Raw genomic sequence first — 115,343 nt, forward strand, 5'->3', positions numbered from 1 at the left:
CACGCTGTTGAGTTCTCAAGGAACGGACGCTTCCTTCGGACCGCCTTCCAGCGGACCCTCCGGGCTTCGTTCTTTCGTGTTTCCAGCTTATCAGATGTTTTCCGCTCCGTTTCCGGGGCTTCGTTCATCCAACTCGCCGGTGTCTTCCGGGGTTTGACGCCCCGTCCGACGTTTCAAACTCTAGCCGATCCCCGCTCCGAAAAGCGAATCCGACCGCAACCCGATAAAACGAGCACACCGAATAAGCACCAGGCCGCGACGCGAAAACGACGAAGCGACCCGGCCAGAACCGGGAAGTGGTGTTTCAAGGGATTGGCCACCCCGGGACCGTCCGCGCGGCTGCGTGTCCGGTGCTCCCTGTCAGGCGACTAGGAGACAGTACTCCTACTCCGGGCCCAAGCCAAATGCCCCGGGCCGGCCCGCACGCCTCAACGGCGGCGTTCATCGTTTGTCTACCGCGCTCCGCCACGCTCATGCCCTGACGGCGCCCCGAGACCCGGTGGGCGCGAACGCACGAGAGAACCACGAGGTACACGGGGACATGAAGACGACGACGGCCCTCCGCACGATCGCCCTGGCCACCGCCACCACCGCACTCGCCGTGGCCGGGACGGTGGCCTCGACCGGTACCGCGGAGGCGGCGATCGACCGGCAGTCCGACTACGTCTCGATCTGGGACGACGAGCCGCTCTACCCGGGCTGGTACATCGAGTCCGGCGCCACCCGGGCGATCATGCAGACCGACGGCAACTTCGTCGTCTACCAGTTCGGGACCCAGGTCAAGATGGCCACCGGCACCGTCGGCTGCGGCTACAAGGCCGTCATGCAGGTCGACGGCAACTTCGTCGTCTACTCCGCCAACGGCTCCCCCTGCTGGCACACCGGCACCCAGGGCCACCCGCACGCCAGGCTGACCGTCACCACCGGCGGCACCTCCGGCGTCTACTGGGGCGGCGGCATCATTCCGCGCCTCGCCCACTCCGCCAACACCGGCCCCGGCCCCGGCTCGGTCTATTTCTCGTCCGACCTCTACTGAGGAGCCCTACCGGCTCGGCCTCCCAGGCCCGTCCCCCCGGAGGGCGAGCCAGCGCACCAGGTCGGCCACCGACCACTGCGGCCGGGCGGCGAGCCGCTCCGCCGCCGTCCGCAGCAGGACCGGCAGGTGGCCGCAGAGCGCGGCCACCTCGGCCACCGCCTCCGGCTCCCGCCGGACCCGGTCCGCGCCGGCGATCCGGGCCAGCAGCTCGTAGGCGTCGTGCGGCTCCAGCGGTCCGACCGCCAGCCGTACGGCTCCGTCGGGCAGCGCCCCCGGTTCGGCGCCCGCCACCACCGCCGCGCAGCCGGCCACCGCCGGCAGCAGCACAGCCGGCTCGGCCACCCCGTCGAGCAGGACCAGCACCCGGCGCCCGGCGAGCAGCCCGCGGTAGCGCGCACCGAGCTCGTCGATGCCCGCGTCCGCCGCCGGCCGGTCCCCGAGCGCCCGCAGGAAGCCCGCGAGCACCGCCTTCGTCCCGCCGCCTCCGGCGTACAGTCGGCCGTCCGGGTAGGCGTCCTGGACGGCGTGCGCCACGTGCACCGCCAGCGCCGAGGCGCCGCAGCCCGCCGGCCCGGACAGCCCGAGCACGGGCGACCCCGGTGACCGCAGCACCCGCTCCGCCTCCCGCACCTGCCCCGCCCGCCCGACCAGGTCGGGGATGTCCGGCGGCAGCTGGCTCGGCCTCGGCAGCCGCCGCAGCAGCACCGGGGCCTCGCCGCGCCGGATCTGCTCGGCCAGCTCGACCAGCGCCGGGGCCGGTTCGAGCCCGAGCTCCCCGTCCAGCCGCTCCCGCAGCGCCTCGTACCCCGCCAGCGCCTCCGCCGTCCGTCCGCAGCGGTGCAGCGCCAGCAGGTGCAGCCGGTGCAGTTCCTCGTCCTGCGGATGCTCGGCGGCCAGCCCGGCCAGCGGCTCCAGCGCCTCGGCGTGCCGGCCGAGCGCGAGGTCCAGGCCGAGCAGCGTCTTCACCGCCGCGAACCGGCCGGCGTCCAGCCGCTCCCGGACCCGGTCCGCGAACGCCCCGGGCACCCCGTCCAGTGCCCGCGGCCCCTCCCAGGAGCCCAGCGCACGCGCCAGCGACTCCCGTGCCCGGAGCGGGTCCTGGTGACGCAGCGCGACGGCCTCGGCCACCTCGGCCTCGTAGCGGAACAGGTCCACCGCGGTCCGCGGCGCCTCCAGGCGGTAGCCGCCGGCCGCCCCGACCAGCACTCCGGGCTCGCCCAGGGCGCGTCGCAGACGGTGGACATGGGTGCCGATCTGCCCGACCGGGTCCTTCGGCCAGCGGGCGTCGTCCGCCCCCCACAGGTCCTCGACCAGGCGATCCGTCGGCACCAGCTGCCCCGGCGGAATCAGCAGCGCCGCGAGCACGGCCCGCTGCTGCGGTCGGCCGAGGTCGAGCTCACGACCGTCCTGCCGGGCCCGCAGCGGCCCCAGCAGGCTGAAAACGAGCCCCACAGCCCACCCCTCGAAGCCCTCGATCCGGTGCACAATCTGTGACAGAGCATAGGCCGCCGGGGTATGGGGGCCCCGCCGTCCGGACGGAACTGGCGGGATCCCGGCACAGAACGACTCTTCGGGGACGGGACATGGGTGACATGGGGGGATCCGGGCTGCGGTTCGGACTGCTGGGACCGCTGCGGGCCTGGTGCGGCGAGCGGGAACTGGAGCTGGGCCGGCCGCAGCAGCGGGCCGTGCTCGCCGTGCTGCTGGCCGCCGCCGGGCGCACGGTGTCCGTCCCGGTGCTGGTCGAGGGGGTGTGGGGCGGAGCCGCGCCGGCCGATCCGCGGAAGGCCGTCCAGCTCGCCGTCTCCCGACTGCGCGCCGCTTTCCGGCCGTACACCGGGGAGGACCCGGAGCTGATGCCGCTGGTCCGGGTCGGAGACGGCTACGCGTTCCGGGCACCCGGCGCCGAGCTGGACGCCGCCGACTGGGAGGCGCTGGTCGCCGAGGCCGGACGGCTGCGCGAGTCGGCGGCGCCACCGCAGGAGGTGCGGGAGGTGCTGCGGCGCGCCCACCGGCTGTGGGTCGGCGAGGCGCTCGCCGGACTGCCCGGGCCGCACGCCGAGGCCGTCCGCGCCCGCCTCACCGAGCAGCGGATCTCGGCCAAGGAGACGGAACTGGAGCTGGACGCCGACCTCGGCGACCGCACCGACCTCACCGCGGCGATCGCCGCCCTCGCCCTGGAGTACCCCGGCCGCCCCCGGCTCACCGCCGTCCTGATGCGCGCTCTCTACCAGGCCGGACGCAAGGCCGAGGCGCTCGCCGTGTACGAGGACGCCCGCGCCGCACTGCCCCCCGGCGAACGCGCCCCCGCCGAGCTCCAGCTGCGCATCCTGCGCGAGGACGCCGCCCTGCTGCCCGCGACCGCCACCGCCGCCGCCGAGCCCGCCGCCGACACCTGGCGGGCGCCCGACCAGCTCCCCTCCGGCCTGCCCGACTTCACCGGCCGCACCGAGGAGGTCGAGGCCCTCACCGACCGCCTCGCCGGCGCCGGCGGGCGGGCCGTCGTGATCTCCGCCCTGGACGGCATGGGCGGCGTCGGCAAGACCACTCTCGCCGTGCACGCGGCCCGCCGGGCCCGCGACCGCTTCCCCGACGGACAGCTCTTCGCCGATCTGCGCGGCGCCGACCGCACCCCGCCCGACCCGGGCACGGTGCTCGCCGGCTTCCTGCGGGACCTCGGCGTGGCCCCCGGCGAGATTCCCCCGGACACCGGGGAGCGCAGCGCCCTGTACCGCTCCGCCCTGACCGGGCGGCGCGTCCTGGTCGTCCTCGACAACGCGGCCACCCCCGCCCACGTCGAACCCCTGCTGCCCGGTTCCCCCGGCTGCGCCGTGCTCGTCACCAGCCGCCACCGGCTCACCGGCCTGCCCGGCGCGCACCAACTGCGCCTGGACACCCTGCCGCCCGGGCAGGCGCTGGAGCTGCTCGCCCGGATCGTCGGCGCCGAGCGGGTCGCCGCCGAGCCCGCGGCCGCCGAGGAGGTCGTCCGGGCCTGCGGGCTGCTGCCGCTCGCCGTCCGCATCGTCGCCTCCCGGCTCGCCGCCGACCCGGCACTCACCCTCGCCACCCTCGCCGAAGGACTGCGCCGGGAGCACCGGCTGGCCGAACTCAGCGACGGCGAACGGACGGTGGAGGCCAGCTTCGCGCTCTCCTACCACCGCCTGGACGTCGAACTGGCCCGTGCGTTCCGGCTGCTCTCCCTGCCCGACGCCCCCGACATCCCCCTGCCCTGCGCCGCCGCCCTGCTCGACCGCAGCGAGGCCGAGACCGACGAACTCCTGGAAACCCTCGTCGACCTCAACCTCCTGCACTCCCCCCGCTTCGGCCGGTACGGCTACCACGACCTCGTGCGCGCCTACGCCCGCGCCCGACTCTCCGCCGAGGACGGCGCCGCCGCGCGCACCGCGGCCACCGGGCGGCTGCTCGACTTCTGCCTCGCCACCGCCCGCAACGCCGACCTCGCCGCCCGCAAGCCCGACCCGGTCGAGCTCAGCCTGCTCGACGTGTCCGTGGCCCACCCCGGCCGGCCCGTCCCGGACGGCACCGAGGCCGTGCGCTGGATGCGCGAGCAGGCCGAGGTGCACGCCGCCGTCATCACCCTGAGCTGCGCCGACCCGGCCCTGCCGCTCGACCGCGCCGCCGAACTCGCCGACCGGATGAGCTCGGTGCTCGCCGAACGCGCCCAGACCACCGTCATCGCCGACCTCGCCGAACGCCTCGCCACCGAGGCCGAGGCCCGCGGCGACCTCGGCCCGCTCGCCCTCGCCCGGTACGTGCGCGGTTCCATGCTCTGGCACGTCAACCGCTACGCCGAGTCCGCGGCGGAGGTCCACCGGGCCGTCGAGGTCTGCGCCACCGCCGGCACCGACCGGGTCCTCGCCAAGGCCCTGCTCACCCTCGGCGGCAACGCCCGCGTCCACGGCCGCTTCGCCGAGGCCGCCGAGCACGCCGGCCGCGCCGCCGGGCTGTTCCGCCGCTTGGAGGCCGGGCGCTCCGAGGGCAGCGCGCTCGGCGAGTTCGCCTTCAGCTGCGCCCGGACCGGCCGGCTCGACGAGGCCCGGGCGGCCGCCGAGCGCAGCGCCCTGCTGATGAGCCGCTCCGGCCCGGTCTCCGCCGCCACCGGCCGCTACTACCTCGCCCGGGTGCTGCGGCTGTGCGGCGACCCGGAGGAGGCGCTCACCCACGCCGTCGGCGCCCGCGACGAGTTCACCGCCCTCCAGGTCACCGTCTTCGCGGCCGCGGCCGGCGATCTCGCCGCCCGCATCCACGCCGAGGCCGGCCGCTGGCTGCTCGCCGTCGACGCCGCCGAGGCCGTCCTCCCGCTCGCCCGCCGCACCAGCGCCGCCCTGGAGGCCGCCCTGCTGCGCACCCTCGGCACCGCGCTCACCGGCCTCGGCCGCCCGAGCCAGGCCCGAGCCTGCCTGACGGACTCCCTGGAGGTCTACGAGCGGCTGGGGCTCGCGGAGGAATCGGCGCAGGTCAGGGCGGAGCTGGAGCGGTAGACGGGTGGTCAACGGGCGCCTGGGCTACGCGCGTTGACCACCCGTCTACCGCAGTGCGGAAACGTCTCTCCCGTCAGGCCCCGGACCGCGGCGATCGCGGCCCGGGGCGGCACCACAGACGAGAGGCGCAACCATGCCCACGCTCCCCCAGCACGGTCAGAACTGGACGCTCAAGTCCGCCAACGGAACCGTCGCCGACGTCCGCTCCAGCCAGACCGCCGCCGGCACCGCCGTCCAGTCCTGGGGCCCCAACGGCACCACCGCCCAGAGCTGGACCTTCTGGGCCAAGGAGAACGGCAGCTTCCTGCTGGAGACCCTGCTGACCACGGGCAAGCACCCCGGCGGCCAGGCCATGGTCATGGACTACAACTACTCCACCGGCCAGACCTGGCTGTACAACGAGCACAACCAGCCCAACCAGCACTGGTGCTTCGAGCCCCTCGACAACGACTGGGTCCGGATCCGCACCACCCGCACCGACGACGGCATGCTCTTCCTCACCGCGGCCGCCCCCGGCTCGCCCCTCACCCTGGCCAGGCAGGACGACGGCAACCCGGCACAGCGCTGGCAGCTCGTCCCGGCCGGCGGCGTCAGCGGCGGCGGCCAGCAGCAGCCCCAGCCGCAACCGCAGCCCCAGCCCGACGGCGGTGACTTCCGCACCGAGATGCTGAACTCCGTCAACGCGGAGCGCGGCCGGGTCGGCGCCCCGCCGGTGCGCCTGGACGACCGCCTCAGCGCCGCCGCCCAGCGCCACGCCAACGACATGGCCTCGCACGACCTCACCCAGCACAACGGCACCGACGGCAGCACCCCCTGGGACCGCATCGCGGCCGCCGGCTTCGTCTCGCGCGCCTCCGCCGAGAACGTCACCCCGGGCAACAGCGTGCCGGAGGCCATGCAGATGTGGATGAACAGCCCGGGCCACCGGGTGAACATCCTCAACCCCGACTACAACTTCATCGGCATCGGCTACGCCCCCCGCCGGCGCGGCAACTGGGGCCGCTACGTGCAGACCTTCGGCATGGTCTGATCCCTCGATCGGGAACCGTCACCGGACGGTCCGGAACCGAACGGCCGGCGGATCGGAGAGGTAGCCGTTCAGCAGATCAAAGGTGCGGAGCTGCTGCGGGAGCCGCTCGTACCAGGCGAGTCCGGAGCTGTTGCACGAGTTGCACACGATCCCACGCACACAGCGTCCGCAGGATCCCGACGACGCGGGACAGCACCCGTGGTCGTGATCGACGTGCCAGACCCCCTTCCCTCCGGGCTCCGTGCGTCCGCATATCGCGCACCGGCCGCCCTGGAACTCGAACAGCCCGGTGTACTCCTCCCACGAGAGCCCGTAGCGCGACCTGATGTGGAGTTGTTTCCGGTAGTCACGAGTGCATTCGGTGCACTTGCAGAGCAGACCCTCGGGCGCATGGCCGCCGCCCGCCACGACCTCACAGGCCGCGCTCACCGGGCCGACCCGACACACGCGAAGTGGTTTCAGTTGCCCGTCACGATGCTGCTGGAGCTGGTGGGGCTTGCACAGTGAGCCCGTCTCCGCGATCAGTCCGCACCCCGGGTAGCCGCATGCGGCACGTGCCCTCTTGCGCCGCACCGGACTCAGCCGCACGCCCCGCTTCAGCTGGGCGTAGTGGGCTGCGCACAGACTCCGACGGGTTCCAGGCCGATCGCATGCAGGACCGACGCACATCTTCTGAGCCAACGAAGCGTCCTCCGGGTTCCTTCGCACCTCAGCCCGACACGGCCGACGGTACCCAGGAGGTCTGACACAACACGACCGGCCCCACCTCACACCCCACCAGAAGAAGGAGCACACCGATGAGCACCACCACCCGTACCCGCAGGTTCCTCGCCTCGTTGGGCGCCGTCACGGCCGTCGCGGGGGCAGTCGTGGCCGGCGCGCCGGCCGCGCAGGCGGCGAGCTGCGAGCTGCCGCCCACCGTGGAGGCGCCGGCCAAGGTCTACAACGGCGTCACCGGCGTCCTCGACCTGCCGTACAACAACGAGGCCAACGGCCAGTGGATCCAGGTCTACTCGCCCAACGACCTGTCCGCCGCCCAGAGCTGGACGCTCTGGGGGTACTGCGACGGCACCACGGCCATTCAGCACTCCTCCTCGACCAAGGTCGTCGACCTGGAAACGCCGACGGGCTACAGCCGGCTCCAGGACACCCCCGGGGGCGCGGACGGCCTCAACCGCCCGGCCGGCGATTGGATGCCGGCCAGCCAGAAGTGGCGGCTGACCGACGCGGACCGCGGCTGGTACCTGATCCGCAGCGCGGCCACCGGGCAGTGCCTCGCCTCCGACGGCATCGGCCACGCCACCAGGACGGTCCCCTGCGACCCCGCCGCCCCGGCCCAGCGCTGGCTGCTGCGCTGACGGGCCACCGGGCCGGGTCCGCTCCCCGACACCGGGGGGCGGACCCGGCCTATCCTCGTCCGCGTGCCCCTCACCAGCCTGCACGACCGCGCCGGGCTCGCCGCCCGGTTCCGCACCGACCCCGCGCTGCACCTCTTCGAGCTCGGCGACCTGGACGACGTCCTCTGGCTCAACACCACCTGGTACACCACCTCCCCGGACTCCGGGGACGGGCCGGTCGCGCTGCTCTACAGCGGCGGGGACACCCCCGTCCTGCAGGCCTTCGCCCGGCCCGCCGGAGTGCCGGCGATGGAGGCCCTGCTGCGCGACCTCCGCCCCTTCCTCCCGCGCCGTCTCGTGGCCGGGCTGCCGGAGGGCGCCGAGCGGGCCCTCGCGCCCGACTACGCGGTCGAGCGCCGGACCCCGCTGCTGCGGATGCTCCTCACGGCGGAGCTCCCGGCCGGGACCGCCCACGGAGCCCTGCCGTTGGGGCCCGGTGACGCCGACGACGTCCGCGCCCTGCTGGCCGAGTCGTACCCGGATTCCTGGTTCGACCCCCGGATGCTGGCCGGCGGCGGCTACGTCGGGGTCCGCGCGGGCGGCCGGTTGCTGGCCGTCGCCGGGGTGCACGTGCACTCCCCCGCGCAGCGGGTCGCCGTGCTGGGCAACGTCACCACCCACCCCGACGCCCGCGGCCGCGGTCTCGCCCGGTCCTGCGTCACCGCGCTCTGCCACCACCTGGCCGCCACCACCGACCACCTGGGCCTGAACGTCCGCACCGACAACGCCCCGGCCGTCCGGCTCTACGAGCGGCTGGGCTTCACCACCGCCGCCACCTACAACGAGCTGGTGCTCGCCGCGGTGTCCTGACGCCGTCCCGGGGCCCGTCCCGGGGCCCGTCCCAGGGCCCGTCCCAGGGCCCGTCGGGAGGATCGCGGACGACCGGTCACCGCTCCCCCACGGGCCCCTCACCCGGCCCGCACCAGTGCCGCACAGCCCCCGCACCACCCGACGGAGCGCGTCTCGCCGCCCCCGGCCCGCTGGTTGATCACGACTCGATATCCCTTGTCACAGCCGCGCGAGGGACTCGTCACGACAACGTCAGGGCGACGCCGAATCCGTGGCCCCGGACGTTCGCGCCGCGCTATGAACGTCCCTCAGGAGGACCACCGACACCGGGGGTCCGCAACCACGGGGGACATCACGTGAAGCCCATCCGCAGCAGTCGCCACGCCCTGGCCCTGGCCTCGCTGGCCGCTGTCGGCGCGCTCACCCTGACCGCCTGCAACGACGACGCCGCGTCGTCCGACACCGCGACGACCCCGCCGGCGACCGGTGCGCCCGCCACCAAGGCCGCCTCGCCGAGCGCCGCGGCCACCACCCCGGCGGCCTCCGGTTCGGCCGCCGCCCCGGCGGGCGGCGCCGCCTCCGGTACGGCCGCCGCGCCCGCGCCGGCCGGCAGCGCCCCGGCGGCCGGGACCACGCTGAAGCTCGGGGAGGCCGCCACCATCCCGTTCAGCTCGGGCAGCACCAAGGGCACCATCGCGCTCGCGGTCACCTCGATCGAGAAGGGCGACCCGGCCGACCTCGCCTCGCTCAACCTCGGCGACAAGGCCAAGGGCCTGGTGCCGTACTACGTCCACTACAGCGTCACCAACGCGGGCGGCACCGACCTCTCCTACACCAGCGTCAACCACATGAAGGGCCTGCTGGCGGACGGCACCGAGGCGCAGGAGCTGATGGTCATCGGCTCCTTCCCCAAGTGCAAGAGCGAGTCGCTGCCCAAGGGCTTCACCAACGGCCAGTCCGCCACCTCCTGCGCGGTGGCGATGTCCCCGGAGGCGTCCAAGGTCGCGGGCGCCGAGTACTGGGGCGAGCCGTACACCCTCGGCAAGGGCCTGAACTGGAAGTGATCCGTACGGACTCCGGGCGGGGCGGCAGGGTGCCGCCCCGCCCGTGGTTCACCCCCCGCTCGCGGGTCGGGGGGTGCCGTGGATCCGCAGGAAGGCGTCCACGCCGACCGCCGCGATCCGCCGGACCTCCGCGTCCGCCACCGGGAGCGCTCCCCAGAAGGAGCGCTCGGCGATGCCGTGGAAGGTCAGCAGGGTGAACCGCTCGGCGGCGAGGGCTGCGTCCTCGGCCACCAGCAGCCCGCGGTCGGCGAGCGCCCCGAAGCACCGCGCGAGCTCGCGCCGGCGGGCGATCGGACCGGCTTCCTGCCAGGCTTCCAGGACGTCCGCCGGGATGTTGGCCACCTCGGCCCGGATCGCCCGGTCGAGCGCCCCGTGGTCCTCGTAGTCCTCGTGGTCCCCGTGGTCCTCGTGGTCCTCGTGTGCCTTTGCCCCGCGATCCCCGGTTTCCCCCGCCGACAGCACGGCGCGGGCCCGCTCGACGGCGAAGTCGGTCAGGCCCTGGCGCAGGTCGGTCACCCGGTCGAGGTGCTCCGCCGTCAGTGCCCGGATCCGCTCGGTCAGTTCCGCCGAGCTCTGCAGGGCCACCGACAGGAAGAGGGTCTCCTTGTCCGCGAAGTGGTTGTAGACCGTCCGCTTGGACACCCCGGCCTCGGCCGCGATGGCGTCCATGCCGGCCCGGACGTACCCCTCCCGCCCGAAGACCGTGGTCGCGGCCCGGGTGATCGCCCTGCGTTTCTCCGGCCGTCCCGCTCCGCCCGTGGTCGCCACGGTCCTCTCCTCCTCCGCCGGCGCGTCGTCCGGCCCGCTCGGAAACCGTCCGGCCGGGTTCGTCCGGGGCCACGACGAACCCGGACTTGCCACCGAACAGGCGTGCTCTATGCTGCGTACGACTTCTACACCCGTGTAGAGGTGAAACGGAAGCGTCCCTCCCCGACCGCGGGGCGGCCGGGTCCGCGAGGAACCGGCCGGCCGGATACCGGCGTCCGGAACGGCAGCGCCACGAACGGACTCGCGGACCGACGGAACAAGGAACCGAAGGGCCGGCCGACGGGACCGGGCGCACGCGCCACGGCGGCGCGCGGAACACGGGAACACCGGGGTGAGGGTGTGGCGGGGCAGCGAGGACGGTCCAGCGACCAGCGGACGCGCCGACGGGCGGCGGACCGGCCGGTCGGACACCCACGCCCGCTGCCCGGCGGCCCCGCACTGCCCGCGGCCCTCGCCCTCGGGCTGCCGCTGGCCGGCGCCGCGTTCGACGAACTCTCCGGCTCCGGCCCGGGTCCGGCCTTCGCCGCGGCCGCCGTGCTCGGCACCGGCCTGGCGGCGGCGTTGAGCGGCCGCAACGGCTGGTGGTGGGTGCTCGCCGCCTCGCCGCTGGTCGTCCTGGGCGTGACGGCCGTCGTCGAACTGGCCGCCCACCGCGACCGGTACCGGGGCAAGGGCCTGGCCACCGGCGCCGCGAAGTGGGTGGTGCACGGCTTTCCCGTGATGGCCGGGGCCGCGGTCGCGGCCGTCATCGTGATCGCGGTCCGGCTGGTCCGGGCGAGGAGGAGGCAGCATGGCTGACAACGCCGGGACCGACGGCGGCGGCGCGGCCCGCCGCCCCTCCCCCCTGCTGGTGGCGGGCCGGGTGCTGGCCTGCACCGTCGGTCTGGCGGTGTTCGCCGCCAGCGGGGTGGTCTGGTACGAGTACAAGCAGCTCACCGACGGGATGACCACCTCCGGTGTGATCGCCGAGACCAAGAAGGACGCGCCCAAGCACCTCGACAACTCGGTCAACCTGCTGCTGATCGGCCTGGACAGCCGCAAGAACATGGACGGTTCGGACATCGACCCGGCGTTCGTCCAGGACGAGCTGCACGCCGGGCACAGCTCCGACATCGGCGGCTACAACACCAACTCGCTGATCCTGCTGCACATACCGGCGAACGGCGGCAAGGTGCAGGCCGTCTCGATACCCCGCGACGACTACGTGATGACCTACAACGCCGACGGCTCCCAGCTGGGCATGGCCAAGATCAAGGAGGCCTACGGCGCGGCCAAGGACAAGGCCGACCCCGGCCTGCGCGCCAAGGGCCTCAAGGGCGCCGATCTGGAGAAGGCCGGCCGGGACATCGGCCGCGCGGCCACCATCCGCACCGTGCAGAAGTTCCTCGACCAGCCCATCGACCACATCGCCGAGGTCAACCTGATGGGCTTCTACGACATCGCCAAGGCCCTCCAGCCGATCGAGGTCTGCCTCACCCACGACACCAAGGACCCGGCCATGGAGGGCCAGGGCTCCGGCGCCGACTTCCACAAGGGCATCAACAAGCTCGACGCCTCGCAGGCGCTCTCCTTCGTCCGCCAGCGTCACAACCTCGACGGCCCGGACGGCAACACCGGCGACTTCGCCCGCACCCACCGCCAGCAGGCCTTCATATCCTCCGTGGTGCACAACCTCAAGCAGAAGGGCGTCATCGGCGACCTGGGCAAGATGCAGGAGCTGATGGGCGTGATGCAGAAGGACCTCGTCATCGACAACGAGTGGAACGTCCTCGACTTCGCCCAGCAGGCCCCCAACCTCACCGGCGGCAACGTCGAGTTCAACACCCTGACCTTCGACGGGTTCGGCACCAGGAACGGCCAGGACGTCAACCTGGTGACCCCGGCGAAGGTCCAGAAGGTGGTCAAGCAGCTCTTCGGCTACGCCGACGCCGCCCCGGCCGCCGCTCCGGCCGACCCTGGCGGCGCTTCCGCCGCGCCCGGCGCCCAGGCTCCCGCCGCCCCGCCGGCCGCCACCACGCCCCCGGCCGTCGCCGGGCCCGTCACCGTGGACGTCTACAACGCCTCCTCGGCCGCCGGGGTCACCTCCGCCGCCGAGGCCAAGGCCCTCGCCGGGCTGGGCTTCAAGGAGGGCCGCACCGGCCCGGCCGCCACCCGGCCGAAGACCACCACCGTCACCTACGGCAAGGGCGCCAAGGAGGCCGCCGGGCAGGTCGCGGCCCGCTACGGCGTGACCGCCACCGAGTCCGCGGCCACCGCCGCCGACCACGTCACCGTGACCCTCGGCACCGCCTTCACCGGCGTGGCCGCCGACCAGCCCGCGGCTCCGGCCGGCGCCGCCCCCGGCGCCCCGGCCGACCCGGCCGCCGCGCTGCCCATGCAGGGCCCCGCCGTCGACGCCCAGTCCGACGGCGGGATCCCCTGCGTCTACTGACGCGCACCGCACCGGCCTCCGAGGGAGGCTCCCCGCCCGGGGAGCCTCCCTCCGCCGTTCCCGGCCCGGAGGGGTCTTCGCGGAAACCCCTGGCGCAATTCTCCGTACTATGTATAGTGTACTGCGTACGGGATAACCGCCCGGGCGCTGACGAAAGGGTTCTCCGCCTTGCAGATCACCAGGACCGCCGTCTCCCTGACCGTCGAGGACGTCACCACCTCCGCCGCCTTCCTCCAGCGGCACTTCGGCTACACCGAGGAGATGTCGGCCGACGGCTTCGTCTCCCTCGGACACCCGGGCGGCGGGGTCGACGTCGTCTACCTCCGGCGCGGCCTCGAAGTCCTGCCGGAGGAGCAGCGCCACCGGACCGCGGACGGCGTCGCGCTCGCGTTCGTCGTCGAGGACATCGCCGCCGAGGAGCGGCGACTGCGCGAGGAGGGGGTCGTGATCACCCTGCCGCTGCGCGAGGAGCCGTGGGGCGAGAAGATCTTCCAGGTCGCCGACCCGAACGGGGTGGTGATCGAGCTGGTCGAGTGGGCCGAGAAGCAGTGAACGAGCGATAGAACGACGACGGCGCCCCCGTCCCGGCCGGGACGGGGGCGCCGTTCGCGCCGGTGGACGGTCAGTCCACCGTCCAGGTGTCGCCGCCGGCGAGCAGGGCGGCAAGGTCGCCCCGGCCGCTCCGGGCCTCGGCGGCGGCCAGCTGCTCGGCCATCAGCTCGTCGTAGACCGGCCGCCGGACGTCGCGCAGCACACCGATCGGAGTGTGGTGCAGGGTGTCCGCGTCGGCGATCCGGGAGAGCGCGAAGGCGGTGGCGGGGCCGGCCGCGTGGGCGTCGTGGACCAGGACGTCCGCCTCGTTCGCCGCGGTGACCGGGGCGGTGAACAGCTCGCCGTCCGGGCCGCGGAAGACGCCGTTCGCCAGGTCCGCGCCGAAGCGGACGGGCTTCCCGTGCTCCAGCCGGATCAGCGCCTCGTCGCGGCTGCCGGCGTCCTTCAGCACCTCGAAGGCGCCGTCGTTGAAGATGTTGCAGTTCTGGTAGATCTCCACCAGCGCCGTTCCCTCGTGCTCGGCGGCCGCCCGCAGCACCGACTGGAGGTGCTGGCGGTCCGAGTCGAGGGTGCGGGCGACGAAGGTGGCCTCGGCGCCGATCGCCAGCGACAGCGGGTTGAACGGCGCGTCCAGCGAGCCCATCGGGGTGGACTTGGTGATCTTGCCGAGCTCACTGGTGGGCGAGTACTGCCCCTTGGTCAGGCCGTAGATACGGTTGTTGAACAACAGGATCTTCAGATTGACGTTCCGCCGCAGGGCATGGATCAGGTGGTTGCCGCCGATCGACAGCGCGTCGCCGTCACCGGTCACCACCCAGACGCTCAGGTCCTGGCGCGCGGTGGCCAGCCCCGTCGCGATCGCCGGCGCCCGGCCGTGGATCGAGTGCACTCCGTAGGTGTTCATGTAGTACGGGAAGCGCGAGGAGCAGCCGATGCCCGAGACGAACACCGTGTTCTCGCGCTTGATGCCCAGCTCCGGCATGAAGGACTGGACCGCCGCCAGGATCGCGTAGTCCCCGCAGCCCGGGCACCAGCGCACCTCCTGGTCGGTCTTGAACTCCTTGGCGCTCTGCGGCCCTTCGGCCTTGGGAACCAGCCGCAACGACGGGAAGGCGTGCTCGCTCACCGGTGGTCCTCCTCGTCCAGGGTGCCGATCGCGGCCGACAGCACGTCCGCCAACTGGGCGGCCTTGAAGGGCAGTCCGCGCACCTGGTTGTAGGACTCGGCGTCCACCAGGTACTTCGCCCGCAGCAGCAGGGCCAGCTGGCCCAGGTTCATCTCGGGAACGATGATCTTCTCGTAACTCCGCAGCACCGAGCCCAGGTTGGCCGGGAACGGATTGAGGTTGCGCAGGTGCGCCTGCGCGACCTCGCCGCCGTCCGCGCGCACCCGGCGCACCGCGGCGGTGATCGGCCCGTAGGTCGAGCCCCAGCCGAGCACCAGCACCCGGGCGTCGCCCGTCGGGTCGTCCACCTCGACCGGCTTGACCGTGATGCCGTCGATCTTGGCCTGCCGGGTGCGGACCATGAAGTCGTGGTTGGCCGGGTCGTAGGAGATGTTGCCGGTGCCGTCCTGCTTCTCGATGCCGCCGATCCGGTGCTCCAGACCGGACGTGCCGGGCAGCGCCCAGGGCCTGGCCAGCGTCCGCGGATCGCGCAGGTACGGCCAGAAGGCGCCGTCCTCGCGGTTCGGACCGGTGGCGAACGCCGGGTCGATCTCCGGCAGTTCGTCGACGGCGGGGATCCGCCACGGCTCCGAGCCGTTGGCCAGGTAGCCGTCCGAGAGCAGGAACACCGGCGTGCGGTAGGTGACCGCGATCCGGGCCGCCTCCAACGCGGCGTCGAAGCACTCCGCGGGCGTGGCCGGGGCGACGATCGGCACCGGCGCCTCGCCGTTGCGGCCGAACATCGCCTGCAGCAGGTCCGCCTGCTCGGTCTTGGTCGGCAGGCCGGTGGACGGGCCACCGCGCTGGATGTCCACGACCAGCAGCGGCAGTTCGAGCGAGACGGCCAGGCCGATCGTCTCGGACTTCAGCGCGACCCCCGGCCCGGAGGTGGTGGTCACCCCGAGCGCGCCGCCGAAGGCCGCGCCCAGCGCCGCGCCGATCCCGGCGATCTCGTCCTCCGCCTGGAAGGTGCGCACCCCGAAGTTCTTGTGCCGGCTCAGCTCGTGCAGGATGTCCGAGGCCGGGGTGATCGGGTACGAGCCCAGGTACAGCGGAAGGCCCGAGCGCTGCGCCGCGGCGATCAGCCCGTAGGACAGCGCGAGGTTCCCGGAGATGTTGCGGTAGCGCCCGGCCGGGAGCCTGGCCGGCGGCACCTCGTAGGAGACGGCGAAGGACTCCGTGGTCTCGCCGAAGTTCCAGCCCGCCCGGAAGGCGCTGATGTTCGCCTCGGCGATCTGCGGCTTCTTGGCGAACTTGGTGCGCAGGAACGACTCCGTTCCGTGCGTGGGCCGGTGGTACATCCAGGACAGCAGGCCCAGGGCGAACATGTTCTTCGCCCGCTCCGCGTCCTTGCGGGCCAGGCCGCTGTCCTTGAGCGCCTCCAGGGTCAGCGTGGTCAGCGGCACCTTGTGCAGGTGGAAGCCGTCCAGCGAACCGTCGGTCAGCGGGTCCGCCGGGTAACCGACCTTGGCCAGCGCCCGCTTGGTGAACTCGTCGGTGTTGACGATGATCTCGGCGCCGCGCGGCAGGTCCGGCAGGTTCGCCTTCAGCGCGGCGGGGTTCATCGCGACCAGTACGTTCGGGGCGTCGCCCGGGGTCAGGATGTCGTGGTCCGCGAAGTGCAGCTGGAACGAGGAGACACCCGGCAGGGTGCCGGCGGGCGCCCGGATCTCGGCCGGGAAGTTCGGCAGCGTGGAGAGGTCGTTGCCGAAGGACGCCGTCTCCGAGGTGAACCGGTCACCGGTCAGCTGCATGCCGTCACCGGAGTCGCCGGCGAAGCGAATGATCACCCGATCGAGTCTGCGGATCGGCTTGCCCGGCTTCACCGGAGGGCCGCCCGGGGCGGGCGGTCCGGCGGGCGCCGCGGAACCCGCCCGCACGTCGCCGCTCCCGGCGCGGGCCTCGCCGCCGTCCGGGCCGTCCACTGCTTCTGACTGATCGACCTGACTGGTCACTGCCGCGGACCTCCTCGTGGGCGCACCACCGCGGGCGCGGCCCCGTGCCCCGTCCGCCTGGTGCACCTCTCGCATCCTATGTGGGCCGACACGACGGCGGCCGGAACCACGGCAGGTATTTCACCGGCCCGCAGCTGCACCGCACATGGGTCAACGTCCGCCCGCCGGAGATCATTCCGGCTCGGACGGGCGGGCGAGGGCGTTCACGGGCGCGTGGCCGAGATGCGCTCCCGGGGCGCGCGCCCCCGGGAGGCGGGCGGCGGGTCCGGAGGCGTCAGGAGTTGAGGTAGGTGAGCACGGCCAGCACCCGGCGGTGGTCCTCCGCGCTCTGGGCCAGGCCCAGCTTGAGGAAGATGTTGCTGACGTGCTTCTCCACCGCGCCGTCGGAGACCACCAGCTGCCTGGCCACCGCGGCGTTGGTGCGGCCCTCCGCCATCAGCCCGAGCACCTCGCGCTCGCGCGGCGTGAGATTGGCCAGAACGTCGCCCTTACGGCTGCGGCTGAGCAGCTGCTGCACCACCTCGGGGTCCAGCGCGGTGCCGCCCTCGGCGACCCGGACCACCGCGTCGGCGAACTCGCGCACCTCGGCGACCCGGTCCTTGAGCAGGTAGCCCACCCCCCGGGTGGAGCCGGCCAGCAGCTCCGAGGCGTAGCGCTCCTCCACGAACTGCGACAGCACCAGCACGCCCAGCTGCGGGTAGCGGCCGCGCAGCTCCACGCAGGCGCGCAGGCCCTCGTCGGTGTGGCTCGGGGGCATCCGCACGTCGGAGACCACGACGTCCGGGAGCGCGTCGGCCGCCGCCAGGTCGTGGATGGTCTTCACCAGGGCGTCGCCGTCCCCCACCCCGGCCACGACCTCCAGGCCGCGGTCGGTGAGCAGCCGGGTCAGTCCCTCCCTGAGCAGTACGGAGTCCTCGGCGATGACGACGCGACGCATAACGACCTTCCCGGCAGGCGTGTGCTGACGGGAGTCAGTCTCCCCCATTCGGGGTCGTGCCCGAGGCCGGACCCGGAACCCCCGGGCCGGACCGCGTCGCGGCCCGGCGGACGGGACGGGCCCGCCGGCCCGGACGGCCCCGCCGGGGCTCACATGGTGCGGATCGCCACCGCGTCGCAGAGGCCTTCCAGCGCGGCCTTCGCCGCGCAGTCCGGCAGCGGGGCGAGCAGCGCCCGGGCCTCCTCGGCCCTGCGCAGCGTCTCGGCGCGGGCGCGCTGCAGCGCGGGGTGGGCCCGCAGCAGGCGCAGCGCCTCGGCGTGCAGGTCGTCGTCGGAGAGGTCCTGGTCGAGCAGTTCGCGCAGCCGGGTGTCGTCCGGGTCGGCCGGGTCGGCGGGCATCTGCTGCAGCAGCAGGGTCGGCAGGGTCGGCACGCCCTCGCGCAGGTCGGTGCCGGGCGTCTTGCCGGACTCGTGGCCGTCGCTGGCGATGTCGAGCACGTCGTCGGCCAGCTGGAAGGCGATGCCGATCCGCTCGCCGAACTCGCCGAGGGTGTCGACCAGCTCGCGCTCGGCACCGGCCATCAGCGCTCCTATCCGGCAGGAGACGGCGATCAGCGAGCCGGTCTTGCCCTCCAGGACGTCCAGGTAGTGCAGCAGCGGGTCCATCTCCGGACCGGGGCCGCGGGTCTCCAGGATCTGGCCGGTGACCAGCCGCTCGAAGGCCTCGGCCTGCATCCGCACGGCCTCCGGGCCGAGGTCGGCGAGCACCTGGGAGGCGCGGGAGAACAGGAAGTCGCCGGTGAGGATGGCGACCGAGTTGTCCCAGCGGGAGTTGGCGCTCGGCGCACCGCGGCGCACCGGGGCCTCGTCCATGACGTCGTCGTGGTAGAGCGTGGCCAGGTGGGTCAGCTCGACCACCACGGCGGCGGGCACCACACCGGGCGCGCCCGGGTCGCCGAACTGGGCCGCCAGCAGCAGGAGCAGCGGACGGAAGCGCTTGCCGCCGGCTTCGAGGAGGTGACTCGCGGTGACGGTGATGAACGGGACGTCGCTCTTGACGGCCTCACCGAGCGCCGCCTCCACCGCGTCCAGTCCGGCCTGGACGTCCCGGGTCAGGTCGCGGTCCTGCACGCTGAGCCCGAAGGGTTCCACGACGGTCACGAAGACCACTCCTCTGTCCCTGGTCGATCTAGCGGCCTGGTCCCTGAGTGCCGCCGCTGGCCATACAGGCAGGGTATCCGGTCGCGAGTGGATCACTGCACGGGCGTGCGGATCCTGTCATGATCGGGCCTGATGCCCTGGTCAGGACGGCTGCGCGGAGCGGACGGCGGTGGGGGCGAATTCGGTTGGAAATAAAGGTGGAAGAGCTCTCGGAACTCCCCCGGCCCCGGTTCCCGACAAAGACCCGTCCGGGCCGCGCGTACTGGGCGCGGCCCGGACGGGCCCTGGTCGGGAGCGGTGGGCGTAAAGATCAGCGCACGAACAGCGAGGCCTTGGACGCGAGGTCGAGGAAGTACTGCGGCAGCAGTCCGAGACCCAGCGTGACCAGCACCCCCACCCCGATCGCGGTCGCCGTGAAGGGGCTCGGAATCGCCACCGTGGGGCCGCCCGGCTGCGGATCCGAGAAGAACATCAGCACGATGACCCTGATGTAGAAGAACGCGGCCACCGCCGAGCTCAGCACACCGACGACCACCAGCGGGGTCGCCCCCCCGCTGGCCGCGGCCTGGAAGACCGCGAACTTCCCGGTGAACCCGGAGGTCAGCGGAATCCCGGCGAAGGCCAGCAGGAACAGCGCGAACACCGCGGCCACCAGCGGCGAGCGCCGCCCGAGCCCGGCCCAGCTGGACAGGTGGGTCGCCTCGCCCTTGGAGTCCCGCACCAGGGTGACCACCGCGAACGCCCCGAGCGTCACGAAGGCGTACGCCAGCAGGTAGAACAGCACCGAGGAGATGCCCTGCTTGTTGACGGCGATCACGCCGGTCAGGATGAACCCGGCGTGCGCGATCGAGGAGTACGCCAGCAGGCGCTTGACGTCCTGCTGGGTCACCGCGAGCACCGCGCCCACCACCATGGTGAGGATCGCGACGCCCCACATCACCGGGCGCCAGTCCAGCCGCAGGCCCGGGAAGGCCACGTAGAACAGCCGCAGGAAGGCCCCGAAGGCCGCGACCTTGGTGGCCGCCGCCATGAAGCCCGTCACCGGGGTCGGCGCGCCCTGGTAGACGTCCGGGGTCCAGGAGTGGAAGGGGACGGCGCCGACCTTGAACAGCAGGCCCACCGCCAGCATCGCCAGGCCGGTCAGCACCAGCGCGTCGCTCTGGGTGGTGCTCAGCTGCGCGGGGGTGGTCATCGCCTTGCCGGAGATGACGTCCCCGATGTCGCCGAGCCGCACGCTGCCCGCGTAGCCGTACAGCAGCGCGGTGCCGAACAGGAAGAACGCCGAGGCGAAGGCGCCGAGCAGGAAGTACTTGACCGCCGCCTCCTGGGAGAGCAGCCGGCGGCGCCGGGCCAGGGCGCACAGCAGGTACAACGGCAGCGAGAAGACCTCCAGCGCCACGAACATGGTCAGCAGGTCGTTGGCGGCCGGGAACAGCAGCATGCCGCCGACCGCGAACATGGTGAGCGGGAAGACCTCGGTGGTGGCGAAGCCGGCCCGGACCGCGGCCCGCTCCTGCTCGCCGCCGGGGGTGGCGGCGGCCTGGGCGGCGAACGCGTCCGCGGGCAGGCCGCCCGCCTTGGGCTCCAGCCGCCGCTCGGCGTAGGTGAGCACCGCGACCGCGGAGGCCAGCAGGATCACGCCCTGGAGGAACAGCGCCGGGCCGTCCATCGCGACCGTCTCCATGGCCAGCAGGTCGATCCGGGTGAAGCCGTGGCTCTGCGCGGCCAGCACCACCACGGCGACGAAGGCGCCGACCAGGCCGCCCAGGGCGAGCGTCACCTGGGTCCAGTGCCGGTACCGGCGGGGCACGAAGGCCTCCACCAGGACACCGGCCACGGCGGCCGCGAACACCACGAGCATCGGGGAGAGCCGGCCGTACTCGATGTGCGGCGCGGGGATGCCCGCGGTGTTGCCGCCGGCGGCGGCGAGCATTGCGGTGGCGCTCACTTCTGCTCACCTCCTGAGGTGGCGGCGACCGGGTGGGCCGGTGCCGGGTCGGTCTGGTGGACCTGCGAGAGCGTCGCGTTCACCGAGGGGTTGACCAGGTCGGTGAGCGGCTTGGGGTAGACGCCGAGCAGGATGGTCAGCGCCACCAGCGGGCCGACCACGGCGAGTTCGCGGGCCTTGAGGTCGGGCATCGCGCGGACCCCGTCCCGCACCGGGCCGGTCATGGTGCGCTGGTACAGCAGCAGGGCGTAGAGCGCGGCCAGCACGATGCCGAAGGTGGCCACGACTCCGATCGCCGGGTAGCGGGTGAAGGTGCCCACCAGGACCAGGAACTCGCTGACGAACGGGGCGAGTCCGGGCAGCGACAGGGTGGCCAGGCTTCCGATCAGGAACGTGCCGGCGAGCACCGGGGCGACCTTCTGCACGCCGCCGTAGTCGGCGATCAGGCGCGAGCCGCGCCGGGAGATCAGGAAGCCGGCCACCAGCATCCACGCCGCCGTGGACAGCCCGTGGTTGACCATGTAGAGGGTGGCGCCGCTCTGGCCCTGACTGGTCAGCGCGAAGATCCCCATGATGATGAAGCCGAAGTGCGAGATCGAGGCGTACGCCACCAGTCGCTTGATGTCCTTCTGGCCGACGGCCAGCAGCGCGCCGTAGACGATCCCGATCAGCGCGAGGACCAGGATCGCCGGGGCGAAGGTCTTCGAGGCGCCCGGGAACAGTCCGAGGCAGAAGCGCAGCATCGCGAAGGTGCCGACCTTGTCCACCACGGCGGTGATCAGCACCGCGGTGCCGGCGGTGGACTCGCCCATCGCGTTCGGCAGCCAGGTGTGCAGCGGCCACAGCGGGGCCTTCACCGCGAAGGCGAAGAAGAAGCCCAGGAACAGCGCCTTCTCGGCGGTGCCGGACAGCCGGAGCCGGCCGTCGGCGATCGCCGAGGTCAGCGTCGGCAGGTCGAAGGTGCCGAAGCCCTGGTCCTGCGCGATCACGTACAGGCCGATCACGGCGGCCAGCATCACCAGGCCGCCGAGCAGGTTGTAGAGCAGGAACTTCACGGCCGCGTAGGAGCGCTGGCGGGACGAATCGGGGCCGCCCGCGCGGTCCCCGAAGCCACCGATCAGGAAGTACATCGGGATCAGCATGGCTTCGAAGAACACGTAGAACACGAAGACGTCGGTGGCGTAGAAGGAGACGATCACCATCGCCTCCACCGCCAGGATCAGGGCGAAGAAGCCCTGGGTGCGGCGCCTGTTCTCGAAGGTGCCGTCCGGCCCGGCGGGCCCCGGGTCGGCGTCGTGCCAGGAGGCGAGGATCACCAGCGGCACGAGCACGGCGGTCAGCAGGGCGAGCACGGCGCCGATGCCGTCCACGCCGAGCGAGAAGGTGATGCCGAAGGAGCGGATCCAGCTGTACGACTCGGTCAGCTGGAAGCGGTCGCCGTGCGGCTCGAACCGCGTCGCCACCACGGCGGCCAGCACCAGGGTGACGGCCGAGGCGCCCAGCGCGACGGCCTTGGTGGTCCGGCGCCGGCTCTCGGAGGACCCGGCGGGCAGCGCGGCCGTCAGCACCGCACCGGCCGCCGGGACGGCACAGGTGGCGGTCAGGAGCACCGTCATGGCCGGCCTCCCCGACGCGTATCAGGACGAGTCATCACGTGGACCTCATCAGGAGAGTCGTGGCGACCAGCACCAGCGTGCCGCCGAACATGGAGAGCGCGTACGAGCGGACGAAGCCGTTCTGGACCCGCCGCATCCGGCCGGAGAGCCCGCCGATCGCGGCGGCCAGGCCGTTGACCACGCCGTCCAGGCCGCGGCTGTCGAAGAACACCAGCGCCGCGGCGAGCGCCGAGCCCGGCCGCACCAGCACCGCGTGGTTGAAGTCGTCCTGCAGCAGGTCGCGGCGGGCGGCCCGGGTGAGCGGGGAGCCGACCGGCGGCACCACCGGGACCGGCGAGCGCCCGTACATCAGGTAGGCGAGGCCGACGCCGGCCAGCATGCAGGCCGTGGTCAGCAGGGTGACCGTCAGCGGGGCGAGCGGGGAGTTGCCCTCGTCGTGCCCGGTGACCGGCTCCAGCCACTTCAGGAAGGAGTCGTTGAAGGCGAACAGCCCGCCCGCGAAGACCGAGCCGACGGCCAGCAGGACCATCGGAACGGTCATCGTCCGGGGCGACTCGTGCGGGTGCGGGGCGTTGCCGTCGCCGTCCGGTTGCCAGCGCTTCTCCCCGAAGAAGGTCAGCACCATCACCCGGGTCATGTAGAACGCGGTGACCGCCGCACCGACCAGCGCGCACAGCCCGAGGATCCAGCCCTCGGTGCCACCCTTGGCGAACGCCGCCTCGATGATCTTGTCCTTGGAGAAGAAGCCGGACAGGCCGGGGAAGCCGATGATCGCCAGATAGCCCAGGCCGAAGGTCACGAAGGTGACCGGCATGTACTTCCGCAGGCCGCCGTAGTGACGCATGTTCACCTCGTCGTTCATGCCGTGCATGACCGACCCGGCGCCGAGGAACAGCCCGGCCTTGAAGAAGCCGTGGGTCACCAGGTGCATGATCGCGAAGGCGTAGCCGATCGGGCCGAGCCCGGCCGCCAGCACCATGTAGCCGATCTGCGACATGGTCGAGCCGGCCAGCGCCTTCTTGATGTCGTCCTTGGCGCAACCGACGATCGCACCGAACAGCAGCGTGACCGCGCCGACCACCACCACGGCGGTCTGCGCGTCCGGAGCCAGGTCGAAGACCGCCGAGGAGCGGGTGATCAGGTAGACGCCCGCGGTCACCATGGTGGCCGCGTGGATCAGCGCCGACACCGGGGTCGGGCCCTCCATCGCGTCCCCGAGCCAGGACTGCAGCGGCACCTGCGCCGACTTGCCGCAGGCCGCCAGCAGCAGCATCAGGCCGATCGCCGTCAGCTTGCCCTCGCTCGCCTGGTGGGCGCCGCCGAAGACCGGATCGAAGGCGAAGGAGCCGAACTCGACGAACATCAGCATGATCGCGATGGACAGGCCCATGTCGCCGACCCGGTTGACGATGAAGGCCTTCTTGGCCGCCGTCGCCGCGCTCGGCTTGTGCTGCCAGAAGCCGATCAGGAGGTACGAGGCCAGGCCGACGCCCTCCCAGCCGAAGTACAGCAGCAGGTAGTTGTCCGCGACCACCAGCAGCAGCATGGCGGCCAGGAACAGGTTCAGGTACGCGAAGAAGCGGCGCCGGCGCTCGTCGTGCGCCATGTAGCCGACCGAGTAGAGGTGGATCAGCGTGCCGACGCCCGTGATCAGCAGGACGAAGGTCATCGACAGCTGGTCGAGCCGGAAGGCGACGTCGGCCTGGAAGCCGTTCACCGGGATCCAGCTGAACAGGTGCACGCCGACCGCCCGGTGCTCGGCGTCACGGCCGAGCATGTCCGAGAACAGGGCCAGGCCGAAGCCGAACGAGAGCGCCGCGAGCGCGGTGGCCAGCCAGTGGCCGTACCGGTCCAGCGCCCGGCCGCCGAGCAGCAGCAGGGCGGCGCCGGCCAGGGGAGCCGCCACCAGCAGCGGAATGAGAGAGTTCACCGAGGCCCTCCGCCTACAGCTTCATCAGATTGCTGTCGTCGACCGAAGCGGAGTGCCTGGTCCGGAAGATGGAGACGATGATGGCGAGGCCGACCACGACCTCGGCCGCCGCGACCACCATCGTGAAGAACGCGATGATCTGGCCGTCCAAGGTCCCGTGCAGCCTGGAGAAGGTCACCAGGGCGAGGTTCGAGGCGTTCAGCATCAGCTCCACGCACATGAACAGCACGATCGCGTTGCGCCGGATCAGCACGCCGGACGCGCCGATGGTGAACAACAGGGCCGACAGGTAGAGGTAGTTGACCGGGTTCACTCCGCGCCCTCCTCGTCGGCCGGGTGCTTCACGTTGTTCGCCGGCACCGGCCCGCCGTTCGCCGGCCCCCGGTCGCCGTTCGCGGGCACCGGGCCGCCGTTCACGGGCACCGGTTCCAGCGACTTGCGCGGGACCGTCACGGCCGGCCGCTCCGAGGACGGACGGCCCAGCCAGTCCGCCGTGGTGTTCTCCAGCTCCGCCATCCGCCGCAGCATCGCCTGGCTGACGTCCCGGACCTGGCCGCGCTCGCGCAGCGTCGCCATCACCGAGTCCTCGGCGATCGTGCCGTCCGGCAGCAGCCCCGGGACGTCCACCGCGTTGTGCCGCGCGTACACGCCCGGCGCCGGCAGCGGCGGCACCTGGATGTTGTCCCTGATCCGCTGCTCCGCCAGCTCCCGCTGCGTCTTCGGCGCCTTCACGTGCTCCCGGTGGGTGAGCACCATCGCGCCGATCGCCGCGGTGATCAGCAGCGCGCCGGTGACCTCGAAGGCCCACACGTACCGGGTGAAGATCAGCCGGGCCAGGCCCGGCACGTTGCCCTCGGCGTTCGCCTCGGCCAGCCCGGTGAAGTGGTTCAGCCTGGCGTTGGCGATCCCGGCGATCAGCAGCACGCCGAAGCCCAGCCCGCACAGCGCCGCGGCGACCCGCTGGCCCTTCAGCTGCTCCTTGAGGGAGTCCTCGCTGGTGACGCCGACCAGCATCACCACGAACAGGAACAGCATCATGATCGCGCCGGTGTAGACCACGATCTGCACCACGCCCAGGAACACCGCCCCCTGGGCCATGTAACAGACCGCCAGCGCCAGCATGGTGGCCGCCAGGCAGAGCGCGCTGTGCACGGCCTTGCGCATCAGCACCATGCCCAGCGCTCCACCGACCGCGATCACCGCGAGCACCCAGAACTGGACGGCCTCACCCGTGGAGGTCGTCCCGGCCGCTTCCGCCAGTCGCGCGATCACTGCCGCACCTCCTTCTCCCGGTCGGTGCGCTCCTGCTGGACCGTCCCCGGCGCCGCCGCGGTGACCTCGCCCCGGTAGTACGCGCCCTCGTCGGTGCCCGGGAAGATCGCGTGCGGGGTGTCGACCATGCCCTCGGACAGGCCCACCAGCAGCTGCTCCTTGGTGAAGATCAGGTCCCGCCGGGAGGAGTCGGCCAGCTCGTACTCGTTGGTCATCGTCAGCGCCCTGGTCGGGCAGGCCTCGATGCAGAGCCCGCACAGGATGCAGCGGGCGTAGTTGATCTGGTAGACCACGCCGTAGCGCTCACCCGGGGAGTAGCGCTCCTCGTCCCGGTTGTCCGCGCCCTCCACGTAGATCGCGTCGGCCGGGCAGGCCCACGCGCACAGCTCGCAGCCGACGCACTTCTCCAGGCCGTCCGGGTGCCGGTTCAGCTGGTGGCGGCCGTGGAAGCGCGGAGCGGTGGGCTTCTTCTGCTCCGGGTACTGCTCGGTGAGCCGCTTCTTGAACATGGCCTTGAAGGTCACGCCGAAGCCGGCGGCCGGGCCGAGGACCGACGGACGGTCGTCCCGCTCGGCGCGGCCCGTTCGATCGGACTGGTCGGACATCTCGGTTCAGCTCCCTTCGGAATGGTCGGCCCCGTTGAGGGCGTCCTGGAGTTGCTTCGGGGCGCGGCTGCGCCGGCGCGGCACCGGCGGAAGCACCTGGCCGGGCAGCGGCGGGACGGGGTAGCCGCCCGCCATCGGGTCGAACTCGGCCTTGGGCGGCGCCTCTTCGGGCTCCGGCTGCTTGCGCACGAAGTCCCGCAGCAGCGCCAGCAGCAGCACCACCCCGACCGGGGCGCCGACGTACAGCACCACCTCGCCGAAGCCGTAGCCCTCGTTGCGCAGCGCCCGCACGCTCGCGATCAGCACCAGCCACACCAGCGAGACCGGGATCAGCACCTTCCAGCCCAGCTTCATGAACTGGTCGTAGCGGAGCCGGGGCAGCGTGCCGCGCAGCCAGATGAAGAAGAACAGCAGCAGCTGGATCTTCAACGTGATCCACAGCATCGGCCACCAGCCGTGGTTGGCGCCCTCCCAGAAGGTCGACACCGGCCACGGGGCCCGCCAGCCGCCCAGGAAGAGGGTCGAGGCCACCGCCGAGACCGTCACCATGTTCACGTACTCGGCCAGCATGAACATCGCGAACTTCAGCGAGGAGTACTCGGTGTTGAAGCCGCCGACCAGCTCGCCCTCGGCCTCCGGCAGGTCGAACGGCGCCCGGTTGGTCTCGCCGACCATCGCGATGACGTAGACGATGAACGAGACCGGCAGCAGTGCCGCGAACCAGGTCGGTTGTTGGTGCGCCACGATCTCCGAGGTCGACATCGAGCCCGAGTAGATGAACACCGCCGCGAAGGACAGGCCCATCGCGATCTCGTAGCTGATCATCTGCGCGGACGAGCGCAGCCCGCCCAGCAGCGGGTAGGTCGAACCCGAGGACCAGCCCGCCAGCACGATGCCGTAGATGCCCACCGAGGCCGTCGCCAGGATGTACAGCAGGGCGACCGGGAAGTCCGTCAGCTGGAGCGGCGTGCGGGTGCCGAAGATCGACACCTCGTTGCCGGCCGGACCGAACGGGATCACCGCGAAGGCCATGAACGCGGGGATGGCGCAGACGATCGGGGCCAGGATGTAGACCACCTTGTCCGAGCCCTTGACCACCAGGTCTTCCTTCAGCGCCAGCTTCACGCCGTCCGCCAGCGACTGCAGCAGGCCCCACGGGCCGTGCCGGTTGGGCCCGATGCGCAGCTGCATCCAGGCCACCACCTTGCGCTCCCAGACGATCGCGATCAGCACCGTCAGGACCAGGAAGGCGAAGCAGAACACCGCCTTCAGCAGCACCAGCCACCACGGGTCCTGCCCGAAGAAGTGGAGCGTCTCGTACGGCTGCGGAGTCATCGGTCCTCCCCTTCGTCCGCGGTCCCGGCCGTGGTCGCCCCGGTCCGGTCCCGGGCCGCTTCGCCCTGTGCGGGTTCGCCCTGCGGCGCCTCGATCTGCGGCGCCTCGTCCTGCGGCGTCCCGTCCTGCGGTGCCTCGTCCGGTGCGGCCGGTTCCGGTTCGGCCCCGGGCCCGGTCCCGCTGCCGGGCTCGGCCGCGGCGATCGTGACCAGGTGGCCGACGGTGGTGCCGAGCGAGCGGTGGGCGCCGCCCGGCGTGGAGTCCAGCGGGATCCAGACCGTGCGGTCCGGGATCGAGTCGGTGACCTCCAGCGGCAGGGTCAGCGAACCGGCCGGACCGGTCAGCCGCAGCGCGCCGGCCGCCTCGGCGCCGACCTCCTTGGCCGTCTCCGCCGAGATCCGGGCCACCGCCCGGTGCCGGGTGCCCGCCAGGTGCTGGTCCCCCTGCTGCAGCACGCCGTTGTCCAGCAGCAGCCGCCAGCCCGCCAGCACCGCCTGGCCGGCGGCCGGGCGCGGCAGCAGGCCGGGGTGCGCGGCCGGGTCGGCCGGGCGGTCGCCCGTCCAGGGGACGAAGTGGTCCAGTTCCAGCCGGGCCGCCCGGACGTCCGGCAGGCCCAGCCGGTGGCCCAACGCGTCGGCCAGCATGCTCAGCACCCGCAGGTCCGACTGGAGGTGACGGCCCATCTGCTGGTCCGGCTTGAGCGCGGACTCGAACATCCGCACCCGGCCCTCCCAGTCCAGGAAGGTGCCGGCCTTCTCCGCGGCCGCCGCCACCGGCAGCACCACGTCGGCGCGCGCCGTCACCGCGGAGGGCCGCAGCTCCAGCGACACCAGGAACGGCACCGCCGCCAGCGCCTCGTCGGCCAGCGCCGGATCCGGCAGGTCGTCCGGGTCCACGCCGCCGACCAGCAGCGCGTCCAGCTCGCCCGCCGCGGCCGCCGCCAGGATCCCGGTGGTGTCCCGGCCCGGCCGGGACGGCGGTTCGACCCCGCCCCACACCGCGGCCGCCTCCGCCCGGGCCGCCGCGGCGGCCACCGGACGGCCGCCGGGCAGCAGGCCCGGCAGCGCGCCCGCCTCCACGGCGCCGCGCTCACCGGCCCGGCGCGGCACCCAGGCGAGCCTCGCGCCGGTCGCGTGCGCCAGCCGCAGCACGGCCGTCAGCCCGCCCGGGACGGCTGCCAGCCGCTCGCCCGCCAGGATCACCGCACCCGGCGCGCGCAGCAGTTCGGCCGCCCGGCCCGCATCGTCGTTCAGCGGCTCGTCCGCCGCCAGCGCCGCGAACCACTCCGGCTCGGTGCCGGGGGCGGCCGGCAGCAGCGCGCCGCGCAGCTTCGCCAGGCCCCGCGAGCCGAACGCGGCCACCGAGAACACCTTCAGGCCCGTCGCCCGGGTCGCCTTGCGCAGCCGCAGGAAGACGATCGGCGACTCCTCCTCCGGCTCGAAGCCCGCCAGCAGCACCACCGGCGCCCGGTCGAGGTCCTCGTAGGCCACCCCGGTGCCGTCCACGTCGACGCCCCGGCCTGCCACCGCCGCGGCGAGGAAGTCCGCCTCCTCGTCGCTGTGCGGACGGGCCCGGAAGTCGACGTCGTTGGTGCCCAGCACCACCCGCGCGAACTTCCCGTACGCGTAGGCGTCCTCGACCGTCACCCGGCCGCCCGCCAGCACGCCGGCGCGGACCCCGCGCAGCCCCTCGGCCGCCCGGGCCAGCGCCTCCGGCCAGGAGACCGGCACCAGCTCGCCGTCCACCCGCACCAGCGGGGTGGTCAGCCGGTCGCGCTGCTGGGCGTAGCGGAAGGCGAAGCGGCCCTTGTCGCAGTTCCACTCCTCGTTCACCGCCGGGTCCTCGCCGGCCAGCCGGCGCAGCACCTTGCCGCGCCGGTGGTCGGTGCGCTGCGCGCAGCCCGAGGCGCAGTGCTCGCACACGCTCGGCGAGGAGACCAGGTCGAAGGGACGCGAGCGGAACCGGTACGCCGCCGAGGTCAGCGCGCCCACCGGGCAGATCTGGATGGTGTTCCCGGAGAAGTACGACTCGAAGTCGTCCCCCTCGCCGGTGCCGACCTGCTGCAGCGCCCCGCGCTCCACCAGGTCGATGAACGGGTCCCCGGCGATCTGCTGCGAGAAGCGGGTGCAGCGCGCGCACAGCACGCAGCGCTCGCGGTCCAGCAGCACCTGGCTGCTGATCGGCACCGGCTTCTCGTAGGTGCGCTTCATGCCCTCGAAGCGGGAGTCGGCGGCGCCGCTGGTCATCGCCTGGTTCTGCAGCGGGCACTCGCCGCCCTTGTCGCAGACCGGGCAGTCCAGCGGGTGGTTGATCAGCAGCAGCTCCATCACGCCGCGCTGGGCCTTCTCGGCCACCGGCGAGCTGAGCTGGGTGCGCACCACCATGCCCTCGGCCACCGGGATGGTGCAGGAGGCGACCGGCTTGCGCTGGCCCTCGATCTCGACGATGCACTGGCGGCAGGCGCCGGCCGGGTCGAGCAACGGGTGGTCGCAGAAACGCGGGATCTGGGTGCCGATGGTCTCGGCGGCCCGGATCACCAACGTTCCCTTGGGGACCCGCACTTCGACGCCGTCGATGGTGAGCGTGACCAGTTCGACCGCGGTCTCGGAGGCGGTTGGCTCTGTGATCGTCACGCGTGCACCTCCCTTTCGGTGGCGGACTGGTGGCCGGGGCGGGGGCCGTCGGCCCAGACGGTGGAGGCGGCCGGGTCGAACGGGCAGCGGCGCTCGGCCAGGTGCTGCTCGTACTCGGCCCGGAAGTGCTGGAGCGAGGAGACGATCGGGCTGGCCGCGCCGTCGCCCAGCGCGCAGAAGGACTTGCCGTTGATGTTGTCGGCGATGTCGAGGAGCTTCTCCAGGTCCCCGTCGACGCCCTCGCCCGCCTCGATCCGCTTCAGCAGCTGGACCAGCCAGTAGGTGCCCTCGCGGCAGGGCGTGCACTTGCCGCAGGACTCGTGGGCGTAGAACTCCGTCCAGCGGGTGACGGCCCGCACCACGCAGGTGGTCTCGTCGAAGACCTGGAGCGCCTTGGTGCCGAGCATCGAGCCGGCCGCCCCGACGCCCTCGTAGTCCAGCGGGACGTCGAGGTGCTCGTCGGTGAACATCGGGGTGGAGGAGCCGCCCGGGGTCCAGAACTTCAGCCGGTGCCCGGCGCGGACGCCCCCGCTGAGGTCCAGCAGCTGACGCAGCGTGACGCCGAGCGGGGCCTCGTACTGGCCGGGGTTGGTGACGTGGCCGGAGAGCGAGTAGAGCGTGAAGCCCGGGGACTTCTCGGTGCCCAGGGCCTTGAACCACTCCTTGCCGCGGGACAGGATCGGCGGCACCGAGGCGATCGACTCGACGTTGTTGACCACCGTCGGGCAGGCGTACAGGCCGGCGATCGCCGGGAACGGCGGCCGCAGCCTGGGCTGGCCGCGGCGGCCCTCCAGCGAGTCCAGCAGCGCCGTCTCCTCACCGCAGATGTAGGCGCCGGCACCGGCGTGCACGGTGATGTCGAGGTCGACGCCCGAGCCGAGGATGTTCCGGCCCAGCAGCCCCGCCGCGTACGCCTCGGCGACGGCCGCGTGCAGCCGGCGCAGCACCGGGACGACCTCGCCGCGCAGGTAGATGAAGGCGTGGTCGCAGCGGATCGCGTAAGAGGCGATGATCATGCCCTCGATCAGCGCGTGCGGGTTGGCGAACAGCAGCGGGATGTCCTTGCAGGTGCCCGGCTCGGACTCGTCCGCGTTGACCACCAGGTAGTGCGGCTTGCCGTCGTTCTGCGGGATGAACTGCCACTTCATGCCCGTGGGGAAGCCGGCGCCGCCGCGACCGCGCAGCCCTGCGTCCTTGACCAGGGCGATCACGTCGTCCGGCGGCATGGCGAGGGCCGCCTTGAGGCCCTCGTAGCCGTGGTGCCGGCGGTAGGTGTCCAGCGTCCAGGGGCGGCTGTCGTCCCAGGAGTCGGACAGGACCGGGGTGAGCAGCTTCTCGGCCGGCTCGGCGGAGGTCATCACGCCTCGCTCCCTTCCTGGCCTGTACCCGCCTGACGGGGGGATTCCGGGCGGGGGGACTCGGGGCGGGGGGCGACGACCTTGGTGCCGGGGGCACCGGGCAGGGCCTCGCCGCGGGCCAGCCGCAGGCCGGCCAGGGACGGTGCGCCGCCGGCGCCGGACTCGTCGTTGGCACCCGGGCGCTCGTCGGGGAAACCCGCCAGGATCCGGGCGGTCTCCTTGAAGCCGCACAGCCGGGCGCCGCGGGTGGGCCGGACCTCGCGGCCCGCGCGCAGGTCGTCGACCAGCTGCCGGGCGCTGTCCGGGGTCTGGTTGTCGAAGAACTCCCAGTTGACCATCACCACCGGTGCGTAGTCGCAGGCCGCGTTGCACTCGATGTGCTCGATCGAGAGCTCGCCGTCCTCGGTGGTCTCGTTGTTGCGGATGCCCAGGTGCTCCTGGAGCTCGGCGAAGATCTGGTCGCCGCCGAGCACCGCGCACAGCGTGTTGGTGCAGACCCCGACGTGGTACTTCCCGGCCGGACGGCGCCGGTACATGGTGTAGAAGGTCGCGACCGCGGTGACCTCGGCGGTGGTGAGGTCCAGCTGCTCGGCGCAGAAGCGGATCCCGGTCGGGCTGACGAAGCCCTCCTCTGCCTGCACCAGGTGCAGCAGCGGCAGCAGCGCCGACCGGGACTGCGGGTAGCGGGCGATCAGCTCGGCGGCGTCGGCGGCCAGCCTGGCGTGCACCTCCTCGGGGTACGGTGCGGCCGGCAGTGCCGGCAGTCCGAGTTCGACGTTGGTCACCGGTCCACGCCTCCCATCACCGGGTCGATCCCGGCCACCGCGACGATCACGTCGGCCACCTGGCCGCCCTCGCACATCGCCGCCATCGTCTGCAGATTGGTGAACGACGGGTCCCGGAAGTGGACCCGGTACGGGCGCGTCCCGCCGTCGCTGACCACGTGCACGCCCAGCTCGCCCTTGGGCGACTCGACCGCCGCGTACGCCTGGCCGACCGGGACCCGGAAGCCCTCGGTGACCAGCTTGAAGTGGTGGATCAGGGCCTCCATCGAGGTGCCCATGATCTTCCGGATGTGGTCGAGGGAGTTGCCCATCCCGTCCGGGCCGACGGCCAGTTGGGCGGGCCAGGCGATCTTCTTGTCGGCCACCATGACCGGGCCCGGCCGCAGCCGGTCCAGGCACTGCTCGACGATCCGCAGCGACTGCTTCATCTCCTCCAGCCGGATCAGGAAGCGCCCGTAGGAGTCGGCGCTGTCGGCGATCGCGACCTCGAAGTCGTAGTCCTGGTAGCCGCAGTACGGGTCGGTCTTGCGCAGGTCGTGCGGCAGGCCGGTGGCGCGCAGGATCGGGCCGGTGGCGCCGAGGGCCAGGCAGCCGGGCAGGTCCAGGAAGCCGACGTCGACCAGACGGGCCTTGAACACCGGGTTGCCGGTGGCCAGTTTGTCGTACTCGTGCATCCGGGAGCGGAAGACCTTGACCGCCTCGCGGATCTGGTCGACGGCGCCGGGCGGCAGGTCCTGGGCCAGGCCCCCGGGGCGCACGTACGCGTGGTTCATGCGCAGGCCGGTGACCAGCTCGAAGACGTCCAGGATCAGTTCGCGGTCCCGGAAGCCGTAGATCATCAGGGTGGTGGAGCCGATCTCCATGCCGCCGGTGGCCAGGCAGACCAGGTGCGAGGCGATCCGGTTGAGCTCCATCATCATCACCCGGATGACGTTGGCGCGGTCCGGGACGTCGCCGGTGATGCCGAGCAGCTTCTCGACCGCCAGGCAGTAGGCGGTCTCGTTGAACAGCGGGGTCAGGTAGTCCATGCGGGTCACGAAGGTGGTGCCCTGGACCCAGCTGCGGAACTCCATGTTCTTCTCGATGCCGGTGTGGAGGTAGCCGATGCCGCAGCGGGCCTCCTTCACCGTCTCCCCGTCGATCTCCAGGATCAGCCGCAGCACGCCGTGGGTGGACGGGTGCTGGGGGCCCATGTTGACGATGATGCGCTCGTCGTCGGCCCGGCCGACCGCCTCGACCACCTCGCCCCAGTCGCCGCCGGTGACGGTGAAGACCCGGCCCTCGGTGGTGTCGCGGGCGTCCGCTTCCTCGGTCTCTCCATAGTGCTGGGTGTTCATCAGCTGTACGACCTCCGCTGGTCGGGAGCCGGGATCTGGGCGCCCTTGTACTCGACGGGGATGCCGCCGAGCGGGTAGTCCTTGCGCTGCGGGTGGCCCAGCCAGTCGTCCGGCATCATGATCCGGGTGAGCGCGGGGTGGCCTTCGAAGACCAGGCCGAAGAAGTCGTAGGCCTCGCGCTCGTGCCAGTCGTTGGTCGGGTAGACGCTCACCACGGAGGGGATGCGCGGGTCCGCGTCGGGCGCGGTGACCTCCAGCCGGATCAGCCGGCCGTGGGTGATCGACCGCAGGTGGTAGACCGCGTGCAGCTCCCGGCCCTTGTCCCCCGGGTAGTGCACGCCGCTCACGCCCAGGCAGAGTTCGAAGCGCAGCGCCGGGTCGTCGCGCAGGATGCGGGCGGTCGCCGGGAGGTGTTCGCGCTCGATGTGGAAGGTGAGCTCGCCCCGGTCGACCACGGTCCGCTCGATCACCTCGGCCGGGTCCAGGCCCTTCTCCTCCAGGGCGCCCTCCAGCTCGTCGGCGACCTCGTCGAACCAGCCGCCGTACGGGCGTTCACTCGGACCGGGCAGCGCGATCGGGGCGGCCAGGCCGCCGAAGCCCGAGGTGTCGCCGCTGCCCTTGGCGCCGAACATGCCCTGGCGGCGGCCGACCACCTCGACCGGGATCTCGCGGACCGGCTGCTCGCGGCGGGTCTCGGGTACCTGGTCGTTCATCGCAGCTGCCCCCGCATCTCGCTGATCGGGGTGGCCTTGAGGGCGAGCGCCTCGCCCAGTTCCTCGGCCCGGCGCTTGTTCACGCCCAACGGCTCGTGCTGGATCTTGTCGTGCAGCTTCAGGATGGCGTCCATCAGCATCTCCGGACGGGGCGGGCAGCCGGGGAGGTAGATGTCCACCGGGACGATGTGGTCGACGCCCTGGACGATCGCGTAGTTGTTGAACATCCCGCCGGACGAGGCGCAGACGCCCATCGAGATGACCCACTTGGGGTTGGGCATCTGGTCGTACACCTGGCGCAGCACCGGGGCCATCTTCTGGCTCACCCGGCCCGCCACGATCATCAGATCGGCCTGTCGGGGGGAGCCCCGGAAGACCTCCATGCCGAACCGGGCCAGGTCGTAGCGGCCCGCCCCGGTGGTCATCATCTCGATCGCGCAGCAGGCCAGACCGAAGGTGGCCGGGAAGAGTGACGCCTTGCGCACCCAGCCGGCGGCCGTCTCCACGGTCGTGAGCAGAAAGCCGCTCGGCAGCTTCTCCTCGATTCCCATCAGATCCCTCTCAATGCCCTCAAGTCCTCTGATACGTGGGCCGGTTCTGGCTTGTCCGCTCGTTCACAAGCGGGCGCGCAGCCGGCGGGCGGGTGGGGTCGCCACCCCGCGCTCGGACCGCTCCGCGCTCAGTCCCACTCCAGGCCGCCGCGCCGCCACACGTACGCGTAAGCGACGAAGACGGTGGCGATGAACAGGAGCATCTCGACCAGCCCGAAGATCCCCAGGGCGTCGAAGGTCACCGCCCAGGGGTAGAGGAAGACGATCTCGATGTCGAAGACGATGAAGAGCATCGCCGTCAGGTAGTACTTGATCGGGAACCGACCGCCGCCCACGGGCTGCGGGGTCGGCTCGATGCCGCACTCGTACGCCTCCAACTTGGCCCGGTTGTAGCGCTTGGGGCCGGTGAGTGAGGCCATCACGACGGAGCCGACCGCGAACGCCGCCGCGATGGCACCGAGTACGAGGATCGGCGCGTAGGCATTCATAGCCCCCGCTCCCTCCGTCCAGTCGTCCTTGACTGCAGATCGGAACCGGCGGGTCACGTAGAGGTGAACCCGCGTTCCAGTTCCCGAGATCCACCTCATGTGAGGCAGTTCACAAACCCTGGAACGAGCGCATCCTATGCCCGTCGGCTTGTGATCTGCGACACGCAGTTCACCGCCATCTTTGTGATCTACGACACCCTTCGAATGGGGTCGAATGCGAACATGCCCAGATTTGTCGACGCAAAGCAGTCAAACGATCACAAGCAGTCGCATTTACTTGTGAAGCGGCTGGTCAGGGGCACGTTCCTATATCAACTATGCGCCGACCGAAGCAAATTTCCGGGCGTCATGTTGACGTGTTATAGCGGCTCACTCGCAGGGGTGGCGGGGGGCCGAACGCTCGCTTGACCCTTCGTTCACAAGCGCGCGAACCCGTCGTCGGGCGGGCTTCATCTCCCTCGTTCCGTGCCTTCCGCCGGGCGCACTTCTACGCCCTCCCGCCACCCGGGGCCCGGCGGCCCGAACCACGGGCCGGGGCCGCATGCCGGCCACCGTCCCGGGCCACGTCCCCTCGGGTCGGGCCGGTTACCGGCGGCCCGTCTCCTGCTCCCAGACCCAGGCCGCGATGCCCACCCGGTTGCGCGCTCCGATCTTGCGCTGGACGTTGGCGAGGTGGTTCTTCACCGTCCCCGGTGAGATGAACAGCCCTGCGCCGATCTCGGCGTTGGTCGCACCGTCCGCCACCAGCTCCGCGATCTCCCTTTCCCTCGCGGTCAGTTCCTCCGCCGGCCCGGCCGCCGACTGCGGTACCGCCGCGGCCGCCTTGGCGCCCGGCCCGGGCTTCGGCTCGGCACCCGGGAGTGCCATGTGCCGCAGGAGGCGAACGGTGACCTGCGGACTGATCAACGCGTCCCCGGCCATCGCCGCCCGGACCGCCTCGATCAGCAGCACCGGCCCCGACCGCTTCAGCAGGAACCCGGCCGCCCCGTGCCGCAGCGCCGTGTGCACGTACTCGTCCAGGTCGAAGGTGGTCACCACGATCACCTTGCACTGATCGGCCAACTGTCGTGTGACCTCCAGGCCGTCGAGCTTCGGCATCCTGATGTCCGCGAGTACCACGTCCGGTCGCAGCCTCCGTGCCTCCGCCACCGCTGCGGCACCGTCCGCCGCCTCCGCCACCACCACCATGTCCGGCTGGACGTCCAGGATCATCCGGAACGCGCTGCGGACATCCGCCTGGTCGTCCGCGATCAGGATCCGAACCGGCCCTGTGCCATTGCCCATACCCGCACCACCTCCCCGTTGCCGACCCTCATCGGCTTCTACGATCCCGCCGGCCGTGCGTCGGCCTCCTCCAGCGGCAGCACCGCCGTCACCCTCCAGGCCTCCCGCTCGTGCGGACCGGCCTCCAGCGAACCTCCGAGGGCCTCCACCCGGGCCGCCAGCCCGGGCAGCCCGCTGCCGCCACCCCGGCGCGGCCGACCCGCCGCACTCGGCGCCCGACCGTCGCTGGTCACCGTCAGCTCCAGTCGTCCACCGCTGCGCCGGGCCCGGATCTCGACGACCCGCGCGGTCGGAGCGTGCCGCCGGACGTTGGTCAGGGCCTCGACCACGATCCGGTGGACCGTGCCCTCCACCTCGCGCGGCACCGGCTCATCCGGCAGCTCCAACCGGACCTCGGCACCGCCCGTCGCGGTGAACCGCTCGGCCACCTCGGCGAGTTCGGAGAGCCCTGGCAGGGGGCCCCGGCCGCCGCCCTCCTCGCTGCGCAGCAGCTGCACCGTCCGGTCCAGCGAGGCCAACGCCCGCTGCCCGGCCTGCTCTATTCGCCGGAACATCTCGGCCGCCCCGGCCGGATCGATCCCCGCCAGGTAGGCCCCGGCCTGGGCCTGGGCGACCATGCCGCTGACGTCGTGCGCCACGAAGTCGTGCAGGTCGTGGGCCAGTTCGAGCCGCTGTGCCCGTCTGGCCTCGGCCACCGCCCGGTTGCGCCCCTCGTCCAGACCCCGGAGGTAGAGCCCGACCAGGACGGCCGGCAGGGAGAGCATCGAGCCGAACCCGAAGAGCGTGAGCGTGTCCGCGGGCCCCTCGACGAAGGCGAACCGGGACGGCCAGAGGGCGACCGCTCCGCACGCCGTCCAGGCGGCCCCCGCACACCACGGGCCGTCCTCGGTGCGCAGGCTGAGGGCCACCGACAGCAGCAGGACGGCGAGCTCGGCCAGGCCCAGCAGCCCCGCCCAGCGCTGCCCCTCCGTCCAGCGGCCGAGGCCCCAGACGGCGACCGTGACCGCGGCCGACGCCGCCCCGAGCGCCATCGTCACGGACGCCGCGCCGTATCGCCCCCGCGCCGCCCAGGCCGGCGGCACCAGGGCCAGGACGATCCCGGCCAGGACCTGAGTCATCGTCACCACCTCTCCCCGACTCCTCTAATGCCGTCACACTACGACGCCGCCAGGGCGGCGCACCTGTGCCGATCGGCATATTTCAAAGGCCGGTTGAGCAGGAGGAACAGCCCGATCGGCATCTGCCGCAAACCCCCGGCGGGCCTCCAGTCTTGAGTCATCGCACCGGCCGCGGAGGCCGGAACCGAGAGGAGCCCACCGCCATGTCGAAGCTCGTGATCAACGCCCGCGGCACCGCCCACCGGATCGGGTCCACCGCCCCGGTCGTCCCGCCCGCGCCGCGCTGGGCCCGGATCGCCGCCGGGGCCGCCGTCCTCACCACCGTCCCCTCCGGGTTGTGGCGGATCGTCTTCGGTTTCGGCGTCCCGGTCGGATTCAGCGGTGCGACGGCCGCGGCCTTCGCCGAGCACCAGCCGGGCTGGGGCACGGTCTACTGCGTGGCGCTGAGCGCCCTGGCCGAGTCGCTGGCCTTCCTGACCCTGGGGCTGGTCCGGCCCTGGGGGCTGGTCGCACCCCGATGGATCCCGCTGATAGGCGGCCGTCGGGTCCGACCGCTAGCGGCGGTCGTCCCGGCGCTGCTGGGGGCGGTGGTGCTCACGGTCCTCGGCATGGAGGGGCTGTTCGGCCGCTGGGCCCACAACCTGACCGAGCCCGGGTCACCGACCGGCTTCGCCGCCGTGGTGATGACACTCGCCTACCTGCCCCTGGTCGCCTGGGGCCCGCTGCTCGGTGCGGTCGCCCTCGACTACGCCCGCAGGACGCTGCGGCCGCGCCGGTGACGAAGGCAGTGGTTCACACCGGGGCCGGTTCCGCGCTCGCGCCCTCCGTGTCGGCCCCGCCCGGGCTCCCGCCCTTGGCCGGGCCCGGCCCGGGAGCGGTGCGCCGGCCCCACTCGGTCGCGCCGAGCACCAGGGCTCCGCCGAGCAACGCGAGCGGGCCCATCCGGTTCCCGGCCACGGCGATCCCGAAGACGGCGGCCCACAGCGGCTCGGTGCCGAGCAGCAGGCTCACCCGGGACGGTGAAGTGGCCCGGACAGCCCACATCTGGACGAAGAAGGCGAACAGGGTGCAGAGCAAGGACAGATGCAGCAGCCAGGCCCACTGGCCGGCCCCGTACGAGCGCGCGACGGTCCACGGTGCGGGCCCGACGGACAGCGCCACGACGGCGAACACCGCGGTGGCCACGGCGAGCTGGACCCAGGTCAGGGCCAGCATGTCGGTGTCCCTGACGGCCCGGGTGCGGGCCGTCGCCAGGACGAACGCCGAGCGGACGAAGGCGGCGCCCAGCACCAGCGCATCACCGAGCGTCGGAGGGCGCAGCCCGCCGTCGCCGGTGAGCAGGGCGACGCCGAGGACGGCCAGCCCGGCCGCCGCGAGGAAGGCCTTCGGCGGTGCGGTCCGGCCGAGGGCGCTCTCACCGAGCGGGGTGAGCACCATCGCGAGGCTGATGATCAGCCCGGCGTTGGTCGCCGAGGTGTGTACGGCGCCATAGGTCTCCAGCAGGAAGATCCCGCTGAGCACCAGCCCCAGGGCGGCGCCGCCGAGCCACTCGGCGCGACTCAGTCGCCGCAGGGCACGCCAGGCGAGCACCCCGAGCAGCGGCAGCACCAACCCGAACCGCAGCACGAGCATGGCCACGACCGTCCCGGGCTCGGCCACCCGTTGGACGGCCAGGAAGCTCGACCCCCACACCACGGCCACGAGCAGGACCGGAAGATCACGAAGGGCCGGCGAGGGCGAGCCCTCGGACAGGCCGGACATGGAGGCTGGCATGCGAAAGATCCCTCCGAACGGACGGAACCGGCGGGTGCGAGTGCCGTACAACGTCGGACGGACCCTGGAGCCGGGCGGTAGGCCCGGCGGCGAACGGGGTGGAGCGCGGAGCAAGGGGGCGCCATCTTCGCGCATCGGGCCGCCGGTGATCAATGCCCTGCACGGGCACGGGTGGGTCAGGCGGCGAGCAGACCGTTCGCCGCGGCGATCGCCTCGATGTCGGCCGGGGTGCCGGACATGATGGCGCGGACGTGCTCGGTGACCAGCTCGGCCGGCCAGTCCCACCAGGCCGCGCGGAGCAGGCGCGCGATGTCGGCGTCGTCGAAGCGGCGACGGATCGGGCGGGCCGGGTTGCCCCCGACGACGGTGTACGGCTCGACGTCGGAGGTGACCACCGCTCCGGCGGCGATGATCGCGCCGTCGCCGATCCGGACGCCGGACAGGACGGTGGCCCCGTGGCCGAACCAGACGTCGTTGCCGACCACGGTGTCGCCCCGGCTGGGCAGGCCCGTGACGATGTCGAGGGTCCGCTCCGTCCAACTGCCGCCGAACATGGTGAAGGGGAAGGTGGAGACTCCGATGGTCGGGTGGGCGGCACCGGCCATCAGGAACCGGGTGCCGGTGGCGATCGCGCAGTACTTGCCGATCACCAGCCGCTCGGGGCCGAAGGCGTAGAGGACGTTTCGCTCCTCGAAGCGGGTGGCCCCGTCGGGGTCGTCGAAGTAGGTGTACTCACCGACCTCGATCCGCGGGTCGGTGAGGAGCGGGCGCAGCAGGACGACGCGGTCGTGGTCGGCGAGCGGGTGGAGGGCGGTGGGGTCGGGGATGACGGTGGCGGACACGCAAGGCTCCTCTCGTAATGCGACTTAAGTCGCATTACGATGAGCATCGCACGCCCGCCACCCTGCGGCAAGACTTAACGCAACTGGAGTCGACTTTGACTGAAGCACCTCACCCCACGCCGGAGCCCCACACCCCCACCCCGCGCCCGGGCGGCCGCAGCGCCCGGGTCCGGGCGGAGGTGGTCACCGCCACGCTCGCCGAGGTCACCGAGAAGGGGTACGACGGCCTCACCGTCGAGGCGGTCGCCACCCGCTCCGGCATCCACAAGGCGACCCTCTACCGGCGCTGGGGCGGGGTGGACGGCCTGGTCGCCGACGCCTTGACCACCTCCGCTGATCAGCCGTGGCCCCTGCCCGACACCGGCGACCTCCAGCAGGACCTCCGCCGGATCACCCAGGAGGTGTTCAGCGTCTTCACCGACCCGGAGCTCGGCCCCACACCGACCGCGCTGATCTCCGCCGCCCAGCGCTCGGACACCGGCGCGGCCGCCCTGCGAGCCTTCTTCGCGGCCCGCCACCGCCAGGCCGCCGAGGTGGCCGAACGGGCCGTCGCCCGAGGAGAACTGCCGCCCGGGACGGACGGCGCCGAGGTGGTCCGGGCCGCCACCGCGCCGCTCTACTACCGCCTCTTCGTCTCCGGCGAACCGCTGGACGCCCACGCCGCCGAACGGGCCGCCGATGCCGCCGCCCTGGCTGCCCGCGCCGGACTCTTCGCGCCCACCACGACCGCCCCGGGGCAGAACTGACAAACCATCACAGCACAGCCGCCCGAGGAGCAACGGCCGCCCCAACCCCTACCGCATCCCCACCCGGCCGTGGATGATGCACCCATGACAACCCCGCCGTCCACCACCCCCCGGAAGGCCCGTCACGTGAACCGCAAGCACTGGGCGCTGGTCGCCGCCGCCACCGTCCTCCCGCTCGTGGCGAGTACCGGTACCGCCATCGCGGACACCCCCGCGGCCGCCGCTCCCACCGCCGGCTGCACCTACACACCGGCCGTCCCGGCCGACAACTTCAAGGGCATCCCGGTGTTCGACGCCAAGAAGGCGGCGAAGCCCTACCGCGCGACACTGCGAACCAGCCAGGGCCAGATCACCTTCGAGGCGCTGACCGACAAGGCGCCCTGCACCACCTTCTCGTTCCGCTTCCTCGCCGAGCACGACTACTTCGACCGCAGCCACTGCCACCGCCTCACCACCCAGCGGATCTACGTCCTCCAGTGCGGCGACCCGACCGGCACGGGCAGCGGCGGTCCGGGCTACTCCTTCCCGGACGAGAACCTGACCGGCGCCACCTACCCGGCCGGCACCGTGGCCATGGCCAACGCCGGCCCGAACACCAACGGCAGCCAGTTCTTCTTCGTCTGGAAGGACACCAAGCTCTCCCCCGCCTACACCCCGTTCGGCCGGATCGCCGCCGGGCTGGACGTCCTCCAGAAGATCGCCGCCGGTGGCGAGGACGACCAGAACAACCCGGGCGACGGCTTCCCCAACCTCCCGGTGAACATCCGCAACGTGAAGATCAGCACCCGCTGACCCGGCGGGCCGGACAGCCCCGGCCCGCCCGCCCGCTCGCCCGCCCGCTCGCCCCGCTCCCACACCGCTCCCACCCGCGCCAGCTCGCCCCGCGCCAGCCCACCCCGCTCCCGAGCAGCCCCGGTCTCGGCCCCCGGCCTCACTCCCGTACGGTGGCAGCACCAACGACACCGCATGGGAGCAGGAGCGACGCCGCATGGACAGCCGGATCTGGGAGAGCGTCGACCACCTGGTCGCATGGCTGGACGAACAGAGCACGCTGTCGCCCCAGGAGGAGCGGCTGCTGAGGATCCTCAAGCTGTCCGAGGAGATCGGCGAGGTCGGTGCGGCGGTGATCGGCGCCACCGGCCAGAACCCGCGCAAGGGCGTCACCCACACCTGGGAGGACGTCCAGCACGAGCTCTGCGACGTCGTCTTCTCCGCCCTCGTCGCCCTGAGGACCCTCACCCCCGACGCGGCCCGGATCTTCTCCGAACGCCTCGCCTACGTCGAGCAGCGCTCCGCCGCCTCCCGCCAGGCACCGGAAGCACGCCCGGCGGCCGACGAGCTGTAGCCGCACGCTCCTGCGCCGCCCCCTCGGGCGGGCAGGCAGAGCAGGCCAGAAGAGGGCGGACGCCCGGCCTCAGGCGTCCGCCCGGCCCCGGGCGCTCACGCCACCCCGGGCCACGCGCCCCCGGGCGTCCGCCCGGCCCCGGGCGTTCACGCGGCCTCAGGCGTTCGGCGCGACCCTGGCGAGGCCGTTGATCACGCGGTCCATCGCGTCGCCGCCCTGCGGGTCGGTGAGGTTGGCGAGCAGCTTGAGGGTGAAGCGCATCAGCATCGGGTGGGTGAGCCCGCGCTGGGTGGCGATCTGCATCACCTTGGGGTTGCCGATGAGCTTCACGAAGGCGCGGCCCAGGGTGTAGTAGCCGCCGTACACGTCCTTGAGGATGCGCGGGTAGGCCTGGAGGGCGCGCTCGCGGCCGCCGTCGGTGACCCGGGCGAGGGCCTGCACGATGACTCCGGCGGCGATCTGGCCGGATTCCATCGCGTAGGCGATGCCCTCGCCGTTGAACGGGTTGACCATGCCGCCCGCGTCGCCGACGAGCAGCAGCCCGCGGGTGTAGTGCGGCTGCCGGTTGAAGGCCATCGGCAGCGCGGCGCCGCGGATCGGCTCGGTCATGTTCTCCGGGGTGTAGCCCCACTCCTCCGGCATGCCGGCGCACCAGGCCTTGAGCACCTCGCGCCAGTCGAGCTCGCCGAACGCCGGCGAGGAGTTGAGGATGCCGAGGCCGACGTTGGAGGTGCCGTCGCCCATGCCGAAGACCCAGCCGTACCCGGGCAGCAGCTTGCGCTCGCTGCCCCGGGTGTCCCACAGCTCCAGCCAGGACTCCAGGTAGTCGTCGTCGTGGCGCGGCGAGGTGAAGTAGGTGCGGTAGGCGACGCCCATCGGGCGGTCCTCGCGCCGGTGCAGGCCCATGGCGAGCGAGAGCCGGGTCGAGTTGCCGTCGGCGGCGACCACCAGCGGGGCCCGGAAGGTGACCGGCCGCTTCTCGTCGCCGAGCTTGGCGGTGACGCCGACGATCCGGCCGGTGCGCTCGTCCAGGACCGGCCCGCTGACGTTGCAGCGTTCGTAGAGCCGCGCGCCGGCCTTCTCGGCCTGACGGGCCAGCAGCTCGTCGAAGTCGGCGCGCTTGCGCACCAGGCCGTAGTCGGGGAAGGAGGACAGCTCGGGCCAGTCCAGCTCCAGCCGGACGCCGCCGCCGATGATGCGCAGGCCCTTGTTGTGCAGCCAGCCGTTCTCGGTGGAGACGTCGATGCCCATGTCCACCAGCTGCTTGGTGGCGCGCGGGGTCAGACCGTCGCCGCACACCTTCTCTCGCGGGAAGGCGGTCTTCTCCAGCAGCAGCACGTCCAGGCCGGCCTGGGCCAGGTAATACGCGGTGGTGGCGCCGGCCGGGCCCGCACCGACCACGATGACGTCGGCCGTGCTCTCCACGGGGCTGTCCGGCTTCGTCAGATCGGCTGCGGTCTCGGACACGTGGACACACTCCTGGAACTGCGGCTGGGGGACGGCGGCTTTGCCTCCGGCAGTCTAGTTCCGCTCACGTCGCCGGTTGCGCCCCCGCCCCCGACCCCGCACCCAGCTCCGGCCTCGGCCCCCGACCCCGCCCCCGACTAGGAGCTGTCCGGCCGATCATGTGACTGTCGCCTGGTCGGATCGTTGTCTCCTGCATGGGGCGGGGTGAACGCGGTGATCTGTCGGATGCCGAGTGGGAACGGCTGCGGCCGTTCTTGCCGATGAGCAACGGTCGGTGCGGGCGGTGGCGCGATCACCGGCAGGTGATCGACGGGATTCTGCATCGAGTTCGGACTGGCGTGCACTGGCGCGATCTGCCGGAACGGTTCGGGCCGTGGAAGACCGTCTACGAGCGCCATCGGTTGTGGTCGGCGGACGGCACCTGGGAACGGCTGCTGCAACAGGTGCAGGCCGCGGCCGACGCGGCGGGCGAGATCGACTGGGACATCTCGGTGGACTCCACCATCGTGCGCGCGCACCAGCACGCGGCCGGCGCCCGCACCGGCCCGCCGCCAGCCCTTCCCGGTTCAAAGGGGGGCGAGATGGTGGAACACCAGGACGAAGCTCCATGGCAGAGCCTCGTCGTCCGGCTGGTGGAGGTGGTGCGGGAGGCGAGGGCCTGGGTCGTTCGCGCGGCGGCTTCACCAGCAAGATCCACCTGAGCGCGGACGGTCGCTGTCGCCCGCTGTCCCTGATCGTCACCCCGGGGCAGCGGGCCGACTGCACCCAGTTCGTGCCGGTGCTGGAGAAGATCCGGGTCCCCCGGCTCGCCTTAGGCAGGCCCCGCAAGAAGCCCGACAGCGTCGCGGCCGACAGGGCCTACAGCAACGGTCCTTGCCGTCACTACCTACGGCGTCGCGGCATCCGGCACACGATCCCGGAGAAGGCCGACAGCCAGGCCGCCCGCCTGCGCAAGGGGTCGCGAGGTGGTCGGCCACTGGGCTTCGACGAGGAGCGGTACAAAAAGCGCAACACCGTCGAGAGGGCCATCAACAAGCTGAAGAACTCCCGCGCCGTCGCGACCAGGTACGACAAGCGCGGCTACGTCTTCCTCGGCACCGTCACCGCCGCCGCCCTCGTCATCTGGCTCCGCACATGATCAGTCAGCCCGTCCGGGACCTCGTCATCAGCGAACCGGAAGGACCCCCTGTACGGCCGGCGAGCCAGACGGCGACACGCTGCTTTTCCTCGCGGTTGGCATAGGGGCTGTCGTAACGCGTGATCCACTCCAGGTGTCGCAGGACGTTCTCCGAGCGGTCCGGGTGGCGCACCACGAGCACGTCGATGCCGGTCTCGCCCGTCGAGGCGCAGACGTACACGCTGCCGTCCAGAGACATCATGGCGAAGCCCGGGTGGCCCGCGTGCACGCCGAGGAACGCCGATGCCGCGCCTCGGCCCATGATGTCCCAGCGCTCCAGGAGCCGGACCCGGGTCCAGAGCGCCGGTGCATGGTTGGCGCTGTGCAGGTGTTGCAGAGCGGCCCGGTGCGAGCGGGTGCCCTGTGGAAGCTGCACGAGGAACTCGCGCCGATGGTCGAAAAGCGATGAGGACACGGCGAGGTCGTACCAGTCCGCGTTGAGCCGCTCGACCAACCGGGAGGTGTCGTATCGGTGCGAGAAGCCTCCGGCCACGTCCTCCGCACCGTATCCGCGGACGAACGGCATCGTGCCCGCTGGCACAGCGCTCGGGATCACCTCGAGGCCGGCCCGTCGCAGAGGCCGGTACACCTTGCGGTCACGTTCCTGAGTACCCATCGACCCATGTTCTACCAGGGGCCAACAACCCCCGGCCCGCCATTTTCCTCCGCCTCCACTTGATCGGCCGGACAGCTCCTAAGCGATCTTGTAGCCGCGGTGCAGCGAGACGATCCCGCCGGTCAGGTTCCGCCAGGCGACCTTCGACCAGCCGTTGTCCTGGAGCTTGGCGGCCAGTCCGGGCTGGTCCGGCCAGGCCCGGATGGACTCGGCGAGGTAGACGTACGCCTCCGGGTTGCTGCTGACAGCGGTGGCCACCGGCGGCAGCGCGCGCATCAGGTACTCGGTGTAGACCGTCCGGAACGGCGTCCAGGTCGGGGTGGAGAACTCGCAGATCACCAGCTTGCCGCCGGGCTTGGTGACCCGCAGCATCTCGCTCAGCGCCGCGTCGGTGTCCTGGACGTTGCGCAGGGCGAAGGAGATCGTCACCGAGTCGAAGGTGTCGTCCGCGAACGGCAGCCGGGTGGCGTCGCCGGCGGTGAGCGCCAGCTCGGGGTGACGCTGCTTGCCCTCGGTGAGCATGCCGACCGAGAAGTCGCAGGGGACGACCTTCGCCCCGGCCTCGACGAAGGGCAGCGAGGAGGTGCCGGTGCCGGCCCCGAGGTCGAGCACGATGTCCCCCGGCCCGGCGTCCACCGCCTCGGCCACCGCCCGGCGCCAGGCGCGGGCCTGGCCGAGGGAGAGCACGTCGTTGGTGCGGTCGTACTTGGCCGCGACGTCGTCGAACATGGCGGCGACTTCGTGCGGCTGCTTGTCCAGAGAGGCTCGGGTCACGCCCCCATTGTTCACCCTCGCACGGACGCCCCGACCAACGGGGCACGCCGGCCCCGCCTGGAGCCGGGCCCGCCGCGGCCCCGGCCGCATCTCGGAGCAGCCCCGCCGGGCCACGCACCCGGGCCACGCACCCGGGCCACCCGGCACCCACCCGGCCCCTAGCCGGCCCCCACCCGGCGCGCGCCCCGTCAGTGCTGGGCGCGCCGCCCGCCCGCGCGGCGCCGCCGGCGGGACCGCTTGCCGTGGGTTATCGCGGGCATCCCGTCCGCCAGCGCCCCCGTCGCCAGTGCGAGGTTGGCGGCCAGTTTCCCCTGCCCGCCGCGGACCGCGAGCGCCTTGTGGTGCCGTCGGATGCGCAGCACGCAGATCACGAAGAGCACCACGGCCACCGGCACGCTGAACCGGGCCAGGCCCACGCCGACCGGTTGCGGGTAGGTGTCGCCGCAGATCCGCACCGCGCCCGGGTCGTCGGCGGCGTGCTCCAGGCAGACCGCGTCGCCGAGCTTGGCGGCGTCCGACAGCGGCAGCGCGGCCGCGGTGTACGGCTCGCCGCCGGCCCGGTAGCTGACGGCGCTGTAGGTGCCGCCGCCGGTCGGGAGCTGGGTGACGACGCCCTCGACTCTCACCGGGTGCGCCTCGATCCGGTCGGCCTGGTCGGCCTGGCGCCAACCCAGCAGGCACATGCCGACGGCCAGCACGGCGCTGAGCACGGCGGCGAGGTACCAACCACGGCCCATCCGCGGGGTGCGCGGCGGGGGAACGGTCGCGGTTCGCATGGTTCCTGTCCTGGCTTGCCTTCGGGGCCGGGGACACGGCCCCGCCACCCGCGGGCGCGGGCGGTGGTGTGGTGAGGGTAGTGAGCTGTCCGGGATCGTATCCGCTGGCGGGCCCTCAGGTCACGGCGAAGGGGCAATCACTCTCCGCCACCGGCACCGGAGTTCGGGTGCACACGAAGGAAGTCCCGTGCGCCACAAGGAAATCCGCCTACCGACGAGTACGTCACACCTGTCGTGACGACCGTCTCACCGTCGGCGGTACACCAACCGCCCGCCCAGCACCGTGGCCAGGCACCCGCCCGCCACCGGTTCGACGCCCCCGCGCCCCGCGCCCGGGGGCACCGCGACCGGGAACACCGCGAAGTCCGCCCGCCCCCCGGCCGCCACCCGTCCGTACACGGCCTCCGCGAACGGCAGGACGGCCAGCGGGTCCAGCGGCCCCACCCCGGAGCCGCCCGAATCACCGCCCGAATCACCGCTCGAATCGTTGTCCGAATCACCGCGCGGGCCGCCACCCGGCCCACCGGCCACGGCGGAAGGACCGGGCAGCCCCACGATCCCCGACCGCGCCACCGCCGTCCGCACCGAGGTCCGCTCGAAGGGCCCGGTCACCGCCGTCACCCCGTACCCGAGCATCCGCTGGAGCCCCCGCCGCGCGCTGGCCCCGCACCGCGCCTCGTCCGCAGGGCCGACCGCCGCGCCCGCCGCCCCGCCCGCCGACCAGCCCGCCGGCCCGTCCGCCACCGGCTCGACGCCGATCTCCTCCCGCGGATCCGGGTGGTACGCGCGTTCCAGCAGCCAGTGCCCGTACGGGTTGCGCAGCCCGGGGGCGAGCACGGCCTCTCCCCAGTCCCGCACCCGGGCGCCCGGGTGCGAGGCCGCCAGTTCCTCGTACGGCCCGACGGCTTCCACCAGCTCACCGCGCACGACCACCGCCCCGTCGGCGATGGACGGGGCGGTCGGATCGGCCGGGTCGGGCAGCACGAACGCCGCCCGGTGCAGGGTCAGCACAACAGCGCCTTCCACGTCAGCGGCAAAAGCAACGGCACGGACAGCAACGGCACCGGCAGCGACGGCACCGGCACCGGCACCGGCACCGGCGGGCTACGGAAGCCGCGGCGGGATCAGTTGTCCAGGATCTTCAGCTCGGGGTGCGCGGTGCCGCCCTCGATCGCCGTGGAGGCGATGTGCGAGGCGACCCGCGGGTCGACCGGGTCGTTGGCCGGGTCGTCCAGCACCCGCAGGTGCTCGTACGTGGTCGAGCGCTGCGCCGGAACGCGGTCGGCGGCCCGGATGAGGTGGATCAGCTCGGTGAGGTTGGAGCGGTGCTTGGCGCCCGCCGCCGAGACGACGTTCTCCTCCAGCATCACGGACCCGAGGTCGTCAGCGCCGTAGTGCAGCGACAGCTGGCCGGCCTCCTTGCCGGTGGTCAGCCAGGAGCCCTGGATGTGGGCGACGTTGTCGAGGAACAGGCGGGCGATCGCGATCATCCGCAGGTACTCGAAGACGGTGGCCTGGGTCGAGCCCTTGAGGTGGTTGTTCTGCGGCTGGTAGGTGTACGGGATGAACGCCCGGAAGCCGCCGGTGCGGTCCTGCACGTCGCGGATCATGCGCAGGTGCTCGATCCGCTCGGCGTTGGTCTCGCCGGTGCCCATCAGCATGGTGGAGGTGGACTCCACGCCGAGGCCGTGGGCGATCTCCATGATCTCCAGCCAGCGCTCGCCGGACTCCTTCAGCGGGGCGATCGCCTTGCGCGGCCGCTCCGGCAGGAGTTCGGCGCCGGCGCCGGCGAAGGAGTCCAGGCCCGCCTTGTGGATCCGGGTGATGGCCTCCTCGACGGAGACGCCCGAGATCCGCGCCATGTGCTCGACCTCGGAGGCGCCCAGCGAGTGGATCACCAGCTGCGGGAAGTCGGCCTTGATCGCCGAGAACGCGCGCTCGTAGTACTCCACGCCGTAGTCCGGGTGGTGGCCGCCCTGGAACATGATCTGGGTGCCGCCCAGCTCGACCGTCTCGGCGCAGCGGCGCAGGATCTCGTCGAGCTCCCGGGACCAGCCCTTGTCGCTCTTCGGCGGCACGTAGAAGGCGCAGAACTTGCACGCCGTCACACAGACGTTGGTGTAGTTGATGTTGCGCTCGATGATGTACGTCGCGATGTGCTCGGTACCCGCGTAGCGACGGCGGCGCACCGCGTCGGCGGCGGAGCCGAGCGCGTGCAGCGGCGCCGAGCGGTAGAGCTCCAGCGCCTCCTCCGGGGTGATCCGGCCACCGGCGGCGGCCCGGTCGAGCACGGCCTTCAGGTCGGTGCTGGACGCATCGAGGGTGGTCGCTGCGAGCTCGGTCACCTGGCGGCCTTCTCTCTCTCAAGTGCAACTCGGGTACGGCCGAACCAGCCTACGCCAGCGCGTTCCGCCGCCCGCGCCAGCCCGCTGAACTGCGCACGGACCGCCCCGGCGCGACCCTGGCCGACCCGCCCCTCTCAGCCTCCCGTCCCGTTCGTTCCGTTCGTCCTGCGCATCGTGCCGGCCGGATTCCCGGCCGGCGGGTCGGCGGAGGTGAAGCGGATCGTCCCGTCGGGCTGGAGGGTGAGCGTCTCCGCGTCGGAGCCGCCGGTGCAGGCGCCGGGGATCGAGGAGCGGACCAGCCGGGAGCGGAACACCAGCCGGGTGGGGGTGGCCGACGAGAGCGTCCAGGAGCCCTCGCAGCTGAGCGGGATCAGCCCGGAGACGGCGTTGCGGCTGGTGGCGCCCTCCTGACCGATCGCCGCCGGACGGATGGTGAGCGTCGTGGTCCCGCCGGGCAGCCCCTTGTCGGTGACCATGTCCCCGCTCCAGGTGCCCAGGAAGGCGGCGGGCACCACGCTCGGCCCGCCAGGCCCGCTCGACGCCTCACCCGGAACGGAGGCCGTCGCACTCCCCGGAACGCCGGAGGCCGGTGCCGCCCCGGAGGCGAGGGCGCCGCTCGGCAGGACGGCCCGGCCCGGATCGACGGAGACCTCCGGCAACGGCCGCACCGAGGGCCCCGACACCGCCGGATCGGCCCGGTGGAACCACCCGTACAGCCCGTACCCGCCGCCGCCGAGCACCACGAGCGCCGCCGCGGCCACCGCGGCGATCCGGACGCGCCGCGGCCGTGCCTTCGCGGGCTCGGCCCCCACGCCCGCGCACAGCGGCGGGTGCGCTCCCTCCCCCTCCGCCCCGGCGGCCCCGGACACGGAGGTCGGAGTCCGCACCGCCTCCCCCGGCGACGCTGTCACCTCTCCCGGCGCCGCCCCGGACGGAGCCGGCTCCCCCTCCAGGTCCAGCAGCTCCACCGCGCTGCGCCCCACCCCCGCCGCCAGCTCGGCCGGCAGCCAGCCGCCCCGCGACAGCCGGACGGCCGCCGTGCCGTCCGGGTCCAGCCGGGCACGCAGCTGCCGCGGGGTGGGACGGGCGGCCGGGTCCTTGGCCAGGCAGTCGAGGACGGTCCCGCGCAGCGGTTCCGGCAGCCCGGCCAGGTCCGGTTCCTCGTGCAGCACCCGGTAGAGCAGCACCGCCGCGCTGACGCCTTCCCCGAAGGGGTGCACGCCGGTCGCGGCGAAGGCGAGGACGGCGCCGAGCGAGAAGACGTCCCCGGCCGGACCGACCGGCCGCCCGTTCGCCTGCTCGGGTGACATGAAGCCGGGTGAACCGACCACATAACCCGAACGGGTGAGGCCGCCGGCGGCGTCCAGCGCCCGGGCGATCCCGAAGTCGATCAGCCGCGGTCCGTCCAGGGTGAGCAGCACGTTGGACGGTTTGACGTCCCGGTGCACCAGGCCGAGCCCGTGGACGTGGTCCAGGGCCCCTGCCAGTCCGGTGCCAAGTGAGCGTACGGCCGGTTCGGGCAGCGGCCCGTACGTCCGGACGGCGTCGCCGAGCGCGGGGCCCGCCACGTAGCCGGTGGCGACCCAGGGCTGCCCGCCCTCGGTGTCGGCGTCCAGCACGGGCGCGGTCCAGGTGCCGCCGACCCTCCGGGCGGCGGCCACCTCCTGCCGGAACCGGGCGCGGAACTCGGCGTCGTCCGCGAGCTCCGACCGCACCACCTTGACGGCGACGGTGCGCCCGCCGGCCGTCCGGCCGAGGTAGACCCGGCCCATCCCGCCCGAGCCGAGCCGCCGCAGCAGCCGGTAGCCGCCCACCCGGCGCGGATCGTCCGACCCCAGTGCCCGCACGCTCCCCTCGCCCGTCCGTCCGACGTCCGTCCGACCGGCCGCGCGTCCCGCCGATCACGGACCGACCACCGGCCGACCAGCGGACGCGCCTCGGGTGCAGACCGTACCGGCCCCGGCCGGGCCCCGCCCCGCCTTCGAGCGGGAGCAGGACCGGGCGCGGGGCCGGGACCGAAACCAGGACCGGGACCGGGACCGAAACCGGGACCGGGACCGGGCGAGCGGGACGGGCACCGGCGCCGCAGCCCCGCGCCGGCCCCGCGTCCCCACTACCCCAGCGGCAGCGCCGCCGGCTCCAGCAGCCGCACCGCGACGTCCGGGGCGAACCCGCTGTCGTGCGCGACCCGCCGGGCGAACTCCGCGACGCCGGCCAGTTGCCGCCCGCCGAGCGAGAAGTCGAGCGCCTCGCTGAAGTACCGCTCCAGCACGTCCGCCCCGAAGGCCTCCCAGCGGGCTGCCTGCTCGGCGACCTTGGCGGCCTCCACCAGCGACAGGTCGCGGGACTCCAGGAAGGCCCGGTGCACCGCGGCGGTCAGCTCCGGGGCTCGTTCGGCGAACTCGCGCCGCACCGCCCAGACCGCGAAGACGAACGGCAGGCCGGTCCACTCCTTCCACATCTCGCCGAGGTCGTGGACGGTCAGCCCGAGGTCGGCGGCCTGTCCGAGGTAGGCGCGCAGGGCGGGGTCGCCGATCAGGACGGCGGCGTCGGCCTCGGCGAGCATCGCGCTGAGGTCCGGGGGGCAGCTGAAGTAGTCCGGGCGTACGCCCTCGCGCTCCTCCAGGAGGAGCCGGGCGAGCCGTACGGAGGTGCGGCTGGTGGAGCCGAGGGCGACCCGGCGGCCGTCGAGCTCGGCAAGCGGCACCTTGCTCACGATCAGGCAGGACATCACCGGGCCGTCGCTGCCGACCGCGATGTCCGGCAGGACCAGCAGGTCGTCGGCGTTGCGCAGGTACTCGACGCAGGTGATGGGGCCGATGTCCAGGGTGCCGTCGACGAGCTGGTCGCTCAGCTTCTCCGGGGTGTCCTTGGTGAGGTCCAGATCGAGCAGGTTGCCGGTCCTGGCGAGCCCCCAGTAGAGGGGTACGCAGTTCAGGAACTGGATGTGGCCGACCCGCGGCCTGACCGGAGTGTTCTGTCGGGGCTCCCGCGTCCGCGCGTCCGGTGTTCTTGCTTCCGGTGCTGCCACTGCGCCGCTCCCTTGCTGTTCGTGCCTCCACGCAGCGTATGCCTGCTGTTCCCGGCGGCTCGCACCGGCCACCCGACACGCCCTCGCGCGCCGCCCGGGCGGCTTTCCGCACTCGCCACCGCCCTTACGACACGCGCCTTCCACGCCGTAAGTGACCTCTGGTCGTCACAGCGGCCGCATGCTAGCGTTGCCCTCAGTTGCAGTTTGATTCCCCTTGCAGTACTTGAAGCCTGCGGAGCATGTAACCGCAGGCTTTTTGTAGTTTTTCAGCAATATCGAAAAATTTCGGACACGTCCGGAGGCAGGGCGATCAGCGCAGCGGACCGGGTGCCACACGGTGTGGCCCCCGACACGCATCGCAAGGAGAACGGCATGGCTCAGGGAACCGTCAAGTGGTTCAACGCTGAGAAGGGCTTCGGCTTCATCGCCCAGGAGGGCGGCGGCCCCGACGTCTTCGTTCACTACTCCGCCATCAACGCGAACGGCTTCCGCTCGCTGGAGGAGAACCAGCAGGTCACCTTCGACGTCACCCAGGGTCCGAAGGGCCCGCAGGCGGAGAACGTCAGCGCTGTCTGACCATCCTCTGATGATCTGATCGCTCGGGACCCGCACGGGTCCGTCGGCGGCTCCCGACAGCCGCCACCATGAGCACAAGAGCAGTACCCAAGGGGGCCCGCCCATCCGGCGGGCCCCCTGCCTTTTCGAACACCTCCGCTCGGAGTTCGCGTGCGGAGCAGGAGAAGAGGAATGCGAAAAGGGCCCTCCCCCGTCACCGGGAGAGGGCCCTTTCCGTCACGCCGATCGAACGTCCCCTCTGGCGTTCGATCGGACATCCGGCCACCAGCCGAGCGGCCGGGCCGGGAGCCGGACGAGCCTCAGGCCGTCGCCGCGGCCGCGGCCTTGGCGCCCTGACCGGCGACGGCGACGGGCTTCGCGTCCTCGTCGTACAGGTCACCGGACGGGTTGTTGTAGGCGGCGACGTCCAGGATCTTCTCCCGGGCGGCGACCACGATCGGCACGACGACCTGACCGGCCACGTTGGTCGCGGTGCGCATCATGTCCAGGATCGGGTCGATCGCCAGCAGCAGGCCGACGCCCTCCAGCGGCAGGCCCAGGGTGGACAGGGTCAGCGTCAGCATGATGATCGCGCCGGTGAGGCCCGCGGTGGCGGCCGAGCCGACCACCGAGACGAAGGCGATCAGGATGTAGTCCTTGATGCCCAGCTCGATGTTGAAGACCTGGGCGACGAAGATCGCGGCGACGGCCGGGTAGATCGAGGCGCAGCCGTCCATCTTGGTGGTGGCGCCGAACGGCACGGAGAAGGACGCGTACTCGCTCGGAACGCCGAGGCGCTCGGTGACGCGGCGGGTGACCGGCAGGGTGCCGACCGAGGAGCGGGAGACGAAGGCCAGCTGGATCGCCGGCCAGGCGCCCTTGAAGAAGTGCAGCGGGTTGAGCCCGGCGGCGAAGCGCAGCACCAGCGAGTAGACGACGAACATGACCAGCGCGCAGCCGAGGTAGATGTCCAGGGTCAGCGTGGCGAAGGGCTTCAGCAGGTCCCAGCCGTACTTGGCGACGGACTTGCCGATCAGGCCGAGGGTGCCGAGCGGGGAGAGCCGGATGACCCACCACAGCGCGGTCTGGGTCAGCTCCAGCACGGACTCGCTGAGCTTGAGCACCGGCTCGGCCTTGGCGCCGAGCTTGATGATCGCCGCGCCGACCACGACCGCCAGGAAGACGATCTGGAGGACGTTCACCTTGGCGAAGGAGTCGACGATGTTGGTCGGGAAGATCCCGGTCAGGAAGTCGATCCAGGTGCCCTTGGAGTCGAGCGCCTTGAGGCCCTCGGTCTTCAGGTTGGTGCCCTCGCCCGGGTTGGTCAGCAGGCCCAGGCCGATGCCGATGCCGACCGCGATCAGCGAGGTGATCATGAACCAGAGCAGCGTGCGGGTGGCCAGGCGGGCCGCGTTGGTCACGTTGCGCAGGTTGGCGACGCTCACCACGATCGCGGTGAACACCAGCGGCGGGACGGCCAGCTTGAGCAGCTGGACGAAGATCTTGCCGATGGTCTCCAGGGTGGTCGCGAGCCAGGAGATGTCGGCGGCACGGGCCAGGTAGCCGAGGCCGACACCGAGCACGAGGCCGGCGACGATCTGCACCCAGAAGGGCGTCTTGCGGATGCGGGCGAGCACGGACGGCGACGAGGTCGCCTCGGGCGCTGTGGACATGGGGGAGCGTCTCCGGGGGAGGGCGTTGCGACGGTGAGGTGGGGGCGGAGCGGGCGGCACGGCGCGGGGCCGGACGAAAGGGTCGGCCCCGGTCAGGGGCGTGCCGCCCCGGTACAGCTCGGGGACATGCGGCAGCTCGGGGACGTGCAGCACATCGCGCGACAACGGCGCGGACCGTCCACAGCACCGGCCAGAGCACACGGGCGGGCGGCGCCGGGCAGCGGGCCCGGGCCGTGCATCCGCAGTGCGTCTGAGGCTGTCATGGCCGATACGTTAGCAGCAAAGGTTTGAGATGTTCAAAGTACTTGTTTGAGATGACCTGAGGTTCCCACCCTTCCCGGCCCCGCCGCGGACCCGGACTCCGGACACGAACGAAGCTGACGTCCCATCAGATCCACTGACCGGCCCGATTGACCGGCGAGCAGTTATACGTATAACTTTGACGGCGCCCCCGCCCCTGCCAGCCCACCCGGAGAGGACGCCGATGGGCTACCTAGCCCTGCTCCGCGCCCCGCACGTCACCCGCCTGCTGCTCGGCACCCTGCTCGGCCGTCTGCCCGCCGGCATGACCGCCCTCGTCATCGCCCTCGCCCTGCGCGACGCCGGAGTGGCGTACGGCCGGGTCGGGCTGGCCACCTCCGCCTACGCGATCGCCGCCGCCATCGGCGGGCCGGTGCTCGGCCGGATCGTGGACCGCACCGGACAGCCCCGCGTCCTGCTCGCCTCCGCCGTGGTGGCCGGCGGCGGGTACGCCCTGCTCGCCCTCGCCCCCGGCTCCGCGATCGGCGCACCCGTCGGGGCCGCGATCGCCGGCCTCGCCATGCCCCCGCTGGAGCCCTGCCTGCGCTCGCTCTGGCCGGACGTGGTCGAGGAGGAGCAGCTCGACACCGCGTACGCCTTCGACTCGGCCTCCCAGCAGATCCTCTACGTGGCCGGCCCGCTGGCCGTCGCCGCCATCTCCGGACTGTTCAGCCCGCTCGCCGCGCTCTGGGTGGCCGCGGGGCTCGGACTCGCCGGCGCCCTGGTCGTCGCCACCACCGGACCCGCCCGGGCCTGGCGCGCCCCGGAACGGGCGGAGTCCGCCGGACTGCTCGGGCCGCTGCGCTCCCCCGGACTGGTACTGCTGCTGGTCGGACTGGCCGGCGCCGGCTGGGCGGTCGGCGCGCAGAACGTGCTGTTCATCGCCTACGCCGAGCGCCACGTCGGCACCCTGCCCGGCGGCGGAGGCACCCTGCTGGCCCTGGCCGCGCTCGGCGGCCTGCTCGGCGCGCTCGCCTACGGCACCGTCACCTGGCGGCAGACCACGGCCACCCGCACCTGGATGATGGCCCTCGCGATGGCCGTCTCCTACCTGCCGCTGGTCGCCCTGCCCGGGCCGTACCCGATGGCCGCGCTGGCCTTCCTCTCCGGGATCATGCTGGCCCCGCTGCTGGCCGCGGCGTTCGTCCTGGTCGCCGAACTGGCGCCGACCGGCACCGTCACCGAGGCCTTCGCCTGGCTGGTGACGCTGTTCGCCACCGGCAACTCACTCGGCTACGCAGTCTCCGGCAAGCTCGCCGAGGACTCGCTGCGCCCGGTGGCGCTCTGCGCGGTCGGCGGGATCGCGCTCGGCGGGCTGCTGCTGTTCGGCGCCCGGCGCTGGTTCCACCCGGCGCCGCTCGCCCCCGCCGCGCAGCCCGTACCGGTGGGCTGACCCACCCCACGAACGACTGCGCCCGCCAGCGGTCTGGCCGGCGGGCGCAGTCTCTTCCCCTCTACCTTTCCCCTCTACGAATGATCAGCTGTGGCGGCCCCGACGACGACGGGCAACCACCGTGAACAGCACGCCGAAGCCCAGGGCCACGGCACCGAGCACGGCCGGCAGCGGGCCGGGCCCACCGGTGTGGGGCAGCTCGCCGCTCCCCTGGCCCGGGAACGGCCGCTGCGGATCCTGCGACGGCGCGCCGGGCTCACCGGTGCTCAACGGCCCGCTCGACGACGGGCCGTCGGTCGGGTTGCCGCTCGGGCCGTCCGAGGGGCCGTCGGTCGGGCCGCTCGTCGGCGAGGGCGAGTTCGTCGGCGAGTCCGTCGGGGACGGCGAGCCCGTCGGAGTCCGGGTCGGCGTCTGCGTGGGCGTAGGTGTCTGCGTGGACGTCGGAGTCGACGTCGGCGAGGACGTCGGGGACGGCGACGAGGTCGGCGACGGCGAGTCCGTCGGCGTAGGTGTGGGCGTGGCAGTCGGCGTAGGCGTCGGCACGTCCGCCGGCACCAGCCCCAGGTCCAGGCTCAGGTCCCGCGTCCCGCCCGAGAGCCGCACCGTCTGGGTGGTCCCGGTGACCGGGTCGGCGTCCGAGTCCCGTGCCGGGTCCTTCCCCGCGTGACGCACGGTGACCTCGGCGCCCGCCGGAACGGTCGTCAGGTCGAAGCGGACCGCGTACTCCCCGTCCGGCAGCTTGTCGAACAGGTAGTTCCCGTCCGCGTCCGTCACCGTGGTGACCGGCTTGCCCTGCTTGTCCCGGACCGGCCGGCCGGTCCCGTCCAGCAGCTCCACCCGGACGCCCGGCACCCCGCTCTCGCCGGAGTCCTGGACGCCGTTGCCGTCGCGGTCGGCCCAGACGCGGTCGCCGAGCGCATTGTTCGGCGGCACGGGCGCCTGGACGCCGACGCCGACCTTGGCGGGCTCGGCCGGCAGCAGCGGGCTGCCGGTGGAGTCGGTGGCGGTGTAGGCGAAGCTGTTCCAGGCGAAGTCGGCGTTGCCGGCGTCCACCGAGGCGACCATCGGCCAGGTCAGGGTGAACAGCCCGCCCGACGCCAGGGTGCCCGGCCGGCTGACCTTGAACCAGGTGGTGGTCCCCGGGCCGGGGAAGTCGGTGCTCCACCGGGCGTTCCCGTCGCACGGGCCGGGCACGGTGATCGCCCCGGTCACGCAGGGGTTCGGCGAGGTGGTGTACTCGATCGCCACGGTCGGGTCGCTGGAGCTCAGCGGCTGGGTGAGCGAGGGCGTCCAGGCGGAGCCACGCGGGGCGTCGGGGCGCAGCAGGTAGGAGTCGCCCGGGGTGGGCAGCTTGTCGTACGCGACGAAGTCGGTGACCGGGTCGGGCGAGTCGTTGCGGACGGTCAGCCGGTAGGAGAGGCCGCCGCCGGGCGTGGTGGTTCCGGTGGTGGCGTAGTCCGTGTCGAGGTCGCCCTTGACCTCCTTGAACGACCGCAGCACGGCCGGGACCTGCACCTCGACCTTGGAGGAGGCGTGGCACAGGGTCTCGGTGGTGTCGCCGTCGCCGTTCAGGTCGCGGCTGTCCGGCACGCCGCTGTCGGTGCCGAAGTAGGAGCAGGTGACGGGCGTCTCGGCCCCCTCGGTGGTGACGTACACGTCGTTGGTGAGGGTGCCGGGCTTGGCGCTGCCGGCGACCTGGACGTCGATCAGGGTGCGGTGGGCCTTCTGGTCGTTGAGGTACGTCATGTCGGGCGCGCCGGCCGGCCAGGTCAGCTTGAGCAGCTGGCGGCCGTCCGGGCCGGGCAGCACCTGGACGGACCGCGGGGCCGCGGCCTCCGGGTAGGCGGGGTCGGGCCGGGCGCTGCCGTCCTGGTAGACGAGGCCGGGCGGCAGCAGGTCGTACATCACCAGCGGGGTGCCCAGGGTGCGGCCGGTGCGGTTGTACGGGGTGATCCGGAAGGTCGCGATGCCGCCGGGGGCGAGGACCTCGCCGGAGGTGGTGGTCTTGGCGGCGCCCAGGTTGGTGGCCGCGGAGACGGTGGTGTCGGCGCAGGCGTTCGCCGAGGAGGTGGCGCCGGCCGCGTCGGTGCCCGTCACGTCCACGCAGTTGTGCAGCGGACCGGGCGCGGTGCGGCCGTCGTGGCCGGGGGTGACCACCTGGGCGAGCACCTGGACGGCGTTGCCGGGGCTCCAGCCGGTGGGGACGGGGCCGTTCCACTCGAAGCGCAGCCCGTCCAGTCGGCGGCCGGCCGGGATGCCGAGCACGTCGTTCGCCGGGTCCCCGGTGCCTTCGGCGAAGGTGATCCGGCGGCTGCTCGAACCGTCGAACGCCGTGCCGGGGGCGAAGGTCCGCCAGGCCGGGTCGCCGTCGAGCCGGTACTGGAGGGTGAGGCCGATGCCGGCCGGGTTCCAGGCCTCCAGCTGGATGGACTGCGGCATCAGCCAGTTGTAGAGGCCGGGGGTGGTGCCGGCGCCGGGGTCGGTCATCACCAGGCGGGTGGCGGGGCCGGCGATGTTGCCGGGGTGGAGGCTGAAGGAGGCGATGTCGCCGGAGACGACCTTGTCCTGCCAGACCTTGGAGGCGGTGACCTGGATGCCGGTGGTCGGCGGCTGGAAGGTCGGGGACTGGGCGGTGGCGTCGGAGAGGTCGCGCATGCCCTCGGGGCCGAGCGGGTCGCCCTGCAGGACCACCGAGTTGGTGGAGGTGGTGCCGCTGGGGAACGCCGGGTCGGGGTAGTTGACGACCAGGACGCCGGGGTTGCGGCAGCCGGCCTGGCCGTTGCCGGAACGGAAGGCGCCGATGTCGAACACCCAGCGGTCGGGGTCGGCCGGGTCCTGGGTCCAGCCGGGCGAGCGGCCGGTGTCGACGACGGCGCCGGGTGGCAGGGTGTCGACCAGTCGGGCGGCGTCCAGGTCGACGTTGGGGACGCCGCTGGTGGAGCAGGCGCTGAACTGGTAGGTGACCGAGCGGCCGTCCTGACTGCTGGTCTGCACGCCCTTGGTGACCTTGTAGTCGGGCTGGACGACGGCACCGGTGGTGGCGGAGCCGGTCTGCGCGGGCTCGCCGTCGGCGGTCAGGGTCGCCGAGTTGACGGCCTCGGTGCCGTCGGGGGTGGTGAAGTTCGGGAACCGGAGGACGACCTTGACGGTCGCGGTGGTCCCCGGGGTGAGGGTGAGGAGCTTGATGTCGAGGGTGCCGCCGACGGTGCCGGCCGCCGGGACGGTCGAGCCGGCGACGTCGACGGTGCTCGCGTCCGGGGTCCAGCCGACGAACTCCATCCCGGCGGGGAGGGTGTCGGTGATCCGGCCGTTGGCGCAGTCGGTGACCGAGCAGGTGTAGCGCAGGGTGTAGGTGACGTTCTCGCCGGGTGCCACCGTCGGCTTGTCCACCGTCTTGGTGAAGCTGACGGCGGCTTGGGCGGTCGGGGCGGTGAGGGTGCCGGTGAGCAGCGTGCCCGCGAAGAGGCCCAGGGCGGTGGCCATTCGGCCTGCCCTGGACGGGGGTGAGGGTATTGATCGGAGCGTCCGCATGCTGGAATCTCACCCTCCGTTAATCCGAATGGAGGTACGACGCGAGAGTAAATGAGCACTTTTCACCCGATTGGAGCAGTCAAAGGGCCAGGCGCGGGGCAAACCGGACGGGCCATCGCCATCCGCCGGTGACGGTATGTGATCAGTCGGTCGAGACCGTAGCGGTCGGAGCCCCACCGGCCGGCGCCGTGGAGGAGCGCAGCACCAGGGACGCAGCCAGCGGCGCGACCGGTACCACCCGCTCCCCGCGCAGCAGCGCCGCCAGCGCGGCCGCGCCCGCCCGGCCCAGTTCCTCGCCCGGCAGGTCGACGGTGGTCAGCGGCGGGACGAGCAGCGCGGCCACCGTGACGTTGTCCATGCCCACCACCGACAGGTCCTCCGGCACCCGCAACCCCAGCTCCGCGGCGGCCTGGTAGACCCCGGAGGCGACCACGTCGTCGTCGCAGACCACGGCGCGCGGCCGGTCCGCCCGCTCCAGCAGCCGGCCCGCGACGGCCCGCGCGGCCCGGTGGCCCTCGTTCAGGCTCACCCCCAGCTCCACGACGTCCAGGTCGAGTTCGCGCACGGCCTGCTCGAAGGCGGCCTGCCGCACCCGGAAGGTGTAAGCGGAGTGGCTGGAGCGCAGCCGGCCGATCCTGCGGTGGCCGAGCGCGGCCAGGTGCTCGACCGCGGCCCGCATCCCGCCGGCCACGTCGAGCTCGACGGTCGGGCGCGCCCGGTCGGTGCCGGGGTCGGCGTCCAGGAAGACGACGGGGGTGTCGGCGGGCAGCTCGCCGAGCTGGCTGTCGTCCGGGGAGCAGATCAGCAGGCCGTCGAAGCGGCCCGCGGTGGCGGCCTCGGTGAGGGTGGCGCGGCCCCAGCCGGAGCTGACCACCACGGCCAGGCCGTTGCGGCCGGCCTCCTCGTGGACGCCCTCCAGCACCCGGCCGAAGAAGGGGCCCTGGAGGTTCGGCACGGCCAGCAGGATCATCCCGCTGCGGCCGAGCCGCAGCTGCCGGCCGGCCGCCTGCGGGCGGTAGCCGAGGCTGTCGGCGGCCTGCCGGACCCGCTCCCGGGTGGCCTCGGAGACCCGTCGACCGGCCTCGGCACCGGAGAAGACCAGGGAGACCGTGGCCTGGGAGACCCCGGCGAGCCGGGCCACGTCCCGGCCGGTGGGCCGCCGGACGGGGGCCGGCCAGGTGCCGAGCGCGGCCTCGGCGGGCGCCCCCTCCCCGGCGGCCCGGCGCTCGGACGGGTCCGGCGACGGCACAGGCGACTCGGACGGCACAGGCGGCTCGGACGGCACGGAGCCTCGGGCGGCGGGCACGGCGGTTGCGCTCGCGGGTGGGGCCGGGGTCAGCTCTGGCCGGCGGCAGCCGCGCGGGCGGCGTCGTCGACGGCGTCCTCCTCGGCGTTCTGCGCGGCGATCCGGTCGGCGGTACGGCTGCGCAGCCCGGTGACCTTGCCGCTGATCTGCGCGGACATCTCGTCGCGCTGCCTGCTCAGCAGCGCGTAGCTGAGCGGCGCGGAGGCGAGCGCGGCCAGCAGGAAGAGGAAGACCACGCCGGCCTCACCGCTGACCGGGATGACCCCGAAGTGCCCGAGCAGCAGGGCCACCAGCAGGCAGCCGAGGAAGATGCTGACCCGCAGGGAGGTGTAGCGGAGCGTGGCGTGCGACTTCTCCGGGCCGTTGCTGGTCACTCGACACATCCTTCTTCGTTGCGCTGGGACGGGTCCTCCAGTCAAGCATGCCTGACGGCCGCGGCGGGTCACGGGGCACCCGCACCGGCCCGCTCCACCCGTCCGGGGCGGGTTTCAGCGCAGGTCGAGCCACAGGGTGATGTCGTCCCGGTCGTCCCCGGGGGCGACCCGGATCGCGGCCGGCACCCGGCCGACCTCCCGGTAGCCGGCGCGGGCGTAGAACCGCTCCAGCCCCAGGCCGCCGCGCGCGGTGAGCCGCAGCGACTCCAGGCCCCACTCCCGGGCCACCCGCTCGGCCTCGGCGAGCAGCCGGGCGCCGTGGCCGTGGCCCTGGAAGTCCGGGTGCACCATGACCCGCTTGAGCATCCGCCAGTGCTCCATGAGGTCGAAGCGCATCGATTCGAAGAACAGCACGCCGACCAGGCGGCCCGTCCCGCTCTCGTGGGCGACCAGCAGCCGGTCCGGGCCGTCCGGCGCCACCCCGGCGAACTGGCGGTCGGCCGTGTTCCAGACCTCTTCCTCGGTGACCGGCGCCACGAAGCCGACCGCGCCGCCGGCGTTGGTGACGTCGGTCCAGAGCCGGACGATGTCCGTCCGCAGGTCGGGGTCGAGCTTCGGGTCCAGGGTGAAGATCAGCGCCATGGGGCGGAGCCTAGACCCCCGGTAGGACGGTCCTGCCGGAGGCCCGGCACCACCCCGGCCACGCGACGCCGCCGTCGCCCGCGCACCGGCCGCCGCCCCCCGGGCCGACCGCCACGGGATCGAATGCCGCGGGCCGGCCGTCACGGGCCCTCCGTCACGGGAGGGCAGGCACCGCCCGGTCTCCCCGACCGGTGCCCAGCGCCAGGCAGAGCCCGACCGCGACCACGCACAGCGCTCCGGCGCCGTACCAGGTGAGGTCGTAGTTGCCGAGGGCGTCCCGGGCGAGGCCGGCCAGCCCGGCGACGACGGCCGCGCCGATCTGGTGGGCGGCGAGCACCCAGCCGAAGACGATCGGGGCGTCCTCGCCGAAGTACCGTCGGCACAGCGCGACGGTCGGCGGCACGGTGGCCACCCAGTCCAGGCCGTAGAAGATCACGAAGGCGAGGATCGGCGGCTGGAGCGATCCGGCCAGCAGCTGCGGCAGCAGGAACAGGGACAGACCGCGCAGCCCGTAGTAGACGGTCAGCAGCAGCCGGGAGTCGGCCCGGTCGGTGAGCCAGCCGCTGAAGACCGTGCCCAGCACGTCGAACACGCCGATCAGGGCGAGCAGGCTCGCGGCGGTGGTGACCGGCATGCCGTGGTCGTGCGCGGCCGGGATGAAGTGGGTGCCGACCAGGCCGGCCGTGGTGGCGCCGCAGATCGCGAAGGAGCCGGCCAGCAGCCAGAACGCCCGGGTGCGGGCGGCGTCCCGCAGCACCCGCAGGGTGCGGGCCACGGCGCGGCCGTCCCGCACCGGCTCGGGCGGGGCCTCGGTGGCGCCGTACGGGAGCAGGCCGAGGTCGGCGGGCCGTTCGCGCATCAGCAGCAGGACCGGGACGGCGACGGCGCTGGCGGCGAGCGAGACCACGGCCGAGCGCCAGCCGTGCTGCTCGACCAGCCAGGCACCGACCGGCAGGAAGACGAGGTTCCCCGCGGCTCCGGCGGCGGTCAGCACCCCGGTGACCAGGCCCTGGCGGGCCCGGAACCAGCGGCCGGTGATGGTGGTGGCGAACGCGCCGGCCATCGATCCGCTGCCGAGGCCGACCAGCACGCCCCAGCAGAGCACCAGTTGCCAGGGCTCGCGCATCAGCATGGTCAGCCCGGCGCCGACCGAGATGGTCAGCAGCGCGCAGACCACCACCAGGCGCACCCCGAAACGGTCCATCAGGGCGGCGGCGAAGGGGGCGGTGAGGCCGTAGAGCGCCAGGTTGACGGACGTGGCGCTGGAGATCGTCGCGAGCGACCAGCCGAACTCGTTGTGCAGGGCGTCCATCATCAGGCTCGGCGTGGAGCGGAAGCCGGCCGAGCCGAGCAGGACGAGCAGGGAGACGGCGGCCACCACCCAGGCGTAGTGCACCCGGGGGCGCCCGGCGGGGGCCGGTGGGACGGAGCGGGATGCGGGGGCGAGGACACTGCGTTCGGTCACGCGAACGAGTGTTCCGGGCCGCCCGGGCGCCGGCGAGTGGCCCGGATGACAGCTTTCGCAAGAATCGGGCCACGGCCCGCAGTACGCTGTCCCGGACCCACCGACGCCCGAGGGGACGGCATGGCACACCTGGTCGCGGTACTCGCCCTGGAAGGCGTGATCGCCTTCGAACTCGGCATCCCCGCCCGCATCTTCGGCGGCGCCAAGGACCCGGACGGACGGCCGCTGTACGAGGTGGCCACCTGCACCCTGGACGGAGGGCCGGTCACCACCAGCGCCGACTTCCGGATCGTGGTCGACCACGGGCCCGAACTGCTGGAGCGGGCCGACACGGTGCTGATCCCGGCCTCCGCCGACTCCAGTCCGGCCGTCGCCGACGCCTGCTTCACCCCGGCCCTGGCCGCCGCGCTGGCCCGGATCCGGCCCGGCACCCGGCTGATGTCGATCTGCACCGGCTCCTTCATCCTGGCCGCCGCCGGACTGCTGGACGGCCGGCCGGCCACCACCCACTGGCGCTACACCGAGCGCTTCGCCCGGCTGTTCCCCTGGGTCCGGCTGGACCCCGACGTGCTCTACACCGACGACGGCGACGTCCTCACCTCCGGCGGGGTGGCCGCCGGCGTGGACCTCTGCCTGCACGTGGTGCGCCGCGACCACGGCAGCGCGGTGGCCAACGCGGTGGCCCGCAACTGCCTGGTGCCGCCGTGGCGCGAGGGCGGCCAGAAGCAGTACGTGGAGGCCCCGAGCCCGGTGGAGTCCGGCGGCAACGGCACCGCCGCGGTGCGCGCCTGGGCGCTGGAGCACCTGGACCGGCCGCTGGTCCTGCGCCAACTCGCCGACCGGGCGGGGATGAGCGTGCGGACCTTCACCCGGCGCTTCCGCGAGGAGACCGGCGCCAGCCCCGGCCAGTGGATCACCACCCAGCGCACCGAGCGGGCCCGCCAGCTGCTGGAGCGGACCGACCTGACGATCGACCAGGTCGCCCGGGAGTCCGGATTCGGCACCGCCGCCTCGCTGCGGCTGCAGCTGCGCGGCCGGCTCGACGTCGCGCCGAGCGCCTACCGGCGCACCTTCCGCGCCGTCCCGGAGAGCCGCGCCGTCCCCGAGCACCGCACCGACGCCGGGAGCAGCACCGCCCCCGAGAGCCGCACCGGCGCCGAGAGCCCCGCGTCTTCCGGCAGCCCCGTCCGGCGCGCTTCCTGAGCAAGGCCCGGGAGCCGACCGGCCGCTGGCCGGAACTCGTCGCACCAGGGCACCGCATTGGATGGCGGCAGGCCGCACGCACCCCGAGCGCGGTACGGCCGGCCGCCATCCAACCGCGGCGCGCGAGCCCTGAATCCGCGCCGCACCCTCCGCACTCGCCGAGGAGCGGCCCGTGGCCGGTCGCCCCCGGTGCCCCCCTGCTGGCACGAATCCCCTGGACAGCAGCACCACGGCGACGGACGGACGTCCCCTCGGCGTCCCCTCGCGACGGAGCGCCGCACCCAAGCGTGATCAGTCGGATACGTCACGTCAATGGGTAGTCCGAAATTCGGAATGGTTGCGTCACCTTTCGGCCGGTGATCAGCGCCGTGATCGGCACCGCCCGGCGGCCGCCGCGAAAGCCGCTATTGCGCCAATGCCGCCCAGTCCACGTCGGCCAGCGGATCGGCCGGGCGGGCGTCGCTGCCGATCTCGCACCAGACCCGCTTGCCCGGGCCGTCCGGGTACCAGCCCCAGCGTTCGCAGAGCAGCTCGACCAACTCGAGGCCGCGCCCGTTGGTCGCGTCCTCGTCCGCACCCGCGCGCCGCGGGGTCGGGGCGGCCCGGCTCGCGTCGGCGACCTCCACCCGCAACGGGGCGGGCCGGCCGCCCTGTCGCGGACCGTCGGCATCCTCCCCGGCGTCGGCCACCGGCAGACAGAGCATCAGCACGGCCGGACAGCCGGTGTGCACCACGGCGTTGGTCACCAGCTCCGAGACCACCAGCACCACCGTCTCGGCCATCGGCGCGTCCGGGTCCACCCCGTGGTTCAGCAGCCGCGAGCGCACCCACCGGCGGGCCCGGCCGACCTCGGCGGGGTCGGCCTGAACCGCCAGCTGTACCTGAAGAACCTGCACCGCTCCACCACCTGCACTCGCAGTTCGGCCATAGTCCCGATCGGGCCGGATCGGCCGGCGGGCCCTCGCACGTCACCCGGCGCCACCCGAGCCGTACCCGGGCGCCCGCCCGATCCGTCCGCCCGCGCCCACTCGTCCGCGCCGTCTCCTCGGCCGGGCTCCGGCCGCGACAGGAATACGCCTCAGGATGGGCGGGAGAACGGAGCGCAGCAAGCGCTTCGGGCATATTCCGGCGATCGGGCGACAGGGCGGTGCATACTGTCCCGCTCACTCTCGCGAGCCTCGCACCGGTGATCGTCCGGCCCGGGCCGGCCTGCCGGTCCCGCAGTCGGGAACCTACCGCCGTGCGCCGCGCGCGCCCCGTCCGCCACTCGCGAACCACCCGTGCGACGTATGTCCAACGGCTCTCGAACAACGGCACCGCCGGGCGGTCCGGCCCCGGCGCCGGGCGATCCCGCTCGACCGCTCGACGGGCGTGGGACCCGGCCCGCGGACGGGGCCGAGCGGGGAGCCACGACCATGAAGAGGGCGATCCGCGAGGAACGGTTCCGTTCTTGCCGGAATCGCCCCCGGCGCCACCCGGACGCGGGATACCGTGGGGTACGCCAGCGAACCCGTTCAGGAGGGTGGTTCCCGATGGCCACCCCGGAGCGGACCCCGCGCTGGGACGAGCAGTTGCAGCGCCGGCTCGCCCGCGGCGAGGAGACGGCGCTCGGCGAACTCTACGATCAGCTGGCACCGATGGTGCACGGCCTGGCCGGACGGATACTGGCCGACCAGTCCGCCGCCACCCAGCTCACCCGGGAGATCTTCGCCCATGTCTGGGAGCACCCCGAGGACTTCGACCCCGCCCAGGGCACACTGCGCTCCTGGCTCGGCGCGCTGACCCACCACCGCGCGGTCGAACGGCTGCGCGCACGGCGGGCCGCCGAGCGGGCACCGGGCGCGGAGGCCGAGATCCGCGCCGTGGCCACCGCCGCGCGGATGCAGTACGTGGTCGACTCCCTGCCCCAACCCCTGCGTGAGACCATCGCGGTGACGTACTACGACGGCCGCACCTACCGCGAGACGGCCCGGCTGCTCGGCATCAGCGAGCAGGCCGCCAAGCAGCGGATGCGGCTCGGTCTGGAGCTGCTGGCCACCGAACTGGCCGACGAACGCGCCCGCCAGGACGGAACCGGGGACGGGAACGGGGAGACGTGAGCAGCACTGAGGAGCAGCACGACGCCCTGCGCTCGCTGCTCGGCGCGTGGGCCCTCGGCGCCTGCCCGGCCCGCGAGGCCGCCGAGTTGGAGCAGCACCTGCGCGACTGCCGGGAGTGCGCCGAGGAGGCCGCCCGGCTGCGCGAGGCGGCCGGCTGGCTCTCCCTGGACGAGCCGCTGGACCAGCCCGGCTCGCTGCGCCAACAGGTGCTCGACTGGTGCCTGGCCCGCCGGCCGCCCGAACTGCCCGTCCCCGCCTGGGGCATGCCGTACACCGCGGAGACGGCCAAGCTCGACGCGCTGCTGCGCGACCTCGGCCCCGAGGAGTGGCAGGAGGTGGCCGAACTGCCGTGGCACGGCGGCACCGAACTGCTGCGCCCGGCCGAGGTGCTGGGCCGGCTGACCGCGGTGGACGGCTTCCTGGCGCTGGCGCTCGGCCTGCCCGACCCGGTGCCGGCCGCCCCGGGGCTGACCTCGGTGCCGGGCCCGACCGCCGTGCCGGCCGGGCGGCGGGTGCCGCCGCAGGAGCCGGCCGCCGGTCCCGCGGTGCCGCGCGTCCCGCCGCAGGGCGGTCCGTACGCCACGATCACCGCCCGCACCGCCCGGCTGGTCGCCGACCAGGCCGGGCTGGCACCGCAGTCGGTGCGCTCCCGCTGGCGGCGGCAGACCCACGACCTGGTGCGCAGCGCCGCGCTCGCGCCGCAGGGCAACACCCCGGTCGACTACGGCTACGCGGTGCTGCCGCTGCGCGACGCCTTCGTGGACCGCGCCTTCGAGTGCTTCGTGCACGGCGAGGACGTGGCCCGGGCGGTCGCCTACCCGTACGCGCCGCCGGCGCCGCAGCACCTGCGGCAGATGGTGGAGCTGGTGGTCCGGCTGCTGCCCCGGGCGCTGGCCGGGCTGCGCGCGGCCCGCCCGGAACACGCCGGGGTGCCGGTCTCGCCGGGTGGTGCGCCGGAGGGCGGGGTCCGGACCGCCCGGCGGGTGCGGCTGATGGTCGACGGCCCGGCGGGCGGCGAGTGGCTGATCACCCTGGACGGCGGCGACGGCCGCCCCGACGGCCCGCCCGACGCGGAGCCGGTGGCCTCGATGGTGCTGGACGGCCTGGAGCTGTGCCAGCTGGCCGCCGCGCACCGCGACCCGGACCGGCTGCCGGTCGGCGCGCACGGCGACCGGGCCGCGGTCCGCGAGGTGCTGCACGCGCTCCCGTTGCTGTCGCGGCCGTAGGGCGCTCCCCGGCCCCGGTTACCCGAAGACGACCGTACGGGTCCCGTCCAGGAGCACCCGGTGCTCGCTGTGCCACTTCACCGCGCGGGCCAGCGCCTGGCACTCGACGTCCCGGCCGAGCGCGACCAGCTGGTCGGGGCTGACGTCGTGGGTGACCCGGGCGACCTCCTGCTCGATGATCGGGCCCTCGTCCAGATCCGCCGTGACGTAGTGGGCGGTGGCGCCGATCAGCTTCACGCCGCGCGCGTGCGCCTGGTGGTACGGCTTGGCGCCCTTGAAGCTCGGCAGGAAGGAGTGGTGGATGTTGATCACGCGGCCGGACAGCTCGGTGCACAGCTGGTCGGAGAGCACCTGCATGTAGCGGGCCAGCACGACCAGTTCGACGTTCTCCTTGGCGACCAGGTCGAGCAGCTGCCGCTCGGCCTCGGCCTTGGTGTCTCGGGTCACCGGGATGTGGTGGAAGGGGACGCCGTAGCTCTCGGTCAGGTCCCGCAGGTCGGTGTGGTTGGAGACCACCGCGGCGATCTCCACCGGCAGGGCGCCGATCCGGGTGCGGTAGAGCAGGTCGTTCAGGCAGTGCCCGAACTTGCTGACCATGAGCACGATCCGCATCTTCTGCTCGGTCGGGTGGATCTGCCAGTCCATCCCGAAGGAGGCGCCGATCGCCGCGAAGCTGGCCCGCAGCTTGTCGGCGGTGACCGGCTCGGGGGCGGAGAAGTGCACCCGCATGAAGAAGAGCCCGCTGTCGCCGTCCCCGAACTGCTGGCTGTCGATGATGTTGCAGCCGGTCATGAAGAGGTAACTGGAGACAGCGTGGACGATGCCCTGCTTGTCGGCGCAGGACAGCGTGAGGACGTACTGGGCGCCGGCCGGCTGCTGTTCCACTGGGGGTATCCCGTTCTGAGGTCGTGACGTGGGTGGATGGTCCAGCGTGTCACATCCCGGACGCCCGCCGCCCGGCTGCCCGCACTGCGGGACGGCGGGCGGGACGGCGGGCGGCGGGCGGCGGGTGCCCGGCGGCTCAGACCCGGGTGAGGATGCGCAGCACGTCCAGCGACTTGGGCGGCGCGTCCGGGTCGTCCCCGTCGCCCACGGCCATCGCGACGTGCGCCTCGCGGGCGGCCCGAACGGTCTCCGGCCAGCCGGGGTGCCCGAAGTAGGCGGAGGCCGGCGCGTCCGCACCGACCTCGTGCAGCATCTGCACGGCCCTCAGCACCGCGACGTCCACCAGCGCGGCCTCGGCGGTGTCACGGAAGATCGTTCCGACGTACTTCTCGGCCGACCAGCGGTCCAGCCAGGTGTCCTCGACCAGCCGGTAGACGGCGTCGGTCACGTCCCCGTAGCCCTCCCGGCCGATCAGCCAGGTGTCCTGCTGGAAACCGGGGTCGGACAGCATGTGCAGCGCCGAGCGCAGTCGGGCTCGCCAGCGCCACCAGGGCAGGTCGTTGAGCGGCATGCCGCCCATCGTGCTGGAGCGGTGGCCCGGACGAGAAGGGTTTCGGGCGGACCGATACGAAGAATCTGTGCTGGCGGACATGGTGAACGATCGTACGTTCCCCGCCTGTTCGTACTCCACTCGCGATCTACACGCGTACCGCCCCGGAGTTCGGCCGCCGTTCGCCGCCCGTTCGCACTTCGGCCCTCTCGGCTTGTGCCGCCGGGGCTTGGCTTGCTCCGGTGCGCCGGAGGGCGCCCAGAGAGGGAATACCGATGACCAGCCGGAGGGACTCGTTCCAGGCCCGTCCCCAGACCGGGCGACGCCGCCGCCGACGCCCGATCGCAGCCGCCGCCACCGCCGCGGCCCTGCTCCCCACCCTCTTCATGGCCTCCGCGTGCGGCGGATCGGCCGATGCTTCGACCAGCGGCAGCGAACTGACCGTGATGACCTGGGCCCCGGCCGGCACGGGCGCCGCCGACCGCCCCGGCATGACCGCGCTCGCCTCCGCCATCGGCAAGGACGTCAACACCAAGGGCGGTGTGAACGGCCACCGGCTGCGCGTGCTGACCTGCAACGAGCACAACACCGCGGACGGCGCCCGCGCCTGCGCCCAGCAGGCGGTGGACGCCAAGGTGGTCGCCGTGATCGGCTCCTACAGCCAGTGGGGCGAGGCGTTCATGCCGGTGCTGGAGCGCGCCGGCATCCCGCTGATCGGCGGCTACGGCCTCTCCCAGCCGGAGTTCGCCAGCCCGCTGTCCTACCCGGTGGACGGCGGCCTGCCCGCACTGATCGCGGGCAACGGCCGCCAGCTGGTGGACGCCGGGTGCAAGACCGTCTCCCTGGTCCGCCCGGACACCCCGGCCGGCGACAACCTGCTCGGCTACCTGGGCACCGCGCTGCGGCCGGCCGGGATCAAGCTGACCGACGTCAAGGCGCCCGAGCAGTCCTCCGACTACACCCCGGTGGTCCGCAAGGCGATCGGCAAGGACGAGGCGGGCACCTGCGTCAGCGTCGCCCTGGCCGCCGAACCGACCGGCAACCTGCTGGACGCCTACCGGCGGCTGAACCCGAAGAACACCCGGATCGCCTCGATCATCGGCAGCGTCCAGCAGTCGGTGGTGGACTCCACCGGCGGCGACACCGGCCCGCTCGGCGGCGCCTACGTCACCAGCTGGTACCCGCCGGAGTCGGCGAAGATCTGGGACGGGCTGCGCGCGGTGGCGCTCACCGACTCCACCGGCGGACACCCCATCGACGTCGCCGACCCGGGCGTGCAGACCACCTGGGTCGCCTACGAGGTGTTCCGGACGGCGGTGCAGAAGCTGGCGGAGTCCGGCAAGCCGGTCACCTCGAAGTCGGTCACCTCGCTGCTGGACAGCGGCGAGGGCATCGACGTGGGGATCACCCCGCCGCTGGCCTGGGGCACCACCAACATGCTCCCCAGCAGCGGATCGCCGCGGCTGGTGAACACCTGGGTCACCTACCAGGTGGTCAAGAACGGCCGGATGACCCTGCAGCAGCCGGGCTTCGTCGACATCCGCTGGGCACTCACCGGGGGCCGGCCGCCGGCCTGACCGGGACCGCGCCCGGCGCGAGGGGGGCCGGCCTTCGGGCCGGCCCCCCTCGACGTTCACCGGCCGTCGCTCACAGGTCGCCGTCGCTCTTGTTGGGCAGCCCGGTCTGGCCGGCGATCGCGTTCCAGAGCGTGGAGGCCTGCTTCTTCGCGGTGGTCGCGGTGCCGCTGGCCTGGACGGCGTTCTTGTAGTGCTGGTTGTCCTGCTTCTTCGCGTCGCAGGAGCCCTGCGCGTCCTGCGCCCAGGCCGCGTACTCGTCGTCGGCCTGGGCCGAGGCCGTCCAGGCCGCGTTGAGCTGCTCCACCAGCTGCTGGCCGCCGGGCAGCTTGTCGGTCTTCAGCTGGCCGAGCTTGCTCTGGAGCTCGCGCCGCTTGCCGGCCGCGGCGGTCAGCGCCTGCTGGGACTCGGGCAGCTTGTCGCACTTCTGCACCGAGGCGACCGCGGAGACCACCGAGCTGCGGCTGTCGCTCGCGGTGCCCAGCAGGTCCGACAGCGGCTGCGCCTGGGCCTTGACGTCCGGGTCGACGGCCGCGCCGGAACCGCTCGCGCTCGGCGCCCCGGGGGTGGCGGAGGTGCTCCCGGTGGCGGCCACCGGGGTGTTCTTCTTGTCGTCGCCCTTGGGCTCGTCCCCGCCGCCCATCAGGACGGCGACCAGGATGCCGGCCGCCGCGCAGCCCGCCACCACACCACCGACGATCAGCTTGGTGGACGGGCGTCCGCCGCGCCCCGAGCCGCCGCCCTGGGTCGCGTCGAACCCCCGGTCGTAGCCCTGCCCGTAGTCCTGGCCCTGCTCCGGGGCGTAGCCCTGGTGGTAGTCCTGCGCCGGGTGGGCCGGCTGCGGCTGGGCGGCCGGCGGATAGCCCTGGTACCCCGGCGCGGGCTGCGGCTGCGGGTAGCCGGGCTGGGCCTGCGCCGCCGGGTAGCCGGCCGCGTGCGGGTCCCCCGCGGGGTACGGCGGCAGGTGCTGGGTCTCCGGGGCCGGCTCGGGCCGCGGGGCCCCGTAACCGGGCTGCGGAGCGCCGTAGCCGGGCTGCTGCCCGCCCCACGAGGCGCCCGGCCCGGGCATCGGCTGCGCGGGCATGGCCTGGGTCGGCAGCGCGTGCCCGCCCTCGCCGAGGTACTCCGGCTGCCCGGACGGCCGGCCCACCGGCGGCACGGCCGAGTGGGCCTGCGGCTGGCCCGGCTGCCCCTGGGGCTGCCCGGGCTCGGGGCGGAACAGGTCGTCCAGGTTGAAGTCACCGGAGTTCGGGTACGAGCGGCGCTGACTCAACGCGATTCCTCACCTGTGCAGGACCGCGCACTGACGGCGGACCACATCTCGTCGGTTCTTGGGAGCATCACAGTTCCTTGGACGTCGCGCCCACGCTACCGGTTCGCCTCACCGGGTGACCACGTGGGCGGGACATCCGTCACGCTCCCTGCACAGACGATCCGCGGCTGCTCGGGGCTCGGGCCGCCCCCGGCTCGGGCCTCCCCCGGACGCGGGCCGCCCCGGCTCGGGCCTCCCCCGGGCCCGAGGACGGAGACGGGCCCGCGGTCAGGCGGCCTCGGCGTCCGCCCGCGCGTGGAACTCGCGGACCACCCGCTGCTCCCGGTACGGCTCCAGCCTGCGCCGGAACTCGTCCAGGTACTCCACGCCCCGGTTGGAGCGCAGCCCGCTCAGCAGCCGGACCGCCTGGGTGCCCGTCTCGCAGGCGCGTTCCAGGTCCCGCTGCTGGAGCTGGGCGGTGGCCAGCAGGACGAGGTCCACCGCCCGGCGCCGGACCCGGGTCGGCGGGTGCAGGTCGAGCGCCCGGCGCGCGTAGTGCTCGGCCGGACCGGCCTGCTCCAGGTCCCGGTGGCAGTGGGCCAGCTCGTCCGCGAGGTAGGCGTCGTCGAAGTGGGCGATCCAGTCCGGGTCGTCCTCGGGACGGCGCTTCTCCATCATCTCCAGCGCCCTCGCCGACACCGCCTCGCAGGAGCGGGCGTCGCCGAGCAGGGCGTGGCCGCGGGCCTCGGCGGCGTAGAACATCGCCATCGCCGTCGGGGTGGCGACCGAACGGGCGCCCTCCTGTGCGGCGCGGGCGAGTTGGGCGATCTCCCTCGGGTTGCCGAGGGTGGCGGCCAAGTGGCTCATCGAGGCGGCCAGCACGTAGCCGCCGTAGCCGCGGTCGTCGGCGGCCTGGGCCAGCCGCAGCGCCTGGATGTAGTAGCGCTGGGCGAGCCCGGGCTGCCCGGTGTCCACCGCCATGTACCCGGCCAGTTCGGTCAACCTGGCCACGGCGGCGAAGAGTTGGCGACCGGTCTCCTCCCGGTAGGCGCCGCCGAGCAGGCCGGAGACCACCGAGTTGAGGTAGTGCACCACCACCGGGCGCACATGGCCGCTGCCGAAGCGGTGGTCCAGGTCGACCAGCATCGCGGTGGTCGCCCTGATCGCGGCCACGTCGGTCGGACCGACCCGGGGGCCACCGGCCCGCGCCACCACCGGGTCCGGCGGGGTGATCAGCCAGTCCCGGCTGGGCTCCACCAGCGCGGAGGCGGCCACCGTCGCGCCGGTCAGGAAGTCCCGCCGGCCGACGTCGCTGCGCCACAGCTCGCACACCTGCTCCAGGGCGGCGCCGATGGTCGGCGCGAACTGGAGCCCGATGCCGGAGCTCAGGTTCTTGCCGTCCGCCATGCCGATCTCCTCGACCGACACGCTGCGGCCGAGCTTGCGCCCCAGGGCCTCGGCGATCACGGCCGGTGCCTGCCCGCGCGGCTGCTGCCCTCGCAGCCAGCGGGCGACGGAGGTCTTGTCGTACCGAAGGTCGAGCCCGTGTTCGGCACCGCAGAGGTTGACCCTCCGGGCCAGACCGGCGTTGGAGCAGCTGGCCTCCTGGATCAGTTGCTGCAGACGCTCGTTGGGCTGTCGTGCGACGAGTGGTCTCGCGGCCATTGGGCTTCGCCTCCCCACACCCTCCGGTCCCGGCCGGCGGGCGACGATTCTGCTGATCTGTTGCCGACTGTCCGACCGTCCAAGGAATCTGACACCAGGTTAGCGATCAGCAACGCCAGCGGGATACCCACGGTGACGAACCGCACCCCCCTTGCGCCCTGGTAAATGCTCCTGTGCGCCCCCGCTGCGCCTGCCCTCGGGCCCTTCAACTCGGTCGACTAACCGGAACGGGTGACATTGCCGGGATGCACCCAACCGGGCGCCCCAGGGCCGTAACCAGCCTCACACACGGTAGTTGAGCACCCCGTGGAAGACATCCCCGACGCCTCCGGCGCCGCACGCCGGAACGAGAGAGCCACTCCGCCCCCCTTACTCGTCGAAGCCGTCGGCTACGCCGAGACCCGCCACTGGGAGGTCGCCCCGGGCGCCTGGCTGGTCGACGACGGCGACGGCGGCGTCCGCTGCTCCTGCGGCGACCGGCGCTGCACGCTCCCGGGCGCCCACCCGCTGGACGACGACTGGGCGAGGACGGCGAGCGCCGGCCCCGGCGCCGTACGGCGCTGGTGGACCGAGCAGCCGCAGGCCTCGATCCTGCTGCCCACCGGCCGCTCCTTCGACGTCCTGGACGTCCCGGAGACGGCCGGCTGCCTGGCACTCGCCCGGATGGAGCGGATGGACCTCCAGCTCGGTCCGGTGGTGGTCCAGCCCGCCGCACCCGGGCGGATCGGGCGCCGGCTGCACTTCCTGGTGCTGCCCGGGGTCTCGGCCAGGCTTCCGGAGCTGCTCCGCCGGCTCGGCTGGCCGCCCGGCCGGCTCGACCTGGTCGCCCGCGGCGAGGGCGACTGGACGGTCGCCCCGCCCTCCCGGATCGGCTCCCTGGGGTACGCCCAGTGGGCCCGCTCCCCCTCCGCGCTCAACCGCTGGCTGCCGGACGCCGCCGAACTGGTCACCCCGCTCGCGTACGCCTGCGGCCGCGAGGCCTCCTCGGCCCGCGGCGCCCGGACCGACTCCCCCCTGGACAGCCGCCCTCTGCCGATCGGGTGAGGGCGGACGCCGCGCGACACCACGCGCGCGAGTGACGGGCCTTGTCTCCCACCGGAGACGGGGCCCGTCATACGCATGTCCGGATAAGGCTTCCGTGTACCCGCTGGTCAACGGGAAAAGCCCCTCGTACGAGTGACAGCACTCAAGGATTGCCATGATCGGCCGAGGGGAGGAATTGCGATGTGTGGGGACGCCGGCAGGGGCGCTCGGACGGGGAAGCCGGGCGGCGGCGACGGAGGGGAACGGGAGGGAGCGGGGAGGGGCGGGAGGGAAAGGGGAGGCGAGCGGGCCCGCTGCACGGGAGAGCAGCGGGCCCGCTCGGCTGTGTCCCTGGCGCGGGGCCCCGGCGCCGGCGCCTCAGGCCTGGGCGACGAAGACGTGCTGGGCGATGTCCTTGCCCAGCTCCGCCGCGTTCTCCCCGGTGCCGACCAGCACGCCGCCGACGCCGGCACTCACCTTGACCGTGGATCCCGGCCGGACGCCGGCCCGGCGCAGGGTGCTCATCAGCGCGCTGTCCGTCTGGATCGGCTCGCCGATCCGGCGGACCACCACGTCGGCCCCGGCCTCGCCGGGCTTGACGGTGTCCAGCGGGACGAGCCCGGCGTCGAAGCCCTCGCCCTCGGCCTTGGTGTCGCCCAGCTCGTCCAGGCCCGGGATCGGGTTGCCGTACGGGGACTGGGTGGGGTGGCCGAGCATGGCGAGCACCTTGCGCTCGACCGTCTCGCTCATCACGTGCTCCCAGCGGCAGGCCTCCTCGTGCACCTGCTCCCACTCCAGGCCGATCACGTCGACGAGCAGGCACTCCGCGATGCGGTGCTTGCGCATGACGCGGACGGCGAGCCGGCGGCCGTCCTCGGTCAGTTCGAGATGGCGGTCCCCGGCGACCTGGAGCAGCCCGTCGCGCTCCATCCGGCCGACCGTCTGGCTGACCGTGGGGCCGCTCTGTTCAAGTCGCTCCGCGATCCGGGCGCGCATCGGGACGATGCCTTCCTCCTCCAGCTCCAGGATGGTGCGAAGGTACATCTCAGTGGTGTCGATCAGCCCAGACATCGCCGCTGGCTCCGTTCTTCGGTGTCCTCACCGCCAATTCTGACGTACCGGACCGACAACCGGGTTCGCCCTGAGGCTCCGGGGACCCGTTTTGTTCCTGTTGACAACGATGCCGCCGGGGCGCGACCGTGCTCGCCGAAGCTTTCTCCCCCGGCGGTCTGGACCACCCGGACCACCCCACCCGGCCGGATCCCCCACCGGCAGAGAGCGAAGGCAGCAGATGAACGACCTGGCCGGCCGGTACTTCGACGCCGCGATCTCCCACCTCCAGCGGGTCCGCGAGGAGGAGGCCGACACCATCGAGGCCGCCGCCGCCCTGCTGGCGGAGGCGATGACCGAGGGTCGCCGGGTCTTCACCTTCGGTGCCGGGCACTCCGCGCTGCCGGCCCAGGACGTGGTCTACCGGGCCGGCGGGCTGGTCCCGATGAACCTGCTGAACGTCCCCGGGATGGCCGGGGTGACGGTGATGCCCGCGCCGCTGTCCAGCGCGCTGGAGCGGGTCTCCGGGCTGGCCACCGCCACCCTGGACCTGACCCCCGCGACCACCGGGGACCTGCTGTTCGTGATCTCGCTCTCCGGCCGCCAGGTGATGCCGGTCGAGCTGGCCCGGTACGCCCGGGACCGCGGCCTCAAGGTGGTCGGCGTGACCTCTCTCGCCTACCCGGAGCAGGTGGCCTCGGCGCACCCGACCGGCACCTACCTGAAGGACCACTGCGACGTGGTGCTGGACAGCAAGATCGCGGTCGGCGACGGCGAGCTGACCCACCCCGGCGCCGAGACCACCTTCGGCCCGGTCTCCACCATCGTCACCAGCGCGCTGATGCAGGCCGTGGTCGCCTCGGCGGTCGGCCGGCTGGCCGACCGGGCGGCCGCCGGGGAGTGCCCCGCGCCGCCGCTGTTCCGCTCCGGCAACGTCCCGGGCGGCACCGAGTGGAACGCCCGGCAGATGGCCGACAACGCCGACCGGGTCTTCTACACCTACTGAGCCGCACCCGGCGGGCCCGCCGGGGAGCCGGCCCGCACGCACCGGTCCACACCGGCCGGTCGCCCGCGCACGCCCGTCGGCCGCCGCGCGCCCCCACCACCCCTCCGCACGCTGGGTGCCGGAGCGAACACGGGGAGTACCGGACAATCCACCGGGACTTCCCGGCCACATCCGGGCGCCCCGGCCGCCACCAGGCGTACCGGCGAGCCCGCCGGGGCAGGAGAGCGGTGCGACCGGAGCGACTGGTGGGGGCCGAACATGGCGTCTGTGGCGGGACGGACCGGGTGGGTGCGCGAGCGGGAGCTGCTCCCGGAGTTCTTCTGGGCCGCCGACTCGGCCTCGCTGCGCGGGCAGCGGCGCTCGGTGCTGCTCTCCGCCTGGGAGCTGATCCTGCTGGTGGTCGCCGCGGCGACCGGCTCGGCCGACGGCGAGCCCTGGGCCTGGCCGGCGGCCGCGGCCTACCTCGGCGCGATCGCGCTGGCGGTGGTGATCAGCCGGCAGAACCCGCAGGGCCTCTGGTACGAGGGCCGGGCGGCGGCCGAGTCGGTGAAGACGCTCGCCTGGAAGTACGCCGTCCGGGCCGACGCCTACCAGCCCCCGCCGCGCGCCCTGCCGGACGCCGAGGGCCTGTACCGCTTCCAACTCGCCCGGGTGCTCGGCGCGTTCCGGGACAGCCCGGTGGCCGTCCCGGACGCCGGGGTGGAGATCACCCCGGCGATGCGCGACCTGCGCGGCCAGCCGCTGGCGGTGCGCCGCGAGGTGTACCTGGGCGAGCGGATCCAGCTGCAGCACGACTGGTACCGCGCCAAGGCCCGCTACTGCGCCCGCGCCGGGCACTGGGCCGGGGTGCTGGGCGTGCTGCTGCCCGCGCTCGGCCTGGCGCTCGCCCTGCTGCGGGCACTCGGCGCGTTCAGCTACGACGCGCTGGGCACGGTGTCGGCGGTGGCCGCCTCGGTCGCCGCCTGGGCCCAGCTGCGCCAGTACCGCCCGCTGGCCGCCGCGTACGCCCTGGCGGCCGAGGAGCTGGCGCAGATCCAGCGCCAACTCGCCCAGCTGGACCTGGAGTCGATGGAGGCCGAGGAGGTCTGGGCCCGACTGGCCCGGGACGCCGAGGACGCGATCTCCCGCGAGCACACCACCTGGCAGGCCCGCCGGGAGGTACGCAGCACCATCGACCGGGAGCACGCAACCGACCCGGAGCACTGACCGGAGCACTGAGGAGGCCGCAGGTGTCGTTACGGACGGTCAAAACGGCGGACGACCGCGCTCTCGCCGTCGAGTCCCTCGGCGACCCGCGCGGCCGTCCGGTCTTCCTGCTGCACGGCATGCCCGGCAGCCGGGTCGGCCCGCACCCGCGCAGCACCGTGCTGTACCGGCTGGGCGTCCGGCTGATCTCCTACGACCGGCCCGGCTACGGCGACTCGACCCGGCTGTTCGGCCGCCGGGTGAGCGCGGCGGCCGCGGACGTGAAGACCATCGCGGACGAGTTCGGGCTGGAGAGCTTCGCGGTGCTCGGCCGCTCCGGCGGCGGCCCGCACGCGCTGGCCTGCGCGGCGCTGCTGCCGGAGCGGGTCAGCCGGGTGGCGGTGCTGGTCGGCCTGGCGCCGCGCGACGCGGCCGGCCTGGACTGGTACGCGGGGATGACCCCGTCCAACGTCCGCGCCTACAAGGAGGCCGAGCGCGGGCACGGCCGGATCGCCGACGCGATGGAGTTCCGCTCCCGGCAGATCAAGGACGACCCGGTCCGGCTGCTGAACGGGCTGCGCACCGAACTCTCCGCCGCCGACCGGGAGGTGGTGGCCGACAGCGGACTGCGGCGGATGCTCCAGAGCAACTACCGGGAGGCGTTCCGGCACGGCGCGGACGGCTGGATCGACGACGTGCTGGCCTTCACCGCGGACTGGGGCTTCGAGGTCGGGTCGGTCCGGGTGCCGGCCTGGCTCTGGCACGGCGCGGACGACCAGTTCTCGCCGGTCGACCACTCCCGCTGGCTGGCCGACCACATCCCCGGCTCCGAGCTCTTCCTGGAGCCGGGAGCCGCGCACTTCGGAGCGTTCCGGGTGATGACCACCGCCCTGGCCTGGGCGGCGGGCTGGGGCGATCCCGGCTCAGGCCTCCACCGGAGTCAGGGGCGCTGACCCGCCGAGCACCGCCAGCACGTTGTCCACCGCCAGGCCGCCCATCGCCTGGCGGGTGCGGACGGTGGCGCTGCCCAGGTGCGGGGCGAGCACCGCGCGCTCCTGGGCGAGCAGCGCGGACGGGACGGCCGGCTCGCGCTCGAAGTTGTCCACGGCGGCGGCGAACAGCGCGCCGGACTCCAGCGCGGCGGCCAGCGCCTCCTCGTCCACCACGCCGGCGGTCATGCTGACGACCACCGCGCCGCGCGGCAGCAGGGCGAGCCGGCGGGCGTCCAGCAGGTGCCGGGTCTCGGCGGTGAACGGGCAGGTGACGACCAGCACTGTGGAGGTGGCGAGCAGTTCCTCCAGCGGCTTCCAGTCGGCGCCCCCGGCCTGCTCGGGCGGCAGTTCACGGCGGTTGTGGTAGCTGACCGGCATGTCGAAGGCGTGGGCCCGGCGGGCCACCGCCCGGCCGATCCGGCCCATGCCGACCACGCCCAGCGGGGTGTCGGCCAGCTCCAGGCCGAGCAGGAAGTTCGGCGCCCAGGTCCAGGGCTCGCCGGAGCGCAGCAGCCGCTCGCCCTCGCCGAGTCGGCGGGTGGCGGACAGCAGCAGGGCCCAGGCCATGTCGGCGGTGGCGGTGGTGAGCACGCCGGGGGTGTTGGTGACGAGCACGCCGCGTTCGGCGCAGGCGGCCACGTCCACGTTGTGGTAGCCGACGGCGTGGTTGGCGACGACGGCCAGCCGCGGGCCGGCCGCGTCGAGGAACTCGGCGTCCACCCGGTCGTCCAGGGTGGTGATCACGGCCCGCCGGCCGCGGACGGCGGCCAGCAGCCCGGCCCGGTCCATCGCCAGGTCGGAGTCGTGGCAGGTGGCGGCGTGGTGCGCGGTGAGCCGTTCGACGACGCCGGGGGCGAGGCGCCGGGTGACCAGGACCGGGGGCAGGGTAGTCATGGTCTCGCAGCGTACCCCGCCCCTTCCCGGCCGGCCCGGCCTCGCCGGTGTGCCCGGCCGCCCGGCCCTGCCCGGCCTTCCCGACCGGGCAGGGCCGGACGGCCCTCCCGATCAGACCGGCTGCGGCTCCAGGTCCCGGTTGATCCGCTTCCAGCCGCGCGCGGAGACCGTGTTGGGGTGCTCCTCGCCGAACTGCCGGATCAACTCGGAGATCGCCCGCGCCCGCAGTTCGGCCGCCTGGGTGTGCCGCCCGCCCGTCCGCAGGGTGATCGCCAGGTTGGCCTCGCAGGCCACCGCGTCCGGGTGCTGGGCGCTGTAGCGGTCGCACAGCCCCTGGTACGCGGCCCGGCCGAGCCGCTCGGCGCGGTCCAGCTGTCCGTCGTCGCCGTACGCGTTGGCCAGGTTGATCATCGCGTTGAGGGTGTACGGGTGCTCCGGACCGACCGAGCGGCTCAGCCCCTCGACGGTGAGCCGGCCGCGTTCGATGGCGCCCTGGACGTCGCCGCTGCCCCGCAGGTAGATGCCGAGGTTGTTGGCGCAGGCCAGGGTGAACGGGTGGTCGTCGCCGAACAGCCGCCGGTGGCCCTCGAAGACGGTGGAGCAGAGGTCGCGGGCGGCCTCCTTGTCGCCGGAGGCGCTGTGGTCGGCGGCCAGGTTGAGCGCGCAGGCGAGCGCGTCGGGGGCGTCGGCGCCGTAGCGCTCCAGGTAGCGCTCGTAGGTCTCCTTGGTGATCCGGCGCGCTTCGGCGAGCAGGCCGATCCGGCGCAGCGAGACGGCCAGCGACTTGGCGTTGCGCAGGTTCTCCGGCAGGTCCGGGTCGAGCACGTCGCCGAGGTCGGAGGTGACCTCCTGGAGCAGGTCCACCGAGCCGCGGTAGTCGCCGAGTTCGCGCAGGTCGCGGGCCAGGTTGGACTTGGTGGACAGGGTGTAGGGGTGCTTGGGGCCGAGCACGGCGGTGCGGCGGTCGAGGGTCTCCTGGTCGAGTTCGCGGGCCGCCTCGCTGTCGCCGACCAGCCGGTAGTCGATCGCCAGGTTGTTCGCCATGGAGAGCGTGCGCGGGTTGTCGTCGCCGAACAACTCGCGGAACTGGTCGAGGATTTCGCGGTCGAGGTCGAGCGCGGCCTGGAACCGGCCGAGCGCCCGGCGGTCGGCGCCGAGCGAGCCGGCCGTCATCAGGGTGTACGGGTGGTGCTCGCCGAGCAGGGCCCGCTGGCGCTCCAGGGTGTCCTCGTCCAGGGCCAGCGCCTCGCCGTAGTTGCCTTGGGAGCGAAGCACGTTGGCGAGCTGGAAGCGCAGCAGCAGGGTCTGCCGGTCGTCCTCGCCGAGCTTGCCGGTCCACTCCACGTCCAGCGCGTGGCCGAGGTCGCGGGCGCGGTCGAGCTCGCCGCGCTTCCACAGGTAGCGGACCCGGTCGATGAGCAGCTGGCGGGTGTCCGCCTCGTCGCAGTTGTGCGCCTTGGAGGGCGACAGGTGCGGCCAGATCTCGTCGAAGGCGGGCCAGTTGGCCGGGTCGTCGGTGTCGCCGAGGACGGGTCGGGCGCCGGTGAGGATGCGGTGCACCTCGTGGACGGCGACCTCCTGCTCGTCGGCGGTCATCCCGGCCCGGATCACCGCCTGGACGAGCCGGTGCACCTGGAAGCTGTTGCTGCCGGCGTCGACCTTGGCCAGCGCGTACCGGCCGATCGCCTGGATCACCTTGCCCAGCATGAACTTGTCGCTGAGGTCGGCGTCGAAGCGCACCAGCGCCCGGATCATCTGGTCGCTGTAGAAGAGGTTCATCGAGATCGGCTCGGGCGCGAAGAACGCGCAGAGCTGGAGCAGCCGGACGGCCGCCGGGGACTGCTGGCGCAGCCGTCCGATCGACACGTTCCAGGTCGCGGCGACCGGGGTCGGGTAGTCGGCCGGACGGCCGACGGCCAGCGCGCGGGCGGCCTCGGCGTGCAGCTGGCTGACGTAGGTCTCCACCGGGGTGCCGGTGGTGTCCAGCCAGGCGGCGGCCACCTCGACGGCCAGCGGCAGGTCGCCGACCGCCTCGGCGACCCGGTCGGCGTCCGGGCGGGAGAGGCTGCGGGCGCGCCGGCACAGGTGCTCGACGCTCTCGCCGCGGGTGAAGACGTCGACCTCCAGCGCCTCGGCGTGCCCGGTCCAGGCCTGGTTGCGCGAGGTGACCAGGATGTGGCCGGAGCCGCCGGGGAAGAACCGGCGGATCTCGGACGGCTCGTCGGCGTTGTCGAAGATCAGCAGCCAGCGCGAGGTGGGCACCCCGCGCCGCAGCGCCTCCCGGGCGGCCTCGGCGGCCTCGGTCACCGAGTCGCCGACCCGCAGGCCCAGCCGGCGGGCGAGTTCGGCGAGCGCCGGGGCGACCAGCTCGGTCTGCTCGGCGTCGATCCACCAGACCAGGTCGTAGTCGGACATGAAGCGGTGGGCGTACTCCAGCGCCACCTGGGTCTTGCCGACGCCGCCGAGCCCGTACAGGGTCTGCGGGGTGGGGAGCACGGCCGCCATGCCGCCGCGCAGCTGGTTGCGCAGCTGCTCCAGGACGGCGGCGCGGCCGGTGAAGGAGGGGTTGCGCGGCGGGACGTCCCACACCGAGGGCTTGCTGCCGGGGAAGCGCGGCCCGCCGCTGGGCGCGTCGCCGAGCGGGGTGTCGCCGCGGCCGAGCGCGCGCAGCAGGCTCTGGACGGACTGCGCCTCGTCGCGGCCGACCAGGTCGACCGGGTTGCGGTTGCTGAACGGCGCGGTGAGCCGGACGTCGCCGACCCGGACCGGCAGCAGCTGGCGCCGGGTGCCGGAGGGGTCGGAGCTGACCACCGACTCCCACAGCGCCCGCGCCTGCGGGGAGCGCTGGTAGGCGGGCGAGAGCACGGCGACCGTCCGGTACGCGGAGTCGATGCCGCGCTCGGTCTCCTCGCGCGGGTCGGTACCGGCGCTGAGGTCGCGCGGCAGCACCCGGAAGCCGGCCCGGCTCAGGACGGACTCGATCCAGTCCGCCCACATCCGGTCCTCGGGGACGTAGGAGAGGTAGAGGTCCGCGGGCACCGACGGGCGGCGGCGGGTGAACGCGTCCACGTAGCGCAGCCGCACCTCCTCGTCCATCGGCGGCAGGCCGGCCGCCCGGCCCTCGGTGATCATGGAGGTGAGCCGCTCGCAGGCGGCCAGCATCGAGGTGGGCGTGCCGGTCTGGTCCCCGAAGGTCGCGAGGATCTCCTCGTAGGCGTAGAACGGCCGGTACGGGATCTCCACCGAGCCCCAGTACTGGGCGAGTTCGTCGCCGTCGTAGCCGGTCGGCAGCCCGTCGAAGCGGACCCTGGCGAGGGCGCGGCCGGCGTCCGCCTTCTCCTTCTCGCCCTCGTCGATGCGCATCGGGACGGGCAGGATGCGGATGCCGCGCTCGCGGTAGCGGTCGTGGATGTGCTGGGCGATCCGGGAGGCGCCGTCGATCGACTGGTCGCTGAGGGTGAAGCAGACCACCAGGTCGTCGGGCATCTGGACGGTGCAGATCTCGGCGATGTCGGACAGGCCGGTGCGGGAGTCGATCAGCACGTAGTCGTAGCGCTTGGCCATGTCGGCCTTGAGGGCGTCGAAGAACTGCCCGCCGTCGAAGCGGTCGTAGAAGATGTCCCAGTCGAGGTGGGTGACGGCCTCGGAGTAGTCGCGGTTGAACTGGCCCGCGGAGAGGAAGTCCAGGCTGCCGCCGGCCGGGAAGTGCGGCCAGCTGAGCGAGAGCGCGTGCGGGTGCACCCGGGCGAAGTCCAGGTGCCAGCCCTCGGCGTGCTCGACCGGGCGCAGCGCCTCCTCCCGGTACTCGGCGATCAGGTCCATCATGCCGGTCGTACCGGCCAGCGAGGCCGGGTCCAGGAACGGGTGGAAGAACTTGGCGAGGCCGGGCGCCTCCAGGTCCCAGTCCACGGTGAGCACCCGGAAGCCGTTGGCGGCCAGGATCCAGGCGGTGTTGGCGAGCGCCATGGTGCGGCCGGTACCGCCCTTGTACGAGTAGAAGGTGATGATCCGGCCGTTGCGGTCCTGCTCCGCCGCCCGCCGCTCGGCCTCCCGCTGGGCGGCCAGTTCGGCGGCGGTGAGCCCGCCGAGGCGGAGGTTCCTGGTGCGGTTGTCGTCGTTCATCGCGGTCCTCGTCCTCCCAGGGGCGCCATCCCGTCATCGGGTTCATCGCCGTCGTCGCGGTACGGGGCGTGCTCGCGGGACGGATCGTGCTCGCGGTGCGGGTCGTGCTCGCGGTGCGGATCGTCGCCGTTGTGCCGGCTCCGGCGGGTGGTGCCGATGGGGCGGCCGTCACCGTCGCCGCCCGCGCGGTCGTCGCCCTGGTCGTCCTCGAAGGGGTCCTCCGGAGGTCCGTCCGGCCCGTACCCGCCTCCGCCGCGGCGGAACGCGTCCCGCAGGCTCGGCCGGGGCGGCGGCGGTTCCTCCGGTTCGACCCGCATGCGGCCCTCGAACGCGTACTTGGCCTTCATCGCCGCCCGGGGCAGCGCGTCGTCGAAGTCCTCCAGGCTGCCCAGTCCGGTCGGACCGGTGGCGCCGAGGAAGCTGGGGCGGCTCGCCCGCCGGGAGATGCGCAGCGTCTCGTCGCTCAGGTCGCCGAGTTCGTCGGAGCGTTCGGCGCACTCGGGGTCGTCGCCGTTGAACGGCTCCAGGATGCTCACCCAGGTGGCGTCCGAGCGGTCGAAGCGCCGGACGAGCTCGCGCCGGCGCGGGTCGCGCAGCGCCCAGCGGTCGAGCAGCAGCAGTCCCGGGGCCTCGGCGTTGCCCTCGATGATCGACTCCACCTCGTCGTCGAACTCGTGCACGGTCGGCTGGAACCCCAGCTGCCGGGCGAGCCGCGCCGCGTGCTGGGCGATCGGCGTGCCGACCGGCCGGTACGGGTGCCAGTCGGTGCGCCGGTCGCCGTAGTAGTCGGGGCTGCGGTCGGCGGGCAACTCGTTCTGGTGGTAGGCGAGTACGGAGATCCGCAGCTGCTTGGTCGGGGCGGTCACGTTGAACGCGCTCGGGAGGGCGTTGAACTCCAGCCGCCGCCCGACCGGGATCACCGTCTCCTCCGCGACCTGCACGATCCGCGCCGCCAGCCGGTGCACGGCCAGCTCGTAGGCGGAGCGGAAGTAGCTGAGCTTCATCAGGGCGTACAGGCCCTCGGTGGCGTACTCGGGGCCGAAACTCGTGTGGTTGAACTGGAGTTCACTGGCCACGTTCGGCAGCCGGTAGCGGCTCATCGGCGCCCACAGCACCGGCACGATGCCGCTGGTGCGCTCGGAGTCGAGGTTGGCCGGATAGACCGGCCGACGGGTGAAGGCGTGCCACTCCTGGCCGCACGGAACGCTGTTGAAGTACCGGGGGGAGTAGAGGGGGACGAACACCCGGCACGTCGCCAGCTCGTCGGACAGCCGGTCGGCCCACAGCTCGCCCTGGTGCATGGACTCGTCCATGAAGCCGACGGCGGCCCCGTCCGGGACGGTGGTGAGCTGGAGCACCGCCTCGCAGAGGTCCCGGTACAACTGCCTGACCCAGTGGTTCGGGTCGCTCGCGCCCCGCGCACCGGCCTTGGGGGTGTGCGCGTAGGAGAGGAAGAAGTACGGGCGGGCGTCGTCCTCGTCCCAGCCCCGGTCAGTCACACGCGCCTCCCCCGGGCCCGTCGGCAAACCTGCCTCCCGCAGCCCCCGTGCGGCGGGGCTTCAGTGTAGGAACGACTGACACCCCAATGGAATAGCACAACGTCTCGCACGAATTGACATGACCGAAACGATGCCGCCACCCGTGCACAGGGAGCAGTACCCTCGTTCCGGCCGCACCGCACCACCGGGAGGACATCCGTGGACCACCTCGACTGGCAGAGGTCCAGCACCAGCGGCGACGGGGGCGACTGGATCGAGATCGCCTCCGAGGGCGACCACGTCCACATCCGGCAGTCCGACGACCCCGCCCTCGTCGTCACCACCACCCGCGCCAAGTTCAACGCCTGGATCCTCGGCGCCAAGGCCGGAGAGTTCGACCACTTCGTCTCCTGATCCCGTCCGGGGCCGCTGGCCGGAACCGACCGGCCGCCCCGGCGGGTCGGGCGGCTCCGTCGTCCGCGGGTCAGGCCGTTCCGTCGGCCGTCGGCAGCGGTCGTCCCGCGCCCACGCCCGCGCACGCGCCGCGCGCCCGCGCTTCACGCCTTCACGTCACGCCTGCGCCCCGGCGAGCCAGCCGTCCAGCGGGACCCGGCAGGTGTTGAGGATGCCGGCGATCGTCCCGTACGTCCCGACCAGCGCCAGGAGCTCCAGCACCTGCGCCTCGGAGTGCCGTTCGACCAGCGCCCGCCAGGTGTCCGGGGCGAGCGCGTGCCCGTCGTGCAGCTCGTCGACGGCCCGCAGCAGCGTGCGGTCCGGCTCCGACCAGTCCGGGTGCTCCGAACCCTCCTGGACGCGGGCGATCTCGGGCCCGGTCAGCCCGGCCGCGGCGCCGAGGCGGACGTGGTGCTCCCACTCGTACGTCGAGCCGGTGCGGTGCGCGGTGCGCAGGACGGCCAACTCGCGCTCGCGGAACGGCAGCAGGCCCTGGTTGAGCTGGGCGAGCAGGGGCGCGAGGGCGACCAGCAGGTCGGGGTGGTGGCCGATGGTGGCCAGCACGTTGAGCACCGGGCGGCCCGCCAGCGGCCCGGCGCCCTCGGTGAGGAGGGCGGCCGCGGGGCCGTCCAGACGGCCGGCGAGGGCGGCGATCTCGGCGGGCGGCCGCGGCACCAGCCGGGCGGCCTCAACGGTGAACTCGTCGAGCCCGAGCAGCAGTTCCTCCTCCCCCGGGGTCCCGTCGCCGTTCAGTTCGCGGTACACGGCGCCGATGTTGAGCAGCAGCCGCTCGCGGTCGGCCCAGTCCTCGAAGCCGTCCAGGTCCATCTCCCGCGCCGCCCGCAGCACCGGGGTGCCCACCCGGTGGACCCGCTCGGCGTGGTCGCGGACCCGCTCCAGGTAGCCGCGGAAGGTGCGGACCTCGGGCTTGCCGACGACGGGGCCGTGCCCGGGCACGATCGTGTCGACGTCCAGGCCGAGGATCAGGTCGCAGGCGGCGATCCAGCGCTCCACCGGGCCGCTGTGGACCACCGGGTGGCCGCCGACGAACAGGATGTCCCCGGCGAACAGCACCCCGGCGTCGGGGACGTGGACCAGCACGTCGCCCCGGGTGTGGGCGGGCCCGACCTCGATCAGCCGGACGGAGCGCCGCCCGACGGCGACCTCCAGCTCGCCGCTGAAGGTCCGGTTCGGCAGGGTGGGCGCGATGCCGGTGAAGTCGAAGGCCTTCCGCATGTCCTGGACGACCCGGGGGAGCGGCAGGTCGCCGGGCGCGGCGAGGAGTTCGTGGAGGTGGTCGCGGGCCATGTCGGCCGCGGCGGCCTCGGAGGCGATGACGGTGGCGTCCGGGAGCAGTTGGTTGCCCCACCAGTGGTCGCCGTCGCTGTGGCTGTTGACCAGGGTGCCGACGGTGACCCCCGGGACGGTCCGCGCGACGGCGCCGAGCAGGTCCCGGGTCTGCGGGACGGTGAACAGGGTGTCGACGAGCAGTGCCTCGCCGCCGGAGACGATCAGCCCGGCGTTGCTGAGGCCCCAGGAGCCGTTCGGCTGGAGGTAGGCGTAGGTGTCGGCGGCGATTTCGTGCAGGCCGAGGGTGTACGGGACGGCCATCGGTTGACCTCCTCGCTAGGTGGACTGGAGTACAAGATGTACTCCAGTCCACTCATGTATTCAAGTACACTTTCCAGGTGACCTCGACTTCGACTCGACACGACCAACGCCGCGCCGCGACCCGGGAACGGCTGCTCGCCGCGGCACTGGAGCTGTTCGCCACCCAGGGGTACGCGGCCACCACCTACGACCACATCGCCCGGCGCGCGGACGTGGGACGCCAGACGGCCTTCAACCACTTCCGCCGCAAGGAGGACTTCGTCACCGCCTGGGTCCAGCAGCGGCACGAGGTCCTGGACCGGCAGGACGAGGCGCACGCCTCCGCCGTCGACGCGCTCGCGAGCGCACTGCGCACCCTCGCCGAGCTCAACGAGCGGGAGTACCCGCTGGCGAAGGAACTGCACGACAGCGGAGTGCTCCACGCTGCCTTCGCCCTCGGCACGACGGCCCCCCGGGCGTTCGTCACCGCCGCCCTCAGGGGGCACGAACAGGGCGAGATCCGGCTGGGGTTGAACCCGAGCGCCCTCGCCGACCTGGTGTTCGACACCTACGTCACGGCCCTGAGCCGCTGGCTGGCCGCCGACGCCTCCTACCCGCTCGCCGACGCCCTGCTCGCCCGACTCCACCTCCTCGCGGCCGGCTTCAGGACCTGACCACACGGGCGCGGGCCCCGCCGAGTGGACGGGGCCCGCATCGTGCGCCTGCCCCTGGCGGCGGCCGCTCACCTACCGGGGTGCTCGGGCAGGGCGATCCAGTCCTCCCAGGAGACCCCACGGCCGAGGAAGCGCGGCTGCTCGAACGGCCACTCAGTGGCGATCCACTGCGGCACCAAGGCGTCCAGCGCCCGCTCGACCTCGCCGCCCACCAGCCGGTCCACCACCCACCAGGCGATCTCGCCGTCCGCCCCGGCCTTCTCCGGCGGGTCGATGTAGACACAGCCGAGCAGGGACGTCTCCGCCGCGTCGAGCAGCGCGTAGTTGAAGGACTGGTGCGCGGCGATCTCCTTCTCGTGCCGCAACAGGTCGGCCTGGTTGGCCTCGTAGGTCATGGTGGCCGCCGGCCAGCCCCAGGCCGGGCCGAACATGCTCCACAGCCGCTCGCGCGAACCCATCACGGCCGGATAGTCGAGCACGGCGTCCGCCTCCCGGACCGGCCGCAGGTGATGGGCCCCGTCCGGCAGCGGCACGTGGACGGGGTGGACGAAGTCATCGGGAAGCCAGCTCATGGCGCCCGACCGTAGCACCGCGCGGAATTCCGCTCTCCTGAATTGGCGACGGCCCCTCGGACAGCGGTGCGTTCGCGTGGGTCATGGCGTGGTCGGCACCGCACGGGACGCCCGGTGCCGTGCGCCGGTGACGACGAGTGAGACGTTCTGCCCACCGAAGCCGAAGGAGTTGCTGAGCACGGCCTCCTGGGGGACGTCCCGTCGCTCCGCGGCGACGTCGAGGTCGATGTCCGGACCGACGCCGGCCTCGGTGAGGTTGCGGGTCGGCGGGATGACGCCGTGCTTCACGCTGAGGACGGCGATGAGTGCCTCGATCGCGCCGGCGGCGCCGAAGAGGTGTCCGAGCGCCGCCTTGGGGGCCGTCACGGTGGCGCGGCCGAAGACCTCCCGGATCGCGCGCGCCTCGGCGAGGTCGCCGACCGGGGTTCCGGTGGCGTGGGCGTTGATGTGGCCGATCCGCTCGGGAGCCAGGCCGGCTCGTGCGAGGGCCTTCCGCATGGCCGAGACCTGGCCGGAACCGTCGGGAGCGGGTGCCGTGATGTGGTGGGCGTCGGCGGCGACGCCGGCGCCCGCGAGGACCGCGTGGACGCGCGCGCCCCGGGCCGCGGCGTGTTCGGCGCTTTCGAGCACGACGACGGCCGCGCCCTCGCTGAGGACGAATCCGCTGCGGTCCGCGGCGAACGGCCGGGAGGCCGAGGCGGGTTCGGCGGTGTGCCGTGACAGAGCCAGCGCCTGGGCGAAGCCGGCGACGGTGATCGGGGTGATGGCGGCCTCGGTCCCACCCGCGATCACCACGTCCGCCTCACCCGCGCGGATGAGCCCGGCCGCCAGGGCGATCGCCTCGGCACCGGAGGAGCACGCCGAGACGGGCGTGTAGACGCCGGCCCGCGCACCGTATTCGATACTGATCAGCGCCGCCGCCGCGTTGGGCATGAGCATCGGGACCGTGCGGGGCGAGACGCGCCGCGCCCCGGCCGCCTCCAGGGCGTCGTCCTCCTTCAGCAGCGTCCGGATGCCCCCGATGCCCGTGCCGACCGCCGATGCGAGCCGGTCCGGGTCCACCCGCGGGGAGCCGGCGTCGGCCCAGGCCTCGGCCGCCGCGACGAGGGCCGCCTGCTGCGAGCGGTCGAGCCGCCTGGCCCGCACCCGCGGCAGCGATGCGGCGGGGTCGACCGCCATCGTCCCCGCGACGGTGTCGGGAAGGCCGGCGTCCTCGTTGCCGGGCAGGCCCACGCCGCGGATGCCGGACTCGCCGGCCAGCAGGGCGTTCCAGGTGGACGCCACGTCTCCACCGAGTGGCGTGATCGCGCCGAGTCCGGTCACGACGACTTCAGTCCGGTGCATGCCCTTGAACCTTTCTTGTATGTGATACAAGCGAACGCGGCCAGTTGTATCACATACAATTCAGGCGTGGAGAAGAAGCGAACCGAAGTCCGGTCAACGGCGGCCCGGTCGCGCGACCGCGGTCGCGCGACGAGGCGCCGGCTGATCGAGGCGACCGCACGGCTCTGCGAGGAGCGGCCCGGCGCCGAGTTGAGCGTCGCGGAGATCGCGAACGCGGCAGGCGCCTTCCCCAACCAGGTCACCTACTACTTCGGTTCCAAGGACTCGCTCCTCGTGCACGCCGCCTTCCTCGGCCTGCTGCACGACGCCCGACGGATCGAGCGCCTCGGTCGCCAAGCCCCCGACGCGGCGACGTTTCGACGCAACATCGCCCGCGCCGTCCTGGCCATGCCCTCGCTCCCGTCGGTCGCGCGAGCACTCGCCGCCGGGATCTCCAAGCCCGACCTCGCCCCCGTGGTCGACCGGCACCTCCAGCTGCTGTTCCGACAGTCCGAGCGTTTCGTGGGCCGGCTCGTCGACAGCCGCGGCTGGAGAACCCGCAGACCGCTCGGCGTGGAGGCCAGGACGTTCTGGAGCACCGCGCTCGGCGCCGTACTGCTCGTCCGCGCCGGGGCGCACGGCACGGTCGCCGACCTCGACCTCGCGGGAACACTGACCATCCACGACGAACCCGAGCACGGCCAGGGCGCGTAACGGGCCCTGGCCGACTCCTCGCTCCGGGCAGGAAGCCGTGTGCGTGGGACGCCGGCCTGGCCGGCGTCCCACGCAACACGATGGCGGGGCGGAGCGGGGCGGGTTTCAGGGGCGCCCGCGCCGCAGGACGGCCTCGGCGAGGTCGACGGCCTCCCGGACCGGCACGAGCCGGCAGTCGGCGCCGCCGACGCGGGCGGTGGTGACGCCGCGGGCGGTGCGCAGGACCTCGGTGCCGAGCGCGCCGAAGTGGAGGTCGTCCAGGTCGGGGGCGCGGAACACCGTCCAGCCGTCCTCCCCGACGCAGCGGTACTCGCGCACCGGCACGTCGGGCAGCCGCAGGTCGGCCAGGTGGAAGGCGGTGAAGCGGTCCATCGGGACTCCGAGCATCAGCACCCGGGCGTCCAGTTCGTAGAGCCGCCCGAGCGGCGACTCCGGGCCGAGGTGGGAGGTCAGCGGGTGGTGGGCGGTGATCTCCCGGGCGAACCGGCCGACGGCCGCCCAGGAGGTCTGCGGGTGTCGGCTGCGCAGCGCGCCCGGCCACGAGCGGATCGCTTCCGACAGCGCCCCCATGGTGGGCGACGCCGGGGTGACGGCCGGGTCGAAGCGGGGCATCCGGGCCTGGTAGTCGGCCACCTCCGCCGGGGAGAGACCGGCGGTGGCGGACTGGTGGATGCGGGAGGTCGCGGAGTTCTCGGGCGTGGCGGTGTAGGCGACCAGGGTGCCGTCGGGGCCGAGGAGTTCGAGCAGGGCCTCGATCAGGCCGGCCGCCCCGCCCGGCACCGGTCCGAGGGCGCGCAGGGACGCCTGGACGTGCAGCACCGTGCCCGGGCGGACACCGAGGTCGACGAGTTCGCGGACGAGGGGGAGGGCTGGGGAGGCGACGGCGACGCTGCCGGCGCGGGGTTCGGTGAGGATGGCGGTTCCCCCGGGTTGAGGGCCCCGGGCGAGGGAGGTCCCGGGGCGGCGCGAGTGGGAGGTCAGACCCCGGCCCGTGCCTGCCGCGCCCGGTCGGCCGCCTGCTCGGCGGCGGCGGGGAGCGGCAGTTCGAGCCAGGGTGCCACGGTGGCACGCATGCCGTCGGCGAAGCGCAAGCCGGTCCCGGTCAGGGCCCCGGACGACGCCAGCCGCTCCACGGCCTCGGCGGTGTACCGCCGCCAGAGCGCGAGTTGTTCGCGCGCCCGGTCGGCGGCCGGGCCCGGCAGTCCGTCGTACGCGCGGGTGCGGGTGCCCCAGTACTCGGTGACGGCCAGGTGGGCGTAGGTGCCCTGGAACAGCCCTTCGAGCGGCCGGGGGTCGGGCCGCCAGGGGGCGAAGTACAGCGTGGGGTCGGCCCGGTCGTACAGGTCCGTGAGGTCCAGTACCGCGCCGAGCTTGACGTGCTGGAACTCGTGGGCGAGCAGCAGGGCGAGGGTCGGCGCGGTGGCGGGCCGGGCGATCCCGACGGCGCCGTACGCCTGTCGGGCCGCCGAGCTGACGTCCCGGCCGGTCGGGCCGGGGCGCAGCGGGGTGATCGTCGTCAGGCCGGCCCGGATGCCCTCGGCGTACCCGGGCAGGTCGCGCCCGAGCAGTTCCCAGGCCTCGCGCAACGCGCCCGTCCAGTCGAGCAGTTCGGCCTCGGAGAGGCGGTCGGTGACCGGGTGGTCGTGGCTGTCGCGCAGCGGGTCGGTGTCCTCCAGGGCGACCGTCCAGCCGCCGGCCAGCCGGATCCGCCGCAGGGGTTCGTCCAAGGCGGTGGGCTCCAGGGTGCGCACCGTTCCGTCGGACGCCCGTACCTCGAAGCCGTCCGCCCGCCCGGTGACCACGGCCTCGCCGTCGGGTACGGCGATCCGGCCGAGCGTGGGCAGGTGCAGCCGGCCGCCGCGCACGGGCACCGCCACCGCGTCACCCCGCCCGGCCCGTACCGCGGCGGCCGCGGCGAGCGCGGCCAGCGGGCCGAGGCCGACCGGGAGGTCCCCGGCGAGCCGGCGGGCGGCCCAGGCGCGGGCGTACGGGTGGGCGAGCACGGCGTCCACGGCGGCGGGGGCCGCCGCGTCGAGTTCCGTCAGCAGGGCCCACGCCCCGGCCCGTCCCTGTCCGGAGGCGTCCCAGGCGGCGGCCAGCATCGCCCGGGTGAGGGCGAGTTGGGAGCGGCCGAGCGCGGCGACGGTTTCCGCGCCGCCGTATCCGCGGGCGAGCTCGTCGAGTTGTGACGGGGTGAGCGCGCCGGGCAGCAGCGGCTCGGCGCCGGACCGGGGGGCCTCGCCGGCCTGCGCCGGAACGCCGACCGGACTCCCGCTCCCCGCAATGCCGTTGATGAACGTCATGAGATCACCGCAGTAGACGGAGGGATGGTCGAAGCTGCCTCCTCCATCGTCGCTCCGATAGCGGTGGGCGTACAGCCCGCCACCGCAGGAGCGCACCACGGAGCAGGCGCGGCAGGCCGCGCTCAGTCCGGCCAGGCCGGACTGGCGGGCGGCGATGCCGGGGTGGCGGGCGAGGTCGTCGAGGCTGTGCGCGAAGACGTTCATCCCCGTGACGGGCGCCCCGTCGTACGCCGTCTTCAGGCTGTCCGCCTGCTCGAAGGTGCCGTCCGTCTCCAGGACGGCCAGGTCGGAGGGTTCCAGCCCGAGCGACTCGGTGAGGCTGGAGAACCCCCGCAGGGTCCGGTGCACGGATTCGAAGGTCCGTACGGCGAACGGCCGCCCGTCCGTTTCCCACAGCCTGTGGACGGTCAGCAGCCAGTCGGCGTACGGGGTGGCGCCCAGCGCCGCCGGACGGGCGGGCGGCTCGTCCCAGGTGGCGTGCGGGAGCAGGAAGTCCACGGCGGGCGGCCGGAGTTCGGCGAGTGCCCGGTAGACAGCCACCGGGTCGTTGGCGACGTCCATCGTGCACAGCAGCCCGGCGAACAGGTGCCGGTGCTCGGGCTCGTTCAGCAGACCGACCGCCCGCAGCACCTGCGGGTGGCTGCTGCGCCCGTCGGCGAACCGCCGGTGGCGGTCGTTGGCGGCCCGGTCGCCGTCCAGTGAGATGCCGACCTTGATGCCCTGCTCCGCGAACAGCGCGCAGAAGGCCCGGTCCAGCAGCACGCCGTTGGTGTGGATGCGCAGGTCGAGCACGCAGCCGGGCGGGAGCGCCGCCCGGAGCGCCTCGGCGGCCCGGCGCAACCGGTCCGGGCCGGCGAGCAGGGGTTCTCCCCCGTGCAGGACGACCCGGACGGCGGGCAGCCGGTGGGCGGCCGCGTGCTCACCGATGCGCTCGGCGGCCTTGGCCAGGATCCCGTCCGCGATGACCTTCGGCCGGGACCGCCAGCTGCTGTCCGCGTGCTCGTAGACGTAGCAGTGGTCGCAGGCCAGATCGCACCTGCTGTGCATCTTGACCACGAACTGCGTCAACGGCAGCGGAATCGACGTCGTCATGGAGCTGGGACTGTTCGGTTCGGCTCGGTCTGGGTTCCGCTCGGAGGTCCCGGTCGGTCAGATCGAGGAGTTGAAGGCGGCGACCGGCACGAGGCCGGAGTCCGCACCGGGGAGCGCGCGCTGGAGGCGGGCGGCGAGCTCCTCCGCGCCGAGCGCGGCGAGATCGGCGAGGGAGGGGCGTTCCGGCGTCTCCTGAGGGTCAGTGAGCTTGCCGGCCGGCCTGGTGCTGGTTACCGGAGTCATGTTCGTTTCCTTAGGCGCGGTTAGGACCTGCCGAGGGTGGGTAAGCCCACCCGGTTGCGACCAATGTAGTGCCCGCGAAGACTCCGCGCGGCACCTTGCGGACTCACGTTGGGCTCCCCGGGCGGCCGACGTCGCACGACGGCGCGTTGACCCCCCGGAATTCACCCGTTCAGCGGTCGCGCACTTCGCCGTGGCGCACGCCGAAGCGCGTCGCGGGGGCGAAGATGCGGACCGGCACCCGGGCACACCCCGGGAGTGCCCGGTGGAGCCCCCGGACAAGCGCGCCATCCGGCCAAGCCTTCACCGCGCCGGAATCATTCCCCCGGGCCCACGCCCCCGGAACGGCTCCCGCGGGCCCGCCCGCCCGGACCCGCCCCCTCGGGCTCGCTCCCCCGGCCTCGCTCCCCCGGCCCGCCGAGCTCCCGGACGGCCCGCACCAGCTCCGCCGTGAACTCCAGCCCGGCCACGGTCAGTTCGCCGCAGCCCAGGAGCGTCTCCCCGGCCGCCAGGGTGTGCGCCCGCCAGCGCACGGACTCCTCGTGCGCCCGGACGGCGTCACCCGCCCCGGCGCCCGCCCGGCCGGCGGCCGCCTCCGCCTCCGCGCGCCAGAAGTCCGCCACGCCCAGGTGCGCGTACGCCCCCTGGAGCAGCGCCCCGGCCGGGCGCGGATCGGGCCGCCAGGGGGCGTGGTAGACGGCCGCCCCGTTGGGCCGGTGCAGCGGCACCAGGTCCAGCAGGGCGCCGAGTTGGACGTGCAGGAACTCGTGCACCAGGGCCAGCGCCAGCAGCACCGGATCGCCCGGCAGCGAGGCCGCCACGGCACCGTAGGCCCGCCGGGCGGCGGCGCTGACCGCCTCCCCGCCGGGGGCGGGCCGCAACGGCACGACGGTGGCCACACAGGCCGCGACGGCCCGCGCGTGGCGCGGGTGACGGCGCACCAGGATGCTCCACGCCTCCGCCAACCGCCGCTCCCACAGAGCGAGTTCGGAGCCGCTCAACGGCCCGGCCGGCGGACGCCCGTAGTCCAGCCGGCGCGGGCCGGCGTGGTCGATCGACGGCGACCAGCGCAGCCCCTCGCACTCCAGCGCGAGCGCCGGACCGGGGCCGCTCCGGAGGAACTCGCCCAGCCCGTCGAGCGCGACGTCCTCCCCCGCCGTCGCACCGCGCAGGCAGTCGGCCGCCCAGGCGTCCAACTCCGGCCGCAGCAGCACCTCTTCCCACCGCTCGCGGTCGTCCCGCTGCAGCGCCCGCACCCTGGCGTACGCCTCCCGGTAGCCGTCGTGCCCCGGCGCGGCCCGGCGCAGTGCCAGCAGCAGCAGCGCCCGCTTGCTCAACTGCCCGGCGCGCAGCAGCCGGACGGCCTCCGGCCCGCCGCGCGCGCCCGCGATCGCCCGGAACGTCGCCCGGTCCACTCCGTGCCGGGGCAGACCGTCCGCCCCGCGCGCGCCCGGCACCCCGGCCGCCACCGCCTCGCCCGTACCCGCCACCGCTCGTCCTCCTCGTGTGTGCGGCTTCCCGGCCCGGTCGGGCCGCCCATCGCCCAACCCGCCCGGCCCGCCCGCGGTCTCCCCGCGCCGGGGCGGATCAGCCGGACGGCGGCCGGGCTTGACCCGGACGGGTGAGCCGCCGGGCCTCCCGAGCCCGCCCCCATCGCCCGGAGCCCGGGCCCTTGGAGCCCGGCGGGCCGTCAACTCCCCACCAGCCCCGCCACCCCCGCCCGAAGCCGCCCCGCGATGTGCCGGATCAACCGGTCCAGGTCCGCGCAGTACACCGAGGGGTGCCCGAAGCCGTCCCCCGCCCACCGGTGCGCGTACAGCCCCCCGCCGCAGACCCGGGCCAGCGGGCAGCCGGCGCAGACCGGTCCGAGGCCGGCGAGGCCGCGCTGGCGGGCCCGGAAGGCCGGGTGCGCGGCCGCCTCCGCGAAGCCGTGCCGCCACACGTCCAGGCCGGTCCCCGGGGCCCCGTCGTAGGCCGCCTTGAGGCTGTCGGCCTGCTCGATCGTGCCGTCCGTCTCGACCACCACCAGGTCGACGGGGGCCAGCCCGACCGCCTCGCTGGCCGCCCGGCCGCCGAGCAGCAGCACCGCCAGCTCCTCGAACAGCCGCACCCCGGTCTCCCGTCGCGGCGCGCCGTACCAGCGCTCGAAGGCGGCGATCAGCCATTCCCCGTACGGCGCGGGCACCGCGGGCGCCCCGCCCGGAGCGCCCCCGGGCGGCGCGTCCGGCACCGGCCGGGGCGGGGCCCCGGGCGGCGGCTCCCGCCAGGTCGCGTGCGGCAGCAGCAGGTCGATCCGGGGCGGCGCGAACTCCAGCAGCGCCTCGTAGGTGGCCACCGGGTCGGCCGCCAGGTCGACGACGCAGAGCAGCCCGGCGAACAGCTCCCGGTGCCGGTCCGAGCCGAGCAGCCGCACCGCCTCGGCGGTCCGCGCCCAGCTGCCCGCGCCGGAGGGCAGCCGACGGTGCCGGTCGTGGCCGGCCCGGGTGCCGTCGAGCGAGACCCCGACCGAGACCCGGTGGCGGTGCAGCACGTCGAGCAGGGCCGGTTCGTCCAGCAGCCGCAGCCCGTTGGTCTGCACGGTGAACCGCACCCGGGGCCGGACGGACGCCAACTCCCGGAGCAGCACGCCCAGGTGGGCCGCCCCGACGAGCAGCGGCTCGCCGCCGTGCAGCACCACGGACACCTCGTCCAGCCCGTGCTCGGCGGCGTGCTCGTCGATCCGCCGGGCGGCGCGGCGGACGGTCGCGAGCTCCATCCGCCGCGGCCGCCGACGCCAGCTCTGGTCCGCGCCCTCGTACACGTAGCAGTAGTCGCAGGCCAGGTTGCACCGACTGTGGATCTTCAGCAGGAACTGCCGGAACGGCACCATGTCCGTGAGCCTAGGGCACCGCGCCTGACCGCTCGTCACACGTGCGGCGGCTCCACGTCCGAGTCCAGCCGCGTCCCGGCCCGCACCGCCTTCGTCGTCGGGTGCTCCTCCCCCAGGGTGACCCGGGCCCGCCGGATGCAGTCCGCCCGCAACTCCGCGGCCCGCTCGGTGTGTCCGAGGGCGGCCAGCGACAGCGAGAGGTTGGAGTTGATGCCGATGGAGTCGTAGTGGTCCTGGCCGAGGGCCGCGGTCATCAGCGGCTCGGCCTCCAGTTCCAGCTCGAGCGCGGCCCTGAGCTCCCCGGCCAGCGCCAGGTCGTTGGCGTGGTTCATCATCGCGATCGGGATGTAGAGGTGGTGCGCGCCGAGCACGGTGCGGAACTGCGCCAGCGTGCGGCCGGACAGCTCGCGCGCCTCCGTCGTGCGCCCCGCCAGCCGCAGGTACACCGAGAGGTTGTTGGCGCCGGCCAGCGTCACCGGGTGGTCCTCGCCCAGGTAGTCGCGGTACCTGGCGAGCGCCCGTTCGGCGAGCGGGATCGCCCGTCCGGTGTCGCCGAGCGCGTTGAGGTCGCTGGCCAGGTTGGTGGCGGCGGCCAGGGTGTCGGGGTGCTCGGCGCCGTTGATGTCCAGGTAGCGCTGGTAGATGTCCTCGTCGATCTCCAGGGCCTCGTGGTACCGGCCGGCCCGGCGCAGCGCCACGGCCAGGTTCTTGCGGGCGCGCAGGGTGTCGGTGTGGCCGTCGCCGATGGTCTGCTGGTAGATCCGGACGGTCTCCTCCAGCAGGTCCAGGGCCTCCCGCAGCCGCCCGGTCTCGCGCAGGTCGCGGGCGTAGTTGGAGGCCGAGGAGAGCGCGTAGAGGCTGTGCGCGCCGAGCGCGTCGCGCTGCTGGAGGTAGTTGCTGCGGTGCCGTTCCAGGGCGGCCCGGCGGTCGCCGGCCAGGTAGTCGGAGACGGCGAGGTTGTTGGTGATCATCAGGGTGCGCGGGTGGTCCGGGCCGAGGGTGCGCCGGGCGGCGTCCAGGGTGCGGCGGTCGAGCGTCCGGGCCTCGTCGTAGCGGCCGAGGAAGCGCAGGTCGGCGCCGAGGCTGTTGGCGACGGCGAGGGTGTGCGAGTGCTCCGGGCCCAGGGTCGCGGTGAAGCGGTCCAGGATGTCCCGGTCCATCTCGTACGCCTCCTGGAGGGCGCCCTGGGAGCGGCGGATGTTGCTCAGCTGGGTGCGCAGCATGAGGGTCTGGGCGTCGTTGTCGACGTCGAAGCCGGGCCCGCCGTAGCCGTCCTGGCGCCAGTGCTCCAGCGTCCGCTCGGCCAGTTCCCGGCCGGACTCGTGCAGGCTGCGCTTCCACTGGTAGCGGACCGAGTCGATGATCCACTGCCGGACGTCCTCGTCGGCGCTGTCGAGCGCCCCGGACGGCCAGAGGTGGGGCAGGAGTTCGGCGTACTCGGCCCAGTTCACGGGCACGTCCGGGTCGCCGGGGTTGGCGGTGGCGAGCGCGGCGTGGACGACGGCGCGCAGTTCGGCCCGCCGCTCCTCCTCGACCTGGTCCCGCAGCACCGCCTGGACCAGCCGGTGCACGGTGATGGTCTCGCTGCCCTGGTCGGTGCGGGCGAGCCCGAACCGGTTGATGGCGCGCAGGAACTCGCCGATCGCGAGCTTGTCGCGGGGCGCGCGCGGGGGCAGCCGCAGGGCGCGGGTGACGGCCCGGCTGTAGAGCAGCCGCATCGGGATGGCGTCCGGGCCGAAGAAGGCGCAGATCTCCAGGATCTGCGCGGCCGGGGCGTTCATCCGGCGCAGTTCCTCGACCGAGATGCGCCAGGTCGCGGCGGCCGAGTGCGGGTAGTCGGCGGCGCGCAGCCGGGTGCGCTCCAGCATCTCGGTGAGCTCTTCGTCGAGCAGTTCGAGGTAGGTGGCGATCGGCATCGACGTCTCCTGGAGCCAGACGGCGGCCTGGCCGACGGCGAGCGGCAGGTCGCCGAGGCGGTGGGCGACCTGGTCGGCGTCCTCCGGGGAGAGGCTGCCGTTGAAGCGGCGCAGCAGCCGCACGCTCTCCTCGCGGAGGAAGACGTCGACCTCCACCAGGCCGGCGTGCCGGGCCCAGCCCTGGTTGCGGGAGGTGATCAGCACGTGCCCGCCGGAGGAGCCGGCCGGCTGCCAGGGGGCGAGCTCCTCGGGGGTGCCGGCGTTGTCGAAGACGAGCAGCCAGCGGCGGTACGGCTGGCCGCGCCGCAGCGCGTCGAGCACGGCGGCGGCGGTGTGGGCGACGTCGTCGCTGGTGGGCACGCCGAGCCGGGGAGCGAGTTCGGCGAGCTTCTGCGGGATGTTGGCGGGCTCCTCGGCGGGAACCCACCAGACCACGTCGTAGGCAGCCTTGAAGCGGTGCGCGTACTCGGCGGCGATCTGCGACTTGCCGGCGCCGCCGAAGCCGTAGAGCACCTGGCTGAGCACCGCGGCGGGCCCGCCGGTGAAGCGGTTGCGGAGCAATTCCAGCAGCTTGCCGCGGCCGATGAAGGCGGCGTTGCGCGAGGGCGTCTCCTGGACCTGCGGGGCGGTGCCGGGGAACCGGGCCGGCGCGGCGAACTCCCCGCTGTCGGTCTCGGGTTGGCGGCTGCTGCCGGGCGGCGGGCCGAGTTCGGCGTAGAGCTGGGACTCGGCGCCGACCGCGGAGGAGCGGATCAGGTCGGGCACCGGCTGCCCGGCGAACGGGCGGGGCACCGGCTCGTCCGGGTCCTGGAGCCGGAAGGCGACCAACGCCGTTGATCCGGAGGCCAGTTCGCGGCCCTGGAGGAGCTGCCAGACCTCGGCGGCCCGGGGCAGCGCGGTGTACTCGGGCGAGAGCAGCGCGAGCAGCCGGCCCTGGCCGTCGACCGGCCCGGCCACCTCGGGCGGGCGGGGCCCGGTGTACGGTTCGGCGGCGCTGTGCAGGGAGGTCTGGTAGCCGAAGCGGGTGAGCGTCCCGGCGGCCCACTCGGCCCACATCCGGTCCTCGGGGGCGTAGCTGACGAACACCTGGCGGGGCACCGCGCGGGCGGAGCGCAGGTAGGCGCCGTAGAGCCGGCGGCGGGTCTCGGTGGTGAGCGGGCGCAGGGTGCGGACCCGCCCGTCGGTGATCCAACCGGCCAGCCGTTCGAAGGCGTTGAGCAGGCTGCGCGCCTCCTGCGGCCGGTCGGCGACGGTGGCGGGCACCTCCTCGTAGGCGTAGAAGGGCTTGTACGGCACCTCGACGTCGGCCCAGTAGCCGGCCCTGCGGTCCCCGGCCAGCCAGCGGCCGAGGTAGGGCGCGAAGGCCTCGCGGGCGTAGTCGCGGCCGGCCTCCAGGCGCTCCTGCTCGGCGTCCTCGACCCGCATCGGCACCGGCAGGACCCGGATCGCCCGCTCCTGGGCCTCGGCGATGTCCCGGGCGGCGTCGACGCCGCCGCGGATGTTCTGGGCGCTGAAGGTGAAGCAGTCCACCACGGTGTCGGGCATCAGGACGGTGCAGATGCCGGAGGTGTCGCTGACGCCGGTGCGGCTGTCGATGAGCACGTAGTCGTAGCCGCGGGCCCAGCGTTCGCGCAGCTCGCGCAGGAACTCGCCGCCGCGGATGTCCCGTCCGTGGTAGAAGCTGCGCCAGTTGAAGCTGGTGACGGCGGCGGCGTAGGCGGCGTTCTGCCGGCCGGCGGGCAGGAAGTCGAGCCGACCGCCGGGCGGCAGGTCGAGGGCGAGGCCGCAGACGTAGCCGTCCAGGCGGCCGGGTTCGTCCAGCCAGGCGGCCGGGGACTGCCCGACCGGCCCGGCGGCGGAGGGCAGCGCCTGCCTGACGTAGGCGCGCAGCAGGTCGATCAGGCCGTCGGTGGAGTGGAGTTCCGGGTCGACCAGCAGCGGGTGGTAGTAGCGGTGGAGGCCGGGCGCCTCCAGGTCCCAGTCGACGACCAGGACGCGCAGGCCGCGACTGGCGAGGATCCAGCCGACGTTGGCGAGCGCCATGGTGCGGCCGGTGCCGCCCTTGAAGGAGTAGAACGTGACGACCGATCCCGGTCCGCCGCGCTCCAGCTCTGCGCCGGGCTCAGTGGTCATCGTCCTGGTCTCCCCTCAGTGGGACGGCGTCGTCCTGGCCCCGGCTCTGGCCGGGCAGTTCCGGTGGAACGGGGTCGGGGTGGTGCCGCGCGGCCGGCGGGTCCTGGCGCGGGTGGGGCGGGCGCGGGCGGCCGGACGGGCCGGACGGGATGGCCAGCCCTGGCAGGTCCGGGCCGTCGCCGGAGCCGGAGGTGTCGTCGCCGGAGCCGAAGCCGAAGGCGTCCCCGCCATCGTCGCCCCAATCGAGGTTGTCGTCCATGAGCTTGTTCTGGGCGACCGTCACCATGATGGTGAGGTCACTGTCGAAGCTCTCCTGGTTCACGCGCACCCGGAACAAGTGCTCCAGGTCGCTCCGGCGCAACCAGTTGCGGCGGAACACGCCGCGCACGCCGGTCCACGGCGCCTCGCGCTCCCCGTCCGGGTCGTTGCTGCCGATCGGGACCACCACACCGGTGACCGGGTGGTTCTGGTCGTCGTACTCGCTCAGCGCGGCCCGGTAGCGGCCGCTGCCGGCCACCCACGGGTCGACCAGCAGCACGCTGACCTGGCTGTCCTCCCGGGCCTGGTCGAGCTTCTCGCCGAGGCCCGGGCCGATCTCCTCCAGCGTGGTGGTGTGTCCGGCCGCGGTGATCACCTGCTGGGCGCGCACCACCAGGGACGGCTGGGTCGGCGGGTAGTAGGGCGCCCAGTGCCAGGGCTTGCTCCCGTACCAGCCGCCCGCGAACGAGCCGCCCGCGGCGGCGGCCTCCGAGGCGGACCCGGCCGCGATGAACAGCCGCACCATCCCGGGGCTGGGGGCGGGCTCCGGCGCGGCCGGGGGCGGGAAGTAGCCGCGCACCGCGCCGAGGTCGAACTCGGGCAGCTCGCCGAGCCGCCGCGCGGCCGCGTCCCGGACCCGCTCCGCGACCACCCGGACCACCTGCTCGTACGCCCCGCTCTGCGCGGTGCGCAGCAGGGCCCGCAGGCCGTGCCGGGCGTAGGCCTCGCCCATGTCCGGTTGGACCCACTGGATCTTGGTCACCTCGGCGGCCAACTCGCCCGACCCGACGGGCTCCCAGAGCACCGGGACCAGCGCCGGGACGAGCTCCCCGGTGTCCTCGTGGTGGCGCCGCACCCGGCCGCGGAAGGCCGTCCACTCCTTGCCGCAGTAGAGGCTGGCGAAGTAGGCCGGGGAGTAGAGCGCGATCATCGTCCGGCTGCGGCCCAGCATCGTGGCCAGCCGCTCGGCCCAGTCGTCGCCGAGGCGCAGCTGCTCGGTGTCGCGGAAGGCGAGTTCCTCGGCCCGGACCGCCGGGCCGACCAGACGGCCGAGCTCGTCCCGCAGGTCGTTGAAGAACTGGTTGACGAAGGCGTCCTCGGCCTCGAAGTCCCGGCGCGCGTAACTGAAGAAGAAGTACGGCCGGTGCTGTTCGTGCTCCATCACCTGTTTCCCCCCGTGCCCGACGGTCCGCGACGGCGCTGGTTTCATACCCCAGCATGTCGTGAACTCCCCTGGCCCCGCTGGCGAGTTGGCGGATTGGGCGACACGGGGGGTTTAGCCGGTGGTCAGGCGCACACGGACGGCCCGCGGCACTCCGGCGCCCGGGGGCGCGCGAACGGGGAGCGCGGGGCGCATCCGCGGGCGCCGCCTGTCGGGGCCTGGCGCCAGGGGCCGGTCCGGCGGTCGAGCTAGCGGTCGAGCGCCGACTGGAAGGCCGCGAGCGGCTCCGCGCCGGGGGTCAGGGCGTCCGCGACGACGCGGCGCAGCAGGTCCCCCAGGACGGTGTCGGGCAGGGCGTCGAGTTCGTCGAGCGGCAGGGCGGTGACGTCGACCAGGTCAGAGCCGAGTCCAGCGGCGGTTTCCGCACCGGTGACGCCCATCAGTCCCTCACTCGATCGTGTCGGCACAGCGGGCTGCCGGCCGGATGTGCATCGACCCAGGTCCGCGACGGGCATCCTACACCCGCGCGGTGACGGCCCATCAGCTCCGCGCGGACGCCGCGCGGCGCCTGTGGGCCGAACGGATCACGGGCGCCACGCGGACCACGGGCGCCCGGCGGACCACCGGCGCCGCACGGACCACGGACGCCGCACGGCTCACGGGCAGAGCCGCTCCACCCGCCACCCCGTCGGGCCGGACGGGGTGGCGACGTAGCGCAGCCGGTCGTGCAGCCGGTTCTCCCGGCCCTGCCAGAACTCGACGCTCTGCGGGACCACCCGGTACCCGCCCCAGAACGGCGGCACGGGCACGCCCTCGCCCTCCGGGTAGCGGCGCTCCAGTTCGGCGTAGCGCTGTTCCAGGACCTCCCGGCCGCCGACCGGGCTGGACTGCTCGCTGGCCCAGGCGCCCAGCTGCGAGCCGTGCGGTCGGGTGCGGAAGTAGGCGGCGGTCTCGTCCCGGCCGACCTTCTCCACCCGGCCCTGGACGATCACCTGGCGGGCCAGCGCGATCCACGGGAACAGCAGCCCGGCGTACGGGTTGGCGGCCAGCTCGGAGCCCTTGCGGGAGCCGTAGTTGGTGAAGAACACGAAGCCGCGCAGGTCGTAGCCCTTGAGCAGGACGGTGCGCGAGCTGGGCCGGCCCTCGGCGTCGGCGGTGGAGAGCACCATCGCGTTGGGTTCCACCACCCCGGCGTCGTCCGCCTCGTGGAACCAGCGGGTGAACTGGCCGATCGGCTCGGGCGCGAGCTGCTCCTCGACCAGGCCCTCGTGGCTGTAGTGCTTGCGCATCACGGTGAGGTCCGGGCCTGGGCGGGCCTCGTCGGCCAGGGTCCGGTTGGCGGGGCTCAGGGGCGTCGACTGGGCGCGATCCGGGGTCTGCACGCCAACATCATCCCGTACGACAAGCAACGGGCGCCGCTACCTCCGGACAAACCCGAGTGGGAGATGAGGTGACCCGCGACCGCTCGGCCGTCCGTCCTGCGGGGAATTGTCCGGGGCCGGGCGTTTGGTTCCGGGGCTTCCCGGGCACGACCGGCCCGCCCGCGGGGAAGTCGAACAGCCTCACGGGAAACATCACCACGGTGGTGTATGGCGCAATGCACCCCGTGCCTGTCACTCTGGCACCGAGTGCCAAACACCATTCGGTCACTGGTGCGCCGCCCCACCACGGCGGAGCGCCGATCACAGAACAGAGGGAGCCGTCGCATGTCCGATTTCGTACCCGGGCTTGAGGGAGTCGTCGCGTTCGAGAGCGAGATCGCCGAACCCGACCGCGAGGGCGGCGCCCTGCGGTACCGCGGTGTCGACATCGACGACCTGGTGGGCAACGTCTCCTTCGGCCACGTCTGGGGCCTGCTGGTGGACGGCAAGTTCAACCCCGGCCTGCCGGCCGCGGAGCCGTTCCCGATCCCGGTGCACTCCGGCGACATCCGGGTCGACGTGCAGTCGGCGCTCGCCATGCTCGCCCCGGTCTGGGGCCTCAAGCCGCTGCTGGACATCGACGCCGAGCAGGCCCGCGACGACCTCGCCCGGGCCGCCGTGATGGCGCTGTCCTACGTCGCCCAGTCGGCCCGCGGCCAGGGCCTGCCGATGGTCCCGCAGAGCGAGATCGACAAGGCCGAGACCGTCGTCGAGCGGTTCATGATCCGCTGGCGCGGCGAGCCGGACCCGAAGCACGTCAAGGCCGTCGACGCCTACTGGACCTCGGCCGCCGAGCACGGCATGAACGCCTCCACCTTCACCGCCCGGGTCATCGCCTCCACCGGCGCCGATGTCGCGGCCGCCCTCTCCGGCGCGGTCGGCGCGATGTCCGGCCCGCTGCACGGCGGCGCGCCGTCCCGCGTGCTCGGCATGATCGAGGAGATCGAGCGCACCGGCGACGCGACCGCCTGGGTCAAGAACGCCCTGGACAAGGGCGAGCGCCTGATGGGCTTCGGCCACCGCGTCTACCGCGCCGAGGACCCGCGCGCCCGGGTGCTGCGCCGCACCGCCAAGGAGCTCGGCGCGCCGCGCTTCGAGGTCGCCGAGGCACTGGAGAAGGCCGCGCTGGAGGAGCTGCACAACCGCCGCCCCGACCGCGTGCTGGCCACCAACGTCGAGTTCTGGGCCGCCATCATGCTGGACTTCGCCGAGGTTCCGGCGCACATGTTCACCTCGATGTTCACCTGCGCGCGCACCGCGGGCTGGTCGGCGCACATCCTGGAGCAGAAGCGCACGGGCCGGCTCGTGCGCCCCTCCGCGCGCTACGTCGGCCCCGGCCCGCGCCGCCCCGAGGAGATCGAGGGCTGGGACGCCATCGCCCGCTGACCGTCCCGGGCGAATACCGGACGAGCGTCCGGACAGTGCCCCTGAGCAGCGGGTCCGGCTCGGGCCGGGCCCGCTGCCGCCCGTCCGGGGCCGGCCGGCGGGCCACCGGCGCCGCATGTCTCAGCGGGCGGACTCCCGTATCCCGGTGGGCTCCCGGCCGGTAGGCTGCGCGCGTGGCTCAGATCCAGATCCCCGCTGACATCAAGCCCGCAGACGGCCGTTTCGGCTGCGGACCGTCCAAGGTGCGCCCCGAGGCCCTGAGTGCCCTCGCCGCCACCCAGACCTCCCTGCTCGGCACCTCGCACCGCCAGGCTCCGATCAAGGACCTGGTGAAGCGCGTGCGCGAGGGCGTGAGCAGCCTGTTCTCGCTGCCGGACGGCTACCAGGTCATCCTCGGCAACGGCGGCTCCACCGCCTTCTGGGACATCGCCGCCTTCGGCCTGGTGCGGGAGAAGTCCCAGCACCTGGACTTCGGCGAGTTCTCCTCGAAGTTCGCCTCCTCGGTCAAGGCCGCGCCGTGGCTCGGCGAGCCGACCGTGATCAAGACCGCCCCGGGCACCCACCCGCTGCCGGTCGCCGAGGCCGGCGTGGACGTCTACGGGCTCACCCACAACGAGACCTCGACCGGTGTCGCGATGCCGATCGGGCGCCCGGCCGGCGCGGACGAGGGCTCGCTGGTCCTGGTGGACGCCACCTCGGGCGCCGGCGGCCTGCCGGTGGACATCACCGAGACGGACGTCTACTACTTCGCCCCGCAGAAGTCCTTCGCCTCCGAGGGCGGCCTGTGGCTGGCCACCTTCTCCCCGGCCGCCCTGGAGCGCGCCGCCGAGATCGCCGGCTCCGGCCGCTACATCCCGCCGTTCTTCTCGCTGCCGACGGCCATCGACAACTCGTCGAAGGACCAGACGTACAACACCCCGTCGCTCTCCACCCTCTTCCTGCTGGCCGACCAGCTGGAGTGGCTGAACGGCAACGGCGGGCTGGACTGGGCGGTCGCCCGCACCGCCGACTCCTCGTCCCGGCTGTACTCCTGGGCCGAGAAGTCCTCCTTCGCCACCCCGTTCGTGGTGAACCCGGCCGAGCGCTCCCAGGTGGTCGGCACCATCGACTTCGACGAGTCGGTGGACGCCGCCGCGGTCGCCAAGGCACTGCGTGCCAACGGCATCGTGGACACCGAGCCGTACCGCAAGCTGGGCCGCAACCAGCTGCGCATCGCGATGTTCCCGGCGATCGAACCGGCGGACGTCGAGGCGCTCACCCACTGCATCGACTACGTGGTCGAGCAGCTCTGACACCGGCCCCCGGGGACACCGGGGACACGGCCGAGGGCCACCGCCGACGGGCGGTGGCCCTCTCGCCGTTCCGGGGCCGTGGCCCGGCGTCGGACGTGCCCGGCGGGTACCTGACGGGCGCCCGGCGGGGCCGGTGGGCGCCAGTGGGTGCCGGTGGGCGCCGGGGGGTTGTCGGTGGGCGCCCGGAGGGGTTCCTAGCCGCCGACCAGCGAGCTGATCAGCACGACGACCAACATCAGCACCAGGGCGCCGGAGACGATGCGCATTCGAGTCTTGGGGTCCACGGTCAACGAGCGTACCTCCGGCTCAGCGCGGACTCCGCCCGGGCCCTCCCCGGTCCGGCCCCGGAGCCTCCCGCGCGCCTCGGCCCCGGTCCGCCAGAGCCCAGGAGCCCAGCGACTCGTAGTGCGCGGATCCGCCGCCCGGGTCGCTGCGCACCAGGTGCAGCTCGGCGGCCTCCCACTCCGGCCCCCGGTAGTCGGCCAGCGCCGCCACCAGGCCGTCCAGCTCGGCCGCCGCGACCCGCCGCACGGCCCGCCGGTGGCCCCGCGAGGAGCCCGCCCGGGCGAGGGTGAGGTGCGGGTGGAAGGCGAAGTCGTCGGTCGCCCCGGTGACCTCGGCGGTCGCCCCGGTCACGGCGTCGGCCAGTCGGCGCAGCGCCCAGGTCCGGCCCTCGACCCCGGCCCAGAGCACCCGGTCGCCGAACCGCCCCGCGCCCGCGATCCGCAGCCGGTGCACCGGGTGCACCTCGGCGACGGCGGCCAGTCCCGCCTCCAGTTCGGGCAGCCGCTCGGCCGGCACCTCGCCCAGGAAGGCCAGGGTCAGGTGCCACCCGTCGACGCCGGTCCAGCGCAGCCGGTCGGCCCCGGGGAGCTCCCGCAGCGGCGCGACCACCTCGGAGAGCCCCCGCAGCGCCTCGGCCGGCGGCAGCACCGCCACGAACAACCTCATGGCCCAATCTTCCCGCGCCCGGCCGTCTGGGGTAGAACGGTTTCCCATGAAGATCCGCAACGGGGGGCCCGCGGACGTCCCCGACATCCTGTCCCTGCTCGACGGCGCCGTCTCCTGGCTGGCCGCCCAGGGCCGCACCGGCCAGTGGGGCGACCAGCCGTTCAGCACCAACCAGGCCCGCGTCGACCAGGTCCGCTCGTACACCGAGGAACCCTTCCTGATCCGCCTCGCCGAGGACGAGGACGGCCGTACGGTCGGCTGCTGCGTGGTCTCCGAGGACCGCGGCCGGTGGATCCCCGCCGTGGACGAGCGCGAGCTCTACGTCCGCAACCTGGTCACCGACCGCGGTCGCAAGGGCTCGGGCATCGGCGCCGCGCTGATCGCCGACGCGGTCGAGGAGGCCCGTCGGCGCGGCATCGGCCTGCTCCGGGTGGACTGCTACGGCGGCGCCGACCGCAAGCTGGTCGGGCGCTACCGGGCGCTCGGCTTCACCGAGACCGTGACGTTCGAGGTCGAGCAGCCGCACGGCCTCTGGCCCGGCCAGGTGCTGGAGATCCGACTCTGAGACACCGCAGGCCCCCGGGCACCCCGGGGGCCTGACGTGTCGTCAGCAGGCCGTGGCCAGCTCCGACTTGCTCGCGCTCGCGGTCCGCGGCACGAAAGCGACCACCCGGCCGCCGCGGCCCGGGTGCAGGTCGAACCGCACCTTCAGGTCCGCGCTGCGGGCCAGCACCAGGCCGACCGCTCCGGCCGCCGCCGCGGACACCAGTCCACAGGCCAGCAGGCCGAGCCGGGGCCCGTACGAGGCGGTCACCCAGCCGACGATCGGGGCGCCGATCGGCGTGCCGCCGGTGAAGACCAGCACCAGCAGGCCCATCACCCGGCCGCGCATCTCGGGGTCGGTGGCCAGCTGCAGGGTGGAGTTGACGGCGGTGTTGAAGCTCAGCCCGAACACCCCGATCAGCGTCAGCAGCAGCGCGAAGGTCCAGTAGTCGGGCGCGAACGCGGCGACCACCTCCAGCGCGCCGAAGGCCAGCGCCGCGCCGACCAGCCGGCGCAGTCGCGGCACGCCCCGACGGGCGGCGAGCAGCGCACCCGTCAGCGAGCCGATCGCCATCGCGGTGTTCAGCAGGCCGTACTGGCCGGCGCCCACCTTGAAGGTGTCGTACGCGAAGCCGGAGAGCAGCGTCGGGAAGTTGAAGCCGAAGGTGCCGATGAAGCCGGCCAGCACCATCGGCCAGAGCAGCTCGGGCCGCTCCTTGACGTACCGCAGGCCCTCGCGCAGCTGCCCCTTCTCGCGGGCGATCGGCTCGGTCGGGCGCAGTTCGCTCTCCCGCATCGCGAGCAGCCCGCCGATCACGGCGGCGAAGGACAGCGCGTTGACGGCGAACGCCCAGCCGCTGCCGACCGCGGCGATCAGCAGGCCCGCGACGGCGGGGCCGACCAGCCGGGCGGTCTGGAAGTTGGCGGCGTTCAGGCTGACCGCGTTGGCGAGGTCCTTGGGCCCGACCATCTCGGAGACGAACGCCTGCCGGGCCGGGTTGTCCACCACGGTGACCAGGCCGAGCAGCAGCGCGAAGAGGTACACGTAGTACGGCGTCACCACGCCGCCGACGGTCAGCACCGCGAGGCCGGCGGCCAGCAGGCCCATCGCGCCCTGGGTGCAGATCAGCAGCCGGCGCTTGGGCATCCGGTCCGCGAGCACGCCGCCGAACAGGCCGAGCAGCAGCATCGGCAGGAACTGCATGGCGGTGGTGATGCCGACCGCGAGCGGGCTGCCGGTGAGGCTCAGCACGAGCCAGTCCTGGGCGATCCGCTGCATCCAGGTGCCGGTGTTGGACACCACCTGGCCGGCGAAGTAGTAGCGGTAGTTGCGAACGCGCAGGGAGGAGAACATCCCCCCGGGCCGGGTGAACTCGGCACCTGTGGGAGACGGTTGGGCCGAGTGGGTTCGGCCGGGAGCGGCGGGGTCCGCCGCGGTGCGTTCGTCGGGGTCGTCGTCGCCGTTGCCGGGCAGCCCCGTGGGGGCGGGTGCCTGGGCGTCGGCGGCCGCGGCTCCGGCCGCGGCGGGGTCGTTGGTCGGGTCGTCGGTACGGATGGCGGCGGCGCTGGCTGCGGCCGGCGGTGTCACGGTGGTCTCCCCTCGCGGCGCGACGGCCATGGCGGTGGCCGTCGCGCTCCTGGTGTCGGTGGTCGGTCCTGCGGTGATGCGGGCTCCTTCTCCTCCCGGCGGCCGGCCGGGTTCGGTGTGCCTAGAGGTGTGCGAGCTTGTAGAGCACGGGCGCGGCCTCCCTGAGGACGGCCCATTCCTCCTCGTCGAGCCCCTGGGCGAGCTCGGCGAGCCAGACGTTCCGGCGCCGGCGACTCTCCGCGAGGATCGTCTCGGCCTGCTCGGTGCTGCTGACGACCACCTGGCGGCGGTCCTCGGGGTGCGGTTCGCGCCGCACCAGCCCCTTCTCCTCCAGCATCGCGACGATCCTGGTCATCGAAGGAGGCTGCACGTGCTCCTTCCGGGCGAGCTCACCCGGCGTCGCCTTTCCGCACCGGGCGAGGGTGCCCAGCACTCCCATCTCGGTCGGACTGAGCGACTCCTCCACCCGCTGGTGTTTGAGTCGTCGGGAGAGGCGCATCGTGGACGATCGCAGCTGACTGATCGCTGCGAGGTCCTGCTCGGACATCTCGGGCATCTCTTTAGCTTACGTCATTACTCTCGCTAAGGAAAATGGGATCCGCCGCCGCGCCGGAGGGTCACCGCGGTGCCATATTGGGTCTTGGGCCCCAGCTCCCGACTCCCGGAAGGGCCGACCCGCCATGTCCGACCTCGCCACCGAGCAGACCGCGCAGACCGAGCGCGCCGAGCCGGGCGACACCGGCTTCGGCCGGCTCGCCATGGTCACCATCGACTGCGCCGACCCGGTCGCCCTGGCCTCGTTCTACGGCGAGCTGCTGGGGTGGGAGACCAGGCACGCGGACGAGCACTTCGCGATCCTGGACAACCCCGAGGGCGGCAGCCCGCTGGGCTTCGGACGGGTGACCGGGTACCGGCCGGAACCGTGGAAGGAGCCGGACGGCAGCAAGCACTTCCACCTCGACTTCTACGTCGACGACCTGGAGGCGGCCACCGCGAAGGCCCTCGCGCTCGGCGCCACCGAGCCCGCCTACCAGCACGGCCGCACCCTGCGGGTGCTGATCGATCCGGCCGGCCACCCGTTCGGGCTAGCCCCGCTGGAGTGAGCGCCGGGACGGTCCTGGGCGGATCCGGGGCGGTCCGGGCGGGTCCGGCACAGAACCCCGACGGTCCGACGCAGAACCCCGACGGGTCCGGGGCGGCACCGGGGGGTGGTGCGCAGGCGGTGTCAGGGGTTGGTGCCGGGATCATGCAGGCCGCGTAAAGGCCCATCCTGACCTGCGACTTCACGAAACGCACGAACGTTGTGCGACTGCCGGGCAGTGACTACTCTCCCCGATTGTCAGGGGCACCACATGCCGGGCCCCGCTCCGCGGGCCCGCGTTCCCGCTCCGGTGCCCGTTGCCGCGCGCCTTCCCCGGCCAGCCGCGTCCGACCGCGTCCCGGTGCCCTCAGCCCTCGTCCAGGGAGCTCCATTGGGTGAGATCCACCACGCCGACCACGGCTGGGTGACCCCGGCGGTCTCGTACTTCGTCGCCTGCGCCGGCGCCTTCGTCGCTCTGCGCGGCGCCCGCTGGGCCCTGGTCTCCCGCGGCCGCACCCGGGTCGCCTGGCTGCTGTTCGCCTCCAGCTCGCTCGGGGCCGGGATCTGGTCCATGCACTTCATCGCGATGCTCGGCTTCTCCGTGACCGGCGTCGAGATCACCTACCGGCCCTGGCTGACCGTGCTCAGCCTGCTGGTGGCCGTCGCCGTGGTCGGCATCGGGCTCTTCACCGTCGGGTACTGGCGGCGGCGCCCCGTCCTGGCGCTGATGGTCGGCGGGCTGACCACCGGCCTCGGCGTCGCCGCGATGCACTACCTGGGCATGGCCGCGATGGTCCTGCCCGGCCGGCTCGGCTACGACCGGACGACCGTGGCGGTCTCGGTGGCGATCGCCGTGGTCGCGGCCACCGCCGCGCTCTGGGCCGCGCTGAACATCCGGGGCACGCTCGCCGTCCTGGCGGCGGCGCCGGTGATGGGCGTGGCGGTCTGCGCGATGCACTACACCGGCATGGCGGCGCTCTCCGTCCAACCGGACTTCTCGCGCTCCACCGCGGACGGGGTGATGGCGCTCCAGTTCGTCTTCCCGCTCGGGGTCGGGCTCGGCTGCTACGTCTTCTTCGGCTCGCTGGCCTTCGCGGTCTCGCCGAGCCGACCCGACTCCCGGCCCCTGCTGGCCGGTCCGGCCGCCCCGCTGCCCCCGCGCACCCCCGCGGTTCCCGAGTGGGCGGCGCGCACCCCGGGCGGTCCGGACGACCCGACGGCCCCGCGGTCGCGACGGCCGGTGGGCGGGGCGACCCGGCGCTGACGCCGGGTACGGGAGCGGGGGCCCGAGCGGCGTCCGGCCGGGCCCCCCACCCCGGCCGGGCGCCGCCCGACCCCGCCCGATCCCCGGCCGGGCGCCGCCCGATCCCCCACCCGATCCCCCGCCCGAGGCGCGCGCGGGGCGGGCCTACGAGGGCCGCCCGAGCAGCCCCGCCACGTGCTCCGGTGTGGCCACCGGGCAGACCTTGTGCACGAAGTCCCGCCGCAGCGCGTGGTACGGCTCGCCCGCCCGGTAGAAGTTGGCGTGCATCCGGCGCAGTTCCTCCGCCCGGTACTCGGCCAGCGGTTTGGCCTCCTCGTCGGCCGCGCGGCGGCGCTTCTTGTCCACCAGCCGTCCGGTGAGCTCCGGCGAGGCGGCGATCCGGTCCGCCTCACGGGCCACCCAGCGGCGGAACCCGGCCGCGTCCCCGCCGACCGTGCGGTCCACCAGGCCGATCCGGCGGGCGTGGTCCGCGCCGACCGGCAGCGCCTCGGAGGTGAGCCGCTCGGCCTGCTCGGCGCCGACCCGGCGGGGCAGGGTGTACGTCCAGTACTCGGAGCCGTACAGGCCCATCAGCCGGTAGTGCGGGTTGAGCACCGCCGACTCCCGGCACCACACCTCGTCGGCGGCGAGCGCCGCCATCAGCCCGCCGGCCGCCGCGTTCCCGGTCAGGGCCGCCACCGTCACCTTGTCCGTCGTGGTCAGCACCGCCTCGACGAAGTCGTCCATCGCGTTGATGTTCTCCCAGGACTCCAGCGCCGGGAAGGCCGCGCCCTGGATGACGTTCAGCTGGATCCCGTTGGAGTAGAAGTCCCGGGGCGCGCCGAGCACCAGCACCGAGGTCGGCCGGCCGGCCGCCTCCCGGTAGGCGGCGAGCAGCCGGCGGCACTGCTCGGTGCTCACCGCCCCGCCCGCGTGGGCGAATTCGAGGAAGCCGACCCGGCCCTCCTCGCGGTAGCGCAGCTCCGACCAGGTGTCCCGGCCGCTCGCCCGCTCCGGGTCCACCGGCACCTCGCGGACCCGGTACAGCTCGTCGGCGAGCACGGTGGCGGCCGGCAGCTTGAAGGTGGCCGGCCCGCCGGGGGTGCGGCGCGGGCGCAGCTGGGGTATCCACACCGCGCCGTCCACCGTGGCCCGGCAGATCGCGCCGTCCCGGGTGGCCAGCACGGCACCGGGCACCGGGCCGCGCAGCTCGTCCTCCGGGTGGCCGCCGTGCAGGAAGAACTCCCGTCCGTACAGCTCGTCCAGCACACCGGGCTGGGAGTCGGCGGCGCGCAGCTTGCGCAGCACGGCGGCGGTGTCGTCCCGCTCCCAGTCGATCCGGCGGGACTCCTGGCGCAGGAGGGGCCGCGCCCGGCCGCGCACGTCCGGCCGGGCGTAGTCCAGCGGCTCGGGGGTGAACCGCCCGCTCTCGTACCGCTGGACGGCCAGCAGCACGGCCTCGACGGCGGCGTCGGCGAGCTCGCCGCGGTACAACTCGCTCTTGCCGCACGGGGGGACGGGGAACTCGACGGACGCCCAGATGTCGCCGGCGTCCATCTCCTCGACGGCCTGCAGCACGGTGACGCCCCAGTGCTCCTCCCCCTCGGTGATCGCCCGGTCGAGCGAGGAGGGGCCGCGGTCGCCCTTGGGCCCCGGGTGCACGATCAGGACGGTCCGGGTCGACCAGATGTCCTGCGGGACGGCCTTGGTGAGCATCGGGCAGACGATCAGCTCGGGGTCGGTGCGGGCCACCCCGGCTCTCATCTGCTCGTCGCCGAGGGCGAGTTGGACGGCGACCCGGTGGCCGCGCTCGCGAAGCTCGGTGTGGACGCGCTGGGTCAGGCTGTTGAACGCGCTGGCGATCAGGAGAATGCGCAAGGAGGGCCTCCGGCGGGAACTGGGGTCGCGCGCAGGCGATGAAACCAGGGCATGGACACGTAATGATCACGGTCCGTGTTCCGGTGCTCTACTCTCACGCACCCCGCACACCTGTGCGCCGCGTTTCGCCGGATCTCCCCAAGTCCCCGTTCCCGCCGGGTACCCTCTCCCGCGCCGCCTCCCCGGCGCGGGAACCGACTAGCGCGGGAACGCCCGGCGGGCCCGCCAGGTGGTGTGCTCCCGGGAGACGGCGTCCTCCGCGTCGGCGGCCAGCCGGGCCCAACGCGCCTCGGCGTCGGGCGCCTTGAGGTCCAGGTCGGACAGCTGGTTGCCGACGTTCTCCAGCTCGCGCGCGGCCAGCTGGTAGGCGGCGGCCAGCGGGCCGAGCTGCTTGAGCTGCGTCCAGGCGATGATCGCCGCGGCCGCGGCCGAGGTCGTGCCGAAGAGGTGCACCGGCAGCGCGCCGGTGGCCTGGGCGACGGCCGCCGCCGCGCCGACGATGATCAGCACCGCGACGCCCAGCCCCCAGGAGACCGCCTGGGAGTCGCAGGCCTCGGCCCGGGAGCG

The 115,343-nt window shown here is 73.4% G+C and carries 96 protein-coding genes and 1 pseudogene (1 of these 97 running past the window's edge); 32 read left to right on the forward strand and 65 right to left on the reverse strand.

Annotated elements, in window-relative coordinates:
- Positions 1–541: 541 nt before the first annotated feature.
- Positions 542–1,036 (forward strand): hypothetical protein, encoded by a 495-nt coding sequence (locus ACWD4P_RS00005; protein ID WP_359829697.1) that lies wholly within the window; start codon positions 542–544, stop codon positions 1,034–1,036.
- A gap of 6 nt (positions 1,037–1,042) precedes the next feature.
- Here the strand turns inward: ACWD4P_RS00005 and ACWD4P_RS00010 are convergent, their stop codons facing one another.
- On the reverse strand, positions 1,043–2,488 hold the full coding sequence (locus ACWD4P_RS00010; RefSeq protein ID WP_449778054.1) for a BTAD domain-containing putative transcriptional regulator: 1,446 nt from the start codon (positions 2,486–2,488) through the stop codon (positions 1,043–1,045).
- A 131-nt stretch (positions 2,489–2,619) separates the two neighbouring features.
- Here ACWD4P_RS00010 and ACWD4P_RS00015 point away from each other — a divergent pair, with 131 nt between their 5' ends.
- Together ACWD4P_RS00015 and ACWD4P_RS00020 are read left to right on the forward strand one after the other, a co-directional pair.
- The gene (locus ACWD4P_RS00015; RefSeq protein ID WP_449778055.1) at positions 2,620–5,538 is read left to right on the forward strand and encodes an AfsR/SARP family transcriptional regulator; all 2,919 of its coding nucleotides are present in this window, start codon (positions 2,620–2,622) and stop codon (positions 5,536–5,538) included.
- Between the two features lie 133 nt (positions 5,539–5,671).
- Positions 5,672–6,568: a CAP domain-containing protein gene (locus tag ACWD4P_RS00020; RefSeq protein ID WP_449778056.1), complete on the forward strand. Its 897-nt coding sequence runs from the start codon at positions 5,672–5,674 to the stop codon at positions 6,566–6,568.
- An 18-nt stretch (positions 6,569–6,586) separates the two neighbouring features.
- On the opposite strand, the gene ACWD4P_RS00025 is transcribed toward ACWD4P_RS00020, so the two are convergent.
- On the reverse strand, positions 6,587–6,997 hold the full coding sequence (locus ACWD4P_RS00025) for an endonuclease domain-containing protein (protein ID WP_359829701.1): 411 nt from the start codon (positions 6,995–6,997) through the stop codon (positions 6,587–6,589).
- A 368-nt stretch (positions 6,998–7,365) separates the two neighbouring features.
- On the opposite strand from ACWD4P_RS00025, the gene ACWD4P_RS00030 reads away from it, so the two are divergent.
- The 3 genes from ACWD4P_RS00030 to ACWD4P_RS00040 all read left to right on the forward strand — a co-directional run bounded on the left by ACWD4P_RS00030 (position 7,366) and on the right by ACWD4P_RS00040 (position 9,818).
- Entirely contained in the window at positions 7,366–7,926 is a 561-nt protein-coding gene (locus ACWD4P_RS00030) for an RICIN domain-containing protein (protein ID WP_449778057.1), read from the forward strand.
- A gap of 63 nt (positions 7,927–7,989) precedes the next feature.
- Positions 7,990–8,775, forward strand: a complete 786-nt coding sequence (locus tag ACWD4P_RS00035; RefSeq protein ID WP_449778058.1) for a GNAT family N-acetyltransferase — start codon at positions 7,990–7,992, stop codon at positions 8,773–8,775.
- Positions 8,776–9,110: 335 nt separating this feature from the next.
- Positions 9,111–9,818 (forward strand): hypothetical protein, encoded by a 708-nt coding sequence (locus ACWD4P_RS00040; RefSeq protein WP_449778059.1) that lies wholly within the window; start codon positions 9,111–9,113, stop codon positions 9,816–9,818.
- A 48-nt stretch (positions 9,819–9,866) separates the two neighbouring features.
- On the opposite strand, the gene ACWD4P_RS00045 is transcribed toward ACWD4P_RS00040, so the two are convergent.
- Positions 9,867–10,586 carry a TetR/AcrR family transcriptional regulator gene (locus ACWD4P_RS00045; RefSeq protein ID WP_449778060.1) on the reverse strand — a complete coding sequence of 240 codons (720 nt, stop codon included), beginning with the start codon at positions 10,584–10,586 and terminating at the stop codon, positions 9,867–9,869.
- A gap of 339 nt (positions 10,587–10,925) precedes the next feature.
- On the opposite strand from ACWD4P_RS00045, the gene ACWD4P_RS00050 reads away from it, so the two are divergent.
- The 3 genes from ACWD4P_RS00050 to ACWD4P_RS00060 all read left to right on the forward strand — a co-directional run bounded on the left by ACWD4P_RS00050 (position 10,926) and on the right by ACWD4P_RS00060 (position 13,569).
- Complete coding sequence (locus ACWD4P_RS00050) at positions 10,926–11,384, forward strand: DUF6542 domain-containing protein (RefSeq protein ID WP_359831584.1); 459 nt, start codon at positions 10,926–10,928, stop codon at positions 11,382–11,384.
- Positions 11,377–13,017, forward strand: a complete 1,641-nt coding sequence (locus ACWD4P_RS00055) for an LCP family protein (protein ID WP_449778061.1) — start codon at positions 11,377–11,379, stop codon at positions 13,015–13,017. The genes ACWD4P_RS00050 and ACWD4P_RS00055 overlap by 8 nt, the downstream gene beginning before the upstream one ends.
- 168 nt (positions 13,018–13,185) lie before the next feature.
- Positions 13,186–13,569: a VOC family protein gene (locus ACWD4P_RS00060; protein WP_359827813.1), complete on the forward strand. Its 384-nt coding sequence runs from the start codon at positions 13,186–13,188 to the stop codon at positions 13,567–13,569.
- Between the two features lie 70 nt (positions 13,570–13,639).
- Here the strand turns inward: ACWD4P_RS00060 and ACWD4P_RS00065 are convergent, their stop codons facing one another.
- The 20 genes and pseudogenes from ACWD4P_RS00065 to ACWD4P_RS00160 form a co-directional block, all read right to left on the reverse strand.
- Entirely contained in the window at positions 13,640–14,695 is a 1,056-nt protein-coding gene (locus tag ACWD4P_RS00065) for a 2-oxoacid:ferredoxin oxidoreductase subunit beta (protein ID WP_359827815.1), read from the reverse strand.
- A complete protein-coding gene (locus ACWD4P_RS00070; protein WP_449778062.1) occupies positions 14,692–16,689 on the reverse strand; it encodes a 2-oxoacid:acceptor oxidoreductase subunit alpha in 1,998 nt (665 codons plus the stop codon). Before ACWD4P_RS00070 ends, ACWD4P_RS00065 begins: the two co-directional genes overlap by 4 nt.
- 274 nt (positions 16,690–16,963) lie before the next feature.
- The gene (locus ACWD4P_RS00075) at positions 16,964–17,626 is read right to left on the reverse strand and encodes a response regulator transcription factor (protein ID WP_359827817.1); all 663 of its coding nucleotides are present in this window, start codon (positions 17,624–17,626) and stop codon (positions 16,964–16,966) included.
- Positions 17,627–17,775: 149 nt separating this feature from the next.
- The gene (locus ACWD4P_RS00080; RefSeq protein ID WP_359827819.1) at positions 17,776–18,786 is read right to left on the reverse strand and encodes a polyprenyl synthetase family protein; all 1,011 of its coding nucleotides are present in this window, start codon (positions 18,784–18,786) and stop codon (positions 17,776–17,778) included.
- Between the two features lie 310 nt (positions 18,787–19,096).
- A complete protein-coding gene (gene nuoN / locus ACWD4P_RS00085; protein WP_359827828.1) occupies positions 19,097–20,719 on the reverse strand; it encodes an NADH-quinone oxidoreductase subunit NuoN in 1,623 nt (540 codons plus the stop codon).
- A gap of 11 nt (positions 20,720–20,730) precedes the next feature.
- Positions 20,731–22,350, reverse strand: coding sequence for an NADH-quinone oxidoreductase subunit M (locus tag ACWD4P_RS00090; RefSeq protein WP_359827820.1), 1,620 nt, complete (start codon positions 22,348–22,350; stop codon positions 20,731–20,733).
- Positions 22,351–22,384: 34 nt separating this feature from the next.
- Positions 22,385–24,280: an NADH-quinone oxidoreductase subunit L gene (nuoL, locus tag ACWD4P_RS00095; RefSeq protein ID WP_449778063.1), complete on the reverse strand. Its 1,896-nt coding sequence runs from the start codon at positions 24,278–24,280 to the stop codon at positions 22,385–22,387.
- 13 nt (positions 24,281–24,293) lie between these two features.
- Positions 24,294–24,593, reverse strand: a complete 300-nt coding sequence (gene nuoK / locus ACWD4P_RS00100) for an NADH-quinone oxidoreductase subunit NuoK (protein WP_188309222.1) — start codon at positions 24,591–24,593, stop codon at positions 24,294–24,296.
- On the reverse strand, positions 24,590–25,552 hold the full coding sequence (locus tag ACWD4P_RS00105) for an NADH-quinone oxidoreductase subunit J (protein WP_449778064.1): 963 nt from the start codon (positions 25,550–25,552) through the stop codon (positions 24,590–24,592). The genes nuoK and ACWD4P_RS00105 overlap by 4 nt, the downstream gene beginning before the upstream one ends.
- Positions 25,549–26,157: an NADH-quinone oxidoreductase subunit NuoI gene (gene nuoI / locus ACWD4P_RS00110; RefSeq protein WP_359827823.1), complete on the reverse strand. Its 609-nt coding sequence runs from the start codon at positions 26,155–26,157 to the stop codon at positions 25,549–25,551. The genes ACWD4P_RS00105 and nuoI overlap by 4 nt, the downstream gene beginning before the upstream one ends.
- 6 nt (positions 26,158–26,163) lie before the next feature.
- Positions 26,164–27,492: an NADH-quinone oxidoreductase subunit NuoH gene (gene nuoH / locus ACWD4P_RS00115; protein ID WP_359827825.1), complete on the reverse strand. Its 1,329-nt coding sequence runs from the start codon at positions 27,490–27,492 to the stop codon at positions 26,164–26,166.
- A gap of 155 nt (positions 27,493–27,647) precedes the next feature.
- A pseudogene (locus ACWD4P_RS00120) lies at positions 27,648–30,125 on the reverse strand (NADH-quinone oxidoreductase subunit G); the annotation flags it as partial.
- Complete coding sequence (gene nuoF / locus ACWD4P_RS00125) at positions 30,122–31,483, reverse strand: NADH-quinone oxidoreductase subunit NuoF (protein WP_359820011.1); 1,362 nt, start codon at positions 31,481–31,483, stop codon at positions 30,122–30,124. The pseudogene ACWD4P_RS00120 and the gene nuoF, both read right to left, overlap by 4 nt.
- Complete coding sequence (nuoE, locus tag ACWD4P_RS00130) at positions 31,483–32,268, reverse strand: NADH-quinone oxidoreductase subunit NuoE (RefSeq protein ID WP_359820014.1); 786 nt, start codon at positions 32,266–32,268, stop codon at positions 31,483–31,485. The genes nuoF and nuoE overlap by 1 nt, the downstream gene beginning before the upstream one ends.
- Positions 32,265–33,605, reverse strand: coding sequence for an NADH-quinone oxidoreductase subunit D (locus tag ACWD4P_RS00135; protein WP_449778065.1), 1,341 nt, complete (start codon positions 33,603–33,605; stop codon positions 32,265–32,267). The genes nuoE and ACWD4P_RS00135 overlap by 4 nt, the downstream gene beginning before the upstream one ends.
- Positions 33,605–34,318 (reverse strand): NADH-quinone oxidoreductase subunit C, encoded by a 714-nt coding sequence (locus tag ACWD4P_RS00140; RefSeq protein WP_449778066.1) that lies wholly within the window; start codon positions 34,316–34,318, stop codon positions 33,605–33,607. The genes ACWD4P_RS00135 and ACWD4P_RS00140 overlap by 1 nt, the downstream gene beginning before the upstream one ends.
- Positions 34,315–34,869, reverse strand: a complete 555-nt coding sequence (locus ACWD4P_RS00145; protein WP_355265622.1) for a NuoB/complex I 20 kDa subunit family protein — start codon at positions 34,867–34,869, stop codon at positions 34,315–34,317. Before ACWD4P_RS00145 ends, ACWD4P_RS00140 begins: the two co-directional genes overlap by 4 nt.
- Before the next feature lie 128 nt (positions 34,870–34,997).
- Positions 34,998–35,357: an NADH-quinone oxidoreductase subunit A gene (locus tag ACWD4P_RS00150; protein WP_030060100.1), complete on the reverse strand. Its 360-nt coding sequence runs from the start codon at positions 35,355–35,357 to the stop codon at positions 34,998–35,000.
- A 585-nt stretch (positions 35,358–35,942) separates the two neighbouring features.
- Entirely contained in the window at positions 35,943–36,641 is a 699-nt protein-coding gene (locus ACWD4P_RS00155; protein WP_449778067.1) for a response regulator, read from the reverse strand.
- A gap of 38 nt (positions 36,642–36,679) precedes the next feature.
- Positions 36,680–37,759, reverse strand: coding sequence for a sensor histidine kinase (locus ACWD4P_RS00160; RefSeq protein WP_449778152.1), 1,080 nt, complete (start codon positions 37,757–37,759; stop codon positions 36,680–36,682).
- 203 nt (positions 37,760–37,962) lie between these two features.
- Here ACWD4P_RS00160 and ACWD4P_RS00165 point away from each other — a divergent pair, with 203 nt between their 5' ends.
- A complete protein-coding gene (locus tag ACWD4P_RS00165; protein WP_449778068.1) occupies positions 37,963–38,538 on the forward strand; it encodes a hypothetical protein in 576 nt (191 codons plus the stop codon).
- A 13-nt stretch (positions 38,539–38,551) separates the two neighbouring features.
- Here the strand turns inward: ACWD4P_RS00165 and ACWD4P_RS00170 are convergent, their stop codons facing one another.
- Together ACWD4P_RS00170 and ACWD4P_RS00175 are read right to left on the reverse strand one after the other, a co-directional pair.
- Entirely contained in the window at positions 38,552–39,532 is a 981-nt protein-coding gene (locus tag ACWD4P_RS00170; RefSeq protein ID WP_449778069.1) for a DMT family transporter, read from the reverse strand.
- 176 nt (positions 39,533–39,708) lie between these two features.
- Positions 39,709–40,374, reverse strand: coding sequence for a CatB-related O-acetyltransferase (locus ACWD4P_RS00175; RefSeq protein ID WP_359820031.1), 666 nt, complete (start codon positions 40,372–40,374; stop codon positions 39,709–39,711).
- A gap of 95 nt (positions 40,375–40,469) precedes the next feature.
- Here ACWD4P_RS00175 and ACWD4P_RS00180 point away from each other — a divergent pair, with 95 nt between their 5' ends.
- From ACWD4P_RS00180 to ACWD4P_RS00190, 3 genes are all read left to right on the forward strand, one after another.
- A complete protein-coding gene (locus ACWD4P_RS00180; protein ID WP_449778070.1) occupies positions 40,470–41,120 on the forward strand; it encodes a TetR/AcrR family transcriptional regulator in 651 nt (216 codons plus the stop codon).
- An 84-nt stretch (positions 41,121–41,204) separates the two neighbouring features.
- Complete coding sequence (locus ACWD4P_RS00185; RefSeq protein WP_449778071.1) at positions 41,205–41,912, forward strand: peptidylprolyl isomerase; 708 nt, start codon at positions 41,205–41,207, stop codon at positions 41,910–41,912.
- Positions 41,913–42,108: 196 nt separating this feature from the next.
- Positions 42,109–42,465: a MazG-like family protein gene (locus ACWD4P_RS00190; RefSeq protein ID WP_359820038.1), complete on the forward strand. Its 357-nt coding sequence runs from the start codon at positions 42,109–42,111 to the stop codon at positions 42,463–42,465.
- A gap of 156 nt (positions 42,466–42,621) precedes the next feature.
- Here the strand turns inward: ACWD4P_RS00190 and ACWD4P_RS00195 are convergent, their stop codons facing one another.
- Positions 42,622–43,932, reverse strand: a complete 1,311-nt coding sequence (locus ACWD4P_RS00195; RefSeq protein ID WP_359820041.1) for a geranylgeranyl reductase family protein — start codon at positions 43,930–43,932, stop codon at positions 42,622–42,624.
- Positions 43,933–44,126: 194 nt separating this feature from the next.
- Between ACWD4P_RS00195 and ACWD4P_RS00200 the strand changes: the two genes are divergently transcribed.
- A protein-coding gene (locus ACWD4P_RS00200; protein WP_449778072.1) for an IS5 family transposase occupies positions 44,127–45,070 on the forward strand; the annotation gives its coding sequence in 2 pieces (ribosomal slippage) (positions 44,127–44,523 and positions 44,523–45,070; 945 coding nt in all).
- A 4-nt stretch (positions 45,071–45,074) separates the two neighbouring features.
- On the opposite strand, the gene ACWD4P_RS00205 is transcribed toward ACWD4P_RS00200, so the two are convergent.
- From ACWD4P_RS00205 to ACWD4P_RS00235, 7 genes are all read right to left on the reverse strand, one after another.
- Positions 45,075–45,725: a hypothetical protein gene (locus ACWD4P_RS00205; protein WP_449778073.1), complete on the reverse strand. Its 651-nt coding sequence runs from the start codon at positions 45,723–45,725 to the stop codon at positions 45,075–45,077.
- A gap of 78 nt (positions 45,726–45,803) precedes the next feature.
- A complete protein-coding gene (locus ACWD4P_RS00210) occupies positions 45,804–46,499 on the reverse strand; it encodes a demethylmenaquinone methyltransferase (RefSeq protein ID WP_359820043.1) in 696 nt (231 codons plus the stop codon).
- A 188-nt stretch (positions 46,500–46,687) separates the two neighbouring features.
- Entirely contained in the window at positions 46,688–47,275 is a 588-nt protein-coding gene (locus tag ACWD4P_RS00215; RefSeq protein WP_359820046.1) for a hypothetical protein, read from the reverse strand.
- A 246-nt stretch (positions 47,276–47,521) separates the two neighbouring features.
- Positions 47,522–48,286, reverse strand: coding sequence for an amidohydrolase family protein (locus ACWD4P_RS00220; RefSeq protein WP_449778074.1), 765 nt, complete (start codon positions 48,284–48,286; stop codon positions 47,522–47,524).
- Between the two features lie 113 nt (positions 48,287–48,399).
- On the reverse strand, positions 48,400–49,620 hold the full coding sequence (gene mqnC / locus ACWD4P_RS00225; RefSeq protein ID WP_049651178.1) for a cyclic dehypoxanthinyl futalosine synthase: 1,221 nt from the start codon (positions 49,618–49,620) through the stop codon (positions 48,400–48,402).
- A gap of 134 nt (positions 49,621–49,754) precedes the next feature.
- On the reverse strand, positions 49,755–51,467 hold the full coding sequence (locus tag ACWD4P_RS00230) for a serine/threonine-protein kinase (RefSeq protein ID WP_449778075.1): 1,713 nt from the start codon (positions 51,465–51,467) through the stop codon (positions 49,755–49,757).
- A 266-nt stretch (positions 51,468–51,733) separates the two neighbouring features.
- Positions 51,734–52,651 (reverse strand): menaquinone biosynthetic enzyme MqnA/MqnD family protein, encoded by a 918-nt coding sequence (locus tag ACWD4P_RS00235; protein ID WP_449778076.1) that lies wholly within the window; start codon positions 52,649–52,651, stop codon positions 51,734–51,736.
- Positions 52,652–53,023: 372 nt separating this feature from the next.
- Between ACWD4P_RS00235 and ACWD4P_RS00240 the strand changes: the two genes are divergently transcribed.
- Entirely contained in the window at positions 53,024–53,227 is a 204-nt protein-coding gene (locus tag ACWD4P_RS00240) for a cold-shock protein (protein WP_316526772.1), read from the forward strand.
- Between the two features lie 299 nt (positions 53,228–53,526).
- On the opposite strand, the gene ACWD4P_RS00245 is transcribed toward ACWD4P_RS00240, so the two are convergent.
- Entirely contained in the window at positions 53,527–54,879 is a 1,353-nt protein-coding gene (locus tag ACWD4P_RS00245; RefSeq protein WP_359820057.1) for a dicarboxylate/amino acid:cation symporter, read from the reverse strand.
- A 484-nt stretch (positions 54,880–55,363) separates the two neighbouring features.
- Between ACWD4P_RS00245 and ACWD4P_RS00250 the strand changes: the two genes are divergently transcribed.
- Positions 55,364–56,572: an MFS transporter gene (locus ACWD4P_RS00250; RefSeq protein WP_359820060.1), complete on the forward strand. Its 1,209-nt coding sequence runs from the start codon at positions 55,364–55,366 to the stop codon at positions 56,570–56,572.
- A gap of 84 nt (positions 56,573–56,656) precedes the next feature.
- Here the strand turns inward: ACWD4P_RS00250 and ACWD4P_RS00255 are convergent, their stop codons facing one another.
- The 5 genes from ACWD4P_RS00255 to ACWD4P_RS00275 form a co-directional block, all read right to left on the reverse strand.
- A complete protein-coding gene (locus tag ACWD4P_RS00255; RefSeq protein WP_449778077.1) occupies positions 56,657–60,055 on the reverse strand; it encodes an SdrD B-like domain-containing protein in 3,399 nt (1,132 codons plus the stop codon).
- A gap of 190 nt (positions 60,056–60,245) precedes the next feature.
- Positions 60,246–61,352, reverse strand: a complete 1,107-nt coding sequence (locus ACWD4P_RS00260; protein WP_449778078.1) for a LacI family DNA-binding transcriptional regulator — start codon at positions 61,350–61,352, stop codon at positions 60,246–60,248.
- An 86-nt stretch (positions 61,353–61,438) separates the two neighbouring features.
- Complete coding sequence (locus ACWD4P_RS00265) at positions 61,439–61,783, reverse strand: DUF4229 domain-containing protein (RefSeq protein WP_359820068.1); 345 nt, start codon at positions 61,781–61,783, stop codon at positions 61,439–61,441.
- Between the two features lie 114 nt (positions 61,784–61,897).
- Positions 61,898–62,425: a GNAT family N-acetyltransferase gene (locus ACWD4P_RS00270; RefSeq protein WP_359820070.1), complete on the reverse strand. Its 528-nt coding sequence runs from the start codon at positions 62,423–62,425 to the stop codon at positions 61,898–61,900.
- A 154-nt stretch (positions 62,426–62,579) separates the two neighbouring features.
- The gene (locus tag ACWD4P_RS00275) at positions 62,580–63,890 is read right to left on the reverse strand and encodes an MFS transporter (RefSeq protein ID WP_449778079.1); all 1,311 of its coding nucleotides are present in this window, start codon (positions 63,888–63,890) and stop codon (positions 62,580–62,582) included.
- 120 nt (positions 63,891–64,010) lie between these two features.
- On the opposite strand from ACWD4P_RS00275, the gene ACWD4P_RS00280 reads away from it, so the two are divergent.
- Positions 64,011–65,093: a GlxA family transcriptional regulator gene (locus ACWD4P_RS00280; protein ID WP_449778080.1), complete on the forward strand. Its 1,083-nt coding sequence runs from the start codon at positions 64,011–64,013 to the stop codon at positions 65,091–65,093.
- A 404-nt stretch (positions 65,094–65,497) separates the two neighbouring features.
- On the opposite strand, the gene ACWD4P_RS00285 is transcribed toward ACWD4P_RS00280, so the two are convergent.
- On the reverse strand, positions 65,498–65,989 hold the full coding sequence (locus tag ACWD4P_RS00285) for an ATP-binding protein (protein WP_449778081.1): 492 nt from the start codon (positions 65,987–65,989) through the stop codon (positions 65,498–65,500).
- 636 nt (positions 65,990–66,625) lie between these two features.
- Here ACWD4P_RS00285 and ACWD4P_RS00290 point away from each other — a divergent pair.
- Positions 66,626–67,192: a sigma-70 family RNA polymerase sigma factor gene (locus tag ACWD4P_RS00290; RefSeq protein ID WP_359820082.1), complete on the forward strand. Its 567-nt coding sequence runs from the start codon at positions 66,626–66,628 to the stop codon at positions 67,190–67,192.
- A complete protein-coding gene (locus ACWD4P_RS00295; protein WP_359820085.1) occupies positions 67,189–68,418 on the forward strand; it encodes a zf-HC2 domain-containing protein in 1,230 nt (409 codons plus the stop codon). Before ACWD4P_RS00290 ends, ACWD4P_RS00295 begins: the two co-directional genes overlap by 4 nt.
- A gap of 18 nt (positions 68,419–68,436) precedes the next feature.
- Here ACWD4P_RS00295 and purU read toward each other — a convergent pair whose 3' ends face one another.
- The gene (purU, locus tag ACWD4P_RS00300) at positions 68,437–69,303 is read right to left on the reverse strand and encodes a formyltetrahydrofolate deformylase (RefSeq protein WP_449778082.1); all 867 of its coding nucleotides are present in this window, start codon (positions 69,301–69,303) and stop codon (positions 68,437–68,439) included.
- Positions 69,304–69,439: 136 nt separating this feature from the next.
- On the reverse strand, positions 69,440–69,874 hold the full coding sequence (locus ACWD4P_RS00305) for an SCO4402 family protein (RefSeq protein WP_449778083.1): 435 nt from the start codon (positions 69,872–69,874) through the stop codon (positions 69,440–69,442).
- 254 nt (positions 69,875–70,128) lie between these two features.
- Between ACWD4P_RS00305 and ACWD4P_RS00310 the strand changes: the two genes are divergently transcribed.
- Positions 70,129–71,430, forward strand: a complete 1,302-nt coding sequence (locus tag ACWD4P_RS00310) for an ABC transporter substrate-binding protein (RefSeq protein ID WP_359823332.1) — start codon at positions 70,129–70,131, stop codon at positions 71,428–71,430.
- 70 nt (positions 71,431–71,500) lie between these two features.
- Here ACWD4P_RS00310 and ACWD4P_RS00315 read toward each other — a convergent pair whose 3' ends face one another.
- Both ACWD4P_RS00315 and ACWD4P_RS00320 read right to left on the reverse strand, forming a co-directional pair.
- Entirely contained in the window at positions 71,501–72,700 is a 1,200-nt protein-coding gene (locus ACWD4P_RS00315) for a hypothetical protein (protein WP_449778084.1), read from the reverse strand.
- 267 nt (positions 72,701–72,967) lie between these two features.
- Positions 72,968–74,344 (reverse strand): tetratricopeptide repeat protein, encoded by a 1,377-nt coding sequence (locus ACWD4P_RS00320; protein ID WP_359823328.1) that lies wholly within the window; start codon positions 74,342–74,344, stop codon positions 72,968–72,970.
- A 306-nt stretch (positions 74,345–74,650) separates the two neighbouring features.
- On the opposite strand from ACWD4P_RS00320, the gene ACWD4P_RS00325 reads away from it, so the two are divergent.
- A complete protein-coding gene (locus ACWD4P_RS00325; RefSeq protein WP_449778085.1) occupies positions 74,651–75,388 on the forward strand; it encodes a bifunctional DNA primase/polymerase in 738 nt (245 codons plus the stop codon).
- A 357-nt stretch (positions 75,389–75,745) separates the two neighbouring features.
- Here the strand turns inward: ACWD4P_RS00325 and ACWD4P_RS00330 are convergent, their stop codons facing one another.
- Positions 75,746–76,438, reverse strand: coding sequence for a metal-dependent transcriptional regulator (locus ACWD4P_RS00330; RefSeq protein WP_359823327.1), 693 nt, complete (start codon positions 76,436–76,438; stop codon positions 75,746–75,748).
- Positions 76,439–76,658: 220 nt separating this feature from the next.
- On the opposite strand from ACWD4P_RS00330, the gene ACWD4P_RS00335 reads away from it, so the two are divergent.
- The 3 genes from ACWD4P_RS00335 to ACWD4P_RS00345 all read left to right on the forward strand — a co-directional run bounded on the left by ACWD4P_RS00335 (position 76,659) and on the right by ACWD4P_RS00345 (position 79,561).
- A complete protein-coding gene (locus ACWD4P_RS00335) occupies positions 76,659–77,423 on the forward strand; it encodes an SIS domain-containing protein (protein WP_359823324.1) in 765 nt (254 codons plus the stop codon).
- 267 nt (positions 77,424–77,690) lie between these two features.
- On the forward strand, positions 77,691–78,629 hold the full coding sequence (locus tag ACWD4P_RS00340; protein ID WP_449778086.1) for a DUF4231 domain-containing protein: 939 nt from the start codon (positions 77,691–77,693) through the stop codon (positions 78,627–78,629).
- Positions 78,630–78,652: 23 nt separating this feature from the next.
- Positions 78,653–79,561 carry an alpha/beta fold hydrolase gene (locus ACWD4P_RS00345; RefSeq protein ID WP_359823319.1) on the forward strand — a complete coding sequence of 303 codons (909 nt, stop codon included), beginning with the start codon at positions 78,653–78,655 and terminating at the stop codon, positions 79,559–79,561.
- Here the strand turns inward: ACWD4P_RS00345 and ACWD4P_RS00350 are convergent.
- The 3 genes from ACWD4P_RS00350 to ACWD4P_RS00360 form a co-directional block, all read right to left on the reverse strand.
- Complete coding sequence (locus ACWD4P_RS00350) at positions 79,532–80,494, reverse strand: 2-hydroxyacid dehydrogenase (RefSeq protein WP_449778087.1); 963 nt, start codon at positions 80,492–80,494, stop codon at positions 79,532–79,534. The two genes, ACWD4P_RS00345 and ACWD4P_RS00350, sit on opposite strands and share 30 nt — an antisense overlap.
- Before the next feature lie 111 nt (positions 80,495–80,605).
- The gene (fxsT, locus tag ACWD4P_RS00355) at positions 80,606–84,616 is read right to left on the reverse strand and encodes an FxSxx-COOH system tetratricopeptide repeat protein (protein ID WP_449778088.1); all 4,011 of its coding nucleotides are present in this window, start codon (positions 84,614–84,616) and stop codon (positions 80,606–80,608) included.
- Positions 84,613–86,115: a TIR-like protein FxsC gene (locus ACWD4P_RS00360; protein WP_359823315.1), complete on the reverse strand. Its 1,503-nt coding sequence runs from the start codon at positions 86,113–86,115 to the stop codon at positions 84,613–84,615. The genes fxsT (ACWD4P_RS00355) and ACWD4P_RS00360 overlap by 4 nt, the downstream gene beginning before the upstream one ends.
- A 198-nt stretch (positions 86,116–86,313) precedes the next feature.
- Between ACWD4P_RS00360 and ACWD4P_RS00365 the strand changes: the two genes are divergently transcribed.
- A complete protein-coding gene (locus ACWD4P_RS00365; protein WP_359823313.1) occupies positions 86,314–86,508 on the forward strand; it encodes a DUF397 domain-containing protein in 195 nt (64 codons plus the stop codon).
- Between the two features lie 156 nt (positions 86,509–86,664).
- Here the strand turns inward: ACWD4P_RS00365 and ACWD4P_RS00370 are convergent, their stop codons facing one another.
- A complete protein-coding gene (locus tag ACWD4P_RS00370) occupies positions 86,665–88,158 on the reverse strand; it encodes an MBL fold metallo-hydrolase (RefSeq protein WP_449778089.1) in 1,494 nt (497 codons plus the stop codon).
- Positions 88,159–88,235: 77 nt separating this feature from the next.
- Between ACWD4P_RS00370 and ACWD4P_RS00375 the strand changes: the two genes are divergently transcribed.
- On the forward strand, positions 88,236–88,811 hold the full coding sequence (locus ACWD4P_RS00375) for a TetR/AcrR family transcriptional regulator (RefSeq protein ID WP_449778090.1): 576 nt from the start codon (positions 88,236–88,238) through the stop codon (positions 88,809–88,811).
- 68 nt (positions 88,812–88,879) lie between these two features.
- Here the strand turns inward: ACWD4P_RS00375 and ACWD4P_RS00380 are convergent, their stop codons facing one another.
- Together ACWD4P_RS00380 and ACWD4P_RS00385 are read right to left on the reverse strand one after the other, a co-directional pair.
- On the reverse strand, positions 88,880–89,383 hold the full coding sequence (locus tag ACWD4P_RS00380) for an N-acetyltransferase (protein WP_359823307.1): 504 nt from the start codon (positions 89,381–89,383) through the stop codon (positions 88,880–88,882).
- A gap of 81 nt (positions 89,384–89,464) precedes the next feature.
- A complete protein-coding gene (locus ACWD4P_RS00385) occupies positions 89,465–90,727 on the reverse strand; it encodes a beta-ketoacyl-[acyl-carrier-protein] synthase family protein (RefSeq protein ID WP_449778091.1) in 1,263 nt (420 codons plus the stop codon).
- A gap of 66 nt (positions 90,728–90,793) precedes the next feature.
- Between ACWD4P_RS00385 and ACWD4P_RS00390 the strand changes: the two genes are divergently transcribed.
- Positions 90,794–91,420, forward strand: a complete 627-nt coding sequence (locus ACWD4P_RS00390; protein WP_449778092.1) for a TetR/AcrR family transcriptional regulator C-terminal domain-containing protein — start codon at positions 90,794–90,796, stop codon at positions 91,418–91,420.
- 105 nt (positions 91,421–91,525) lie between these two features.
- On the opposite strand, the gene ACWD4P_RS00395 is transcribed toward ACWD4P_RS00390, so the two are convergent.
- From ACWD4P_RS00395 to pdxH, 9 genes are all read right to left on the reverse strand, one after another.
- The gene (locus ACWD4P_RS00395; protein ID WP_449778093.1) at positions 91,526–92,239 is read right to left on the reverse strand and encodes an aminoglycoside N(3)-acetyltransferase; all 714 of its coding nucleotides are present in this window, start codon (positions 92,237–92,239) and stop codon (positions 91,526–91,528) included.
- A 158-nt stretch (positions 92,240–92,397) separates the two neighbouring features.
- Positions 92,398–94,815, reverse strand: a complete 2,418-nt coding sequence (locus ACWD4P_RS00400) for an FxsB family cyclophane-forming radical SAM/SPASM peptide maturase (protein WP_449778094.1) — start codon at positions 94,813–94,815, stop codon at positions 92,398–92,400.
- A 57-nt stretch (positions 94,816–94,872) separates the two neighbouring features.
- On the reverse strand, positions 94,873–95,058 hold the full coding sequence (locus tag ACWD4P_RS00405; protein WP_359823296.1) for a hypothetical protein: 186 nt from the start codon (positions 95,056–95,058) through the stop codon (positions 94,873–94,875).
- A 314-nt stretch (positions 95,059–95,372) separates the two neighbouring features.
- Entirely contained in the window at positions 95,373–96,545 is a 1,173-nt protein-coding gene (locus ACWD4P_RS00410) for an aKG-HExxH-type peptide beta-hydroxylase (RefSeq protein ID WP_449778095.1), read from the reverse strand.
- A 200-nt stretch (positions 96,546–96,745) separates the two neighbouring features.
- Entirely contained in the window at positions 96,746–97,924 is a 1,179-nt protein-coding gene (locus ACWD4P_RS00415) for an FxsB family cyclophane-forming radical SAM/SPASM peptide maturase (RefSeq protein ID WP_449778096.1), read from the reverse strand.
- A 35-nt stretch (positions 97,925–97,959) separates the two neighbouring features.
- A complete protein-coding gene (gene fxsT, locus ACWD4P_RS00420; protein WP_449778097.1) occupies positions 97,960–101,973 on the reverse strand; it encodes an FxSxx-COOH system tetratricopeptide repeat protein in 4,014 nt (1,337 codons plus the stop codon).
- Positions 101,963–103,393: a TIR-like protein FxsC gene (locus ACWD4P_RS00425; protein ID WP_449778098.1), complete on the reverse strand. Its 1,431-nt coding sequence runs from the start codon at positions 103,391–103,393 to the stop codon at positions 101,963–101,965. Before ACWD4P_RS00425 ends, fxsT (ACWD4P_RS00420) begins: the two co-directional genes overlap by 11 nt.
- Positions 103,394–103,641: 248 nt before the next feature.
- Entirely contained in the window at positions 103,642–103,833 is a 192-nt protein-coding gene (gene fxsA, locus ACWD4P_RS00430) for an FxSxx-COOH cyclophane-containing RiPP peptide (protein WP_359820646.1), read from the reverse strand.
- Between the two features lie 216 nt (positions 103,834–104,049).
- The gene (gene pdxH / locus ACWD4P_RS00435; protein ID WP_449778153.1) at positions 104,050–104,682 is read right to left on the reverse strand and encodes a pyridoxamine 5'-phosphate oxidase; all 633 of its coding nucleotides are present in this window, start codon (positions 104,680–104,682) and stop codon (positions 104,050–104,052) included.
- Positions 104,683–105,099: 417 nt separating this feature from the next.
- Here pdxH and ACWD4P_RS00440 point away from each other — a divergent pair, with 417 nt between their 5' ends.
- Entirely contained in the window at positions 105,100–106,200 is a 1,101-nt protein-coding gene (locus ACWD4P_RS00440) for a citrate synthase 2 (protein ID WP_355263959.1), read from the forward strand.
- Positions 106,201–106,373: 173 nt separating this feature from the next.
- Positions 106,374–107,492 (forward strand): phosphoserine transaminase, encoded by a 1,119-nt coding sequence (serC, locus tag ACWD4P_RS00445; protein ID WP_449778099.1) that lies wholly within the window; start codon positions 106,374–106,376, stop codon positions 107,490–107,492.
- Positions 107,493–107,798: 306 nt separating this feature from the next.
- On the opposite strand, the gene thpR is transcribed toward serC, so the two are convergent.
- Positions 107,799–108,443, reverse strand: a complete 645-nt coding sequence (gene thpR / locus ACWD4P_RS00450; protein ID WP_359820640.1) for an RNA 2',3'-cyclic phosphodiesterase — start codon at positions 108,441–108,443, stop codon at positions 107,799–107,801.
- A gap of 46 nt (positions 108,444–108,489) precedes the next feature.
- Here thpR and ACWD4P_RS00455 point away from each other — a divergent pair, with 46 nt between their 5' ends.
- Positions 108,490–109,008, forward strand: coding sequence for a GNAT family N-acetyltransferase (locus tag ACWD4P_RS00455; protein ID WP_359820638.1), 519 nt, complete (start codon positions 108,490–108,492; stop codon positions 109,006–109,008).
- Between the two features lie 42 nt (positions 109,009–109,050).
- Here ACWD4P_RS00455 and ACWD4P_RS00460 read toward each other — a convergent pair whose 3' ends face one another.
- Together ACWD4P_RS00460 and ACWD4P_RS00465 are read right to left on the reverse strand one after the other, a co-directional pair.
- Positions 109,051–110,574 (reverse strand): MFS transporter, encoded by a 1,524-nt coding sequence (locus tag ACWD4P_RS00460; protein ID WP_449778100.1) that lies wholly within the window; start codon positions 110,572–110,574, stop codon positions 109,051–109,053.
- Positions 110,575–110,695: 121 nt separating this feature from the next.
- A complete protein-coding gene (locus ACWD4P_RS00465) occupies positions 110,696–111,130 on the reverse strand; it encodes a MarR family winged helix-turn-helix transcriptional regulator (RefSeq protein ID WP_030235202.1) in 435 nt (144 codons plus the stop codon).
- Between the two features lie 124 nt (positions 111,131–111,254).
- Between ACWD4P_RS00465 and ACWD4P_RS00470 the strand changes: the two genes are divergently transcribed.
- Positions 111,255–111,677 carry a VOC family protein gene (locus ACWD4P_RS00470; protein WP_359820634.1) on the forward strand — a complete coding sequence of 141 codons (423 nt, stop codon included), beginning with the start codon at positions 111,255–111,257 and terminating at the stop codon, positions 111,675–111,677.
- A 369-nt stretch (positions 111,678–112,046) separates the two neighbouring features.
- A complete protein-coding gene (locus ACWD4P_RS00475; protein WP_359820631.1) occupies positions 112,047–112,919 on the forward strand; it encodes an MHYT domain-containing protein in 873 nt (290 codons plus the stop codon).
- 144 nt (positions 112,920–113,063) lie between these two features.
- On the opposite strand, the gene ACWD4P_RS00480 is transcribed toward ACWD4P_RS00475, so the two are convergent.
- Both ACWD4P_RS00480 and ACWD4P_RS00485 read right to left on the reverse strand, forming a co-directional pair.
- Positions 113,064–114,776: a hydrogenase maturation protein gene (locus ACWD4P_RS00480; RefSeq protein WP_449778101.1), complete on the reverse strand. Its 1,713-nt coding sequence runs from the start codon at positions 114,774–114,776 to the stop codon at positions 113,064–113,066.
- A gap of 198 nt (positions 114,777–114,974) precedes the next feature.
- Positions 114,975–115,343, reverse strand: the final stretch of a protein-coding gene (locus ACWD4P_RS00485; RefSeq protein ID WP_449778102.1) for a DUF4231 domain-containing protein. The gene runs 555 nt beyond the window's last position; 369 of the gene's 924 nt are visible here — the last part of the coding sequence; the start codon falls outside the window, past its right edge; it ends in the stop codon at positions 114,975–114,977.

The organism is Kitasatospora sp. NPDC002543 (assembly GCF_053594915.1).

Coding starts and splice junctions, on each gene's coding strand:
- thpR (WP_359820640.1), bottom strand. CDS start 108,443: ATGAGGTTGTTCGTGGCGGTGCTGCCGCCGGCCGAGGCGCTGCGGGGG.
- ACWD4P_RS00305 (WP_449778083.1), bottom strand. CDS start 69,874: ATGCCGCTCAACGACCTGCCCTGGTGGCGCTGGCGAGCCCGACTGCGC.
- ACWD4P_RS00205 (WP_449778073.1), bottom strand. CDS start 45,725: ATGGGTACTCAGGAACGTGACCGCAAGGTGTACCGGCCTCTGCGACGG.
- ACWD4P_RS00280 (WP_449778080.1), top strand. CDS start 64,011: ATGGCACACCTGGTCGCGGTACTCGCCCTGGAAGGCGTGATCGCCTTC.
- fxsA (WP_359820646.1), bottom strand. CDS start 103,833: ATGGGCGTCACCGGTGCGGAAACCGCCGCTGGACTCGGCTCTGACCTG.
- ACWD4P_RS00455 (WP_359820638.1), top strand. CDS start 108,490: ATGAAGATCCGCAACGGGGGGCCCGCGGACGTCCCCGACATCCTGTCC.
- ACWD4P_RS00240 (WP_316526772.1), top strand. CDS start 53,024: ATGGCTCAGGGAACCGTCAAGTGGTTCAACGCTGAGAAGGGCTTCGGC.
- ACWD4P_RS00215 (WP_359820046.1), bottom strand. CDS start 47,275: ATGCGAACCGCGACCGTTCCCCCGCCGCGCACCCCGCGGATGGGCCGT.
- nuoI (WP_359827823.1), bottom strand. CDS start 26,157: ATGTCCGACCAGTCCGATCGAACGGGCCGCGCCGAGCGGGACGACCGT.
- ACWD4P_RS00185 (WP_449778071.1), top strand. CDS start 41,205: ATGACAACCCCGCCGTCCACCACCCCCCGGAAGGCCCGTCACGTGAAC.
- ACWD4P_RS00440 (WP_355263959.1), top strand. CDS start 105,100: ATGTCCGATTTCGTACCCGGGCTTGAGGGAGTCGTCGCGTTCGAGAGC.
- ACWD4P_RS00405 (WP_359823296.1), bottom strand. CDS start 95,058: ATGACTCCGGTAACCAGCACCAGGCCGGCCGGCAAGCTCACTGACCCT.
- ACWD4P_RS00245 (WP_359820057.1), bottom strand. CDS start 54,879: ATGTCCACAGCGCCCGAGGCGACCTCGTCGCCGTCCGTGCTCGCCCGC.
- ACWD4P_RS00055 (WP_449778061.1), top strand. CDS start 11,377: ATGGCTGACAACGCCGGGACCGACGGCGGCGGCGCGGCCCGCCGCCCC.
- fxsT (WP_449778088.1), bottom strand. CDS start 84,616: ATGAACGACGACAACCGCACCAGGAACCTCCGCCTCGGCGGGCTCACC.
- ACWD4P_RS00290 (WP_359820082.1), top strand. CDS start 66,626: ATGGCCACCCCGGAGCGGACCCCGCGCTGGGACGAGCAGTTGCAGCGC.
- ACWD4P_RS00135 (WP_449778065.1), bottom strand. CDS start 33,605: ATGAACACCCAGCACTATGGAGAGACCGAGGAAGCGGACGCCCGCGAC.
- nuoH (WP_359827825.1), bottom strand. CDS start 27,492: ATGACTCCGCAGCCGTACGAGACGCTCCACTTCTTCGGGCAGGACCCG.
- ACWD4P_RS00385 (WP_449778091.1), bottom strand. CDS start 90,727: ATGCACCGGACTGAAGTCGTCGTGACCGGACTCGGCGCGATCACGCCA.
- ACWD4P_RS00250 (WP_359820060.1), top strand. CDS start 55,364: ATGGGCTACCTAGCCCTGCTCCGCGCCCCGCACGTCACCCGCCTGCTG.
- ACWD4P_RS00270 (WP_359820070.1), bottom strand. CDS start 62,425: ATGGCGCTGATCTTCACCCTGGACCCGAAGCTCGACCCCGACCTGCGG.
- ACWD4P_RS00465 (WP_030235202.1), bottom strand. CDS start 111,130: ATGCCCGAGATGTCCGAGCAGGACCTCGCAGCGATCAGTCAGCTGCGA.
- ACWD4P_RS00155 (WP_449778067.1), bottom strand. CDS start 36,641: ATGGGCAATGGCACAGGGCCGGTTCGGATCCTGATCGCGGACGACCAG.
- ACWD4P_RS00350 (WP_449778087.1), bottom strand. CDS start 80,494: ATGACTACCCTGCCCCCGGTCCTGGTCACCCGGCGCCTCGCCCCCGGC.
- ACWD4P_RS00020 (WP_449778056.1), top strand. CDS start 5,672: ATGCCCACGCTCCCCCAGCACGGTCAGAACTGGACGCTCAAGTCCGCC.
- ACWD4P_RS00165 (WP_449778068.1), top strand. CDS start 37,963: ATGTCGAAGCTCGTGATCAACGCCCGCGGCACCGCCCACCGGATCGGG.
- ACWD4P_RS00015 (WP_449778055.1), top strand. CDS start 2,620: ATGGGTGACATGGGGGGATCCGGGCTGCGGTTCGGACTGCTGGGACCG.
- ACWD4P_RS00310 (WP_359823332.1), top strand. CDS start 70,129: ATGACCAGCCGGAGGGACTCGTTCCAGGCCCGTCCCCAGACCGGGCGA.
- ACWD4P_RS00075 (WP_359827817.1), bottom strand. CDS start 17,626: ATGCGTCGCGTCGTCATCGCCGAGGACTCCGTACTGCTCAGGGAGGGA.
- ACWD4P_RS00170 (WP_449778069.1), bottom strand. CDS start 39,532: ATGCCAGCCTCCATGTCCGGCCTGTCCGAGGGCTCGCCCTCGCCGGCC.
- ACWD4P_RS00425 (WP_449778098.1), bottom strand. CDS start 103,393: ATGGAGCACGAACAGCACCGGCCGTACTTCTTCTTCAGTTACGCGCGC.
- ACWD4P_RS00190 (WP_359820038.1), top strand. CDS start 42,109: ATGGACAGCCGGATCTGGGAGAGCGTCGACCACCTGGTCGCATGGCTG.
- ACWD4P_RS00005 (WP_359829697.1), top strand. CDS start 542: ATGAAGACGACGACGGCCCTCCGCACGATCGCCCTGGCCACCGCCACC.
- ACWD4P_RS00320 (WP_359823328.1), bottom strand. CDS start 74,344: ATGGCCGCGAGACCACTCGTCGCACGACAGCCCAACGAGCGTCTGCAG.
- ACWD4P_RS00470 (WP_359820634.1), top strand. CDS start 111,255: ATGTCCGACCTCGCCACCGAGCAGACCGCGCAGACCGAGCGCGCCGAG.
- ACWD4P_RS00140 (WP_449778066.1), bottom strand. CDS start 34,318: ATGAACGACCAGGTACCCGAGACCCGCCGCGAGCAGCCGGTCCGCGAG.
- ACWD4P_RS00150 (WP_030060100.1), bottom strand. CDS start 35,357: ATGAATGCCTACGCGCCGATCCTCGTACTCGGTGCCATCGCGGCGGCG.
- ACWD4P_RS00330 (WP_359823327.1), bottom strand. CDS start 76,438: ATGTCTGGGCTGATCGACACCACTGAGATGTACCTTCGCACCATCCTG.
- pdxH (WP_449778153.1), bottom strand. CDS start 104,682: ATGCGCAAGCACTACAGCCACGAGGGCCTGGTCGAGGAGCAGCTCGCG.
- nuoF (WP_359820011.1), bottom strand. CDS start 31,483: ATGACCTCCGCCGAGCCGGCCGAGAAGCTGCTCACCCCGGTCCTGTCC.
- ACWD4P_RS00160 (WP_449778152.1), bottom strand. CDS start 37,759: ATGACTCAGGTCCTGGCCGGGATCGTCCTGGCCCTGGTGCCGCCGGCC.
- ACWD4P_RS00415 (WP_449778096.1), bottom strand. CDS start 97,924: ATGGTGCCGTTCCGGCAGTTCCTGCTGAAGATCCACAGTCGGTGCAAC.
- fxsT (WP_449778097.1), bottom strand. CDS start 101,973: ATGACCACTGAGCCCGGCGCAGAGCTGGAGCGCGGCGGACCGGGATCG.
- ACWD4P_RS00030 (WP_449778057.1), top strand. CDS start 7,366: ATGAGCACCACCACCCGTACCCGCAGGTTCCTCGCCTCGTTGGGCGCC.
- ACWD4P_RS00380 (WP_359823307.1), bottom strand. CDS start 89,383: ATGAGCTGGCTTCCCGATGACTTCGTCCACCCCGTCCACGTGCCGCTG.
- nuoN (WP_359827828.1), bottom strand. CDS start 20,719: ATGCTCGCCGCCGCCGGCGGCAACACCGCGGGCATCCCCGCGCCGCAC.
- ACWD4P_RS00335 (WP_359823324.1), top strand. CDS start 76,659: ATGAACGACCTGGCCGGCCGGTACTTCGACGCCGCGATCTCCCACCTC.
- ACWD4P_RS00400 (WP_449778094.1), bottom strand. CDS start 94,815: ATGACGACGTCGATTCCGCTGCCGTTGACGCAGTTCGTGGTCAAGATG.
- ACWD4P_RS00090 (WP_359827820.1), bottom strand. CDS start 22,350: ATGACGGTGCTCCTGACCGCCACCTGTGCCGTCCCGGCGGCCGGTGCG.
- ACWD4P_RS00370 (WP_449778089.1), bottom strand. CDS start 88,158: ATGGCCGTCCCGTACACCCTCGGCCTGCACGAAATCGCCGCCGACACC.
- ACWD4P_RS00255 (WP_449778077.1), bottom strand. CDS start 60,055: ATGGCCACCGCCCTGGGCCTCTTCGCGGGCACGCTGCTCACCGGCACC.
- ACWD4P_RS00145 (WP_355265622.1), bottom strand. CDS start 34,869: ATGGGAATCGAGGAGAAGCTGCCGAGCGGCTTTCTGCTCACGACCGTG.